General features: G+C 57.2%; 127 protein-coding genes and 2 tRNA genes (2 of these 129 running past the window's edge). 44 read left to right on the top strand and 85 right to left on the bottom strand.

The features are described from left to right. Positions 1-291: the 5' end (the start) of a dipeptidase gene (locus BN4275_RS09365; RefSeq protein WP_066457224.1), read on the bottom strand. 834 nt of this gene lie to the left of the window's left edge; only the first 291 of its 1,125 coding nucleotides appear in the window; its start codon is at positions 289-291; its stop codon lies off the left edge, out of view. A gap of 187 nt (positions 292-478) precedes the next feature. Between BN4275_RS09365 and BN4275_RS09360 the strand changes: the two genes are divergently transcribed. Continuing rightward, a complete protein-coding gene (locus tag BN4275_RS09360) occupies positions 479-2,686 on the top strand; it encodes an extracellular solute-binding protein (protein ID WP_066457217.1) in 2,208 nt (735 codons plus the stop codon). Between the two features lie 45 nt (positions 2,687-2,731). On the opposite strand, the gene BN4275_RS09355 is transcribed toward BN4275_RS09360, so the two are convergent. The 8 genes from BN4275_RS09355 to BN4275_RS09320 all read right to left on the bottom strand — a co-directional run bounded on the left by BN4275_RS09355 (position 2,732) and on the right by BN4275_RS09320 (position 11,920). Continuing rightward, complete coding sequence (locus BN4275_RS09355) at positions 2,732-5,032, bottom strand: sensor histidine kinase (protein ID WP_066457214.1); 2,301 nt, start codon at positions 5,030-5,032, stop codon at positions 2,732-2,734. Continuing rightward, positions 5,032-6,087, bottom strand: coding sequence for a response regulator (locus BN4275_RS09350; protein ID WP_066457211.1), 1,056 nt, complete (start codon positions 6,085-6,087; stop codon positions 5,032-5,034). The genes BN4275_RS09355 and BN4275_RS09350 overlap by 1 nt, the downstream gene beginning before the upstream one ends. 131 nt (positions 6,088-6,218) lie before the next feature. Next, positions 6,219-7,139, bottom strand: a complete 921-nt coding sequence (locus tag BN4275_RS09345; RefSeq protein ID WP_066457207.1) for an acetamidase/formamidase family protein — start codon at positions 7,137-7,139, stop codon at positions 6,219-6,221. A 31-nt stretch (positions 7,140-7,170) separates the two neighbouring features. Continuing rightward, a complete protein-coding gene (locus BN4275_RS09340; protein WP_066457204.1) occupies positions 7,171-7,869 on the bottom strand; it encodes an ABC transporter ATP-binding protein in 699 nt (232 codons plus the stop codon). Between the two features lie 28 nt (positions 7,870-7,897). Beyond that, entirely contained in the window at positions 7,898-8,611 is a 714-nt protein-coding gene (locus BN4275_RS09335) for an ABC transporter ATP-binding protein (protein WP_066457201.1), read from the bottom strand. Next, positions 8,608-9,645: an ABC transporter permease subunit gene (locus tag BN4275_RS09330; protein ID WP_066457198.1), complete on the bottom strand. Its 1,038-nt coding sequence runs from the start codon at positions 9,643-9,645 to the stop codon at positions 8,608-8,610. Before BN4275_RS09330 ends, BN4275_RS09335 begins: the two co-directional genes overlap by 4 nt. A 6-nt stretch (positions 9,646-9,651) precedes the next feature. Continuing rightward, positions 9,652-10,530, bottom strand: a complete 879-nt coding sequence (locus tag BN4275_RS09325) for an ABC transporter permease subunit (RefSeq protein WP_066457196.1) — start codon at positions 10,528-10,530, stop codon at positions 9,652-9,654. Positions 10,531-10,636: 106 nt separating this feature from the next. Continuing rightward, positions 10,637-11,920 carry an urea ABC transporter substrate-binding protein gene (locus BN4275_RS09320; RefSeq protein WP_202614988.1) on the bottom strand — a complete coding sequence of 428 codons (1,284 nt, stop codon included), beginning with the start codon at positions 11,918-11,920 and terminating at the stop codon, positions 10,637-10,639. A 308-nt stretch (positions 11,921-12,228) separates the two neighbouring features. On the opposite strand from BN4275_RS09320, the gene BN4275_RS09315 reads away from it, so the two are divergent. The 4 genes from BN4275_RS09315 (at position 12,229) to spoVAE (ending at position 15,071) form a co-directional block, all read left to right on the top strand. Next, positions 12,229-12,468: a DUF6870 family protein gene (locus BN4275_RS09315; protein WP_066457193.1), complete on the top strand. Its 240-nt coding sequence runs from the start codon at positions 12,229-12,231 to the stop codon at positions 12,466-12,468. A 106-nt stretch (positions 12,469-12,574) separates the two neighbouring features. Further along, a complete protein-coding gene (locus BN4275_RS09310; RefSeq protein WP_066457190.1) occupies positions 12,575-14,269 on the top strand; it encodes a recombinase family protein in 1,695 nt (564 codons plus the stop codon). A 17-nt stretch (positions 14,270-14,286) separates the two neighbouring features. Then, entirely contained in the window at positions 14,287-14,706 is a 420-nt protein-coding gene (locus tag BN4275_RS09305) for a beta-ketoacyl-[acyl-carrier-protein] synthase family protein (protein ID WP_079988189.1), read from the top strand. Further along, the gene (spoVAE, locus tag BN4275_RS09300) at positions 14,706-15,071 is read left to right on the top strand and encodes a stage V sporulation protein AE (protein ID WP_066457187.1); all 366 of its coding nucleotides are present in this window, start codon (positions 14,706-14,708) and stop codon (positions 15,069-15,071) included. Before BN4275_RS09305 ends, spoVAE begins: the two co-directional genes overlap by 1 nt. A 172-nt stretch (positions 15,072-15,243) precedes the next feature. Here spoVAE and BN4275_RS09295 read toward each other — a convergent pair whose 3' ends face one another. Continuing rightward, entirely contained in the window at positions 15,244-15,468 is a 225-nt protein-coding gene (locus tag BN4275_RS09295; protein ID WP_066457185.1) for a helix-turn-helix domain-containing protein, read from the bottom strand. A 116-nt stretch (positions 15,469-15,584) separates the two neighbouring features. Then, positions 15,585-15,779: a helix-turn-helix domain-containing protein gene (locus tag BN4275_RS09290; RefSeq protein ID WP_066457183.1), complete on the bottom strand. Its 195-nt coding sequence runs from the start codon at positions 15,777-15,779 to the stop codon at positions 15,585-15,587. Positions 15,780-15,876: 97 nt separating this feature from the next. Between BN4275_RS09290 and BN4275_RS09285 the strand changes: the two genes are divergently transcribed. Continuing rightward, positions 15,877-16,170, top strand: a complete 294-nt coding sequence (locus BN4275_RS09285) for a DUF6809 family protein (RefSeq protein WP_066457181.1) — start codon at positions 15,877-15,879, stop codon at positions 16,168-16,170. Positions 16,171-16,235: 65 nt separating this feature from the next. Here BN4275_RS09285 and BN4275_RS09280 read toward each other — a convergent pair whose 3' ends face one another. Both BN4275_RS09280 and BN4275_RS09275 read right to left on the bottom strand, forming a co-directional pair. Continuing rightward, positions 16,236-17,084, bottom strand: coding sequence for an NYN domain-containing protein (locus BN4275_RS09280; RefSeq protein WP_066457178.1), 849 nt, complete (start codon positions 17,082-17,084; stop codon positions 16,236-16,238). Between the two features lie 102 nt (positions 17,085-17,186). Then, positions 17,187-18,125 carry an L-lactate dehydrogenase gene (locus tag BN4275_RS09275; RefSeq protein WP_066457175.1) on the bottom strand — a complete coding sequence of 313 codons (939 nt, stop codon included), beginning with the start codon at positions 18,123-18,125 and terminating at the stop codon, positions 17,187-17,189. A 151-nt stretch (positions 18,126-18,276) separates the two neighbouring features. On the opposite strand from BN4275_RS09275, the gene BN4275_RS09270 reads away from it, so the two are divergent. Then, complete coding sequence (locus BN4275_RS09270) at positions 18,277-19,005, top strand: LytR/AlgR family response regulator transcription factor (RefSeq protein ID WP_066457171.1); 729 nt, start codon at positions 18,277-18,279, stop codon at positions 19,003-19,005. Then, a complete protein-coding gene (locus BN4275_RS09265) occupies positions 19,002-20,342 on the top strand; it encodes a sensor histidine kinase (RefSeq protein ID WP_066457168.1) in 1,341 nt (446 codons plus the stop codon). The genes BN4275_RS09270 and BN4275_RS09265 overlap by 4 nt, the downstream gene beginning before the upstream one ends. A gap of 107 nt (positions 20,343-20,449) precedes the next feature. On the opposite strand, the gene BN4275_RS09260 is transcribed toward BN4275_RS09265, so the two are convergent. After that, a complete protein-coding gene (locus tag BN4275_RS09260) occupies positions 20,450-20,629 on the bottom strand; it encodes a hypothetical protein (RefSeq protein ID WP_066457165.1) in 180 nt (59 codons plus the stop codon). A gap of 9 nt (positions 20,630-20,638) precedes the next feature. Then, positions 20,639-21,985 carry a redoxin domain-containing protein gene (locus tag BN4275_RS09255; RefSeq protein WP_066457162.1) on the bottom strand — a complete coding sequence of 449 codons (1,347 nt, stop codon included), beginning with the start codon at positions 21,983-21,985 and terminating at the stop codon, positions 20,639-20,641. A gap of 260 nt (positions 21,986-22,245) precedes the next feature. Here BN4275_RS09255 and BN4275_RS09250 point away from each other — a divergent pair, with 260 nt between their 5' ends. Both BN4275_RS09250 and BN4275_RS09245 read left to right on the top strand, forming a co-directional pair. Next, a complete protein-coding gene (locus BN4275_RS09250) occupies positions 22,246-23,268 on the top strand; it encodes a CPBP family intramembrane glutamic endopeptidase (protein ID WP_066457158.1) in 1,023 nt (340 codons plus the stop codon). Between the two features lie 8 nt (positions 23,269-23,276). Further along, positions 23,277-23,729 carry a nucleoside deaminase gene (locus tag BN4275_RS09245; protein ID WP_066457156.1) on the top strand — a complete coding sequence of 151 codons (453 nt, stop codon included), beginning with the start codon at positions 23,277-23,279 and terminating at the stop codon, positions 23,727-23,729. A 220-nt stretch (positions 23,730-23,949) separates the two neighbouring features. On the opposite strand, the gene BN4275_RS09240 is transcribed toward BN4275_RS09245, so the two are convergent. From BN4275_RS09240 to BN4275_RS09165, 16 genes are all read right to left on the bottom strand, one after another. Then, on the bottom strand, positions 23,950-25,005 hold the full coding sequence (locus tag BN4275_RS09240; RefSeq protein ID WP_066457153.1) for a nitrilase-related carbon-nitrogen hydrolase: 1,056 nt from the start codon (positions 25,003-25,005) through the stop codon (positions 23,950-23,952). A 5-nt stretch (positions 25,006-25,010) separates the two neighbouring features. Beyond that, positions 25,011-25,724: a carbon-nitrogen hydrolase family protein gene (locus BN4275_RS09235; protein ID WP_066457150.1), complete on the bottom strand. Its 714-nt coding sequence runs from the start codon at positions 25,722-25,724 to the stop codon at positions 25,011-25,013. Between the two features lie 147 nt (positions 25,725-25,871). After that, positions 25,872-26,270, bottom strand: coding sequence for a PaaI family thioesterase (locus tag BN4275_RS09230; RefSeq protein WP_066457147.1), 399 nt, complete (start codon positions 26,268-26,270; stop codon positions 25,872-25,874). Between the two features lie 74 nt (positions 26,271-26,344). Continuing rightward, complete coding sequence (locus tag BN4275_RS09225; protein ID WP_158572749.1) at positions 26,345-27,208, bottom strand: YitT family protein; 864 nt, start codon at positions 27,206-27,208, stop codon at positions 26,345-26,347. A gap of 16 nt (positions 27,209-27,224) precedes the next feature. Next, complete coding sequence (locus BN4275_RS09220) at positions 27,225-28,178, bottom strand: L-lactate dehydrogenase (RefSeq protein ID WP_066457140.1); 954 nt, start codon at positions 28,176-28,178, stop codon at positions 27,225-27,227. 269 nt (positions 28,179-28,447) lie between these two features. Beyond that, a complete protein-coding gene (locus tag BN4275_RS09215; RefSeq protein ID WP_066457137.1) occupies positions 28,448-29,131 on the bottom strand; it encodes an LrgB family protein in 684 nt (227 codons plus the stop codon). Next, positions 29,124-29,498, bottom strand: a complete 375-nt coding sequence (locus BN4275_RS09210) for a CidA/LrgA family protein (RefSeq protein WP_066457135.1) — start codon at positions 29,496-29,498, stop codon at positions 29,124-29,126. Before BN4275_RS09210 ends, BN4275_RS09215 begins: the two co-directional genes overlap by 8 nt. A 36-nt stretch (positions 29,499-29,534) precedes the next feature. Beyond that, positions 29,535-32,603 carry an AAA family ATPase gene (locus tag BN4275_RS09205; RefSeq protein WP_066457132.1) on the bottom strand — a complete coding sequence of 1,023 codons (3,069 nt, stop codon included), beginning with the start codon at positions 32,601-32,603 and terminating at the stop codon, positions 29,535-29,537. After that, positions 32,600-33,721, bottom strand: a complete 1,122-nt coding sequence (locus tag BN4275_RS09200; RefSeq protein ID WP_066457130.1) for an exonuclease SbcCD subunit D — start codon at positions 33,719-33,721, stop codon at positions 32,600-32,602. The genes BN4275_RS09205 and BN4275_RS09200 overlap by 4 nt, the downstream gene beginning before the upstream one ends. 93 nt (positions 33,722-33,814) lie before the next feature. Then, positions 33,815-34,240, bottom strand: a complete 426-nt coding sequence (locus tag BN4275_RS09195) for a DUF3021 family protein (RefSeq protein ID WP_066457128.1) — start codon at positions 34,238-34,240, stop codon at positions 33,815-33,817. Between the two features lie 13 nt (positions 34,241-34,253). Further along, positions 34,254-34,691, bottom strand: a complete 438-nt coding sequence (locus BN4275_RS09190) for a LytTR family DNA-binding domain-containing protein (protein ID WP_066457126.1) — start codon at positions 34,689-34,691, stop codon at positions 34,254-34,256. 173 nt (positions 34,692-34,864) lie between these two features. Then, the gene (locus tag BN4275_RS09185) at positions 34,865-35,434 is read right to left on the bottom strand and encodes a hydrolase (protein ID WP_066457124.1); all 570 of its coding nucleotides are present in this window, start codon (positions 35,432-35,434) and stop codon (positions 34,865-34,867) included. Between the two features lie 153 nt (positions 35,435-35,587). Further along, entirely contained in the window at positions 35,588-37,072 is a 1,485-nt protein-coding gene (locus BN4275_RS09180; RefSeq protein WP_066457121.1) for a carbon starvation CstA family protein, read from the bottom strand. Positions 37,073-37,225: 153 nt separating this feature from the next. After that, complete coding sequence (locus BN4275_RS09175; protein WP_066457119.1) at positions 37,226-37,960, bottom strand: LytR/AlgR family response regulator transcription factor; 735 nt, start codon at positions 37,958-37,960, stop codon at positions 37,226-37,228. Further along, positions 37,957-39,657, bottom strand: a complete 1,701-nt coding sequence (locus BN4275_RS09170; protein WP_066457118.1) for a LytS/YhcK type 5TM receptor domain-containing protein — start codon at positions 39,655-39,657, stop codon at positions 37,957-37,959. Before BN4275_RS09170 ends, BN4275_RS09175 begins: the two co-directional genes overlap by 4 nt. A gap of 29 nt (positions 39,658-39,686) precedes the next feature. Further along, complete coding sequence (locus BN4275_RS09165; protein ID WP_066457112.1) at positions 39,687-40,601, bottom strand: ketopantoate reductase family protein; 915 nt, start codon at positions 40,599-40,601, stop codon at positions 39,687-39,689. Between the two features lie 437 nt (positions 40,602-41,038). Between BN4275_RS09165 and BN4275_RS09160 the strand changes: the two genes are divergently transcribed. After that, complete coding sequence (locus tag BN4275_RS09160) at positions 41,039-41,839, top strand: MBL fold metallo-hydrolase (RefSeq protein WP_066457110.1); 801 nt, start codon at positions 41,039-41,041, stop codon at positions 41,837-41,839. A 40-nt stretch (positions 41,840-41,879) separates the two neighbouring features. Here the strand turns inward: BN4275_RS09160 and BN4275_RS09155 are convergent, their stop codons facing one another. Continuing rightward, a complete protein-coding gene (locus BN4275_RS09155) occupies positions 41,880-42,746 on the bottom strand; it encodes a patatin-like phospholipase family protein (RefSeq protein ID WP_066457107.1) in 867 nt (288 codons plus the stop codon). 147 nt (positions 42,747-42,893) lie between these two features. Between BN4275_RS09155 and BN4275_RS09150 the strand changes: the two genes are divergently transcribed. Both BN4275_RS09150 and BN4275_RS09145 read left to right on the top strand, forming a co-directional pair. Then, on the top strand, positions 42,894-43,409 hold the full coding sequence (locus BN4275_RS09150) for a sigma-70 family RNA polymerase sigma factor (protein ID WP_066457105.1): 516 nt from the start codon (positions 42,894-42,896) through the stop codon (positions 43,407-43,409). A 186-nt stretch (positions 43,410-43,595) separates the two neighbouring features. Continuing rightward, complete coding sequence (locus BN4275_RS09145) at positions 43,596-44,783, top strand: hypothetical protein (protein ID WP_066457098.1); 1,188 nt, start codon at positions 43,596-43,598, stop codon at positions 44,781-44,783. Between the two features lie 44 nt (positions 44,784-44,827). Here BN4275_RS09145 and BN4275_RS09140 read toward each other — a convergent pair whose 3' ends face one another. After that, positions 44,828-45,079: a helix-turn-helix domain-containing protein gene (locus BN4275_RS09140; RefSeq protein ID WP_066457095.1), complete on the bottom strand. Its 252-nt coding sequence runs from the start codon at positions 45,077-45,079 to the stop codon at positions 44,828-44,830. After that, positions 45,076-45,600: a GNAT family N-acetyltransferase gene (locus BN4275_RS09135; protein ID WP_066457092.1), complete on the bottom strand. Its 525-nt coding sequence runs from the start codon at positions 45,598-45,600 to the stop codon at positions 45,076-45,078. Before BN4275_RS09135 ends, BN4275_RS09140 begins: the two co-directional genes overlap by 4 nt. A gap of 120 nt (positions 45,601-45,720) precedes the next feature. On the opposite strand from BN4275_RS09135, the gene BN4275_RS09130 reads away from it, so the two are divergent. After that, positions 45,721-46,473 carry an exodeoxyribonuclease III gene (locus tag BN4275_RS09130; RefSeq protein WP_066457090.1) on the top strand — a complete coding sequence of 251 codons (753 nt, stop codon included), beginning with the start codon at positions 45,721-45,723 and terminating at the stop codon, positions 46,471-46,473. Between the two features lie 86 nt (positions 46,474-46,559). On the opposite strand, the gene BN4275_RS09125 is transcribed toward BN4275_RS09130, so the two are convergent. The 5 genes from BN4275_RS09125 to BN4275_RS09105 all read right to left on the bottom strand — a co-directional run bounded on the left by BN4275_RS09125 (position 46,560) and on the right by BN4275_RS09105 (position 52,228). Beyond that, a complete protein-coding gene (locus tag BN4275_RS09125; RefSeq protein WP_079988352.1) occupies positions 46,560-47,591 on the bottom strand; it encodes a polyamine ABC transporter substrate-binding protein in 1,032 nt (343 codons plus the stop codon). A gap of 17 nt (positions 47,592-47,608) precedes the next feature. Beyond that, positions 47,609-48,409 (bottom strand): ABC transporter permease, encoded by an 801-nt coding sequence (locus BN4275_RS09120; RefSeq protein WP_066457088.1) that lies wholly within the window; start codon positions 48,407-48,409, stop codon positions 47,609-47,611. Beyond that, positions 48,406-49,251, bottom strand: coding sequence for an ABC transporter permease (locus tag BN4275_RS09115; protein ID WP_066457086.1), 846 nt, complete (start codon positions 49,249-49,251; stop codon positions 48,406-48,408). Before BN4275_RS09115 ends, BN4275_RS09120 begins: the two co-directional genes overlap by 4 nt. Then, complete coding sequence (locus tag BN4275_RS09110) at positions 49,248-50,327, bottom strand: ABC transporter ATP-binding protein (RefSeq protein ID WP_066457084.1); 1,080 nt, start codon at positions 50,325-50,327, stop codon at positions 49,248-49,250. Before BN4275_RS09110 ends, BN4275_RS09115 begins: the two co-directional genes overlap by 4 nt. A 305-nt stretch (positions 50,328-50,632) precedes the next feature. Next, complete coding sequence (locus BN4275_RS09105; protein WP_066457081.1) at positions 50,633-52,228, bottom strand: N-acyl-D-amino-acid deacylase family protein; 1,596 nt, start codon at positions 52,226-52,228, stop codon at positions 50,633-50,635. Between the two features lie 172 nt (positions 52,229-52,400). On the opposite strand from BN4275_RS09105, the gene BN4275_RS09100 reads away from it, so the two are divergent. Further along, positions 52,401-53,060, top strand: a complete 660-nt coding sequence (locus tag BN4275_RS09100) for an HD domain-containing protein (protein ID WP_066457079.1) — start codon at positions 52,401-52,403, stop codon at positions 53,058-53,060. Then, the gene (gene mnmM, locus BN4275_RS09095; RefSeq protein WP_066457076.1) at positions 53,060-53,629 is read left to right on the top strand and encodes a tRNA 5-(aminomethyl)-2-thiouridylate-methyltransferase MnmM; all 570 of its coding nucleotides are present in this window, start codon (positions 53,060-53,062) and stop codon (positions 53,627-53,629) included. The genes BN4275_RS09100 and mnmM overlap by 1 nt, the downstream gene beginning before the upstream one ends. A gap of 315 nt (positions 53,630-53,944) precedes the next feature. Here mnmM and BN4275_RS09085 read toward each other — a convergent pair whose 3' ends face one another. From BN4275_RS09085 to BN4275_RS09075, 3 genes are read right to left on the bottom strand one after another with little or no spacing between them, the layout of a single operon-like run. Beyond that, positions 53,945-54,253, bottom strand: coding sequence for an MGMT family protein (locus BN4275_RS09085; RefSeq protein WP_242863624.1), 309 nt, complete (start codon positions 54,251-54,253; stop codon positions 53,945-53,947). Next, positions 54,250-54,699 (bottom strand): GNAT family N-acetyltransferase, encoded by a 450-nt coding sequence (locus BN4275_RS09080; protein ID WP_066457070.1) that lies wholly within the window; start codon positions 54,697-54,699, stop codon positions 54,250-54,252. Before BN4275_RS09080 ends, BN4275_RS09085 begins: the two co-directional genes overlap by 4 nt. Before the next feature lie 12 nt (positions 54,700-54,711). Next, on the bottom strand, positions 54,712-55,380 hold the full coding sequence (locus BN4275_RS09075) for a hypothetical protein (RefSeq protein ID WP_066457067.1): 669 nt from the start codon (positions 55,378-55,380) through the stop codon (positions 54,712-54,714). 550 nt (positions 55,381-55,930) lie between these two features. On the opposite strand from BN4275_RS09075, the gene BN4275_RS17310 reads away from it, so the two are divergent. Beyond that, positions 55,931-56,332 carry a hypothetical protein gene (locus BN4275_RS17310; RefSeq protein ID WP_161940195.1) on the top strand — a complete coding sequence of 134 codons (402 nt, stop codon included), beginning with the start codon at positions 55,931-55,933 and terminating at the stop codon, positions 56,330-56,332. 85 nt (positions 56,333-56,417) lie between these two features. Here BN4275_RS17310 and BN4275_RS09065 read toward each other — a convergent pair whose 3' ends face one another. The 6 genes from BN4275_RS09065 to BN4275_RS09045 all read right to left on the bottom strand — a co-directional run bounded on the left by BN4275_RS09065 (position 56,418) and on the right by BN4275_RS09045 (position 59,027). Further along, entirely contained in the window at positions 56,418-57,080 is a 663-nt protein-coding gene (locus tag BN4275_RS09065; RefSeq protein WP_066457060.1) for a B3/B4 domain-containing protein, read from the bottom strand. A gap of 30 nt (positions 57,081-57,110) precedes the next feature. After that, complete coding sequence (locus BN4275_RS17560; protein WP_187116775.1) at positions 57,111-57,275, bottom strand: hypothetical protein; 165 nt, start codon at positions 57,273-57,275, stop codon at positions 57,111-57,113. A 95-nt stretch (positions 57,276-57,370) separates the two neighbouring features. Then, positions 57,371-57,955 (bottom strand): ECF transporter S component, encoded by a 585-nt coding sequence (locus BN4275_RS09060; RefSeq protein WP_066457057.1) that lies wholly within the window; start codon positions 57,953-57,955, stop codon positions 57,371-57,373. Between the two features lie 254 nt (positions 57,956-58,209). Beyond that, on the bottom strand, positions 58,210-58,551 hold the full coding sequence (locus tag BN4275_RS09055) for an arsenate reductase family protein (protein ID WP_066457054.1): 342 nt from the start codon (positions 58,549-58,551) through the stop codon (positions 58,210-58,212). Next, a complete protein-coding gene (locus BN4275_RS09050; RefSeq protein WP_066457052.1) occupies positions 58,548-58,754 on the bottom strand; it encodes a YwbE family protein in 207 nt (68 codons plus the stop codon). The genes BN4275_RS09055 and BN4275_RS09050 overlap by 4 nt, the downstream gene beginning before the upstream one ends. After that, positions 58,755-59,027, bottom strand: a complete 273-nt coding sequence (locus tag BN4275_RS09045) for a GIY-YIG nuclease family protein (RefSeq protein WP_066457051.1) — start codon at positions 59,025-59,027, stop codon at positions 58,755-58,757. A gap of 99 nt (positions 59,028-59,126) precedes the next feature. On the opposite strand from BN4275_RS09045, the gene BN4275_RS09040 reads away from it, so the two are divergent. After that, positions 59,127-59,318 carry a ferredoxin gene (locus BN4275_RS09040; protein WP_341423423.1) on the top strand — a complete coding sequence of 64 codons (192 nt, stop codon included), beginning with the start codon at positions 59,127-59,129 and terminating at the stop codon, positions 59,316-59,318. A 49-nt stretch (positions 59,319-59,367) separates the two neighbouring features. Here BN4275_RS09040 and BN4275_RS09035 read toward each other — a convergent pair whose 3' ends face one another. From BN4275_RS09035 to BN4275_RS09015, 5 genes are all read right to left on the bottom strand, one after another. Further along, positions 59,368-60,552 (bottom strand): uroporphyrinogen decarboxylase family protein, encoded by a 1,185-nt coding sequence (locus tag BN4275_RS09035; RefSeq protein WP_066457041.1) that lies wholly within the window; start codon positions 60,550-60,552, stop codon positions 59,368-59,370. Between the two features lie 23 nt (positions 60,553-60,575). Further along, positions 60,576-61,859, bottom strand: a complete 1,284-nt coding sequence (locus BN4275_RS09030) for a TRAP transporter large permease (protein ID WP_066457038.1) — start codon at positions 61,857-61,859, stop codon at positions 60,576-60,578. A 12-nt stretch (positions 61,860-61,871) separates the two neighbouring features. Further along, a complete protein-coding gene (locus BN4275_RS09025) occupies positions 61,872-62,390 on the bottom strand; it encodes a TRAP transporter small permease (RefSeq protein WP_066457036.1) in 519 nt (172 codons plus the stop codon). Between the two features lie 97 nt (positions 62,391-62,487). Further along, complete coding sequence (locus BN4275_RS09020; RefSeq protein WP_066457033.1) at positions 62,488-63,564, bottom strand: TRAP transporter substrate-binding protein; 1,077 nt, start codon at positions 63,562-63,564, stop codon at positions 62,488-62,490. A gap of 303 nt (positions 63,565-63,867) precedes the next feature. Further along, entirely contained in the window at positions 63,868-65,430 is a 1,563-nt protein-coding gene (locus BN4275_RS09015) for an ASKHA domain-containing protein (protein ID WP_066457031.1), read from the bottom strand. 103 nt (positions 65,431-65,533) lie between these two features. On the opposite strand from BN4275_RS09015, the gene BN4275_RS09010 reads away from it, so the two are divergent. The 4 genes from BN4275_RS09010 to BN4275_RS08995 all read left to right on the top strand — a co-directional run bounded on the left by BN4275_RS09010 (position 65,534) and on the right by BN4275_RS08995 (position 69,353). Next, positions 65,534-66,277: a DUF1638 domain-containing protein gene (locus tag BN4275_RS09010; RefSeq protein WP_066457029.1), complete on the top strand. Its 744-nt coding sequence runs from the start codon at positions 65,534-65,536 to the stop codon at positions 66,275-66,277. Further along, complete coding sequence (locus BN4275_RS09005) at positions 66,270-67,490, top strand: helix-turn-helix domain-containing protein (protein WP_066457026.1); 1,221 nt, start codon at positions 66,270-66,272, stop codon at positions 67,488-67,490. Before BN4275_RS09010 ends, BN4275_RS09005 begins: the two co-directional genes overlap by 8 nt. Positions 67,491-67,675: 185 nt before the next feature. After that, the gene (locus BN4275_RS09000; protein WP_066457023.1) at positions 67,676-68,311 is read left to right on the top strand and encodes a cobalamin B12-binding domain-containing protein; all 636 of its coding nucleotides are present in this window, start codon (positions 67,676-67,678) and stop codon (positions 68,309-68,311) included. 31 nt (positions 68,312-68,342) lie between these two features. Beyond that, the gene (locus BN4275_RS08995) at positions 68,343-69,353 is read left to right on the top strand and encodes a uroporphyrinogen decarboxylase family protein (RefSeq protein ID WP_066457020.1); all 1,011 of its coding nucleotides are present in this window, start codon (positions 68,343-68,345) and stop codon (positions 69,351-69,353) included. A gap of 88 nt (positions 69,354-69,441) precedes the next feature. On the opposite strand, the gene BN4275_RS08990 is transcribed toward BN4275_RS08995, so the two are convergent. From BN4275_RS08990 to BN4275_RS08980, 3 genes are read right to left on the bottom strand one after another with little or no spacing between them, the layout of a single operon-like run. Beyond that, on the bottom strand, positions 69,442-69,795 hold the full coding sequence (locus BN4275_RS08990) for an arsenate reductase family protein (RefSeq protein ID WP_066457015.1): 354 nt from the start codon (positions 69,793-69,795) through the stop codon (positions 69,442-69,444). Next, positions 69,792-70,637, bottom strand: a complete 846-nt coding sequence (locus tag BN4275_RS08985) for an MYG1 family protein (protein ID WP_066457012.1) — start codon at positions 70,635-70,637, stop codon at positions 69,792-69,794. Before BN4275_RS08985 ends, BN4275_RS08990 begins: the two co-directional genes overlap by 4 nt. Before the next feature lie 16 nt (positions 70,638-70,653). Continuing rightward, the gene (locus BN4275_RS08980; protein WP_066457009.1) at positions 70,654-70,914 is read right to left on the bottom strand and encodes a DUF1905 domain-containing protein; all 261 of its coding nucleotides are present in this window, start codon (positions 70,912-70,914) and stop codon (positions 70,654-70,656) included. A 66-nt stretch (positions 70,915-70,980) separates the two neighbouring features. Between BN4275_RS08980 and BN4275_RS08975 the strand changes: the two genes are divergently transcribed. Genes BN4275_RS08975 through BN4275_RS17830 form a run of 3 tightly spaced genes read left to right on the top strand, consistent with a single transcriptional unit; the run spans position 70,981 to position 72,797 of the window. Beyond that, entirely contained in the window at positions 70,981-71,652 is a 672-nt protein-coding gene (locus tag BN4275_RS08975; RefSeq protein WP_066457007.1) for a hypothetical protein, read from the top strand. Beyond that, on the top strand, positions 71,625-72,611 hold the full coding sequence (locus BN4275_RS08970) for a helix-turn-helix transcriptional regulator (protein ID WP_066457006.1): 987 nt from the start codon (positions 71,625-71,627) through the stop codon (positions 72,609-72,611). The genes BN4275_RS08975 and BN4275_RS08970 overlap by 28 nt, the downstream gene beginning before the upstream one ends. 57 nt (positions 72,612-72,668) lie before the next feature. Continuing rightward, on the top strand, positions 72,669-72,797 hold the full coding sequence (locus tag BN4275_RS17830) for a hypothetical protein (RefSeq protein WP_255420038.1): 129 nt from the start codon (positions 72,669-72,671) through the stop codon (positions 72,795-72,797). A gap of 362 nt (positions 72,798-73,159) precedes the next feature. On the opposite strand, the gene BN4275_RS08965 is transcribed toward BN4275_RS17830, so the two are convergent. From BN4275_RS08965 to thrC, 8 genes are all read right to left on the bottom strand, one after another. Beyond that, a complete protein-coding gene (locus BN4275_RS08965) occupies positions 73,160-73,918 on the bottom strand; it encodes a VOC family protein (protein ID WP_066457004.1) in 759 nt (252 codons plus the stop codon). Next, a complete protein-coding gene (locus BN4275_RS08960; RefSeq protein ID WP_066457001.1) occupies positions 73,915-74,184 on the bottom strand; it encodes a TfoX/Sxy family protein in 270 nt (89 codons plus the stop codon). Before BN4275_RS08960 ends, BN4275_RS08965 begins: the two co-directional genes overlap by 4 nt. Before the next feature lie 12 nt (positions 74,185-74,196). Then, positions 74,197-74,733: a nitroreductase family protein gene (locus BN4275_RS08955; RefSeq protein WP_066456997.1), complete on the bottom strand. Its 537-nt coding sequence runs from the start codon at positions 74,731-74,733 to the stop codon at positions 74,197-74,199. Further along, positions 74,733-75,005: a helix-hairpin-helix domain-containing protein gene (locus BN4275_RS08950; protein ID WP_341423422.1), complete on the bottom strand. Its 273-nt coding sequence runs from the start codon at positions 75,003-75,005 to the stop codon at positions 74,733-74,735. The genes BN4275_RS08955 and BN4275_RS08950 overlap by 1 nt, the downstream gene beginning before the upstream one ends. A gap of 210 nt (positions 75,006-75,215) precedes the next feature. After that, positions 75,216-75,482 (bottom strand): hypothetical protein, encoded by a 267-nt coding sequence (locus tag BN4275_RS08945; protein WP_066456995.1) that lies wholly within the window; start codon positions 75,480-75,482, stop codon positions 75,216-75,218. A gap of 81 nt (positions 75,483-75,563) precedes the next feature. Next, positions 75,564-75,650: transfer RNA gene (locus tag BN4275_RS08940), tRNA-Leu, on the bottom strand. Between the two features lie 79 nt (positions 75,651-75,729). After that, positions 75,730-76,950 carry a cofactor-independent phosphoglycerate mutase gene (locus BN4275_RS08935; RefSeq protein ID WP_066456993.1) on the bottom strand — a complete coding sequence of 407 codons (1,221 nt, stop codon included), beginning with the start codon at positions 76,948-76,950 and terminating at the stop codon, positions 75,730-75,732. A gap of 48 nt (positions 76,951-76,998) precedes the next feature. Then, positions 76,999-78,492 carry a threonine synthase gene (gene thrC, locus BN4275_RS08930; RefSeq protein WP_066456991.1) on the bottom strand — a complete coding sequence of 498 codons (1,494 nt, stop codon included), beginning with the start codon at positions 78,490-78,492 and terminating at the stop codon, positions 76,999-77,001. A gap of 359 nt (positions 78,493-78,851) precedes the next feature. Here thrC and BN4275_RS08925 point away from each other — a divergent pair, with 359 nt between their 5' ends. The 5 genes from BN4275_RS08925 (at position 78,852) to BN4275_RS08905 (ending at position 82,478) form a co-directional block, all read left to right on the top strand. Then, on the top strand, positions 78,852-80,261 hold the full coding sequence (locus BN4275_RS08925) for a DUF4118 domain-containing protein (protein ID WP_066456989.1): 1,410 nt from the start codon (positions 78,852-78,854) through the stop codon (positions 80,259-80,261). Between the two features lie 5 nt (positions 80,262-80,266). Then, the gene (locus tag BN4275_RS08920) at positions 80,267-80,947 is read left to right on the top strand and encodes a response regulator (protein WP_066456987.1); all 681 of its coding nucleotides are present in this window, start codon (positions 80,267-80,269) and stop codon (positions 80,945-80,947) included. Between the two features lie 169 nt (positions 80,948-81,116). Beyond that, on the top strand, positions 81,117-81,827 hold the full coding sequence (locus BN4275_RS08915) for an AzlC family ABC transporter permease (RefSeq protein ID WP_066456980.1): 711 nt from the start codon (positions 81,117-81,119) through the stop codon (positions 81,825-81,827). Next, entirely contained in the window at positions 81,824-82,150 is a 327-nt protein-coding gene (locus BN4275_RS08910; protein WP_079988182.1) for a branched-chain amino acid transporter permease, read from the top strand. Before BN4275_RS08915 ends, BN4275_RS08910 begins: the two co-directional genes overlap by 4 nt. A gap of 94 nt (positions 82,151-82,244) precedes the next feature. Beyond that, complete coding sequence (locus tag BN4275_RS08905) at positions 82,245-82,478, top strand: hypothetical protein (protein ID WP_066456977.1); 234 nt, start codon at positions 82,245-82,247, stop codon at positions 82,476-82,478. Positions 82,479-82,634: 156 nt separating this feature from the next. Here BN4275_RS08905 and BN4275_RS08900 read toward each other — a convergent pair whose 3' ends face one another. Further along, on the bottom strand, positions 82,635-83,657 hold the full coding sequence (locus BN4275_RS08900) for a sugar kinase (RefSeq protein WP_066456975.1): 1,023 nt from the start codon (positions 83,655-83,657) through the stop codon (positions 82,635-82,637). Positions 83,658-83,698: 41 nt separating this feature from the next. Further along, positions 83,699-84,667, bottom strand: a complete 969-nt coding sequence (locus BN4275_RS08895) for a bifunctional 4-hydroxy-2-oxoglutarate aldolase/2-dehydro-3-deoxy-phosphogluconate aldolase (RefSeq protein ID WP_066456965.1) — start codon at positions 84,665-84,667, stop codon at positions 83,699-83,701. A gap of 259 nt (positions 84,668-84,926) precedes the next feature. On the opposite strand from BN4275_RS08895, the gene BN4275_RS08890 reads away from it, so the two are divergent. The 4 genes from BN4275_RS08890 (at position 84,927) to BN4275_RS17710 (ending at position 88,151) form a co-directional block, all read left to right on the top strand. Further along, positions 84,927-85,697: an IclR family transcriptional regulator gene (locus BN4275_RS08890; RefSeq protein ID WP_066456962.1), complete on the top strand. Its 771-nt coding sequence runs from the start codon at positions 84,927-84,929 to the stop codon at positions 85,695-85,697. A 114-nt stretch (positions 85,698-85,811) separates the two neighbouring features. Then, positions 85,812-86,072 (top strand): sporulation transcriptional regulator SpoIIID, encoded by a 261-nt coding sequence (gene spoIIID, locus BN4275_RS08885; RefSeq protein WP_066456960.1) that lies wholly within the window; start codon positions 85,812-85,814, stop codon positions 86,070-86,072. Between the two features lie 223 nt (positions 86,073-86,295). Continuing rightward, positions 86,296-87,612 (top strand): cation:proton antiporter, encoded by a 1,317-nt coding sequence (locus BN4275_RS08880; RefSeq protein ID WP_066456957.1) that lies wholly within the window; start codon positions 86,296-86,298, stop codon positions 87,610-87,612. A gap of 104 nt (positions 87,613-87,716) precedes the next feature. Then, on the top strand, positions 87,717-88,151 hold the full coding sequence (locus BN4275_RS17710; RefSeq protein ID WP_066456955.1) for a hypothetical protein: 435 nt from the start codon (positions 87,717-87,719) through the stop codon (positions 88,149-88,151). A 41-nt stretch (positions 88,152-88,192) separates the two neighbouring features. Here the strand turns inward: BN4275_RS17710 and BN4275_RS08870 are convergent, their stop codons facing one another. Next, on the bottom strand, positions 88,193-89,584 hold the full coding sequence (locus tag BN4275_RS08870; protein WP_066460308.1) for an MATE family efflux transporter: 1,392 nt from the start codon (positions 89,582-89,584) through the stop codon (positions 88,193-88,195). Between the two features lie 441 nt (positions 89,585-90,025). Here BN4275_RS08870 and BN4275_RS08865 point away from each other — a divergent pair, with 441 nt between their 5' ends. Genes BN4275_RS08865 through BN4275_RS08845 form a run of 5 tightly spaced genes read left to right on the top strand, consistent with a single transcriptional unit; the run spans position 90,026 to position 95,422 of the window. Next, positions 90,026-91,009, top strand: coding sequence for an ABC transporter permease (locus tag BN4275_RS08865; protein ID WP_066456953.1), 984 nt, complete (start codon positions 90,026-90,028; stop codon positions 91,007-91,009). Continuing rightward, on the top strand, positions 91,006-91,902 hold the full coding sequence (locus BN4275_RS08860) for an ABC transporter permease (RefSeq protein WP_066456951.1): 897 nt from the start codon (positions 91,006-91,008) through the stop codon (positions 91,900-91,902). The genes BN4275_RS08865 and BN4275_RS08860 overlap by 4 nt, the downstream gene beginning before the upstream one ends. A gap of 24 nt (positions 91,903-91,926) precedes the next feature. After that, positions 91,927-93,513 (top strand): ABC transporter substrate-binding protein, encoded by a 1,587-nt coding sequence (locus tag BN4275_RS08855; protein WP_066456945.1) that lies wholly within the window; start codon positions 91,927-91,929, stop codon positions 93,511-93,513. 27 nt (positions 93,514-93,540) lie between these two features. Next, the gene (locus tag BN4275_RS08850) at positions 93,541-94,578 is read left to right on the top strand and encodes an ABC transporter ATP-binding protein (RefSeq protein WP_066456942.1); all 1,038 of its coding nucleotides are present in this window, start codon (positions 93,541-93,543) and stop codon (positions 94,576-94,578) included. Beyond that, a complete protein-coding gene (locus BN4275_RS08845; protein WP_242863622.1) occupies positions 94,571-95,422 on the top strand; it encodes an ATP-binding cassette domain-containing protein in 852 nt (283 codons plus the stop codon). Before BN4275_RS08850 ends, BN4275_RS08845 begins: the two co-directional genes overlap by 8 nt. 50 nt (positions 95,423-95,472) lie before the next feature. On the opposite strand, the gene BN4275_RS08840 is transcribed toward BN4275_RS08845, so the two are convergent. Continuing rightward, positions 95,473-96,540 carry a tetratricopeptide repeat-containing glycosyltransferase family 2 protein gene (locus BN4275_RS08840; protein ID WP_066456936.1) on the bottom strand — a complete coding sequence of 356 codons (1,068 nt, stop codon included), beginning with the start codon at positions 96,538-96,540 and terminating at the stop codon, positions 95,473-95,475. A 161-nt stretch (positions 96,541-96,701) separates the two neighbouring features. Here BN4275_RS08840 and BN4275_RS08835 point away from each other — a divergent pair, with 161 nt between their 5' ends. Next, positions 96,702-97,532, top strand: a complete 831-nt coding sequence (locus BN4275_RS08835; RefSeq protein WP_066456933.1) for a zinc finger domain-containing protein — start codon at positions 96,702-96,704, stop codon at positions 97,530-97,532. 44 nt (positions 97,533-97,576) lie between these two features. On the opposite strand, the gene BN4275_RS08830 is transcribed toward BN4275_RS08835, so the two are convergent. Both BN4275_RS08830 and BN4275_RS08825 read right to left on the bottom strand, forming a co-directional pair. Further along, positions 97,577-97,653, bottom strand: a tRNA-Arg gene (locus tag BN4275_RS08830). A 59-nt stretch (positions 97,654-97,712) separates the two neighbouring features. Continuing rightward, positions 97,713-97,949 carry a helix-turn-helix domain-containing protein gene (locus BN4275_RS08825; protein WP_242863620.1) on the bottom strand — a complete coding sequence of 79 codons (237 nt, stop codon included), beginning with the start codon at positions 97,947-97,949 and terminating at the stop codon, positions 97,713-97,715. Positions 97,950-98,069: 120 nt separating this feature from the next. Between BN4275_RS08825 and BN4275_RS08820 the strand changes: the two genes are divergently transcribed. The 3 genes from BN4275_RS08820 to BN4275_RS08810 all read left to right on the top strand — a co-directional run bounded on the left by BN4275_RS08820 (position 98,070) and on the right by BN4275_RS08810 (position 100,343). Then, positions 98,070-98,258 (top strand): hypothetical protein, encoded by a 189-nt coding sequence (locus BN4275_RS08820; RefSeq protein WP_066456930.1) that lies wholly within the window; start codon positions 98,070-98,072, stop codon positions 98,256-98,258. A 250-nt stretch (positions 98,259-98,508) separates the two neighbouring features. Next, a complete protein-coding gene (locus BN4275_RS08815) occupies positions 98,509-98,931 on the top strand; it encodes a bis(5'-nucleosyl)-tetraphosphatase (protein WP_066456927.1) in 423 nt (140 codons plus the stop codon). 41 nt (positions 98,932-98,972) lie between these two features. After that, positions 98,973-100,343 carry a TrkH family potassium uptake protein gene (locus BN4275_RS08810; protein ID WP_066456924.1) on the top strand — a complete coding sequence of 457 codons (1,371 nt, stop codon included), beginning with the start codon at positions 98,973-98,975 and terminating at the stop codon, positions 100,341-100,343. A 419-nt stretch (positions 100,344-100,762) separates the two neighbouring features. Here the strand turns inward: BN4275_RS08810 and BN4275_RS08805 are convergent, their stop codons facing one another. Then, on the bottom strand, positions 100,763-100,948 hold the full coding sequence (locus BN4275_RS08805; RefSeq protein WP_066456919.1) for a hypothetical protein: 186 nt from the start codon (positions 100,946-100,948) through the stop codon (positions 100,763-100,765). Positions 100,949-101,154: 206 nt separating this feature from the next. Here BN4275_RS08805 and BN4275_RS08800 point away from each other — a divergent pair, with 206 nt between their 5' ends. Continuing rightward, positions 101,155-102,018 (top strand): pyridoxamine kinase, encoded by an 864-nt coding sequence (locus BN4275_RS08800; protein ID WP_066456917.1) that lies wholly within the window; start codon positions 101,155-101,157, stop codon positions 102,016-102,018. 56 nt (positions 102,019-102,074) lie between these two features. On the opposite strand, the gene BN4275_RS08795 is transcribed toward BN4275_RS08800, so the two are convergent. From BN4275_RS08795 to BN4275_RS08740, 14 genes are all read right to left on the bottom strand, one after another. Further along, a complete protein-coding gene (locus BN4275_RS08795; protein WP_066456915.1) occupies positions 102,075-102,671 on the bottom strand; it encodes a hypothetical protein in 597 nt (198 codons plus the stop codon). Next, positions 102,652-102,813, bottom strand: a complete 162-nt coding sequence (locus BN4275_RS17305; RefSeq protein ID WP_154018866.1) for a hypothetical protein — start codon at positions 102,811-102,813, stop codon at positions 102,652-102,654. The genes BN4275_RS08795 and BN4275_RS17305 overlap by 20 nt, the downstream gene beginning before the upstream one ends. A 211-nt stretch (positions 102,814-103,024) precedes the next feature. After that, positions 103,025-103,288 carry a 30S ribosomal protein S20 gene (gene rpsT, locus BN4275_RS08790; protein WP_066456913.1) on the bottom strand — a complete coding sequence of 88 codons (264 nt, stop codon included), beginning with the start codon at positions 103,286-103,288 and terminating at the stop codon, positions 103,025-103,027. Positions 103,289-103,458: 170 nt separating this feature from the next. Next, entirely contained in the window at positions 103,459-103,929 is a 471-nt protein-coding gene (locus BN4275_RS08785) for a hypothetical protein (RefSeq protein WP_066456911.1), read from the bottom strand. A 62-nt stretch (positions 103,930-103,991) separates the two neighbouring features. Next, positions 103,992-104,555 carry a hypothetical protein gene (locus tag BN4275_RS08780; protein WP_066456909.1) on the bottom strand — a complete coding sequence of 188 codons (564 nt, stop codon included), beginning with the start codon at positions 104,553-104,555 and terminating at the stop codon, positions 103,992-103,994. A gap of 1 nt (position 104,556) precedes the next feature. Next, positions 104,557-104,733: a hypothetical protein gene (locus BN4275_RS17300; RefSeq protein WP_154018865.1), complete on the bottom strand. Its 177-nt coding sequence runs from the start codon at positions 104,731-104,733 to the stop codon at positions 104,557-104,559. Next, complete coding sequence (locus tag BN4275_RS08775; protein ID WP_066456907.1) at positions 104,700-105,518, bottom strand: baseplate J/gp47 family protein; 819 nt, start codon at positions 105,516-105,518, stop codon at positions 104,700-104,702. Before BN4275_RS08775 ends, BN4275_RS17300 begins: the two co-directional genes overlap by 34 nt. Then, positions 105,515-105,865: a hypothetical protein gene (locus BN4275_RS08770; RefSeq protein WP_066456905.1), complete on the bottom strand. Its 351-nt coding sequence runs from the start codon at positions 105,863-105,865 to the stop codon at positions 105,515-105,517. Before BN4275_RS08770 ends, BN4275_RS08775 begins: the two co-directional genes overlap by 4 nt. Positions 105,866-105,880: 15 nt before the next feature. Beyond that, positions 105,881-106,855 (bottom strand): hypothetical protein, encoded by a 975-nt coding sequence (locus BN4275_RS08765; protein WP_066456901.1) that lies wholly within the window; start codon positions 106,853-106,855, stop codon positions 105,881-105,883. Continuing rightward, entirely contained in the window at positions 106,852-107,220 is a 369-nt protein-coding gene (locus tag BN4275_RS08760) for a hypothetical protein (protein ID WP_066456898.1), read from the bottom strand. The genes BN4275_RS08765 and BN4275_RS08760 overlap by 4 nt, the downstream gene beginning before the upstream one ends. Beyond that, positions 107,217-107,579 carry a hypothetical protein gene (locus BN4275_RS08755; RefSeq protein ID WP_066456895.1) on the bottom strand — a complete coding sequence of 121 codons (363 nt, stop codon included), beginning with the start codon at positions 107,577-107,579 and terminating at the stop codon, positions 107,217-107,219. The genes BN4275_RS08760 and BN4275_RS08755 overlap by 4 nt, the downstream gene beginning before the upstream one ends. 18 nt (positions 107,580-107,597) lie before the next feature. Next, complete coding sequence (locus tag BN4275_RS08750; protein ID WP_066456893.1) at positions 107,598-107,978, bottom strand: hypothetical protein; 381 nt, start codon at positions 107,976-107,978, stop codon at positions 107,598-107,600. Beyond that, the gene (locus BN4275_RS08745) at positions 107,978-108,364 is read right to left on the bottom strand and encodes a hypothetical protein (RefSeq protein ID WP_066456891.1); all 387 of its coding nucleotides are present in this window, start codon (positions 108,362-108,364) and stop codon (positions 107,978-107,980) included. Before BN4275_RS08745 ends, BN4275_RS08750 begins: the two co-directional genes overlap by 1 nt. A 12-nt stretch (positions 108,365-108,376) precedes the next feature. Next, positions 108,377-109,088, bottom strand: the 3' portion of a protein-coding gene (locus tag BN4275_RS08740; protein ID WP_066456888.1) for a phage tail sheath C-terminal domain-containing protein. It continues 287 nt past the right edge of the window; the window shows 712 of its 999 coding nt (coding positions 288-999); its start codon lies beyond the right edge, outside the window; the stop codon is at positions 108,377-108,379.

Genomic DNA, 109,088 nt, shown 5'->3' with positions numbered 1-109,088 from the left:
CTTGATGACCTCATAGTGGTAGATCATGTTGGAAAGCGCCTGTTCCATCCCGTCGAAGACGCCGGGGACGGTGAGATTGAGGGCTGTGACGCCCGATTCCCGCAGATGCCAGTTGTCAGCCTCCAGATAGAAGCTGCACATATCGATGATGGTTGATTCCTTATGTATCCGCCGGGCCTCATCCGAAACCTGCGCGTTGACCGCAAGCGCATACGCCTTGTTTTCCGGGTCATCCGTGCTGTAATAGGTCATGATGGCGTCCTGTGCGATACGGACGATATCCTGTTCCATGAATGCTGCACCTTCCTTTATGAGCGGCCGGGATGCTTTGTCCTGCTAAACCGCTGATGTTTTTTTTACAATAACACAATAATTGAAACGTGTCAATATAACGTTTCAATTTTTTGCCTGAGTCGGGCGTTTGTGGTTGACGCGAAAGGAAATCTATTGTATGCTTTTGGCATTGAGGAGGGATCGCATGGCGACCATCAAAGATATTGCCCGGCTGGCCAAGGTTTCCCAGGGTACCGTCTCCAATGTGCTCAATGAACGCGGCAATGTCAGCGTGGAACGGATCCTAGCGGTACAAAAAGCCGCGCGTGAACTCGGTTATGTGGCAAACGCCCAGGCCAAGCAGCTGCGCAAGGACGCGCCGCTCTCCCCCGAAATCGCCGTCATCCTCCCGAATATCGAGGATGAGCGCTATGCGGCCTTTTTTTCCGGCGCAAAAACCCATGCTGAACAGCAGGGTTATTCCGTGCAGCTTTTTTTGACCGACAGCTGCCCTTACACCGAAGAAAAGATCGTCCGCCAGATCGCTGCCCTGCGTCTTTCCGGCGCGATCACCATCTCCTGCTGCATCGACCATCCCACACTTTATAAACCGGTGCTGGTCAATGGGGGACGGGTCGTACACGCCTTGCGTGAGGTGAAAGGCGCGGATGAATATATCGGCTTTGACCTGCGGCGGGTCGGGCATGAGCTTGGCCGTTACCTGCTCTCGCAGGGCTACCGTTGCGCCGGCGTCCTGGCCGGCCCGCATTACTATCCGGACGACCGGGAACTCGTAAGGGGGCTTCAGCAGGCCGTCAACCTCCCTGATGCGCAACCGATCGAAATCCAGTATATCTATGCCGATCGCACGGCTTCCTCCACCGCGCCGTTCGAATTTTTCCGCGACGGCAGGCGTCCGGACGCGCTCGTTTTGACCAACAGCAGCTACCTTGCGCATGTCCAGCTCGCGGCGCGGGTCGGCTCGACCGGGGACTGTCCGCCGGTCATTGTCCTGTCCCGGGACGGCCTGCATCTGCAGGCGCCGCAGGTAGCCCGCTACTGCCTCGATTATCTGGGAGCCGGGATCGCGGCCGCGTCACGTATGCTGGAGCTTCTCAGGCGGAATACGCGGCCGAACGGACGGCATCGCACGCTGCTGCCCGCACGCGGATTCGGCCGTGATCTGCCCGTCGTATCGACGCCGCGCCTTGCAAAGCCCGTCACCCTGCGGGTGCTGATCACCAAGGGGCAGACCACTGACGCACTCCTGCGCATCACGCCGGATTTTACCCGGCGCACCGGAATTGAAGTGGAATACATCCAGCAGATCCCCAGCGAAATGCTCGAAACGGTGCTTGCTTCCGGGGCGGACGAGCAGTTCGATCTTGTGCGCAACAATATGAGCATCCTTTCGCTGCTGCCTGCCCGGCTTTTCTATCCGTTTACTGAAGAGGAGTTCTCCAGTCTAACCGCCGGGATGTTCCCGCGGGTCGTGCGGGATTTTTCGCGCATCGAAGGCAAACGGCTGGCTATTCCCTTCGACATCGGCGCCGGGATGCTTTTCTTCAGGCGCGACCTGTTCGAGGACCTCGTCCTGCGGCGCACCTATTATGAAAAATATGGGGCGGCGCTGGCCGCCCCGCAGAATTATATGGAATTTGTCCGGATCGCCGGGTTCTTCGACCGGGCCGCCAACCCGGAATCCCCCCTGCGGGCTGGCACAAGCGTCCCGCTCGGTTCCGCCGCCGAGCTTTGTTCCAACTTTATCCTGCTCTATCTCAACCATGCGGAGAATCCGGATTTTTCCCGGCCAGGCGCCCGGATCGAACCGAACGCGGTGCTCCAAAGCCTGCGGACGCTGCATGCCTACGGGAAACACGCCGCTCCCATGCGCCAGAAAGCTTGGATCGGCGCCACGCTCGATCATTTCATCCATGGCCAGACGGCGATGGAACAGGTCTTTCTCAACTACACCTCCAATATTGTGCAGCTGCACACCAACACCGTGGGAGGGCTCCTCGGTTTCGCGCCGCTGCCCGGCGGCAACACTTACATCACGGGCGGAGCCCTCTCGATTCATGCCAACTGCAAAAATCCTGAAGCCGCCAAACAGTACATCCATTGGGCTTGCGGCGCACAGCAGGCCGAGCTTTTCACCACACTGGGCGGCCTGTCACCGCATGCTGAAATCTACCGCAACCCCAATATTCTCAGCCTTTTCCCATGGTACCAGCAGCTTCCCGAAATCATATCCCGCAGCTGCGGGCGCGAGGTCTGGAATTTCATCGATTCGCACGCGCTGGAAGTTCGTTCTTTTCCCCTCCTGCGCAAAACCGCAACCGGACAGCTCGGCCCCGATGAGGCTGCAGAGCAGCTGCTCTCCGTCATCGATTCCTGCCTGCTGCATCAATAGAAACTGCCGCTGTCAAAAGAGCCGCTCAAAAATGAGCGGCTCTTTTTATGCATCCGGCAGCCGTGGGGTTGCCGGATGCTGAAAGGTGAAGAATACCACGCAGCCCCGTCCGGCTTCCCCCACAATGCCAACCTGTCCGCCGTGGCGGTTGAGGATTCGCTTGACCAGCGCCAGGCCGATCCCGCTGCCTTCATATTCGCTGCTGTTGTGCGCGCGGTTGAAAAGCTCAAACAGATTGTTGCCAAGCGCGCGTTCAAACCCCACGCCGTTGTCTTTGAAGTAATAGGTGACCTGCCCGCCCCCGCTCATATAACCGGCAACCAGCGCAATCCGTTCGCGTGTCTGCGAAAACTTGATTGAATTGGACATCACATTCATGACCGCGACGCGCATCAGGAACCGGTCCGCATACAGGGACGGCAGTTCGTAGAGCTCCAACTCCAGGTTTTTGGATTCGTTGGCCTGCTGGATATCGTTAAAGCATTCGAGCACCAGTTTCTTCATGTCGATCTTTTCGATATTGAGCACCATGAAGCCTGCCTTGGTGTAGATCATCATCTTCTGGATCATATCAAGCGTCTGGGTGCAGACCTTTTTCGCCGAGAGGATATCTTCCTTCGACTGTGCGGTGAGCGTGTCGTAATTGTCCTCCTGAATGATCTCCAGATAGGCGTCGATCTCGCGGATCGGGGTTTTGAATTCATGAGTGACGGTGTAGCTGAAAGATTCGAGATCATGGTAGGCGGTGCGCAGCTCCTGGGTGCGCTCCTCCACCGTTTGCTCGAGGCCCGCGTTAAGCTCCACAATCTTGCGTTCCGCGCGCTTCTGGGCGGTGACGTCCTTGGTAAAGACCGCAATGCTGGCAATATCCCGGTTCAGTTTAACCGGATAAAAATTGAGATTCAGGATAAGCGCGCCGCCCAGCGCGGTATATTCCACTGAAAAATCCCCTTTTTCCAGCACCTGCCGGTAATAATGCGCGAACAGGACCTGGTCCTCCCCGGAAAAGACCTCCTCCAGCGCGCTGCCCGGGCGGATCGCCCGTCCAAAATTGTCCCGGATATAATGGCTGAACGCCTGGTTGAAGGAAATCAGAGCAAAGGTGCGGCAGTCGACCGTCCAGATGAAATCCTTGTTGCTTTCAAAAATCGCGTTGAGCAGCGCGGAAAGCTCCCAGCGTTTCTCCTCGGCCTTTTTATAATCGGAGATATTGCGGGCGGTGATGACCGCCAGCCGCTGTTTCCCGAGGCGCATCACATTTCCGGACACCAGCAGGCTGCAGTTCATCCGGTTGCTGAGCATCCCTTTGATCTCAATATTGGTGACCTGCTCCGAGGTGAACAGGCGGGTAAGCAGGCCATTGATCTCCTCTTTGTCATGAAACAGGAGGCTGATATGCTGCCCCAGAATATATCCCGGCGTAAAACCGAGATTTGTGTAGATGGCAGGGTTCACATTGAGCACCACGCCGTCAGCATCGATTTCAAAATAGGCGTCCGCCGTATGCTGAAAGATCATCCGATAGCGTTCTTCGCTCTTCATCAGCTTATCGTGGGACTCCTGGCTGCGCATGGTGCTGCTGATGATTGCGTCGCAAATCATACAGGCGACCGCAAAAACGATCGGCAGCTTGATGATCTGCCCAAAACTGCTGGAAAGCAGCGAGGTGTGAATTCCGCGGCTTTCAAAATAGAAAGCCTCGAAAAAGCCATCCACAATAAAGAACCCAAACGCAACCATAAAGGAAATAAAAAAGAGGGAGCTATTGCGGTCGGAATAGGCAAGCGGCGGCATCCACAGGAGCTTTCGCACCGCAGGCTGGGAAATCAGCACCTTGACAAAGGCTGCGAGCGCCAGGATGCAGAACACCACGGTGATTGCCTGCACCCGCAGGATGACCGGGGAGATGAAGCGGTCCAGATACCGCCCCGGCGGATTGTGCAGCAGCGCTTCCTTATAAAACAGTACGATGACAACAAAATAAAAAGCCGCGTAAAGCACATGCACCAGGTAATAGTTGCAGCGCCGTTTGCCGCGGTTGCAAAAGTGCCCGCATACCAGAAGCAGCAACAGGTAAAGCAACCCGATGAGCAGGTTTCCAAGCCCGCGTCCGGGCATTTCCCCAAAAGGCAGCAGGAACACCAGCCCGCCGATCCCGGTGATGTAGGCGTAAACCGGTTCCCAAGCGGTTGCAACCAGCATGGGAAAGACGAGCTGCCAGATGAATTGCGTGTCGTACACATTGTCGAGCACAATGGGGAACTGTGTCGCAAGCAGGGCGAGCCACCCGCAGAACAGCGCAACGGCCACCTTTTTCGGCTGGAGCTCCTTCCATGCCGCGCGCATCAGGCATCCTCCTCCCCGTTTGAGCAAAGCTGGCGGTATTCGGTGGAGGTGAGCCCGGTGAACTGCTTGAACACCCGGCTGAAATATTCGGTGTCCGAGTAGCCGAGCCGCGCGCTGATCTCATAGATTTTGAGGTTGCTGCGTCCCAAAAGGATCTTGGCGCGTTCTATCTTCACCATTGTCAGGTAATCCACAAAGCTCATCCCCAGCTCCTGTTTAAACAGGTGGCTGAGATACGCCTTGTTGACAAAATGCAGGTCGGCCACTCCCTGCAGCGAAAGGTTGTTTTCGATATTTTTGACAACCGTGTTGCAGACCGACTGAATCAGCTCGCTTTTGGTGCTGACCGAGAATTTGTTGATCTCCTTTTGAATTTCCGCCACCTTGCCGCAAAAGCTGTCCGCCATCTTTTCCGGCGCCGCTGTCTTATCGAGTGAAAACAACGCGTCGAAATCACAGTAGTCCTCCATATGCGGCTGTGTTTTCAGCACCTGCTGCCGTATTTCCGTCAGCACCGATTCCAAGGACGCCCATGCCTTTTCCGGCTCCTCCCCCTCCAGGCTGCAAACCCGGCCGGCAATCTGCCGGCTGATTGTCGCGGAGTAGTCGTCGTTTTTGAGGATGAGCGACGGCAGAATGCGCAGGGCGTTGTTGTCGTACCCCGCTCCCTGCGCCAGCGACGCGAGATGCGCGGCGCACCGGTCGAGCAGCTCAGTGAGCGTGTCCTGATTGATCGGCTTGACCACATAGTCGAACGCGCCCAGCACGATCCCCTGCTTGGCGTAAGCAAAATCCGCATATTCGCTCAGCAGGATGATACAGGGACAAAGCGCTTCCTCCCGCGCTTTTTTGAGCAGCTCCAGCCCATCCATCACAGGCATGCGGATATCGGTGATCATGATGTCCACCTGTTCCCGGCGCAGGATTTCCAGCGCCTCCTGTCCGTTCTGGGCCTCAAAACGCACCTGGAACCGGCTGTTGTCCTGGAAGATGCGAAAGCGCTTAAACTGCCGCCGGAAAATTTCCCGGTCATCCACAATGAAAAGGGTATACATGTGTTCCCTCCAATCTGTCCGTACATTTGAAACAGCCGCGGCATCCGCAGGATCTCCAGCAATGCCGCAGCTCCCCGTCGGCGAAGGCCGGCAGGGAGCTCAATGGGATATGTATTTCGGTTTCCACCGATTTATTCGCGGCGCGCGAGCTTTTTATTGACCTTGGCCACCATCGAATAGACGGTGTCAACCATGTTGGCGCAGTAAAGTTTTCCGTCCTGGGTGAGCGCCTGATACGCCTCCAGCTTATCCCAGCCGTATTCGGCCATCCAGTCGATCAGCTCAGCATAGGCGATGCGCGCGGCGTCCTCCATCGGCTTCGCACTGCCCACAACCATCAGTTCCTCCGGGCTTTCGATGCGGGGCCATTTGATCTTCTTTCCCTTTATGAGCTCGAACCGAAGGCTTACCTTCGCCGCGATTTCGAGCGCCACGCCGCACAGCTCTCCCTGCCCCTGCTTGGCATGGACGTCACCGGTGAAGAAATAGGCGCCATCGACCTCAACCGGCAGGTAGATGATGTTTCCGGGGCAGGTGTCCGGAGTGTCCATATTACCACCCTGTTCGTACGGTGTCAACGCGGAAATAACTTCCAGGGCGGAAGCTGTCGCAATTGTCCCCAAAAACGGCTCCCATGGGAAGGAAAGATATTTGTCGTGGGTGAAGTTGCCGTTTTCATCCTGTTTGTAGATCCAGGTCTTTTCCCCGATGGGTTCGTTGAGCATACGGGTAAACTTATTCGGGGTGAGACCGCCCAGCGGCTTCTGGATGCAGCTGACCGCCCAGTCGCGGTTTGGTTCGATCGCAAGGATGTGCACCGCCAGCGTGTCGCCCGGCTCGGCCCCGTCGATGTAGATCGGGCCGGTCTGCGGATTTAAATATCCGGCGTTGGTGAGCACCTCGCAGGGCAGGTCGCTTTCAGATTTGACCAAGCCCTTGAAGCAGTCCTCGGTGTAAAGCATGATCTCCTCGCCCGGCTTGACATGGGCGATCGGTTCCAGATAACGGTTGAATGCAAAACTGTGTTCCCCAACCTGCTCGATAACGCGCATAACGAATCCTCCTTGTCATTTTGCGTTTGTTTTATACTGTTAGGTATTTTTTGATCTTGTTGTAGTCCTTAATCTCTTCCCCTTCGACTGTGCCGACAATCGTACCCTTGTCGATCGCGTAGCAGCGCTGGGAAACCTGCTGAATAAGACCCATATGCTGTTCACAGAGCATGATGGTAAAGCCCATGTCCTGGCTGCAGCGCTGCACAATTTCACCGATCTGCTGCGCAAGGTTCGGCTGGATGCCCTCCGAAGGCTCGTCGAGCAGGATCAGCTTCGGCCGTCCGACCAGCGCGCGGGCGATCGAAAGCATCGCCTGCTCGCCGCCCGAGAGGGTGCCCGCCTTCTGGGTGCGCCGTTCGCCAAGGCGCGGAAAATATTCATAGGCGATGTCCAGGCTCTTGTCGAGTTCCGCGCGGTTGATCATCGAACCCATGCGCAGGTTTTCCTCCACGCTCAACAGCGGGAACACGCCGTGCCCCTGCGGGACGTAGCCGATACCCATCTGGGCGCGTTCATGCGCCTTGGCGGCGGTGATGTCCTTTTCCTCAAAATAGATCTTCCCGGATTTATTGCGGATGAGCCCAATCAGCGTTTTCATCAGCGTGCTTTTGCCCACGCCGTTGCGGCCAATCACCGAGACGATTTCGCCCTTGCGGATTTCAAATGAGATATCCCGGATGATGGAGATTTCCCCATACCCGGAAGTGAGCTGCTCAATACGTAACATACTAACACCGTCCTTTGTGACTGCCGATTTATACCTTGCCCAGGTAGATGTTGACGACGTCCTGGTTGTTGTGGACCTCCTCAAAGGTGCCCTCCGCGAAAATCTTTCCATAGTGCAGCACGGTCGTCCGGCGGGCGATCTGCGCCACAAAATCCATATCGTGGTCGATGAAAATGATCGTGGTGCCCTGTTCGTTGATTCGGCGCACGATATTTGCGGTGAACTCGGTCTCCTCCGGGCCGAGGCCCGCGGCCGGTTCATCGAGCAGCAGAAGCTTCGGCTTTGAAGCGAGCGACATGGCGATTTCAAGCCACTGCTGCTGGCCGTGCGGCATGTTGCGCACCAGGGGGTTTCCGATCTCCCGGATACCGACCAGTTCGATCAGCCGGTCGATCTCCGCCGGAATCTGCTTATAGTCCACATATTTCTGCACGGCGATACGGATGTTGTCGTAGAGCGTGAGGTCGAGATAGACGCCGGGAATCTGCATCTTGATGCTGATCCCCTCCCGCACGCGGCGATAGGTCGGCATTTTGGTGATGTCCCGCCCGTCGAAGATCACCTTTCCGGTCGTGGGCGGATAGATGCCCATGATGAGCTTGAAGATGGTGGTTTTGCCCGCGCCGTTCGGCCCGATCAGGCAGTGCAGCGCGCCCTCTTCCACCGAAAGGTTGACGTCGTCGACCGCCTTGAGGCCGCCGAAATGCTTGCTCGCGTGCTGAAGTTCAATCAGGTTTTTCATTCTGCGGCACCTCCCGCCTGCGCTTTGCCGTTTTTGAGGGGCAGGACCACTTTCCGGTCGATAATTTCAAACAGCGAATGGATGATCCCCTTCGGGACAAACAGGACGACCAGAAGCAGGATGAGCCCCAAAAGCACCAGCGAATACTGGCTGCCGCTCGCTGCGAGCTTCTGGGAGAGCGACAGGTAAAAGAGGGTGAAAATGACCACTGCGGTCGGGTTCTTGCGCCCGCCCGCGGCCACCAGCACGACCGGCATGGTCGCCTGGGTCATGCCGACCGCCGACGGCACGATGTAGCCGCCCCAGGAGGTGTAGAGCACGCCTGAAAGCCCCGCGATCGCGCCGCTCACCGCGAAAATCATCATCTGCACGAAGGCGGTGTTGTAGCCGAACATCTCGCTGCGGGTGCGGTTCTCACGGATCGAAAGCAGGCAGTAGCCGAGGTTGCGTTTCTCCATGATCCGCATCGCCAGATAAATCCCAATGACCAGCAGCAATGCCAGGATGTAGAGCGCCAGGTTCTTGACTGGGAAGGTGCCGATCGTGAGCGGGGTGACGGCATTGATGCCGTTAAATCCACCAAGCTGCGCCGCTCCGATGTGCCATTCTGAACCTGCGGTCTGCGCCAGGAAAGTTTCAAGCACCAGGGTAAAGCACATGGTGACCAGCGCCACAAATACGTCGTTGACGCCGCCATAGAACATGAAGTAGCCGAGGAAGAGCGCCACCAGAAATCCCATGACCACGCCGCCGATCAGGAAAAGCGGGGTCAGCGCCGGATCGGTGAAGTTTTTGCAGAGAATCGCGTATGTATAGCCGCCGATGCCGTAAAACGCGGCCTGCGCGTAGGAGAAAATCCCCGTATAGCCCCAAATCAGCGCAAGGCTCAGCGCCAAAATTACTGTGATCAGGAAGTTTGCCATGTTGAGCGTCTGATAGGCGCTGCTGATAATCGGGTAAGCGATAAAAAATACAAGCACGAGTACGGCGCAGATATTCTCCGTTGTGATTGCATCTTTAAATTTCGTTTTCATTCACCATCACCTCTTGCCTTTCACCATATGCTTTTCGACCAGACCGGAAAAGCCTTTGGGCAATACGCGGATCACGATGATTGCCACGACAAGAAGGCCCATTTTGCCGAAGAAGGTGCCGAACAACAGCGAGAGCGCGCTCTGGATCACGCCGAGCACACCGCCCGAAAGCGCCATGCCGACCAGCGGGTCCGCGCCGCCGACGATGACTGTGACAAAGCTGTCGTTCTGGAACGCCTGCCCCATGGTTGGCGTGATCGTCATGGTCGGCGCGTAAAGCGCGCCGCACAGCCCCGCCAGCGCGGAACCAAGCATGAAGGTGGTCGAATACATCCGCCGGGCATTGATCCCAAGCGACTGCGCGACCGAATTGTCCTGCATGGTCGCGCGCGAATGCAGGCCAAATTTGGTGTGCATAAACAAAAAGTAAAGCCCAACCAGGACCAGCACCGCAACCACGCCGAGCAGGATACGGTAGACCGAATAGGTGCTTTCGCCAACCGCGAAAGTTCCCAGCGGGGTGGTGAGCCCAGGCAGTGACGGCCCCATCAGGATAAGGATTCCCTGCCGCAAAAGCAGGCTGATGCCCCAGGTGGCGACGACCGAATCGAGCGGCCTGCCATAGAGCCGCGACACGACCAGCTTATCCACCACATAGCCGAACATGCCAACAAACAGCGCGCCCAGGATAACCGCCAGGAAGAGCGGCACCGACGCCTTGGCCAATATGGTGAACATGTAAGCGCCCAGCATGATGAATTCTCCGTGGGCCAGATTGATAATCCCCATCATCCCGAAGATAATCGCGAGCCCCGCAACCGCGAGGATCAGAAATGAAAAGCTGTCCAGAAACTGATAAAAATAGTTGAAAATGCTGTTAAGCACGGTTTTTGCCTCCCCTGATAACCGGAAAACCGGCCCTCATCGCATATTTGGACAAAGGCCGGCCTTCCCGGTTATAAAACGATATCGGTCCAGTTACGCAGGGTCATCACGGGGTGAACTGCGTGTTGGGGGATTCCTTGGTCAGATCGACGCCTTTTTCCTTCTCGAGCCAATCCGGCACGATCTGGTCATATTTCTGTTTGAAGCTGATATTGTGGTTTTCATCCGAATAGACGATCCAGATATCCATGATCGCATGGTGGGTAGGGCCATAAATGGTGACCAGTCCCGCCGGGCCGTCATAGGAAACGCCGGATTCGAGCGCCGCGATAACCGCTTCGGTTTCGGTGGTGCCGGCCTTTTTGACCGCTTCCGCGTAGAGCATCATACCGGTGTACTGCGCCGCGGCTTCCATGCCAACGTACGGCTCATCCGGATAGAGCTCATGGAACCGCTTGACGAAATCGACCGCAGCCGGGGTGTCAAGCTCTTCGACGAACTGCGCGGTGACATACATGTTGGCGCATGCCGGCGGATCGAAGCGTTTGTGCTCATAGCCCTGGGCGATGTTGATGGTGGTAGCGATCGGCACATCCATGCCGGCGGTGGCCCACTGGCCATAGAAGGAAGACTGGGTGACGCCGGTCAAAAGGACGACCAGGACGTCCGGGTCAGCCTTCTGGATCTTGTCAATCGAGGAGGAGAACTGCGAAACCGACAGCGGCAGGAATTCCTCGCCGACGATCTCTCCGCCGTACTGCTCGGTTGCCTTCTTTACCCACTGTGCGGTGAGCTGGCCGAAGTTGTAGTCCGCGGCGATCGTGTAGACACGCGGGCCAAAGTTCTCGATCATGTACTCCATCAGCGGCATGACCTGGTGCTCCGGAATCGCGCCGGTACAGAAGGTGTAATGGCTTGCGACGCCGCCTTCATACTGGTTGTTATAGAAGTAGAGCATCTTGTTCTCTTCCATAATCGGGCGGACCGCTTCGCGGGATGCGCTCGAGAATCCGCCCATAATCACGTCGACCTGGTCGTCGAGGATCAGTTTGCGGGCCATCTCCTGATAGCGCTGGTTGTCACTCTGGCAGTCCGGAGCGATCAGCTCGAGCTGACGTCCCAAAAGGCCGCCCGCCTCATTGAGTTCTTTGATGGCGAGCTCCATCGCATGGGTCTTATAGGTTCCGCAAAGGGAAAAGTCTCCGGAAAGGTCTTCCAGCATACCAATCTTGATGGGGCCTTCCTCCGACTGCGCGGGAGCGGCGCTGTCAGCGCCTGCCGATGCGGCTGGAGCCGTGGAAGAAGCGGGAGCTGTGCTGCTCTGTCCGCAGCCGGCGATCATGGCGCAGACGAGAAGTGCCGCGAGAACCGATCTTACTGCTTTTTTCATTTTTCATTTCCCTCCTAATTGGCTGGTTTACAACATTTCATCGGGGGCACCCGGCAAATCCGCCGGACGCCAGCGACGATCTTGTGTTTTCAGTATAGGGGAATCGTTTTGAAAAGGAAATGAAGTATTTTTACGAGATACCCCGAAAAATTTTATGTTTACGCGCCCCATTATGAAAAATTGCAGAACATTTTGCCGCCCATTTAGGAGATTTTCCTCCTGTGAAGATCCCCTGGAACCGTTTTGTCCAAGGCTGACTAAACGCCTGCAAAACCGTTCAAACTATCCTGAGAACAGGAGGATGTCCCATGAAAAATGAACCTTTCGGCGGCCCGCCCGCCCGCGAGCTGCCAGAACTTTCCGACCTCGCGGTTGACCAAAGCCTTCCCTGTCCCGAACGGATCGCCCGGTTTGTCGGACAGGCCGGAGACCCTTACCGTTATCGGTGCGGCCCGGTGTCCGTCGGCCTGGAATTTCTGCCGGACGGCCCCTCGCTGCAGGAGCGGATGGAGGGCTTTCTGATTGCCAAAAAGCAAAATCTGGAATGATTGGAATAACCTGCGGCTGGCGGCGCGGCGGCCGTGCGTGGTATAATGTCCGAGTAGGACCTTTCTCTGCACGCAGGCTGTTTCCAATCAGGAAAGGAGACCGGAAATGGCCCGTAAAAGCAGATTTACCGAACAAACGATAGCCGCCTGTGCGGCAAAGCGCTGGCAGGCCGCGCTCTACATCCGGCTTTCGCGGGAAGACGGCGACAAAGAGGAAAGCGACAGCGTTCAAAATCAGCGCAGCCTTCTGCGCGCCTATCTGGAAAACGAACCGGAACTCACGCTCGCGGATGTCTATGTGGATGACGGTTACACCGGCACCAATTTCGACCGTCCGGGCTTTTCGCGCATGATGGAGAAGATCCGCCAGAAGCAAATCAACTGCGTCATTGTCAAAGATCTCTCCCGTTTTGGCCGAAATTACATTGAGGTTGGCAAATACATTGAACAGATTTTCCCCTTCCTCGACGTGCGGTTCATCTCGGTGGGCGACATGCTTGACAGCTATAAAAACCCACAGGCGATGAACAATCTGATTGTCCCGTTCAAAAACATCATCAATGACGAATACTGCCGCGACATCTCCAACAAGGTGCGATCTTCGCTCGACATGAAGCGCAAGCGCGGGGATTTTATTGGTTCCTTCGCCTGTTACGGCTACCGCAAGGACCCGGACAACAAAAACCGCCTGTTGGCCGACGAACCCGCCGCGCAAACCGTCCGCGATATCTACCGGTGGTTCCTCGGCGGGATGAGTATCCTCGGCATCACTCGTAAGCTCAACTCCCTCGGTGTGCCGAGCCCCGCAGCCTATAAACAGCTGGCCGGGCTTAACTACCACAGCCCCTCAAACGCCCGCGGCGGCGCGCTCTGGCATGACCGCACCGTCCGGCGCATCCTGCAAAACCAGATGTACATCGGCAATCTTGTGCAGGGAGTCAACCGGGTGCGCAGCTACAAAGTGCAGAAGGCGGCCGGAGTTCCACAGGAGGATTGGATCGTGGTGGAAAACACCCATGAGCCGATTGTGGAACGGGCTGATTTCGATAAGGCGCAGAACCTGCTTGGCCGCGACACCCGCACCGCGCCCGGAAGCGATCAGCTCTCGCTTTTTTCCGGTTTCCTGCGCTGTGCCGACTGCAACAGGGCGATGGTCAAAAAGCGGATTTCCCAGCCCTGCCGCGACTACATCTATTACCATTGCGCCGCCTACAAAAAGACCGCCGGGTCCGCCTGCACCCGGCACACCATCCGCGCCGACGAGCTTGAAACGGCAGTGCTCCAGTCAATCCAGAAACAGGTTGAACTCGCGGTTGAGATGGATCAGCTCATTGACGCAATCAACCGTTCGCCTGGCGGCAAACGGCAGTCCGGCCGCTTGGAGGCAGCGCTCGCGGATGCCCGCCGGGAGCTTGCCCGCATGGAAGCAATCAAGCAGTCGCTTTATGAGGACTGGAAAGCCGGGGACATCACCCGGGAGGAATACCACGCCATGAAGCCAGATTATCAGGCGCGGGCAGGCCAGCTTTCCGAAGCCGTCTCCCGGCTCGAACAGGAGCAGCGGCAGGCTTCAAACGGACTGGATTCGCAAAACACCTTTCTGAAAAGTTTCCTGCGGCACCGCAATATCCAAACGCTCACCCGCGAAATCCTTGTGGAACTGGTCGATTGTATCCTCGTCCATGAGGGCAAACAAATCACCATCCGTTTCAAATTCACCGACGAATATCAAAAAGCATCCGATTACATCCGGGAAAACCATCCCGGACTGCTGCCGGGCGGTCACGACAAAACCGCCTGAACCACGATTGTCCTATTATGACAGCGGCCCCTGCCGCTGCGCAGACCATAACCCGATTCTTCCAGGATACCGGCACGAATGCAGAAAATTTTGACCTCATTATCACCGGTGACCTCGGCAAGGTGGGAACCAAAATCCTGCGGGAACTCACCCTCAAAGACGGTTACAATCTGGAGCACGCGCATACCGACTGCGGCCTGATGCTTTACGACCTGGAAAAACAGGATGTCCATGCCGGCGGCAGCGGCTGCGGCTGCTCGGCTTCGGTCATGTGCGGGCACATTCTCCCGCTCATGCGCCAGGGCAGGCTCAATAACGTCCTGTTTATCGCAACCGGCGCGCTGCTCAGCCCGACTGTCATCCAACAGGGGGAAAGCATCGCCTCCATCGCGCATCTTGTCTACCTCTCAACCCAAAAGACGGGAGGTGTGCTTTAATGGATATTTTTATTCCTCTGCTAAAAGCGTTCCTCGTGGGCGGCGTACTCTGCGCCATCGGCCAGATCTTCATCGATTACACCAAGCTCACTCCAGCCCGCATCCTGACCGGCTATGTGGTCACGGGCGTGATCCTCGGCGGAATCGGGCTCTATCCCAAGCTTGTTGAATTCGCAGGCGCGGGCGCTTCGGTCCCGCTGCTCGGTTTTGGAAATCTGCTTGCCAAAGGCGTGCGGGAAGCGATCCAAAAAGATGGCCTGCTCGGCGTACTCACCGGTGGACTCACCGCTTCCGCCGCCGGGATTGCCGCCGCGCTGTTCTTTTCTTTGATTTGTGCGTTGCTGTCAAAGCCAAAAGAGAAATGACGCGCGTTTCGCCGCGCGCACGATTTACGCCCTCCGAGCGCTCGGGATTGCTCCGCAGGGTTCCTTTCTTGCTTGTCCAAGAAAGGAACCAAAGAAAGACACGCGGGGACACCCCGCGGCCCCGTGCGCGCGATATCGAAATAGAAAGGCCGCCGGCGAAGCCGGCGGCCTTTTAAATAAACAGTTCCTCATATGGAACTTTTAGCGCATTTTTCAAAGCTTTAATCTCCCATGCGTAGATATGACGCTGACCAACTTCAATCTTTGCCAGCGCGCTTCGCGTAATATCGCAATCATTCGTTTGAAGTTTAGATGCCAGTTGTTCCTGCGTCATTTTCTTGCTTTCCCGAAGTTTTCGAAGGTTTGCCCCAAACAATTTATCATATTCAGACTGCATATCAACACCCCTTTGCACCTATTTTAGTGCAATTTACATATTGGTATTAACAGCTTTTCATGATATTATCGCACTATTTCTAGTGCAATAATAAAATTTAAAAACAAGCGGCCTTCTTAATCTTCTACACCCAGGATATATCCCACGGAAACATGATAGATTTCCGAAAGCTTAATTAAAATGTCCGTCGGAATATCCCGTTGACCAAGTTCATAATTGCTGTAAACCTGCTGAGAGCAATTTAACATCTGTGCGATTTGTTTTTGCGTTAAGTCTGCATCTTCTCTTAAATCTTTAATCCTTTGATACATAATCATCACCCAATACACTATACAATACCGCAAATTGCGGTATTGACTTCTACTGCAAATTGCAGTAGAATAAGTAAAAATATTGGGAGATGATTTTATGCGTTCCACCATTGAAGAGCTGTACTACGGCAATCTCAATCCGAGTGTAAAACTGATCAGACCGCAAACGGCATACGCGCGCAAGGTTGAGCGGATGTCCGACTGCGAGACCAAGCTGATGGAGCTGCTCGACGGCAAAGAGCTGTCGCTCTTTGCCGACTTCAGCGCGCTTTACAATGAAATCGACGCGGAAGGGTCGCTCGAAGCGTTCGTGAATGGGTTTCGTCTGGGCGCACGGCTGGCGTTTGAGGCACTGGACAGCAGCGACGGATGCCTTGCGGACATTGTTTAAAATTTAACCATGGGACCCGGGCACGCGCAGGGCGCAAAAGCGTGCATTTGCGGCGCAACGCAAAGTCACTTCATCTTGACATAGATGAGTTTCACGCTGCTGTCATGGGTACGTACGCTTTTAATATCAAACATGTCGAGCGATTCAACAAACGGGGTGAGCTTGTTAAAACCGAAGTTGCGCACATCGAAGTCCGGATAGCGTTTAACGAGCAGGTTTCCGATGGTGCCGATGAACATCCAGTCATCCTCGTCCGAATTCTCGGTAACGATGGTGCGGATCGCCGCTTTGACCGTATCGAGGTCGGTCATCTCCTTTTCTTCCTGCTTGGCAGGCGGCGCGACCCGAACCGGTTCCGCCGGTTCCGCAGATTTGAAGCGGGCGGCCTTTTCCACTTTTTCCGGCTTTTCGGGCTGTACCTTCATGGGAGGCTTTTCTGCCGCAGGTTTCTGTTTTGGCTGTTTCTGGGCGGTAGCCGTTTCGTAGAGGATGTCAAGATACTTAAACCGGTTGCAGGCGGCAATGAAAGGCTTGGGGGTTTTGCGCTCGCCCATACCCACCACTTCCATGGCGGATTCACGCAGCCGCGCTGCAAGCCGGGTGAAATCACTGTCCGACGAAACAATGCAGAAGCCATCCACCTTGTCTGTATAGAGAATATCCATTGCGTCGATAATGAGTGAGGAGTCGGTGGAATTTTTGCCGACCGTATAGCCATACTGCTGGATCGGAGTGATCGAATTGTCAAGCAGCACGTTCTTCCACGAGTTGAGCGCGGGCTTGGTCCAATCGCCGTAGATACGCTTGTAGGTGGCGATCCCGTCGTTTGAAATCTCGTCGAGGATGATCTTGATATACTTGTCCGAAATATTGTCCGCGTCAATCAAAACCGCAAATTTCTTGTCGCTGGCCATAAATGGTCACTTCCTGTCTGTTTGGTTGCTGCTGTGAGCACGCATCTCATAGGCACAGTATAACATATTCCCCGGTCGAAGGCGAACCTTTTTTGTTGCAGGTCAGTCGAGCGTCTCGAGCACCGACTTGAGCGTATCGGCCGAATGCCGCAGCGCGGCCTGCTCGGTCGCGCTCAACGGAAAGTCGAGAATCCGCTTCACACCGCTGCGCCCAACGATTGCGGGCAGGCCCAGGCAGAGTCCGTGCAGTCCGTAATGCCCGTCCACCAGACTCGAAACCGGCAGAACCGAATTTTCATCCCGGACGATTGCCTCACAGATGCGCTGGATGGCGGCCGCGACCGCATAAAAGGTCGCGCCCTTGCGCTCGATGATCTGGTAGGCGCTGTTTTTGACATCCTCGTAGATCTCGTTCATGCAGGAGAGGTCCTCGCAGACGCCGAAGCTTTTGCAGAAATCGGCAAGATCGATGCCCGATACATTCGCGGAAGACCAAACCGGCAGCTCGGTGTCGCCGTGTTCCCCAATGATGAAGGCGTGGATGTTGCGCGGATCGACCCCAAGCTTTCCGCCGAGCAGGTATTTGAGCCGGGCAGTGTCGAGCACGGTACCCGATCCGATCACCCGGTTTGCCGGGAAACCGGAAAGCCGCAGGGTGATTTGGGTGAGGATATCGACCGGGTTGGTCACCACCAGGAGGATCGCGTCGGTATTATGACGGACAAGTTCCGGAATGATCTGGCCGAAAATTTTCGCATTTTTCCGCACCAGGTCGATGCGGGTCTCGCCCGGCGCCTGGTTCGCGCCTGCCGCCAAAATGATCATCCCGCAGTCCGCGAGGTCCGGATAGTCCCCGGCATACACCTCTACCGGACGCACAAACGGCACGCTGTGCGCGATGTCCATCGCTTCTCCCTCGGCCTTTTTCCGGTTCACGTCGAGCAGTACCAGTTCGGAAAAAAGCCCGCTTTTCACCAAGGTATAGGCTGTTGTCGCGCCGACTGCCCCGCAGCCGATAATCCCGCATTTTTGCAGATTCATGTAAAATGCTCCTTTCAAAAGTTCCTTTTGCCATTATCATGCCCATTTGTCCGCGCGAATTGAAGCAATCCGCGGGCAGGGCTGTTCATCCGGTAGATTTTGTGCTAAAATATTTTCAAATATGGTATCCTGTTTTTGGAGGTTCTTCCAGATGCTTCATATCGTGCTCTGCGATGACGATCCCGCGATCATCTCCCGGTATAAGGAACTGCTTGCACAGCTTGCGGAAAAACACCGCATGGAATATAAGCTCAGCTGTTTTGGGAATGCGGAACAGCTGCTTTTTGCGTTGGACGATATCCAGTTTGGGGTGGACATCCTGTATCTCGATGTGCAGATGGATAGGCTCAACGGCATCGAAGCCGCCAAAAAGCTGCGGTCGTCCGGCTGCCGCGCGCAGATCATCTTCCTGACCAACGCACGCGAATACGTCTTTGAAAGCTTCGACGTTTCACCGCTGCAGTACCTGCTCAAAGGCGACACCTCCATCGAAAAGTTTGAGGAGGTTTTCCTGCGGGCAGCCAGCCTTTCCAGGCAGGAATCCGCCGAGCTGTTCGACTGTGAGCGCGGCGCCGAACGCATGGCCATCCCCATTCGGGAAATCACCTATTTTGAAGTCACCAAACGAATCGTCACCGTTCATTACGACGGAGGCACCTTCGATTTCTATTCGAGTATGAGCGAACTGGAGGGACGGCTTCTGCCGCGCGGCTTTGTGCGCACCCACCGCGCGTTTCTGGTAAACCTGGCGCGCATCCGGCGGCTTGGGCAGGAGGACATCCTGCTGACCTCCGGAGAAACGGTCCCGCTGGGACGCACCCACATCAAAAATGTTAAGGAAGTGCTCTCCCGCTTCCTGTCCACAGGAGGCGGATTATGAAACCGGGCCTCTTTCTGCTTTATGGACTGCTGCTTTGCGGTTTTTTGACCCTCAACCTATTGATCAACGGCTATGTTCAGAATTGCCTGCCCACCCAGAAAAAACGGCCGGCGCTGCTTTTGGGCCTCGCGTTTGTCAACATTGTCACGCTTGGGGTCTTCCTCTGGCTGGATCTCGCCATCTTTTTCATCTATGTGATCTTTACCGTCCTGCTTGCCGCCGATTATTTCTTCCTGCTGCGCACCGGCTTTCCGTCCCTGTTGTTGCTTGCGTGCGGCTACGGGCCATTCCTTCTGCTGTGCGCGCATGGGGTTCTGATCCCACTGTTCGCACTGGTTCGCGGGACGACCATGTATGACGTGGTGAATGACAATCTTTCTTATGATGTCTCGCTGCTGCTGGCGCTGCTGGTCTGCATCCTCCTGCTTTGCCTGATCGGGAAATGGATGCCGTATGAACGCATCCACCTGCTCTTTCGCTGCACAGACCAGCGCCGGCTGGTCTGTACCTGCCTGTACCTGTTGTTCGGTTATCTGCTGCTCGAAAGCTATGTCTATGCGGATCGATTTTCCGGCATCTGGATCCCGTGGTTCCATCTCATCACCAGTGTGATCTCCATGGCGGCTTTCCTGATGGTGTTCTGGTATGCGGTGGATGTCAGCTCCTATATCGAGTACGAGCTCAAAACCCGCCAGACGGAGAAACAGCTCCAGCGCCAGGTGGTCCATTACCAGCAATACACCAAATATGTGAATGATCTGCGCGCCTTCAAGCACGACTACCGCCATATGGTGCAGACCGCCCGTGCACTTTTGCGCGCAGGCGCGGACCAGAAGGCGCTCGATCTGCTCGGACAGATGGATGACGAGATGGAAAGCTCGCTGCGATACACCCGCTATGCAAACCACGTGGTGGTCGACGCGATCCTGCAGGAATGCGCTGGGCGATGCCGGGAGAAAGGGATCGATTTCTCGGCGCTGGTAAACCTGCCGGAACGCATCGGGCTTGGAGATCTCGAACTCTGCCGGATCTTCGGCAACCTGGTGGACAACGCTTATGAGGCCTGTGAAAAATGTGAAGCACAGAACCGTTTCATCAAGTTGGACAGCGTGGTGAGTCCCGATTGGATCACCGTGCAGATCCGCAACACCTTTTCCGGCAAAATCGAACTGCAGGACGGGCTGCCGCTCACCGATAAGCAGGACCCTTCCCAGCACGGGGTGGGGCTTTCCTCCACCCGGCAGCTCATTGAAAGCACCGGCGGCTTTATGCAAATCGAAATCGATCCGGCCGGGATTTTTACCGTGAAGCTGCATTTCTGCGCGGCCACCGGTTAATTTGGGCTGCTTCGGACAGGCTGATGCAATTGGGAACAAAATTTATGCAATTCGGAACAATTTTTGACATAAAGCCACTCAGATTGGGTATACTACAGTCAAGGAAATCAACCAAGGGTTTCTTTACTGAAATAGGCAATCGCTTTGTTCATCAACCCATAGATCGTTTCCCTTTCGATTGTCACATGGGTGCTGTCAAAGTTCCAAACCACCGTTTCGTCCGGATAGCGAAACGGTGGTTCCTTTTTATCCGGAAAATCAGCGTGGAACGGCAAAAACCGTTCCACGCTGCCGTTTTATCCCTGCGCGGGCACAGCCTCCAGCGTCTGGTCAATGATATTCTGCATGATCTCCTTGCTGAGCGCGCCGGGGACATATCCATAGATGTTGCCATCCCGGTCGATCATGAAGGTGGTTGGGAACGCATTGATCATATAATCCCCGAATACCTTTCCGGTTTCATCCATCACGGTCGGAAATGTATAGCCGTTGTCGGTGAGGAACTGTTTGACTTCTTCGACCGTCACATCCTGATTGTGCGGGAAGCTGTCGGTCTTGGGGTTGGCAACGCCCAAAAATACCACATCCTCCTGGTTCATGCCCAATTCATTGTAAAGCTCCTCAATATGAGGCATCTCCTGCCGGCAAGGAGGGCACCAGGTTGCCCAGAAGTTCAAAAACACCACTTTCCCCTTGTAATCCGAAAGGGTGTGGGTATTGCCATACTGGTCGGTCAGCGTGAAATCGAACGCCGGGAAGGCTTCCGGCTCCGGTTCGGAAGCCGGAGCCACGCCCGAGGCGCCGGAGGGCGCCGGCACCGGTTCGGCGGATTCACTGGACGCAGCGGATTCGGACGGCGCAGGCTGCGGCGGTTCCACCGCCTGCGAGGAGGACGCCTGCGGGACATTGACGCCGCCAAAGGAATTGAGGTAGCTGCTGATACCATTCATCCAACCGGTAAAGGTCATGATCCCAATGAGGATCAGGATCACGCCTCCCGCCTTGATGGTATATTTCATCAGTTTGCGGTTGCGTTCCAGGAAGGTGAGCGCCTGCGCGGTGAACAGTCCCAAAAGTAAAAATGGGATGACAAACCCGGCCGCGTAGACCAGCACGAGCAGATTGCCCACCAGCGCGGATTTTGCACCTGACGCGAGGATCAGCACGGATGAAAGCGCCGGACCCACACAGGGCGTCCAGGCGAAACTGAAGGTGAATCCCATGACAAAGGCCATAACCGGACTGACCTTTTTGCCCGCAAGATTCAGATGGAACCGCCGTTCCCGCTGCAAAAATTTCAGTTCAAAGAAGCCGATCTGCACCAGGCCCAGCAGCAGGATAATGACGCCTCCGATGCGGGTGAGGAGGGTTTTATGCCCGCCCAAAAACTGCCCAAGCGCCGAAAACGACATTCCCAGCAGAAAGAAGGCAAACGAAATTCCGAGCACAAAACAGACAGTATGCCAAAGTGTGCGGCCGCGGGCATAGACTGGCTGCCCATCCGGGCCTTTTTCCGCGCTGCCCGCCAGATAGCTTACATAAACTGGTATCAGCGGAATCACGCATGGGGAGAAAAAAGACAGGAGGCCTTCCGCGAATACGAGCAGAAAGCTGATGTTCTGGGTGGATACAAGGTTGGCCATTTCTTTGCCTCCTTCAAATTTATATGCTGTTCTAGTTAAAAGTTAGCAAACTATACCAATAAAGTCAAGATTAATTCATTGCGATGTTGTTTCCAATTTGTAAATTGTGCGCCTACGCAAGCAGGAAAACCGAATTTGTGATATAATAAACGCATAATAAGCGCAAAGCGATTCGGCTGCGGTCGTGATATGCTGCAAATATAAGAACACATTTTCCGCCGTTTCCGCGGCTTACGATAAATTGGGAGAAGGAAACTGCCATGTACCAAAACATTCCGCAAAATTATGGAAATCCCAACAGCTGCCCGGACGAAGCGCAGCAGCGCGCCGCCGCCCAAAAAGCCGCGTGCATTTCCGCTTTCAAAATGCAATGCGGTCTGCTCGCGCTGACTGTGATTCTCAGCGTCCTGCTGCTTTATATCCTGCAAACTTTCGCCTCCTGGCTTATCCTCGATGTGCTGTGGGGCCGGAATCTGCCGGTGTCGCTTGATCTCATCAATGAGCTGTTCACCACCCTGCTTTATCTTGTGGCATTTTTGTTTCCATTTTTGCTCTATGCAAAACTGGTGCGTTACCACACTTGGGAAATCCCCCGCGACCCGCCATATCCACCCGTGCTCGCCGCCGTCACCGGGATATCGCTCGGGCTTTCTGTAATCGGCGTGATTTCCTCGATGGTCCTCTCGCTTTTTTTCTCGATCTTCGGTCTTTTCCCAATGGATATCGCTTTTTCTTTCCCGCAGGACCCGCTTGCCGGTCTGCTGATGATTGTCAACACCACTGCTGTACCCGCGCTGATCGAGGAATTCACCCAGCGCGGCATTGTGCTGGGTTCTTTACGGCGATACGGAGACCGTTTTGCAATCGTTGTTTCAGCATTGCTCTTCTCACTTTTGCACCGCAACATGGTGCAGATTCCGAATGCTTTTCTGCTTGGGCTGGCGCTCGGCTATTTCGTGGTCAAAACCAATTCGATCTGGACGGGCATCGCGATCCATTTTGTCAACAACTTGCTGGCAATCCTGATAACCCTTGCCACGCAGAATCTGTATGCGCCCATTGCCGGCATTTTGCAGATCGCCCTGTTTTTCTTTTATGTGGTGTTTGCCGCGTTTGGGCTGGTGTATCTGGTCGGCATCCGGCGGGCAGACCTTTCTGTGCCAAAAAGCCGCTGCCCGCTGCGCGATCTGCAGTTGCTCGGGAAATTCTTCACCCACTTCCCGGTTGTCATGATGCTGCTGCTCTTCGCATGGGTGATTTTTTTAAACTTTTCGAGGCTTTGAGGTGGATTATGCACGACGACACGTATTATATGGGCCTTGCGCTTGAATTGGCGCAGGAGGCGGCCAATATCGGGGAGGTGCCTGTAGGCGCGGTCGCCGTCTGGGACGGCGAAGTGGTCGGCACAGGCATGAACCGCCGGGAAACTGGAAAAAATGCTCTTGCACACGCCGAACTGGAAGCAATCGACATGGCCTGCCGGGCGCTTGGCGGCTGGCGGCTGCATAAATGCGATCTCTATGTGACGCTCGAGCCCTGCCCGATGTGCGCGGGCGCGATCATAAACGCGCGCATCCGGCGGCTCATATTCGGCGCTTCCGATCCCAAAGCCGGTTGCTTCGGTTCGGTGAGCGATTTTGCCGCTCTGCCATTCAACCACAAGCCGGAAGTGATAGGCGGCGTACGGCGTGAGGAATGCGCGGCGGCGCTTACCGCATTTTTCCAAAAATTGCGCAAAAACTGACTTATCTTGTCTTTCGGATACAATATATTGTGCCTGTTCATAGATTGTTCACCATTTAAAAAGCCACCCATGTTATAATTGTTTTCAGAAACTTTGCGTTTCTAAGTTAATCCCCCTCCTTATTTTATCTCCAGTCATTTCACTTTTAAGCGGACCGTTTGGTTCGTTTTTTTTTGCGTAAAAAAGCGGACGGATGCATTTGCGTCCGTCCGCCTTTTTCTTATTCTGTTTCTCCCAGCGGCGGCGTCCCACAGTAGCGGTAGCTGTGCAGATAATCCCCCCGCAAAAATTCCGGATTCGGCCCGCTTTCGGTAAAAACGTGCTCGAGCTTCTCGAGATTTACTCGCGCCGTCACCGTCTGCGGCTCGGTATCCGCGGCACAGGCGACAAATCCATCCCGGCCGGGTGTAATCCCCACCGGCGCAAAGATTCCGGCCAGCGCGGTGGTATGTTCCCGCGTGCCGGTCAGGCAGGAATAAACCGTATAAAGGTTCTGTTCGTCCGCGCGGCAGCGCAGCAGATCCCGCGTGACCCCTTCGCGGGAGTCAGGCGCCGCAATGATCTTCGCCCCGCGCGCCCGGGCAATTTTCACACATTCAAAATAATAGTTGTCCGAGCCGATTACAACGCTGATATCACCCATCGGTGTGGGGATCGTCTCGATCACGTCGCACGGTGTGACGCCAAGCGCCTTATCAAATCCCACCGCGCTCACCTTCTCCTGCGCGCCGGCCGGTTCTCCGTCCGGGCCGAACACCACGCAGCGGTTGCGCAGTTGGCCGTCCTCATAAAACAGGCATGTGCCCGCTACAAGATAGATCCGCAGCAGCCGCGCGATCGCGCTGAAGGTATACATATAGGTTTCATAAAGGAAGTGGTGAAAGGTTTCGGCGAGCAGCCGCACCTTTTCCGGTGCGAGCTTCACGCCCGAAAGACCCACCTTGTTTTCCCCATCCAGCACCCATTCGATGATCTTTTCATAATTGGGCAGCATCGTGCCCGCCAGCAGCCCCACATATTCTGGAAAGACAACCAGCTGTGCCCCGTTTTCAGCGGCTTCTTTTGCAAGATCATACATCTGCCCGGCATAGTCTTTGAGGTTCTGGTATTTGCGCACCGAAAGCTGCACCGCCGAAACCCGAACCGCTTCCGGTGCGACAAACGCGGTATTCTGCTGTTCCCGGCGGCCCTTCGCCTCCAGAATCCGGTCGATCTTTTTCGGCGTGACCTGAAAGGACATGAGAAACGACAGGATATCAAGCCAGGTCTTATTCATCCCGCTCACCTCCCCAACTCCGCGGCATAGTTCTGAACCAACCGGGTGTTGATGTTCTCCATGATCTGAAAACCGCTGCGCACATCGTCCAGCCGCGTGAGATTCAGCCCGAAGCGCATCGGGAACGCCCCGGTGCGGCGTACGAGGTAACCGTCCCGCGCGCGGGTAATCGGCGCCGGACAGGCCACCGAGCCGCCCTTTGCGGAAAGGTTCACCACATAGAGATTGTTGCTCTGCGCGGCGTTCCAGATCGAACGCATCTGGCGTTCGGGGGTATCCTCCGCCGGGTCGAGGTGCTGGATCGACAGGACCACATCCGCGCCTTTGAGCGCGGCGGCGCGCACCGTCTGCGGATGATAGATGTCCGCGTCAACACAGAGATAGAAATTCCCAAGTTCGGTATGGGTTACCGCCACCTCGCTGCCGGTGGCATAACGGCCTTCCTGCGGCAGCGAAAGATGCAGTGCGGGCTGACGGCAGAGAGGCCTTCCTTTCGGGTCGATGAGACAGAGACAAAGATTGTCCCGGTGCACAAACAGGCCGCTCACCAGATGCACCTTGCAGGCGGCGGCATAGGCGGCGCAGCGGCTGAGATATTTGCCGACCTCCTGTTCCGCTCCGCCGCCGTCATGAATTTCCTCATCGGCAAACAGAACCAGCTTCGCGTCGCCGGAGGGCGCGTGAAACGGCGTGACGATTTCAGTCATAAAATGCTCCAATCCGAGCACCTCCCCGTGAGCCGGTCATCCGGCCCTCTATATCAGTTCATGCGCGACCGCGCACGAAGAATCATAAAAATATGATACCACAAGCAGCGCTTCCCGACAAGTAAAAACGCCCCGCAACCGGGGCGTTGGGATTGGAACTTATTGGGCATGGGGGCCCGACAGGCAATAGGTCAGGCTGACCCGCGCGATTTCACGGCCATCGTCAGCGTCAATGCACACCTCATAGAAGCTGATCTGCCTGCCGCGCTTCACTTCCCTGGCTTTTGCCGTGAGATATTGGGTATCCCCGGCCGGGCGCAGATATTTAATCGCACTTTCCACGGTGACCACCTGGGTGCCGCAGCAGACCGCGGCATTTGCTCCCGCTGTATCCGCCAGCGAGAACAGCGCCCCGCCATGCACAATCCCCGCCGGGTTCTTGCAGGCGTCCGTCACCCGCATACGCACTGTGGCCGCACCCTTTCTGCATTCCACGAGCTCGATGCCGAGCAGCCGGTTGAAGCCGGTATTGAAAACCTCCGGTGCTGTCCAGTCCATCGGGATTCCCCTTCCTTCCGCAATACACGCGCGCCGGCTGGCTGTCCGGTGCGCGGTTGCCTGTTTTTATCTGCTCACGGCGCAATCTTCTGAAATCCCTCGCCGAGTACCTCGGTCGCCTCGCTCACGATGATAAAGGCCGAAGGGTCGATCTGAAGCACGATTTTGCGCAGTTGGGTGATCTGCTGTTTTTTGATCACGGTCATCAGGATATTTTTTTCGGTCTTGGTGTACATCCCCTCGCCGCCAATTTTGGTCACGCCGCGCGGCGAATTCTCGAGCAGCGTCTTTGCAATCTCATCCGGGTGGTCGGTGATGATGTAACAAAGTTTCGCATAGTCGAGGCCCGCGATAATCAGGTCGCTGACCTTGGCCGAAGCGAAGATGACAATCAGCGCGCGCAGGACGTTTTCCGCGTCCCCGAGCACAAAACTGCCGCAGACCACCACCAGCCCGTCGAGCACCGCCAGGATATTGGCAAGTGAAACGCCTGGGAAGAGCGGCATCATCACCCGTGCGAGCAGCTCGGTGCCGCCGCTGGAGACATAGTAGCGGCAGAAAAGCCCGATCCCGATTCCCTGCGCCACGCCGCCGTAAAGCGCCGCCATCAGTGGGTTATCGGTGGGCGGCGGCAGGAAGGCCAGGAAATCAATGAAAAAGCCAAGCACCGCCGTGGTCAGAAAACACCGCAGGATAAACGCGAGCCCCTGCGAACGCAGCCCCAAAAGCAAAATCGGCAGATTGAGCAGGATACTCACCAGACCAACGCCCAAACCGGTCAGGATATTCACCAGCGTCGCCGCGCCGGTCACGCCGCCCGCCACAATCCCATTTGGCACAAGGAACAGGTCGAGCGCCAGCGCATAGGAAAAGCACCCCACCACCATGAAAAGATACCGCTTGATCTCCATCTTCCAGTCGATCCCGGAAAGCTTCATTGCTGATCCTCCGTTTTTAAAACGCCATTGCTGCCTCATAAGCATTGCGCAGAGCCTGGCAGGAAGCCGCAAAATCGGCCCGTTCGGCGTCGCTCATCCTGATTTCAACGATCCCGCTGACCCCATCTCGTCCAATGATCGCGGGAACGCCCGCATAGACGTCCTTCTGGCCGTATTGCCCTTCGAGCAGCACCGAAACCGGCAGGATCTTGCGTTCGTCATGGTAAATGGTCTTGATAATCTCAGCTGCTGTGATCCCCACCCCGAATTCGGTACAGCCCTTGCCGTCCAGAACAGTCATCCCGCAGCGGCGGGTCAGAGCCGCCACCGCCGTCAGGTCGATGCGGCCAAAGCTGTCCGGGTTTTCCGCCATCAGTTCGAGCAGCGGCTTTCCACCCACCGAGATGTTCGACCAGGGAACCATCTGGCTTTCGCCGTGCTCGCCCATGACATAAGCGTGGATCGATTTTGAGTCGACCATCAGCGAACGGGAGAGAATCCTGCGCAGTCGCGCCGAATCGAGCGCCGTGCCCGTTGCAAGCACCCGACCGGCAGGAAAGCCGCTCATCTTCTGCAGATAATGCGCCAGCACGTCACAGGGATTGGAAAGCACAAGGAAAATCCCATCAAAACCGGAGTCGACGACCGGTCCGACAATCTGCTTCATCACGCCGACCGCCTGCGCCAGCATATCCGCGCGGGGCTGTCCGGACCTGGGGCGCGGGCCCGTGCAGACCACCACAATATCCGCGTCACGGCAGGCTGTATAATCCCCGCTCGTCACACGGATGTGGTGCGGCAGATAGGCGGCGGCATCGGCCAGATCGGTGGCTTGCGCGAGCGCTTTGGGTTTGTCCGTATCGATCATGACAAGCTCATCGCATTCGCCCATTGTGATAAGCGAAAGCGCGCAATGCGAACCCACATGACCGGCACCGATGATTGCAACCTTGCGAGTCTGAAACGCCATAGTACCCTCTTTCCGGCCGCCATTGGCCTGTCAAATTTTCCGGGCCCTCGGGAAATGGTCTCCGGGCCGTATTCATACGTCCGTTTCATTTTAATGTAACGCTTCGCCAATGTAAAGCTGTTTTCTGTCGACTGTTCCCGGTTGTCCTGACTTTCTGGGTTTTATACAAAATTATGTGGGATTTATCCTGAATCATCTCTGTCGCTCTTTCCCAAAACGCAAGAAAAGGAAAGCCCGCGGGCCTTCCCTTCCGTATAATCCATATTCTGTCAAAAGGGCAGCACCAGCGACCATGTCACCGTGAGAAGCCCTGCCACGCCGATGGCGATCCCGCTCATCGCGCCCTGAACCTCCCCGAGTTCGATCGCCTTGGAGGTGCCGATCGCGTGGCTGGCCGTGCCGATCGCCACGCCCGCCGCCACCGGATTTTCTATTTTGAACAGCTTGATCAAAATGGGGGACAGGCAGGCCCCGATAATCCCGGTGAAGATGACCGCCGCCACTGTCACGGCGGCGATCCCGCCGCCTGCAACCGAAAGTTCCATCGCAATCGGCGTGGTGACCGATTTCGGAAGCATCGAAGCAGTCAGCGTTTCATCCAGCCCAAACCATTTGCAGAGAAAATAAGCGCTGGCCATCGAGGTGAGCGACCCCGCCAGGCATCCGGCCATGATCGGCAAAAAGTTGCGTTTGAGCACCTCGATCTCCCGGTAGATCGAAGATGCGAGCACCGCCGTCGCGGGCGGCAGCAGCATCGAAATGACCGAACCGCCCGCGCTGAACTGCTCGTAGGAGAGCGGCGTCAGGCCAATGAGCAGGATCACCAGCGAGATTGCGATGAGCAGCGGATTGGCGAGCGGGGTTTTCAGCCTGCGGTTGACCCAAAGCCCGATTTTAAAAGTGAAGATGCACAATGCGATGCCGCAAAGCGGGCTCGAAAGGATTTCAGCCATCCGTCTCCACCGCCTTTCCCCGTTTTTGCAGCCGGATCACACCCAGCACGGTGAATGCCGTCACCACAAAGGTGAGCAGCGTCGTGATAAGGCAGATTGCCGCAAGCTTCAGGATATGTTCCCGCACGAACGCATATTGCTCGAGGATTCCCACCCCGGATGGAATAAACAGAATCGCCATATTTTTTAATAAAAAATCCGAGCTTTCCCCCAGCTGCACGGGTTTCACCGCACCGGTGAGCAGCAGCAAAAACAGAATCACCATCGCGGCCACGCTCGCGGGAAACGGAAACGGCAGCAGCGCCGAAACCACATTGCCCGCAAGGCAGACCGCAAAAATGATTCCCAGTTGTGTCAGTATCTTCATCTTTTTTCCCCAGTCCTTTTCAAAATTGCATCCCGGTCAGGCGTGCAGCACCAGCCGGCTCCCCGCCCGTTCCTTGACCACCTCGATCGAGGCGTCGATATTCTCCCGCAGCGCCGCCACGTGGGAGATGATTCCCACCAACCTGCGCGATCCGCGCACCGAGGCAAGCACATCGAGCGCGTCCGCGATCGAACCCGGATCGAGCGAACCGAACCCCTCGTCGATGAACATCGCGTCCATACGGATACCGCCCGACTGGGATTGTACCACAGCGGACAGCCCCAGCGCAAGGGACAGCGAAACCAAAAATTTCTCCCCGCCGGAAAGCCCCGCCACTGGACGGCGCTTGCCCGCATGCGCATCAAGCACCTCCAGGTCGAGCCCGGCCTTGCGGGAGCGGCCGCTCCCTTCGAGCGTTCGGTAAAGCTGATAGCGGCCGCCGTGCACGTTTTTGAGCAGCCGGTTGGCCTCGGCGGTGATCGACGAAAGCATCACGCCCAACACATACCGCCGCAGGCTTACCCCGCTGTCCCCGCGCAGAAGCTTACCAAACCCGGAAAGCCGGTCATAGACCGCGCGCTTTTCGACAAGCGCCTTGCCGCGTTTTTCAAGCGCGGCAAGCGTCCCAGCGATCCGCTCGCATTCCTGCTGCTGTTCGCCCCATTTAAAATCAAGCGTTTCCTTTTCCGTTTCCCGCGATTTCAGATCTCGCCGCATTGCCGCGAGATCGGGGGGCTCCTGTCCATCGAGTTGTCCCGCGAGCTCCCGCAGGCGGCCCTGCGCCGCTTCCCACTGCATCCGCTCCCGCCGCAGATGTGTTTCGCGCGCCTGCCGCTGCGGTTCCGGGATCGCCGCCTCATAGACCTCCCGCACGTCGGAAAATCCCTCGTTTTCGAGCATCTCCCGCAGGCGTTCCTGTTCCGCTTTCTGTTCCTTCAGCGTCTCGCCGGCCTGCGCGCGCAGATGCCGGGCGGCTTCCTCTGCGCGCGCCAGCTCCTGTGCGGCCTGCGAATGCGCATGTCCAGCCCGCTCATAAAATTGGTCGAATTCCGCAATGTTTTTCGAAAGCGTCTCAATCCGGCCGCACAGCCCGGGAAGATCCCCGGCCGCCGCGTCCCGCTGGGACAAAAGCGCCTGGTACTGTGCCGCCGTCCGTTCTTTCTGCTGGACGGCCTGCGTCAATGCCTGCCGCAGCGGCTCCGACCGCTCTGCCAGTTTCGCGAGCGCTTCCTCCGCCATTTGCAGCTTTTGGGAAAGCGCCGCGCGTTCTGCGTCCTGTTCCAGCGCATTTTCCAGTTCCTGCCGCGCGGCGGCGTGTTCTTTTGGATCATACGGCGGCAGCTTTTCCATCTCCCTGCCGAGCACAAAGAGGGCTTCCCTTTGCTGGGAAAGGCGCGCGGCCGTCCCAGCAAAGCGCGCCTCACAATCCGCAAGTGCCCGGCGCGCCGCCTGCACCTGCTCCCCGAATTTTTCGAGCGCGGCCCGGGAAGGCCCGTTTTCCGCTGACCGGTGCGGCGCCGGATGGTGCGGGCTGCCGCAGACCGGGCAGGGCGCGCCCTCCCCAAGCGACTGTGCAAGCCGGCCAGCCGCGTCGTCCAAATAGCGGCGGCTGCAGGCGGCATATTCCGCCTCTGCCTGCTCAAGCGCACATTGGCAAGCGTCCCTCTGTGCCTGAAGGGCCGCGCTTTCCGCCTCATCCCGCGCAAGCTGTTCCATCTGCGCGGCGCGCCGCTCCAAAAATTCCCGCGCGCGTTCCCGCGCGGCGAGCGTCTCCCTCAGGGCCGGAAGCTTTGCTGTAAACGCTTCAAAGAGCCGCGCGCGTTCCTGCGCAAGACCGTCCCGCCGGCGTGTGGCTTCCTCCAGCGCCGCCTGCTGTTCGCGCGCGGCGCCATCCGCCGCTTCCCAAAATTCCTGCGCCTGCTTTGCCGCCGCCTTTGCGCCTTCGAGCTTTTCATAACTTTCCCGAAGCGCCGAGAGTTTCGCAAGCTCCGCTTTTGCCTGTTCGTTTTGCGGCCGCGAAATTTCCAGCTTTGACAGCCTTTCCTGTGCGGCGTCCCGCGCCGCCTGGGCCCGTGCAAGTTCCTGCGCCGCCTCTTCGGCCGCCGCTTCACACCGGCAAGCCTTCTCGCGGCAGGCATTTTGCCGCTCGCATGCCGGGATCAGCCGCGCCGCCGCCAAAGCAAGCGCAAGCTTGCGCGCTTCCTCCTCGTAAAGAGGGCGGTTCTTTTCAAAAGTATCCACCACCGCCCGTTTTTCTTTTTGCTCGGAAAACAGCCGGTCAGCCTGTACCGCTCTTTCAAGCGCCTCCCGCCGCAGAGAGAGCTCCTTCGCAAGCGCTTCACGCGCCGAGCGCATCTCTCCAAGCGCGCGCTCCACACCGGCAAGCCGGACGGCGAGCTCCTCCGTGTCCGCGCAGCCAAATCCCTCCAGAGCGGCCTTCATCGAGAGCTGTTCCGCGTCGATTTTCTGACGCATCAGGTTCGCCTTTGCGCAGAGCCGTTCCGCAATCTGCTGCCAGCGTTCGGCATGGAACAGGCTCACGAGCACCGCTTCCTTTTCATCCGACCGCGCGACCAACAGTTTTTCAAACTGGCCCTGCGGCAGGATCATAACCTGGCAGAACTGCTCATAGGAAAGGCCGATCAATTCCTGCGCTTTGCCCTCCACATCCCGCAGGCGCGGATTTTCAAAAAACGGCGCGAAGTTCCCCTCTCCGTCGAGGAACCAGGCCTGCTGTTCCGGCAGGTATTCGAGCGCGCCGGAACGTTTTTTGCGCACCTTCAGCGACCGCGCAAACCGGTATCGCCGGTCGCGCAGATCGAAAATATATTCCACCCTTGTGACCGCGCTGTCCGGCGCGGTCAGGCACCGCATCGCCGCGAGGTCCGGCGCGGTCAGGCACCGCATCGCCGCGAGGTCGCCGCGCGCGCCTCCGCTGCTGCGGCCGTAGAGCGCGTAGGTCATCGCATCCAGGATAACCGTCTTTCCAGCGCCGGTCTCCCCGTGGATGAGCACCAGCCCCCCGGGCATAAACCGCCCAAAATCGACCTGCTGCTTTTCCACATACGGTCCAAACGCCTCAAAGGTGATCGAAACCGGGATCACTGCGCCACCTCCCCTTCGGTTTCCCGCGCCGCCTCATCGAACCACGCGAGTTGTTCCTCGTCCGGGGCCTCGCCAGCCACCTCGGTGCAGAACCGGGTCACCAGCTCGCGCGGACCCATATGCGAAAGTTCCTCCACCGTAAGGCTTCCGGCATTCTCCTCCATCTGTGCCGCCCTGCCGGTCAAGAGCAGCAGATTTGGATAAATTTCCCGAAACAGTTCCAGTTTTTCGAGTCCCGCGTAACAGTCGGTCAACTCGATTTTAAGATAGTCTTCCCGCCTTTCGTCCAGCTGCGCCGCCTCGTATACCCGGTCGAACTCTCCCGACAGCACCCGCAGCATCCGCCGGGGCGCGACCAGGACTTCCCGCACCGAACCGTCGTCCGTGTCGAAGATGGTGAAGGACTTTTCCTGCCCCGCCTCCGAAAAGGAATAGGCAAGCGGAGAACCGCTGTAACGGGCCGCGCCGAACTGCTGCGCGCGGTGCAGGTGTCCCAGCGCGACATAATCAAACCCTTCAAAAACCGACGGGTCGACCTGGCTCGCACCGCCGACCGCGGCGGCGCGGTCGCTCTCCGACACCTCAGCCCCGCAAGCAAAGCAGTGCGCGGCCAGAATGTTGCACCGGTCCGGCAAAAAACGGTCCCGCATCCGCTTCGTCACGGCGGCCATCGCGTCCGAATAGCCGCGGATCTGTTCCTGCGGATAGAGATACCGCGCCTCTTCGGTATTAAAGTACGGCAGCAGAAAAAACGCCGCGCTGCCGATGACAACCGGCTCCACCGGATCGGTCAATCTGCCCGAGACATAGAGTCCGGCCTCCCGCAGAAGTACCGAACAGGATGCGAGCCGCGCCGCGCCGTCATGGTTGCCGGCGATCACCAGAACCGGCACGCGGCAGTCCCGGCAGAGCGCGACCATCGCGTCGTTGTAAAGTCCGATCGTCTCCGGCCGTGCAACCGCATGGTCAAACAGGTCGCCAGCGGCAACGACCGCGTCTATTTTTTCCGCCCGCACCGTTTCGATGAGCCGGGCAACCATCTCCCGCTGGTCTTCAAGCAGCGGCACGCCATGTAATGCGATGCCCAGATGCCAGTCGGAGGTATGCAGGATGCGCATGCGAAAATCTCCTCTTTTTTCAGATTCTGTTTGCTTTTCGTTCATTATAGCGGAAAACGGGCCGGGATACAAATATCCCGGCCCGTTTTAAATTCAACCCTGCTTATACTGCATGAGCTTCTCATTGAGCTGGCCGCGCAGTTCCCGGTAATAGAGATAAAACCCGGTGAACGCCGCCGCATAAAACACCGCAAAGATCCCAGTGAAAACGACGGCGCTTTGGAATGTGGCCGCCGAAACCCAGCCAAAGCCAAAAGCCATAGCTGCCATGATCACATAGTTACAGAGGATATGCAGCACAAAATCCCGTCTGGAAAACGGCTTATTCTCCGGAAAAAAGCCCAGATGCGTGATGGTCAGCAGCACCGCCGCGAGAAAGATCTGCCAGAGCAGCACGGTCGGCAGGCTGCCGGCACGCCCCCAGATGAGATCCCAGAACATCATGATAAACACCCCCGCCGCAAAATACATAAGCATCAGCGGTTTAAAAGCGATTGCCCAGTTTATCAGTTTACTCACAAAAAAACCTCCCTTAAAGTCCCAGCTTCTCCTTGAGCATGGGCACGTATTGGCGTGAAACCATCAGGCGTTCCCCGTTTTCCAAAACGACCTCGATCTTGCCGCCCAGCATCGGGTTGAGCATCCGGATGCGGGACAGATTTACAATGACCGACTTGGATGCGCGGAAGAAATCCCCATGGCACAGCTTACCCTCCAGCTCGTAGAGGCGCAGCGGCGTCTCGCACACCCGGTCGGCGGTGTAAAGAAAGGTGCGTTTGTCAACGCTTTCAAAGTAATAGATCTCGTCCGGTTCAAAGACGAAGGTACGCCCTTCCGAAATACCCGAAAGCTTGTGATCCAGCGCCCGCAGCGCCGCGACAATCCGCAAAAGCCCTTCGTCCATTTCCCTGCAGGTGATTTTCACCTCAGGTTCCGCGCAGGCCGCATCCTGCTCTATGGTGATCTTCATAAATCCCCTCCTCCCAGCAGGTGTTATCATCATCAAACAGATCTGTTCTGTCTTTAGGATACGGGTTCTTTCCCGCCCGGTCAACCTTTCCACCACCATCCTGCCCAAAACCGCCTCCAAGATGCAAAAACACCCCGGATGCAAAAGCATCCGGGGTGTTTGCCGCTTTCGGTTCAGATTCCATCAATCACGCCGATGAGGCTGCGCATCGCGTCGATCGTGCGCTGGATAAGGTCGTCGAGCTCCCATCCAAGCAACTCGGCGCCTTTTTCAATCACGTCGCGGGAACAGCCCGCCGCAAACTTTTTGTCCTTGAATTTCTTCTTGACCGATTTGAGCTCGAGGTCGCTCACGCTTTTCGACGGACGCATGATCGCAACCGCGCCGATCAGCCCGGTGAGCTCGTCGGTCGCGTAAAGGACCTTCTCCATGATATGCTCCGGCTTCAGGTCCACCGTAATTCCCCAGCCGTGGCTTGCGCAGGCACGGATGAGCTTCTCGTCAAGGCCCGCCTCCCGCATCAGCTCCTGGCCCTTGATACAGTGCTCCTGGGGAAACTGCTCGAAGTCGAGGTCGTGCAGAAGCCCCGCGACCGTCCAGAAAATCAGGTTGTCCGGATCATATTCCTTTGCAAAATAGGCCATCACGCCCGAAACGATCGCCGCGTGGCGCAGGTGGAACGGTTCCTGATTATACTGTTCCAGCAGTTCCTGGGCCTGTGCAATGCTTGGCAGATAAGACATTTTGGAGTCCCTTCCCTTCTTGAAATTTATTCTGGAAAGTATCATAGCACAAACCCCGCCCGAAGAAAAGGCCCGCCGCGGAAAAAGGAAACAGCACCGTCCATATGGACGGTGCTGTTTCCTTTTTATCAAATGGGATTGGGAAAGGGAATCCTATGCCGCTGCAGCGGTGTCTTTTTTGCTCAGTACGGTGGTTTTGAGGAATATGGCGAGGAAAATTGCCGCGATCACCGCACCGATGCCATAGGCCAGCCCAAGCTGTCCGGCCCGCATCAGCCCGAGGCATTCGGGGGCTGCGAGGAAATAGGTGGCGCTGACCGCCGACATAAAGGTCGCCGGGATGGCCGCCATCCAGTAGGCCTTCTTCTGCTGCCACAGATAGACCGCCGCCGCCCACAGGGCGATCATGGCCAGGGTCTGGTTCGACCAGGAGAAGTACCTCCAGACAATTGCGTAATCGACGAAGCCGCCTACGATCGCGCCGAACGCGAGCACCGGGATAGTAAGTGCGAGACGCTGCTTGATCGGATGCTGGTCGATCTTAAACCAGTCCGCGACGGTGAGCCGCGCGGAACGGAATGCCGTATCACCCGAAGAGATCGGGCAGGCGATGACGCCGATCATGGCAAGCACGCCGCCGACCGGGCCAAGGATCGACATACAGGTGTTGTAGACCACGCCGTTCGGGCCAATATTCGGGTCATTGAGCATTGCAGACAGCCCGCCGGTGGAATTGTAGACGCAGACGCCGGCCGCTGCCCACACCATGGCGATGACGCCTTCCGCAACCATCGCGCCGTAGAAAATCTTGCGGCCGCCCTTCTCGGATTTGAGGCAGCGCGCCATCAGCGGGGACTGGGTCGCATGGAAGCCGGAAATTGCGCCGCAGGCCACCGTGATGAACATAAACGGCCAGATCGGCATATCGGACGGATGCAGATTTGCAAAATTGTCCCACAGTTCCGGCATATGGATGGTGAGCGCGGTTTCGCCAAATCCGCCGAAGCCGGTGATATTATAGATCACAAGCCCCATTCCGACGCCGACTGCCATAATGATGAGGCAGGCGCCAAAAAACGGGTAAATCTTGCCGATGAGCTTGTCGATCGGCAAGAGGGTCGCCAGGAAGTAATAGATCAGCACGACGACAAGCCAGAAATTTTTGTCGAGTGATTCCGGCGTGAGCATTGCGAGCAGAGCCGACGGACCGACCGCAAAAACTGTTCCGACCATGAGCAGCAGGAAGGTAGAGAACACGCGCATGACCTGTTTCATACCGCCGCCAAGGTAGGTGCCGACGATCTCCGAGATGCTCCCGCCGCGGTTGCGCATCGAAAGCATGCCGGTCATGTAGTCATGCACGGCGCCCGCGAAGATGGTTCCGAACACGATCCAGAGGTAAACGACCGGGCCCCACAGGGCGCCCATCAAAGCGCCGGTGATCGGGCCGAGCCCCGCGATATTGAGCAGCTGGATGAGGAAAATACGCTTGTTGCCCATCGGGACGTAGTCGACGCCATCCGCCAGAGAAACTGCAGGCGTCTCGCGGTCATCCGGACCGAACACTTTTTCCACGACCTTGCCATAGGTCATAAATCCCACGATCAGCAATACGATACAAAGGACAAAGGTAATCATTCTAACGCCTCCTCTTCTTTCTCAAAAGGGCCGCCTCCCGGCCCTTTTTTACACTCTCATTCTATAAAAAACAAAGGCGTTTCGCATCGCTTTTCGGTTAAACTGTTTATATTTTCCGGCGAACGGTTGAAAATGATGGTTCAAATGCACCATTCACCCCTCAAAAATCTCCTTGAGGGATTTTACGTTCTTGCGGCTGACCGGAAGGTTCTCATTTTCATAGCCGCGCAGCTTGACGCAAAGCATGCCATTGAACCACGGATAGATCTCGGTGACGTATTCCAAATTGATAAGATAGCTCTTATGGCTGCGGAAAAAGCCCGCCGGGACGAGCTTTTTTTCAAAGTAGCCGAGCGGCTGGGCGCTGGTGTAGTCGCCGTCTTTCGTATGCAGCACGCACGAGCGGGTGTCGGTCTCGATGTAGGCGATCGAAGGAATGTCCACCAGTACCATCCGTTTTTCGCAGAGGATTGAAAGCTTGCCGAGCGCCGCCTCGCCTTTGGGCGGCTCCGGCGCACAGGACGGCGCGAGCCGCCCCTGAATTTTGGCAAGCGCCTGTGCGACTCTTTTGGGATCGAATGGCTTTACGATATAATCCGCCGCGTCGATCTCGAATGCTTTGACGGCATATGCGTCATAAGCGGTCGCAAAGACGATCTGCGCGTGCGGCTGCAGTTTTTTGAGCATGAGCGAAAGGGTGGTGCCTTCCATATCTCCCAGGTGCACGTCGACAAACAGCGCATCGTATCTCTTTTTTCCGGAAACGAGCTCCACTGCCTCGGCTCCGCTGTCCGCCTCATCAATTTCGGCGTCCGGCAGCGTCTGCAGGATCAAATGCTTCAGCTCGCTGCGGCTTGGGCGTTCATCATCAATGATCGCAATTCTCATGCATCTTCCCCTCTCTTTTTCACGCGCGGAATGCGAATTCCAATCTCAGTGCCTTCCTGCGCGGTGGAAATCATCAGCCCGTAATCCTCCCCGTAGATGCTTTTGAGCCGTTTATGCACATTGGAAAGCCCCACTGAACCCGAACCCATATCTCCCCGATACAGCCGGTCCACCACCTCCTGCGGGATGCCTTTGCCGTTGTCCTGCACGGTGATGAGTATTTCATTCTTTTTCTGCGCCGCCCTGATCCGGACAACTCCGACCCCCGCGCCGCGCATCGCGCCGTGCTTGACAGCGTTCTCCACAATCGGCTGGAGGATGAAGCTTGGCACCGTGCAACTGAGCCCCTCCGGGATCTCCTCCTCCACCTGCAGCTTCTCCTCAAACCGCGCTTTTTCCAGTTCGAGGTAGGCGTTTACATGTTCCAGTTCCTTTTTGAGCGGGATCATATAATGGCCGGTCTGCAGGGTATTGCGGAAATAATTGCTCAGTACGATCAGCAGCTCCCGCGCGCGTTCCGGCTTTTCCCGGCAGAAAGCGGTGATCGTGTTGAGCGCGTTGAACAGAAAATGCGGATTGATCTGGCTTTGCAGCGCGGCAAACTCCGCCTTCTGCAAAAGTTTTTTCTGGTTTTCGACCTCGGAAAGTTCCAGCTGGGTGGAAAAGATCCGTGCCAGCCCGCTTGCAAATTCCTGCTCGACTTCCCGCGTGAGCTTAAATTTACGGATGAAAAGCACCAGCACCCCGATAACCAACCCACCGCGCGTGAGCGGCGCGCAGACCGCCGTCTGGAGCTTCAGCCGTTCATAAAGCAGGTCGCTTTCCTCCGCTTCCTCCGCAATCCGCACCTGTCCGCTTTCAATCGTTTTGCGCACCACCTGCGGCAGCGGGCAGCCGCCGTCCGGTTCCCGCAGCTTCACCCCCGAACGGGCCAGAATAGCGCTTCGGTCGGTGATGAGTACGCCCGCCGCGCCGGATTCCCTGCGGATGATCTCGGCGGCGGAGTGCAGGCTCGCCTTGTCGTAAAGGCCGTGGCGCAGGTACGGCAGGCACCGGTCCGCAATGTTCAGCACCAGGCGGATACGGTTGGCGGCCTCCCGATCCTGCTCGATAAAGACTGAATCGAAGATCCCCACAAAGATCATCACGCCGATGGAATTGAAGAGGATCATCGGCATTGAGATGATCGCCACCAGCCGCCAGGCCTCCTCCAACGGCCGCGCGATCAGCAGAATGATAAGCATTTGGATGATCTCCGCCGCCAGCGTGACCGCCCCCGCGAAGGCGGCGCTGTTATTGGCGCGTTTCATGTACTGGTAGCAAACCCCGCCGATCAATCCTTCCACAATGGTCGAGACAGCACAAGCTACCGCTGTGAAACCGCCGATATCGATGAGATAGCGGTGCAGTCCGGCGATCACGCCGGCGCCGATGCCCACAACCGGCCCTCCAAGCAGCCCGCCCGCGATCACGCCGATGACCCGGGTGTTTGCGATGGCGTCGTTGACCCGGATGCCGGTATAGGTGGAAAGGATTCCGATCAGGCCAAAAAAGACCGCCATGGCGCATTGCGCCAGCAGTCTTTCCCGGTCATTCGTAATAAACTCCTTGACAAGTGGAATTTTTGTCAACAGGTAGGCGATCAGCACCAGCAGGCTGATATTGAGGATGATGTTCTTGAAAATCTCAACGATCATAGCCCCACCCCAGTCCGCGCCCACGGCGCTTAGCCTTGGTAACCGTACTTTTCAGCAATCATAAGATAATTGGGGACACTGACGCCGTACTGCCGCGCCAGGCGCACCACCTGAAAAAGCAGCCCGTCTATTTCGCTTTCCCCGCCGCGTTTCAAATCCTTATACATTGAGGCGGAGCTGTCAGGCGTGGATTCGTCCACCTGCATCAGATTGTCATCGACAATCTGATCCGCCAATGTGAGTCCCATTGCGCGGCCGACCGCAATGGCTTCCCTGGTCAGCGCGACATAGAGATCGCGCTCCCTGCCCGGCTTCTGCAGCGGCTCAGTGAGGATATCATAATACGCTTCCACCGCCGCGTAGGGCGATACCATACAGTATTTTGCAAAGGCCGCGCTGCGAATATCCTCCGATACGACCGGATCTATACGCGCTTCGCGCAGATCGTCTGCGATCGCAGCCAGCTGCGCCGCATGGGCACTGCCCTCCCGTTCGCCGTAAACCACTCGGAAGGTGTCGCCGGTCTGGGTCACCTCGCCCGGCGCGTTGATATAGGAACCGATATAAATGCAGCCGTCAAGAATGGTGTATTCCGGGAAACGCTCCTGCAGCGCGCCGCCCGTGCCCACAATGTTGAGCATCGGCACGATGATACTATCCGGTTTGGCTGCCTTGCTCATCAGCGGAAGGACCCCTTCGAGCGCGTATCCTTTGACGCACAGAAAGATCACATCAGCTTTCCCGGTATAGTCCTCAGCCGTACAGGCCTGCACCGGATCGATCTTCACTTCGCCCATCCGGGTTCCGTGCAGCAGAAACCCATGTTCCTTCATAGCTGCCAGATGCGCGCCGCGCGCAATAAAGGTCACGTCCTTGCCCGCCGCTGCCAGATAGCCGCCGATGCAGCCGCCGGTCGCGCCGGAACCGATGATCAGATAGTTCATGCCGTAGCCCTCCTTATGTTTTTTTCTTTCATTATACGATAGACAATCATTGAAAAGCAAGGTATAATAACCGCGAAGCGGTTATTATACCTTTTTATGCGCGGGACGATCCGCGCCTTTGGCGCTCCCGTCCCAATGCGCCATTATGCCGCCGCGCTTCGCAATGGCGGCACAATTCCCGCGAAGCGGTTATCATACCTTCCCATGCGCGGGACGATCCGCGCCTTTGGCGCTCCCGTCCCAATGCGCCATTATGCCGCCGCGCTTCGCAATGGCGGCACAATTCCCGCGAAGCGGTTATTATACCTTTTTATGCGCGGGACGATCCGCGCCTTTGGCGCTCCCGTCCCAATGCGCCATTATGCCAAACTATGGTCCGGGCGCCCTATCCGCAGTGCACAATGATACCATCTTATGATTTTGTGGAGGCAAACAGAATGAAGCTGACAATTCTGAGTGAAAACACCATCCTCTGCGGAGATTCCTATCGCGGCGAAGCCGGACTTTCCATCCTGTTGGAGTCGGAAGGCAAAACCATCCTTTTCGACACAGGATTTTCCGGCCTGCTGCTGGAAAATGCCCGGAAGATGGGTCTCGATCCCACCAAAGCCGACCTCATTGCCCTCTCCCATGGTCACAACGACCACACCGCCGGACTGATCCCGCTGGCGGAACTCTTTCGCACGCAGGGCCGCAGGGTTCCGGTGCTGATGCATCCGGAGGCGCTTGAACCACGTGTCATTGACGGCGATGAATGCGGCTTTGCAATGAACCGGGAAGCTTTCCAGGCAGCGTTTGCGCCGCAATTTTCCCGCGGGCCAGTCGCATTGACCGAACGGCTCACCTGGCTTGGAGAGATCCCGCGCCGCCATGCCTTTGAAGCGCGAAGCTGCGGGATGCAAAACGGCGCGCCGGACTTTTTGCCGGATGACACCGCGCTCGTCTACCGCCGCGACGATGGGATCGTCATCATCACCGGCTGCTCGCACAGCGGCATCTGCAACATCATCGACTATGCGGCTGAATACACCGGTGAAAACCGGATTCTGGATATCGTGGGCGGATTTCACCTGCCGCATCCGCCGCGTGATCAGCTCGATGGGGTCTGCGCTTTCCTGCGGGAAAAGCGCCCCGCCGCCATCCATCCCTGCCACTGCACCGGGCTTGCCGCCAAAATCGCGCTTGCCGCGGCTGCACCGCTCGGGGAGACCGCCGTTGGAAGCGTGCTTCTATACTGAAAGGCAAAAGACCGCCGCCGGAAAACCGGCAGCGGTCTTTTCAGCTTTCTTTTCCCGCGCACACCGCCGATTCCCCATTCCATTTGGCGAGGAACGCGGCCGCGTCGGCCATGCCGTCCTTATAGACTGCCATCAGCCGGTTCATATCTTTCTCAAACCGCCCGATCTTCATCGGCGCGGCGGGCGCGATCACCGTCGCGACGCCGTCCCGCTCAAGCTGCCGGATGAGGTTGAGCGTTTCGTTATAGATTTCGTGCCGGCGGTCGAGCGCCTCTACCATGCCGGGGTATTTGCGGAAGATATGCTGGTAGAGCGCGCGGTACTTTTCCGGCGGCTTTTGATAGCCGCGGTCACGTGTGAGCACCACGATCAGCCGGTCGCAGCCGTCCGCGAGCGCCCTGCGCACCGGGATCGGGTCAGATGTACCGCCATCGAGATATTTTCCACCGCGAAACTCCACGATTGGGGAAAACACCGGGATGGCGGAAGAAGCGCGCAGCACGGTGCTGTCACCCGGTTGGATCGCTTCCTTGGAAAAATAAAACGGCTTTCCGGTGACCGCATCGGTCACGCCCGCCACGAATTCGCAGGGATTTTTGTGAAACGCTTCATAATCGAACAGGTCGAGCCGGTGCGGGATTTCATCAAAAATAAAATCCATTCCGAACATCGATCCTGTTTTGAGAAAGCTCTTCACACTGACATACCGTTCGTCCATCAGATAATTCTGGTCGATGCGCAGGCTGCGTCCACGCTGACCCGAAACATAAGAAACGCCGTTGCATGCGCCCGCCGAAACGCCGATGACATAATCCGTCTTGAAATCACGGTCCATAAAGCAGTCGAGCACGCCGATGGTGTAGAGCCCGCGCATACCGCCGCCTTCGAGGACCAGTCCCGTTTTCATCTGCAATGTCCCCCTGTTAAAGTTAGATTCCACGTGTTGTATTATACCGCTTTCCTTCGTCCGTGTAAATGCGTCAAACTTTTTTGAAAATCTGTGAAAGGTTTTCCCACGCCGCGGTGTCCAATAGATAACAAGGGAGGGGTCCGCATGTTCCTGCTCACAATTGAAACGCCGCAAAAGCCGGATATGGAACGGCTGATGACCGAATATGGCGACCAGCTGCTGCGTCTCTCGTTTCTCTATCTGCATGACCTGCATCTTGCGGAGGACGCGGTGCAGGACACTTTCCTGAAAGTCCACAAAAGCTGGAGCGGATTTTCGGGCCGGAGCAGCGAACGCACCTGGATCATGCGCATCGCGATCAACACCTGCAAAAACTATCTGCGCGGCGCCTGGATGCGCCGGGTGGATGTGAAGGAAGCGCTTGCGGAGATCCCTTCCCCGGAAAATGTCGAAACCGAAACCGACGACACGCTCATCCGCGAAATCATGAAGCTGCCGCCCAAATATCGGGAAGCCGTATTGCTCTACTACTATCAGCAGTTCAAAACGGCCGAGATCGCCGAAATCCTGCATCTGCCGGAGGCGACCGTCTCCACCCGGCTTTCCCGCGCGCGGCAGAAACTGCGCGACGCGCTGAAAGGATGGTATTACGATGAATGAGAAACGCATCCGGGATGTGATCGATTCCCGCCTTTCAGAAATAAAGCTTTCCCCACGCCTGCAAAACGCGATCCTGGGCGGCGCGCGCCCTCCCGCGCGGCGCGCCCTCCCGCGCGGCTGCGTCCGGCGGCGGTTCTGCTCGCCGCCTGCCTGGCGGTACTGCTTTCGGTCGGGACGCTCGCCGCCGTGGTGCCGGGCTTCCGCGACCTGCTCGATGTGGTTGGCCAGGATGTCGCCCGTCTGCTCACACCGGTTGAACGCGCCTGCGAAAGCAACGGTATCCGCCTTGAGCTGGTCGCCGCCATCAACGACGGCCAGGACGCTTGCGTCTATATCACCTTGCAGGATCTGACCGGCAGGGGGCGTACCAAGGACATCGCGCGGCTCCTCCCGAAAAAGGATGCGAAAGGCAGCGTCTGGTCGCTTGACAGCCCGCTCTCAACAGCCTTCCGCGGCGATAACGAACTGATTTTCTACGACGAAACAACCCAGACCGCCACCTTCTGTGTCCAATCCAAACGGAATATCAGCAGGGAAAACCGTGCGCGTATCAACGGCAAAACCACCTTCTCACTCGGCGGTTTTCTGCGCGGCGAAACGCGGCGGGACTCGGTTGACACCGGTCTTTCCGCATCGGATATCCCCCAATCACCCGTTCGAAATGAGACCGGCAGTGAACCGGCCCTCGCTTTCGACGCCTGCCCCAAATCCCTCTCCAGCATCGACTGGCTGCGCATCACAAACATCGGTTTTATCGAAAACGACCTGCGCATTCTGACCGAACCCACAAGGCAGTTGGGATATTATAACCGCGTCTCCTTCGACCTGCGCGATGAGAAAGGAACTCCGCTCAACGACGGCAGCACCACCACCGGCTCCTATCCGGCCCTGACCCGCGCTTACTACCCCCAAGAGGACGAAAGCAGCCTGTTCCCAAATGGGGCGCGGGACTACGAGGAACATTCGCTGGGACTTGCAGAAGCACCGCCGCCGGACGCGCGCCTCTTTGCAAACTGCACCGAATACGAGGAGCTCGTTGAAGGCGAATGGGCGGTGACCTTCCGCTTTTCAGAAAGCACGCCGGCAAAAACCGCTCAAACCCCGTTCACTGTGGATGGCTGGACGGTGGAAAGCGCCACTGTCACCCCGCTGATGATCGAATTGCATGGACATACCGATCTGACCGCTGATACGGCCGCTTTCCCGGAGGTGCGTTTCCTGCGCGCGGGAAAAAGCCCCGCCGGGACCAGCCGGCGCTCCAGTCACCTGGACGATGAGGGGAATTTCCGCATTCAGTGCCCATTTGACGTACCGACCGATCTTTCGGACCTCACCGCCATCCGGATCGGGAACATGGAAATTCCCGTGCGGTAAATAAAAGATCCCCGCCCGCGCAGATGCGCGAGCGGGGATCTTTTTTATCTTTCAGAGAGGCCGAGCAGCTCATCGGAGGACACGCCCAGCACTTTGGCCAGCGCTGCAAGTTCCACGTCGCTCACCGGCCGCAGCTGTCCCTCCAATTTCGAAAGGCTGGAAGCGCCGATATCCACACCCTGCACCTGCAACCGCGCAAGCAGCTCTTTTTGCAGGATTCCCTTCTCCAGGCGGATCGCACGCACCCGCACGCCGATGAGATTCTTGTCTCCAATGGGAGAAATGCGGTTTCTCAATTCGATCCCTCCGTTTTCGCCTGCGCGGCAAGTTTGCCAAGCGCGTCGCCCGTCACGCGGTAAACGGTCCAGTCGTCCATTGGGACAGCACCGAGGCTTTTGTAAAAGCCGATCGACGGGGTGTTCCAGTTAAGGCACCACCACTCGAGCCGTCCGCAGCCGCGCTCCCCGCACAGCCGCGCGAGAAATGCAAGCAGCGCCTTGCCCGCGCCGCAGCCGCGCGCCTCGGGCTTGACATAGAGATCTTCAAGATAGATTCCCGCCCGGCCCAGGAAGGTGGAAAAATTGTGAAAAAAGAGCGCCATCCCAATCGTTTCCCCGGCTTTTTCCGCAAAAATCACTTCTGCCTTTTTCTTTTCAAAAAGCCAAAACCGCAGGAGTTCCTCGGTGGCCTCCACTTCATCAAGCATCTTTTCGTATGCCGCAAGTTCCCGGATGAACTGCAAAATCACCGGCACGTCCGCGGGACCGGCAAAGCGGATCCGCACGCCTTCGGCCGCTGTTTCATAATATTCGTACATACTGGCCTCCCTTTCTGCACATGATTGACTAGATCATTATAATCCATTTTTCTGCAATTGCAAATTGCCTTTGGCGCGCGGGTATGATATGCTGAAAGCAGTGCTGAAAGGAGTGTCAAAATGAAACTGATTTCGTGGAATGTAAACGGCCTGCGGGCCTGTCTCAATAAAGGCTTTCTGGATTTTTTCAGAGAGGCGGACGCGGACATTTTCTGTCTGCAAGAAACCAAAATGCAGCAGGGGCAGGCGGAAATTCCGCTCGAAGGCTACTGTGAATACTGGAACAGTGCCATAAAAAAAGGGTATTCCGGAACGGCTGTCTTTTCAAAAACCGAACCGCTTTCGGTCGCCTATGGGCTGGGGATTGATGAACACGACCAGGAAGGCCGGGTCATCACCTGCGAATACGATGATTTCTACCTCGTGAACGTCTACACGCCGAACGCACAGAAGGAGCTCGTCCGGATCGATTACCGGATGCGGTGGGAGGACGATTTTCGCGCCTACCTGATGGGACTCGATGTGAAAAAACCGGTCATCGCCTGCGGGGACATGAATGTCGCCCACAACGAAATCGATCTCAAAAATCCCAAATCCAACCGCGGCAGCGCGGGCTTTTCCGACCAGGAGCGGCAGAAGATGACCGAGCTGCTCGGCGCGGGTTTCCTGGACAGCTTCCGGATGCTCTATCCGGACAAAACGGGGGCGTATACCTGGTGGTCCTATATGTTTAACGCCCGCAAGAATAACGCAGGATGGCGGATCGACTATTTTCTCGTTTCCGAACGCCTGCGGGACAGGGTGCGGGACAGCGTGATCCATCCGGAGGTGATGGGCAGCGACCACTGCCCGGTCGGGCTCCTGCTCGATTAGCTGACCGCCATTTTCCCCAAAAACACGACGCGCCCCACCCCGCTATGGGGGTGGGGCGCGCTTTTTGCAGTCGGAATCCGCCGCGCTCAGCTCTGTTTAAATTCTGTCCAGATGTCGTTATAGATCTGCGCCGCATCGCCCACATCCTGGATGAACTCCGCGCTGTCCGCCGCGCCGTCCGGGATGGTCAGCGCCTGATTTTGCAGATGTTCGGCGGCCGCTTTGTTGCAGGAGATATAGAAGATCTGATCGGTGATATGCGCCGAACGCTTGCCGTCCAGGATGAAGTTGAGAAACCGGAAAGCATTGTCCGCATGCGGGGCTTTCTCGGGCACAAAGATGTTGTCGATGCCAAATCCGAGTCCTTCCTCCGGATAAACCACCTTGAAGTCGGGCTTCTCATTGAGCACGGTGATGACCTGCGAGGTGAACATATAACCCACGGCCGTTTCGCCGCCGATCATCAGGTTATACGGCGTCGAGTAATCGAGCGCGCGGATATTCGGCTTGAGGGTCAGCAGCTTCGCTTTCGCCTCTTCGAGCACAGCCGGGTCGGTTTCGTTAAAGGATTTGCCCATGGTTTTAAGCGTGATGCCAATGACGTTGCGCGCGTCGTCCATCACGACGACCGAATCCGCGAACGCCGGGTTCCACAGATCCTCATAGCCCTTGATCTGCACATCCCCCACCATGTCGGGGTTATAGATGATGAGCGGGATACCCGCCGCGTAGGGGACGGTGTATTCGTTTTCGGGATCGTAGAACTTACTCTGGAACTGCGGGTCGATGTTCCCAAAGTTCGGGATCTTCTCCTTGTCAAGCTTTTTGATAAGGCCCTCCTGCCGCGCGATGTCGATGATGTAGTCGCTTGCGAGCACGATATCGTATTCGCCACCCGCCTGCAGCTTCATGAGCATCTCTTCGTTCGATTCAAAGGTGTTGTAATTGATTGCGATGCCGGTCTGCTCAGTGAATTCCTCACAGATATCCGCCGGGAAGTAGTCCGCCCAGGTGTAGATATTGAGCGTGTCGTCCTTCTTGGCCGAACCGCCGCAGCCGCTGAGCAACAGGAGCGCCGCGGCCATGATCAGTACAAGGGTCCGTTTCATCATTTTCATTTTTTCCACTTCTTTCATCAGGTATTTCTAAAACTGCGTGATAAATGCCGCGCACGACGCGCCGTAATCAGCCGGAACGCCGCCACAATCAGGAACACCGCCCCGAGCATCACCGTGCAAAGGGCGTTGATTTCGGGCGTGACGCCCATCTTGAGCATTGAATACACCTGTAACGGCAGAGTACTCGTCTCAGCGCCGGTTGCAAAAAAGCTGATAACCACATCATCCATGCTCATTGCGAAGGCCAGCAGAGTGCCGGAAAGCACCGACGGCAGAATGAGCGGCAGCGTGATGTCGAAAAAGGTGCGCCGCCCGTTGGCGCCAAGGTCACGCGCCGCCTCGGCGAGCGCCGGGTCGAGCGAGAGAAGGCGCGCCTTTACATTGATGAAGATATACGGAACGCAGAAGGTCGTATGCGCGATGACCAGCGTCAGCATCCCGAACGAAAGCCCCATGAGCGAAAAAAAGGCCAGATACGCCATGCCGAGGATAATTTCCGGAATCATGATCGGGATCATCGACAGGTTTTCAAGCGGTCCGCGCCCGCGAAAGTATTTCCCCGCGAGCCCCACCGCGCCGAGCGTCCCCAGCAGCGCTGCCAGCAGGCTGCTCGTCAGCGCAAGCTCGAGGCTCGTCCAGAAGGCCGAAATGATCTGCGCATTGTGGAAGAGCTTTTCGTACCACGCAAAAGTGAACCCCGCCCAGTGGAACAGCTTGGTGTCGTTGAAGGAGTAGATCACCACCACAAGGATGGGCAGGTACATGAGCAGCAGCACCAGCGCAATGTAAATTTCCGAGAAGACCGAACGCTTCTTCATACGATCCCCTCCAGGCTGCTCTCCCCCGACGCCTTGCGGTAACCGGCGATGACAGCCATCGCCATCAGCATCATCACAACCGAAAGTGCCGCGCCCATCGGCCAGTTGCGGGCGGTAAGCAGCTCGTTTTTGATGAGGTTGCCGAGCAGCATCGTTTTGGCCCCGCCCAAAAGATCGGAAACGAAGAACAACCCCACCGACGGCACAAACACCAGCACGCACCCAGCCATGATCCCCGCGCGGGTCAGCGGGACGGTGACCGTCCAGAAGGCCTTCCATTTTCCCGCGCCGAGGTCGCGCGACGCCTCGGTGAGCGCCGGGTCGAGCTTGGCGACCGCATGATACACCGACAGGATCATGAACGGGATGAGCGCGTAGACCATACCGACCAGTACCGCGCCGAAATTGTAAAGGAGCTTCAGGGGCGAATCGGTCATCCCCAGAAAGATGAGCAGAGAATTGACGATTCCCTCGCCGCGCAGAAGGATCATCCAGCCGTAGATGCGCACGAGCGAATTGGTCCAGAACGGCACGATCACCAGCAGCAGCACAAAGGCCCGCCGTTTTTCCGGAAGTTTCGCCACACAGTAGGCGAACGGGTAGCCGATCCCAAGGGTGAACAGGGTGGTGAGCAGCGCGAGCCACATGCTTTGGGCATAGACCTTGAGATAGGTCGGGGAAAACATCTTGCGGTAGCTCTCAAGTGAAAACTCCGCCACCACCCCCCAGGTCTCGGCACGTCTCATAAAGCTCATGCAGACAATATAGACGAGTGGAATCGCGACGAACAGCGCCGTCCAGACCGCGAACGGGACGGCGGCCAGCCGGTTTTTTGTTTTCATCCCGCCGCACCCCTTTCGACGATCACAGCGCAGGACGGTTCCCAATGGATTTCGACCTGTTCGCCCACCCCGGCGCGGCTCGCGCCGCCGCCCATGCCGCTCACGGTAAGCTCCTGCCCATCCGGCAAAAGCAGAATCGTGCGCAGCATGCCCCCGGTGTAGGCGTGGGACTTGACCGTTCCAGAGAGGGTGAAGCCATATTCCGGTTTCTTCCCAAAGCGCACCCGTTCGGTGCGCACTGAAAGCGTGACCTGCTCGCCGGGCTTCGCCTGACCGGCGGCTTTGACGACCGCGCCCGCGAAGGACAGAGACAGATTCCCGTCTGAATCCTTTCCGAGCGCCACCGCATTTATGAGATTGCTCTGCCCGATGAATTCCGCCGCGAAGCGGGTCTCGGGGCGCTCGTAAATATCGTCCGGCGTGCCGAGCTGGAGGATCCTGCCCGCGTTCATAATGCCGATGCGGTCGCTCATATTGAGCGCTTCCTCCTGGTCGTGGGTGATGTAGATGAAAGTCATGCCCAGCCGTTTTTGCAGACTTTTGAGTTCGGTCTGCATCTGGCGGCGCAATTGCAGGTCGAGCGCGCCGAGCGGTTCGTCCAGAAGCAGTACAGCCGGATCGTTCACCACGGCGCGCGCGATCGCCACCCGCTGACGCTGGCCGCCCGAAAGCTGGTTCGGCATGCGGTCTCCAAAACCGGGAAGCTGCACCAGTTCGAGCATCTCCGCAACCCGGCGGGCAATTTCAGCCTTCGCTGCCTTGCGGATTCTGAGCCCGTAACCGATGTTCTGCGCCACATTCATGTGCGGAAAAAGCGCGTAGCTTTGAAAGACCGTATTCACATTGCGGCGGTTCGGCTCCCAGCCGGTCACATCGCTGCCCTGCAGGATCACCCGGCCGCCGTCCGGCGTCTCCAGCCCCGCGATGATGCGCAGAGTGGTTGTTTTCCCGCAGCCGGAAGGACCAAGCAGCGTGAGAAATTCCCCCGCGCATACGTCCAGGCTGATCCCGGCAAGCGCTTCTGTCGCGCCGAAGGTCTTATGGACATTTTGCAGCGAAAGGATTGTATTTTCCATTTGCACAGCCCCTTTTCATTTCCGCCGTTTTATTTTGTTCAAACCGGCGGCTTCCTTTTTCGTTTCGCGGAGAAGATCGGTTCTGCCGGCCGGTTGACGTGTGATAAGCGCAGCGCACCGCCAATGCGGCGGGAAGTGCCTGCGGCGTTTGTACTGCGCTTATTCTACCACAATTTTGCAGGAAGCAAAATGTTTTCCGCCGTTTTCAGATGATTGCACAAATTTTATTTTTCCCCGGAAACTTTCCTCGGCAAAATTCGGCGCAATAAAACGGCCGCGCGAAAGCGCGGCCGTCCTCCCTGCCATTATCTGCGGCGCAGAAGCCTGCCCGCCTGTTTTCCGGTGAGCCGGTCGCGGCGGACGGCAATTTCCCCGCCCACAATCACAAAATCGAAACCTCTGGAAAACTGCTCCGGCTTTTCATAGGTGGCCTTCGCTTCGATATTTTCGAGCGCAAAAACATTGATATCCGCGTCGTACCCTTCCTTCAAAAATCCTTTTTTTCCGACGCGGTAGACGAGGGCGGGCTTTCCGGTCATCTTGTGCACCGCTTCCTCAAGCGAAAGCACCTTCTCGTCCCGGACATACGCGGCCAGCACCTTCGGAAACGCGGCATAAAGCCGCGGATGCGGGAGCCCTCCATCCGGATAGACCGAATCGGAGATGACCGAACTGTAAGGGTACTTTAGAACCGTACGGATGTCCTCCTCCGACGTAATGAAGTCGACCATCGAAATTTTGCATTCCTCATCGGCCAGCAGGTCATAAGCGCAGTCGAACGGGTCCTTGCCCCGCATCTTCGCAATCTCGGTCACCGATTTCCCGGAGAATTGCTGATTTTCCGGTTTTGTCAGGGTGCTCATCCGGATGTTCTCCCAGCCGATGGAAGAAACCAGGTTTTCAAAATACGGCTGCGGCTCCCGAAGGATCGCGGTCAGCTCCCGGCGGCAGTCCGGGTCGCACAGCCGCCGCACCATCTCGGGCACCCCGCCTTCGAGAAACCGCGGCGGCAGGATCTGGATAAGCTGGGTCGACCCGGCTGTGTACGGATATACGTCGCAGTCGATTGGCAGCCCTTCCCGGCGCGCCGCGTCGAGAATTTCCAGCGCTGTTTTCACACCATGACCCCAGTTGCGCCTGCCGATACATTTAAAGTGGCTCACATGCAGCGGTACCTCCAGCCGTTTGGCTATCCCGATCACCTCGTGCAGCGATTCATGGAAAAGGTCCCCCTCCCCACGGATGTGGGTGACAAGCGGTACGCCGTACTCCCGCATCGGCTGCAAGACCTCGACGAAGCCGTCCGCGTCGTAGCAGTTTTCCGGCGCGTAGACAATCCCGAGCGACACGCCGAGCGCGCCCGCCTCGAGCGCCGCGCACAAATTCTTCCGTGCGGCGGAAAGCTCGCCCTGTGTCAGCTTTCCCGGCTCATAGCCCTTGACAGCGGCGCGCACGGTACCGTTTCCGATGTCCATGCCGACATTGAGCGGCAGCGGCGTTTTTTCCACGAGATCCATATACTCCGCGAAGGTCTCGAAGGTTTTATCCTCCGGCACCTCCCCGATGACCGGTGAGAGAAATCGGAAGATCTCCTCCCGGTGCTTTTGCGGGCATGGCACGGCCGACAGCCCGCAGTTGCCGTTCACAATGGTGGTAAGCCCCTGATGTAGTTCGGCCGCGCCAAAATCCGCCTTGAAAAGTTTTATGTCCGCATGGCGGTGGATATCGATGAAGCCGGGCGTGACATATTTTCCCGCCGCATCGATCGTCCGCCTGGCGGGAGAGGCAATCGCAGGCGCAATTTTGGCGATTTTGCCGTCCGCCACCGCAAGGTCGGATCGATACGCGGACGCGCCGCTTCCGTCCACAAGCGTCCCGTTTTTAATCAACAGGTCAAACATTTTGTATCTGCTCCTTTATTCTGGCATCCCACAATGCCTTCCAACGACCCACATTATATACCCTTCCTCTAAAAAAAGATAGTCATACTTTTCCTCCCGCGTGGAAAAGCGGTTGTAAAATTTACAAATGGACGGTACAATAAGGAAAAAAGAAGATGAAGGAAGACAACCTATGCTGACCTATGAACAAGTCAAAAATAACGATCAGATCCGCATCTATATCCAGAAAGCGGATGAAGCGCTCATCGAGCTTGGCTATACCGAGCACAGCTTCGCACATGTGACCAAGGTTTCCATCACCGCAAAGGAAATCCTCCTGACGCTGGGCTATCCCGCGCGCGACGCGGAGCTTGCGCAGATCGCGGGCTACCTGCACGACATCGGCAATGTGGTCAACCGCACCGATCACGCCCAGTCTGGGGCGGTCATGGCGTTTCGCCTGCTCGACCACATGGGCGCGGACGCGGAGGATATCGCCACCATCATCAGCGCGATCGGCAACCACGATGAAGGCACCGCTGTCCCGGTTACACCGATCGCAGCGGCGCTCATCCTCGCGGACAAGACCGACGTGCGCCGCAACCGGGTGCGCAACCGCGACTTCGCCACCTTTGACATCCACGACCGGGTCAACTATGCGGTCGAAGAGGCGCACACCGAAATCTCGGACGACCGCAAAGTATTTACCCTGCTCATCAAGCTGGATACGCAGATTTCCTCGGTCATGGATTATTTCGAAATTTTTCTTGGCCGGATGCTGCTCTGCCGCAAAGCGGCGGAAAAGCTTGGCATGCAGTTCAAACTCACCGTGAACGGGCAGGTGCTGCTCTGATGACCGGTTCCTTTAACGCGCTCACCCTGGCGCACCGATTCATTGCAGAGCATGTGTCCGAAGGCGCTTTCTGTATCGACGCGACCGCCGGGCGCGGCTATGACACCGCCTATCTTTGCTCACTCGCCGGACCGTCCGGGAAGATCCTTTCATTTGATATCCAGCAGGAAGCGCTCGACAGCACCGCGAAACTGCTTGCCGAACGCGGCCTCTCCGACCGCGCCCGGCTCCTCCTAGACAGCCACAGCAACATGGAAAACTATGCCGAACCGGAAACTGTCGACTGTATCACCTTCAATTTCGGCTGGCTTCCCGCGGGCAATCACAGCATCTTCACCACTCCCGCGACCAGCATCCCCGCTATCGAGGCAGGACTGCGGCTTTTAAAGCCCGGCGGTATTATGAGCCTTTGCATCTATTATGGCCGGGACTGCGGTTTCACCGAACGCGACGCCCTGCTCGAATATCTGCCCACCATCGACAGTAAAATTTATACGGTCATCGTCTCGCAGTTCTGTAACCGTCCCAACAATCCGCCCATCCCCGTTTTCATCTGGAAGGACGCCTGATTTTCACTCTCCCCGCACGGCCGGAAAAAATCATCAAAAAGGCGCGGCCCACGGGCCGCGCCTTTTTACGCAAGCTTTTGCAAACCGCCCCCATGGGGAGCGCGAAACGCCGCCATCAGCCCTGAGCTGACCGCTTCACGGGGAGCGCGGCCGCGGCGCAGGTCTCGAAGGCCGCCGCTTTTGCGCAGCAACCAGCGGCGGCGGGGGTCGCGGGGAACTCCCCGCGTGTCTTCTTTCGTTCCGTTCCTGGACAAGCAAGAAAGGAATCCCGGGCGCGCGAAGAGCGAAAAAGCGCGCGGCACACCGTGCCCAATGTCACTCCCCATACCAGGCGTAACGGCCCATATCAACGTATCCGCCGCCGTCAACGGCAACCCCTTCGGCTTCCAGCAATTCGCGCTGCCTGTCCGGGCCGCCAAACGCAAACGCGGGCGCGAGCCGCCCTTCGCGGTTGACCACCCGATGGCAGGGGACGATCCCCGGCATGGGGTTGCGGTGCAGGGCATAGCCCACCGCACGGGAGGCTTTCGGGTTGCCGCAGAGCAGCGCGATCTGCCCGTAGGAGGCGACCCGGCCCTTCGGAATCCGCTGCACCGCTTCATACACCCGTTCATAAAAGTTCAACCGCCGCACCTCCGCTTCAGATAGACCATGTCGACGCATTGGACGCCGCTGTCATAGACCGGCTCGGGATAGTTGTCCACAAAGAAATTTTTCACCAAATGCGAACGGCAAAAACCGCAGCGCTCATAAAAATCCACGCCGCCCGGAACGCCGTCCGCCGTGCCGACAAAGAGTTCCGTCCCCGCCGGCAGTCGCCCGGTAGCGGCTTCGATCAGCGCGCGGCCGATCCCGCGCCGCCAGAAGTTCTCGTCCACGGCAAGGTTTTTGATCTCCCAGCCCTGTGCTTGCGGCGTGACGACAATTTCCCCCACAGCGCGACCGTCCACTTGGGCGGCAAGCATAAATCCGCGCGAAAGGTAACGGCCCACCATCTCTTCGGACGGGTCGGCAAGCAACAGTAAATCCCGGTAAACCCACCGGTCGGCCTTGACTTCAAAGATCCGCATTGCACTTTCTCCTCACAGCCAGCGCAGTTCCCGGTACCCGATGTGGATGATCCAGACATAGGCAAGCGTCTTGGGAATCATCAGCATCCCGACGGACGGAACCGCCTGCGCAAAAAATACAACCGGCAGATAACAAAGGAATGAAAACGAAACCGCGATCCAGAGCATTCCGAAGCTGCGGTCCCCGCGCCAGCTCGCGGACTGATAAAAAAGCACGACGACCAAAATTCCCATCAGGACAAACGGAAGATTGCGGGCGGCCGCCCACCAAAGAGAAGGCGAATCGCTTGTCCAGCCATTCTGTGGAAAAAGGCAGAGGGCAATACGCGCCAAAGCAAGCATCCACATCAATCTTGTAAGCTTTTTATGCCCGCGCACCCGATACCGCTGCCGCCAGACTTTATAGAGGATCAGGTAGAATACCGTCATGGTGATCGAAGTGACCAGCTTGCCGTATCCGAGCGCGGCGGTATGCATGGCGAGCCCATCGGTCAGCAGCGCATAAGCGCGGGGAAGCAGATGAAACGCATCCCCGCAGCCGAGCACCAGCGCCATGACACCGAACAGGCGCGTCTGACGATCGCCGTAACTGCGCAGCAGCATCACCATCCCCATGGACAGCACCGCAATCAGATAAGCGGCGGCGAAGACCGCTTCAAAGACTCCCTGCGTCAAACTCATCCGTCTTCCCCCGTTTTGTTATTCTTCCGGCCTCACAGCATTTTGTCGGATAAAGTCAGTATAACACATTTTTGCAGGATATGACACCCCTTGCCTTTTTCATTCCCGCAGCAAATAATAGGCGCCATCGTCAAAACCGTCCGCTTCATTGGGGACGACTGATGCGGGCAGACGTAATCCCCAAGCGGACCGGGCAGCCTTCTATGCCTTGTGCAAAAAGCTTTGATGTGATAATATGAATAAAATTCACGTAAAGCGCGCGCATGGATTTCAAAGCGCCGCGCGGGCAATTTGATGCGACCGGGAGGATGCCGCTATGAAAAGACCGACCGCATTCCTATTTTGTTTTATTCTTTGCAGTGTTCTGTTTTTGACCGCTTGCCAAAATAAAGCCGCCAGCCTTCCTCGGGCGAGTCAATCCGCCGTGGAGCATTCATCAGCCGCACAGGAAATACCCTCCGGCAGCGCCGAATCTTTTGAAGAAGAAAACCCGCCTGCATCCGCGCCTGAAGACGCCAGTTCATCCGCGCCCGATATAAGCGCGGCGGGGATGGGCAGCTCCATTGCAGATTCTCTTTCGGAGAGCGTGATAACTTCCGCCGGATCGGACAGCGAACTGGATAGTGAACCGGACATGGTGGTAACGGTTCAAAAGCTCAATATGACAGAGACGCAGGAGCTTATTGTAAAGGACGAGGCGCAGATCGAACAGATAATCGCGTTCATTGACTCCATGTTTGAAAGCGGCTATTCCGCTCCTCCCGCAACAGGGGGAACGGTTATAACCGTGTCCATAACCCGGGATGGCGCAACGGCGGATTACACCTTCCTGGAGCAGGAGGTGGATGGATACCGCCTGGCCAAAAACTTGCAGCATGCTGATGTGCAAAACACCTGGTATTTTGCCGATCCGGAGGCTTATCCATATTTTTTAAGCCTGTTCCCGCTTTAGGATGCGCCAAAATTCGCTCCGCCGGGAAATACAATCCCCAAATATAAAATGCAAAGGGCCTGCGGACAATTCCGCAGGCCCTTGATCATCGGATGATCGTCTTTTCAAAATCCCGGCCGCCGCAGTGCGTCCGCAGCAGCTCCTCGGCGCGCGAAAGCATCCCCGGCAGCTCATCCTCCCCATCGAAGCAGTAAAAGACCATCAAGACCTCTTTTGCCTCTTCGGTGATCATCGCGCGCACGCAGTCGCTCGTCGGGTTTCCGAACGGCCCGTCCATATCCATAAGCACCGGCAAAAATGCAATATTGACCTGTTCCTTTCCGATTCCCTGATAATGCGCGTCCTCCCCGGAAGGCACCCAGCGGATTGCGCCCCGGATCTTATCCACATCATAGGCGCCCATCGAGTAGCCGGAATCGATCGAAAGCAGGTTATTGACTTCCACAACATTGTTGATCCGGTAAAGGCCCTTGCCCTGCAGGACCCGGCGGCACATCGCTTCCGCCGAGTTGCGGTAGCGGTGCGGGTCCTTGCCGAGCGCCTTGTAGCAGGCCCGCGTCGAAGCAATGTGCGGACGATTCTGGATGTCCGGAACTGCAAGCGTCTTCCGCAGACGGCCACAAACTTCATCGGTCTCTTCGAGCAGTTCTGGGCCGGACGGCGCCACCCGCACCTTGCACTGCACGCAGCCCAAAACCGCGGCCGGATGCGCCTTTTTAAGTTCCGGGTCGATTGTGATGGTTACCATTTTCTGTTCCTTCTTTCGTAAAAATGCCCCTCAGGCGATCACCGTATAGGTGAAGTTCTCCCAGCAGAGCCGCAGACCTTCGTCGGTTTCGGGCGGCAGCAGCGCCATCGCCACCATATTTTCCACACCGTCATCCGAAATCAGCATCGCATAGTCGCCGTTAATCTGCCGCACCGTGTAATAGACAGGTCCCATATCAAAATTCCTCCCGCAGAAAAGTTTCCGCACCCAGTTTACCATAAAAGAAAAGCCGGGAAAAGCCCTTTGCTTTGCCCGGCCGTATCTTCTCTTTACGCGTTTTTGGGAAACAGCTTGCGTTCCAGGCCCGCGCGCACCAGCGCCGAGCGGCAAGGAGCCGCGATCAGCACCGACACCACGACAGCAAAGAGCGCATTCGCTCCGGAGGTGATGAATTTCAGCGCGCAGGTGACCAGCGCGGCGGAAAAATCACTGCCTTCCAACATCAAAACAATGAGGCTTTTTCCAAGATGCAGGACAAGATAGGTGGCAGAACCCGCGACCGCGCCCATCAGGTTCCATCTGAAATTTTTGCCTTCCCGGCCGCCCGCATTGGCAATCGCGCCGCAGACAAATGCCATCGCAAAGAAAAACACCAGCGTAAACGGCGCGCTCGCGGCAAACGCCGGGTCACACAGGTCAAAGAACATCGAGCCGATGCCCGCGGCAAGCCCGCCGCGCACGCCGCCGAACAGCATCCCGCCCAATAGGCAGAGCGCGTTTGCGACTTTAAACTGGGTGGGGCCTGCGGGAGTTGGGATCGGGCCGATCTTTAAAAACATGGTCGCCGCAAAGATCACCGCTGCCATCACGCCGACCACCACAAGGTCATAGGTTGAGAATTTCCTGGTTTGCATAGCGATACCCTCTCTCAGAAGTTTCTGAAGATAGTATACCCCCGCAGGGCCGGTCCCCGCAAAACGCCGCGCAAAAGCCCGCCACCCGTCGGTTCTGTGCGGAATGCTCAAATTCCCCTCTATCAAAACAAAAAAATTGCAAAAAAATCACTGTACCCGCGCCACCGCTTCGCCCGGGTGGAGCTTCTGCAAAAATTCCGCACAAGTTTATCCGGATCTATGCCGCGTATATTTGTGAAAAAGGTAGAATCCCGCTATTCCCAGGTTTTCCAAATCTCCGGGCAAAAGCCGATGGTGGCCTGTTTTCCATTGCGCACGATCGGCGTTTTGAGCAGCGACGGATTTTCCATAAGCTTATCGGTGATGTTCTGCTCGGTCGAAACGTAAGCGATGTACGAGCTTTCGTAGTCCTTCGATTTTTCATCGATCATCGCCTTTACCCCGCCAACCGCCGCCTTCACACTTTGAAACTCGCCCTTGCTCATCCCGTAGCGCGGCAGGTCGATCAGCTGGTACTTGATCTTGCGTTCCTTGAAATACCGTTCGGCCTTTCTGGTATCGAAACATTTCTGTTTGCCAAAAATCTGAATGTTCATGGTTCTTCCTCCAAAATCACCTGCACCCGTCCTACCTGATCCTTCTCCGCGAGCATCACCTTGATGCCGTGCGGGTGGGTCGGTGAATTGGTCAGGATGCGTTTGACATGTCCACGGGTCAGTTTGCCGGTCGGCTGGTCTTTCTTGAGCACAATGTCCACCAGCGCCCCGATTTTTATTTCCGCCCGGATTCTTCCATCCATCTATTCATCCTCCTTCGTTTGATAAGCCGCGACCAGTGCGAGCTTTTCGGCACGGGTCAATTTTTTGAGTTCGCATTCCCGTTTCATCGCGGCGGATTTGTCCGGGAAACGCTCGCTGTAAACAAGCCGTACCGGCAACCGCGGCTTTGTGTATTTTGCGCCTTTTCCGGCGTTATGCGCTTTCAGACGCGCCGGAAGGTCGTTGGTCCAGCCCGCGTAAAGGGTCCCGTCCGCGCAGGCAAGCAGATACGCATAACATCCGTTCCGGTTCATCCGGCTCCCTCCCCGCGAAAAATTTTATCCGTCACGGTATATATCATAGCACATCTTCCCCATACTATCACTATCCCATTTTTCAGAAAAGAGGTTTTCATGATGAAAGCAAAAATCAACCGCGAAGGCTGCATCTCCTGCGGGCTCTGTGCCGAAACCTGCCCGGAGGTTTTTCGCATGGCGGACGACGGTCTGGCTGAGGTACATGTCGGCGAAGTGCCCAAAGACTGTGAATCCGGCGCTGTGGACGCACAGGAAAACTGCCCTGTTTCGGTCATCGAAGTGTTTTAAAAAAGGCGGGGAGCGGATGAAATTCCGCTCCCCGCCTTTTTTAAATGCCTTATTTGACCGGCCCAAATTCCCGCACCTTTTTCATAATGTGCAGGATGCGGTCGAACTTCGCGCCCGGCGGCGTCGAATCCGCAACGCTTAAAACCAGGCTGCGGCCATCGCCGATACTCGAAAGGGTCTCGTCGATGTATTTTTCAAATTCGTACTGGCTGAACGAATCCTCCAGCACGCTGATCGAGCAGATACCGCCCCAGACCGCGTGGCTGCCCAGCACATCACGGGTATCCTTAATCGTCTGGCCGATCATCGGCGCGGTGCAGACCGAATCCGCCACATCGATATCAGCCTTTACATATTCTTCCAGCAGCCCGGCATTGTCGCCGTCGGTGTGGGTCAGCAGGTATTTCCCCTTCCCGTGCAGAAATGCCGAAGCCTTCTTGAGATACGGGGTGATGTGCTGTGCGAAAAACGGCGGGTTGGTGGTCATTGAATCGTAGTTCGCGCCCACATAGAGCAGGTCCGCCGGGGAATCCGCCATACACGCGAGCATCTTGTCCATCAGCGTTTCGATCTTCGCACAGCATTCCTCCATCAGCTCCGGATAATCATAGGTGTGGAACCAGAAAGTTTCAAACGGCACCATCTCCTTGAGCAACGCGTGCATGGGCGAGCCGCCCTCGTAGAAAAACCCCACGACCGGCCCGCGGTCGCCGATCTCCGCCTTGATCGCATCATAATAGTGGTAGCGCGGCTTGACGGCACCGTGTTCAAAGATATATCCGATCTTCTGATAGTCCTCCTCGGTCTCGACGGCGGGCTTGGTGATATGCGCCTGGGTGATGCCCGCCCGCTTCATCTCGTCGTCGTAATAGACCTTGGTAGTGATGTCCCCATACGGGGTCCGGTAAGTCGTGACCGTCTCCGGGCCGTTCAGTTCCACCTTACGCTCAAGATCGAATTCGACCGTGTAAAAGACCGATTTGGTGCGATGGATGCCCAGCCCCACATCAGCCGGGTCGTACGGCTCCTCGAAGGTGGAAAAATCGGGGATCACGCAGTGATATCCCAGCCCGAGATCGTCCACGATATCGACAAGCGAGGCGTGCTTATATTTGTCGGGCAGCGTCCCCTGCGCCAGATTTCCCTTATACCACAGGTCAAGGCGCGGCACAAAAGGCAGCTGGTCGAGCGCTTCGCCGCGGATCGCGGCCATGATGCGCTGTTCATGGGTCACGGTAATTCACCTCTCAAAACATGTTACCCGAACACCATATTCGGGACCAGTGTGATCAGGATTGGGAAAAGCCCGAACAGGCAGGCCATTCCCGCAAGCGTAATACAGTAAGGGACGATCGTCGTGACGACGTCAGTGACCTTGACCTTTGCGATCGCGCTGCAAATGAAGAGCAGCATGCCGACCGGCGGGGTGATACAGCCAATGAGCAGCGTAACGACGGTAAACACGCCGAAATGCACCGGGTCGAAGCCATAGGCGGCCGCAATCGGCGCGAGGATCGGCACCAGGATGATCATGGCGGCGGTGTCCTCCATGAAGCAGCCGATGAACAGGTAGAACGCCCAGACCAGCACGATGAATACATTCGGATTCGTGGTGATGCCGTTGAGGAAATTGCCGACATGCAGCGGGAAGTCGTTGCGCGCGAGGACCCAGCCCATGACCGCCGCGATGCCGATCAGGAACATCGGGGTGGTGCTGCCCATGGCGGCGTTGAGCACGATCTGCTTGACCTGCTTAAACGAATGGATGGAACGGTTCATGAAGCCGACGATGAACGCATAGATCACGGCGATGACTCCCGATTCGGTTGCGGTGAAGAAACCGGACAAGATGCCGCCCACGATGATGACCGGCATGATCAGCGCCCAAATCGCCTCTTTAAAGGCAATCCAGATTTCCTTGAGGGTCGCGCGGGTGTGGATTTTGATGCCGGTGCGTTTCTTCGCGGTGAAATGGGTGAGGATCATCAGGCTCAGGCCGAACAGTACGCCGGGGACGAATCCGCCCAAAAAGAGCGCTCCAATCGAAACACCGGTCATCGAGCCGTAGATGATCATCATGATGCTCGGCGGGATGATCGGACCGATCGTGTTGGCCGAAGCGATGATCGAGACGGCCAGCGGCTTGTCGTAGCCCTCCTCCTCCATCGCGGGGATGAGGATCGCGCCGAGCGCCGAAGCGTCGGCCGCGGCGGCGCCGGAGATACCCGCCATCAGCATGCCGGCCAGGATGCTCGTCTGCCCGAGGCCGGCGCGCAGGTGCCCGACCAGCGCCGAGGCCAGCTTGACGATCTTGGTGGTGATGCCCGAAACGCCCATGACCTCACCGGCCAGGATAAAGACCGGCACCGCCATCAGCGAGAAAGAGTCGAGCATGACAAAGGTGCGCTGCGGCAGCAGGATGCCGGGCAGATCGCCCACCGCCAGGATGGATGCGATCGACGAACCCGCGATTGCGATGCCGATCGGCATGCCCATCACCAAAAACAGGAAGAAGATCCCGATCATAATTCCAATTGCCATCGTCCATCCCTCCTATTGCGCCGCGGGCGCGGCTTTCTCCCGGGAATAGCCCTGCACCCGCTTAGCGAACGCATACAATGCAAAAACCACCGAGAAAAACCCGCCGACCACCACACCGGCATAGACAAAGCCCATCGGGATGCGCATGGCCGGCGACGGGGTGCTGCGACCGCCAAGCAGCAGCGCCGCCGAATAATAAGTGAAGTAGCCCATCACCAGGATCACGATAATATCGTTGATATCCTCCAGGATCCGCCGGCCCTTCGGCGGGAGCTTGGCCAGGAAAAAGTCGATGCCGATATGGTTGCGGCTTTTAAACGCAATAGCGGTGGTGAACATCACCATCCAGATGGTGCAGTAACGGGCAAGCTCCTCGCTCCAGGTGAGCGAGGCGTTGAAGATCCTGCGGCAGATGACCTGCAGGAAGCTCGAGAGGATCATCACCAAGAAGAGGATAAACACGCTGTTGTTTAATATCGCGGTCGTCACGTCCATGATTTTGTCGATGGCATTTTTCCGATTGTTACCCAAAAAACTCGTCCCCCTTTTTCGCTTTGTTTCCAGCGAATGAAAACAGCGGGAAGGCGGCGCTGCCTCCCTGCTGTGTCACACCCGGATATACCGGAAATTATCCCACCAGCAGCGCCAGAAGATCCTCGGCCTGATAGTCCGCCGCATATTTTTCCTGCATCGGTTTGCAGGCCTCCATAAATGGGGCGATGTCGGGCTCGGTGAGGGTGATGCCCGCGTCGATCATCGCCTGCAGCGCGTGCTCGTCCGACTGCGCGAACGCTTCCCACTGCCAGTCGGTGGTTTCGGACATCGCCTCGTTGACCGCCGCTTTTTCCGCGTCGGTCAGGCCTTCGTAAACCTTTTCGTTGATGATCGGGATCATGCAGCTAAAAATGTGGTTGGTTTTGGCTATATACTGTCCCACCTCATGAAATTTCATGGAGTACATCTCTTCCGCGCAGACCTCCACACCGTCCACGACGCCGGTCTGGATCGAGGTGTAGACCTCTCCGAACGGGATCGGGGTGGGGTTGGCGCCCAGCGCGGTGAACATGTCGATATAGACCGGCACTTCCGGCGCGCGCATCTTGCGGCCCTTCAGGTCGCCGATCGACTCGATCGGGGCGGATTTTGTCAGCATGACACGGAAGGACGAGTTCCACCAGTTGAGCACGCGGATGCCATGATCCTTCAGCAGCATCTCGCTCAGCTGGGTTCCGGCTTCGCCCGCCAGCTTGGCGCGCACGTCCTCAAAGCTGGTGAACATATACGGCAGGTCAAGCAGGCCGTACTGCGGACAGAGATTCGAGATGTATGCCGAGGTGTTCATGCCCATATCGATGGTGCCCATCTTGATGCCTTCGAGCATGTCCCGCTCGTTCCCGAGCTGGCCGCCCGCATAGACGCGGACTTCGAGCGTGCCGCCGCTCTTCTCCTTGACCTTTTCCGCGAACATGTTGGCCGCTTCGTCGTCGATGCCTCCCATCGTGATGTTGTGCGCCAGGCGCAGGACCTTTGCATCCGTCGCGGGCGCCGCGTCGCTCGGGGTATCGGCGGAAGCGGCCGGAGCCGGGGCTGCGCTCGACGCCGGCGCGGCGGACGGGGCGGGGCCTTTGTTGCATCCGGTCAGCGGGACTGTCAGAAGCACTGCCGCCAGGAGCAGGGACAATACATTTTTGATTGTTTTTTTCATTAGACTTTCCTCCCTCATATTCATAAAACCCAAACGCCGTTGTTCAGATCTTTCCAATCGCGCGCATATTTGGCTTTATTGCACAGAATCCACGCATGGCATGAGCAAATTCTGTTGAAACAGTTTCATTATAAACGGCAAAAACCGGGCCGTATTGTATATCCTCTCTATTTTTTGTACAATTTTTTTGTCTTTACGGGAAATTAACATCAGGCCCGGCTGTATCGCAGCCGTATGCGCAGCCATCCAAAACCTCTTGACAACTAGGAAAAGTTCTGCGAACCTATAAGGAAGGAGGGCATTTTACCCTTTCGGCGGTTCTTCAAACAGCATGTCCTCCACATACCGTTCCATAAAGTACGGATTGCCCGAAAGTTCCACCACCCGGCAGGCGCGCGCCAGCGCTTCCGAACGCAAACGTTCCTCCCGCGACAGGAGAACCATTCCGGTGCCCATACCCGCTGCGTTTCCGATCACCCGCGCTTTTCCCGCGAAGCCGCGCGGCAGCATGCCGATCTTTTCGGCGTTCGCGGGATCGATGAAGCTGCCGAAGCCCCCGGCAATTGTGAGCCGCTCCACCTTGTCCGGCGAAAGCCCGGCCTCGTGCAGCAGGGCGCGCATTCCGGCGCAGATGGCGCTTTTTGCAAGCTGAAGGGCCCGGACATCCTTCTGAGTGAGCCATACGCCGCTTTCCCCGAGCTTCACCGCGGGCATCCCGTCCTGCTCGGTGAGATATGGGGAAGCGGTTTCGTCCATCTGCGGGATGCGGCCGGTTTCGTCCAGGAGTCCCGCTTCCCGCAGCACCGCCGCCGCGTCGATAAGCCCCGAGCCGCAGATTCCTTTCGCCGGGCCGCCGCCGATGACCGAATAGCGGATCTGACCATCCGTAAGCCAAACGTGGTCAACCGCACCGGTTCCGCCGTTCATCCCCATAGAGATGCCCGCGCCTTCAAAGGCCGGGCCGGCCGCCGTGGAACAGGCATAGAGCTTTCCCTGGACGCAGAGGGCCATCTCCCCGTTCGTGCCGATGTCCACCAGCAGCTCCGGCTCCTTCGCCGCAAAAAGCCGGCCCGCGAGGATCGCGCAGGTCATATCCGCGCCCACATAGGCGGCGATGCAGCGCGGCAGGTAGGCCTGCGCGCCAGACGCAAGCGAAAGTCCCAGCTGCGTCGCATCCACGCTTTCCCCAAACAGGCAGTCCGGCGCAAACGGCGCGGCCGCGAGGGAGGACGCCTCCCGTCCCGTCAGCAGATAAAGCATGGCCGTGTTGCCGGTGAGCGCCGCGCGCAGGATCTGCCCGGGGGCAATCCCCGCTTTTTTGCAGAGCTGTCCGGAAAGACTGCCGATGCAGCCGAGCACCGCCCCAGCGAGCTCCGACTGCCGCCCCGCGAGCGACTGTTCGATTCGGGAGATCACGTCCGCGCCAAAAGCACCCTGCGGATTCCCGCAGCTTGCGGCAGCGATGGGCGCGCCGGTATCAAGCCGGTAAAGGTATGCGGCCACCGTGGTGGTTCCGATATCCACTGCGAGCCCATAGCCGCCCGCAAAGCGGTCCCGGCAGAAGTCCGGCAGAACCCCTGCGGACAGCACCACCTGCTCCCCGTCCGGCAGCGGACAGGCCCGCGCCTTCCCGCATACAAGCGTGAGACAGGCCAGCCGCACGCCGCCGGAAACCTCCGCTTCACGCAGAAAGCCCCGCTCCCGGCCGGTCATCGGGGAGAGCGCCCCTTCGGCCATCACCTTGCATTTTCCGCAATTGCCGCGCCCGCCGCAGGGCGCGTGCGGCGCGGCCCCCTCCCGCTGCAAAAGGGTCAGAAGCGGCTTTGGCTCCGCGGGCGGCGCGTAAACTTCGATCCACTGGTTCATTCGGGATACCTCCGATCGTCACTGAATGCTTTTATCATATACGATTCCCCGCGAAACTGCCAGAAAAATTTTTCAACCCGCCCGGGTGTGAGGAGGGATTTGCTTGCGGATTCATATTATCGCCTGTCAGGTTTTCAGCCGGGAGCTGCGGCATTTCGCCGCAGTCAGCCCGCATATTATCGACATCACCTGGCTGCCGCAGGGCCTGCATGACACGCCCACGATCCTGCGCAGCCGGCTCGAATCGGCCGTTTTGCAGATCGAAGATACCCCGCGCAACCGGCCGGACTTCATCCTGTTCGGTTATGGGCTCTGTTCGAACGGCACGATGGGCGTCGCCGCCCGGACCATCCCGATTGTGATCCCGCGCACCGACGACTGCATCGGGATCTTTCTCGGCTCGCAGGCCCGCTATATCGCGCTTTTCAACCGCTATCAGACGGCCTACTGGCTCAATAACGGCTGGATTGAGAACGCCTTTTTGCCCACGCCTGAAGCGCTCGCTGAAAAAAAGGCGGAATATACGCGGCTGTATGGGGAGGACAACGCCGAATATCTCGCGGGGGAGGATGTGTCCTGGACAAAAAATTACCGTTACTGCGGCTTCATCCATTCCACAGTTTACCACAACGACTCCTACCGGGCGCTCGCGGACCGGCTCTGCGGGCTCTACGGCTGGGAGGCGGTCGACCTGCGCGGCGACTGCCGGATGCTCGAAGCGATGGTGGGCGGGCAATGGGACCCGCAGGATTTCCTCGTCTGCCCGCCCGGCACCTGGGCACAGCCGTCCTATGACAGGCAAAAAATGATTGCGGTCCCCGCAAAGGAGGAAGCTGCCAATGGATGATCTGCTCCGGGAGCGCTGCTTAAAATACGCGGCGCACATCTCCGGGCTCTGCGGCGTGGAATGCGTGGTGATGGACATTGCGGAAAAATGCTTCGTCGGCCTTCGCCAGGATGAGCTCAAATTCTGCAACCACTGCACCTATGAAAAACGCAACCTCATCAGCACCCATCTGTACGGAAGCTACGAGGCCTACCGCTGGAACGGGAAATACATCTACTATTGCCCGCGAGGCCTGGTTTTTGTCGCGTCGTCGGTTTCGGACGACCATGGGCTGATGACTGCCTCGATGATCGCCGGACCGATCGTCATGGGGGATCTGAACGATGCGTTTGAGGATATGCCCGACCATGGGATCCGCGGCATCCTGCACGATATCCCCAACTATTCCACCGCCCGGGTCAACCATCTCGCCGAAATCATGGAAACGGTCACCGCCTACATCAACATGATCCCGCACAGCCGGGTCGGCACCTTTGTCTACGAGCAAGAGAAGATCCTCAATTCGTTCTACAGCGTACAGGACATCTACCGCGACAACCACCAGGACATCCCCTATCCCATCGAGCAGGAGCGCCGCCTGCAAAAGCTGATCCTCGCCAAGGATAAGCAGGGCGCGCAGGAACTGCTCAACGAGCTTTTGGGGCACATCTTCTTCTCAAGCGATTTCAACATCGAACGGATCAAAGGGCGAATTCTGGAGCTCATGGTGCTGCTGTCCCGTTCGACTATCGACGCGGGCGCCAACCCGAACGAGATCTTCTATCTCAACGACAGCTACCGCGAGGAGCTCGCGCAGATGACCGAGCTTGAGGAGATCAGCGTGTGGATTTCCGGCATCATGCACCTGTTTTTCAACTACACCTTCGATTTCACCCAGATCAAGCATTCAGACGTCGTCTACAAGGTCATGCAGTATGTCAAGGCAAACTACGTCAAGAAGCTCACCCTCGAGGAAATCGCGGGCTGCGTCTATCTGAGCAAATCCTACCTGTCTACCACCTTCAAGGATGAGATGGGCGTGAGCCTCTCCTCCTATATCAACCAGGTGCGTGTGGAGAAGAGCAAGCAACTCCTGCTTGACGGCAACGCGAGCCTGGTGGAGATCGCCAACCTCTGCGGCTTTGAGGATCAGAGCTATTTCACCAAAGTGTTCAAAAAATCCGAAGGCGTCTCCCCCAAGGTGTTCCGGGACGCGCGCGGAAAGGCCCGCTGAAACGCCGCAGGAAGCCGCATTTCAAACCCCGTATCCAGGCAGCTGGATACGGGGTTTTGCAGTTTGCCGAAAATAGTACAAAAACTCGAAAGATTTTCATAGATAAATGCTCCGTAATCTTCTAGAATCGAAAACAGGAAGAGATTCATTCCCCGGTATCCCTGAGAAACGACTAGGAGGCTGCTATGGGTGTTTTAGAAGAAATCAGTGAGTTTTTGCAGAAGGGCCGCGCCCCAAAGGTGAAAGAGCTGGTGCAGCAGGCGCTGGACGAAGGGTACGCCCCCAAGGAGATTCTTGAGGGCGGGCTGCTCGCCGGCATGGGGATCATCGGCGGGAAGTTCAAGCTCAATCAGGTCTTTGTCCCGGAAGTCCTGATCGCAGCGCGCGCCATGAACCAGGGCGTCGCCGTACTCAAACCGCGGCTGGTCGAGGACGGGGTGGAATCGGTCGGCACCGCCGTCATCGGCACCGTCAAAGGGGATCTGCACGATATCGGAAAGAACCTTGTCAAGATGATGCTCGAAAGCAAAGGCATCCATGTGGTCGACCTCGGTGTCGACGTGCCCGCCGAGCGATTCCTTGAAGGCGCGAAGGAGCATAACGCCCATGTGGTCTGCTGTTCGGCGCTTCTGACCACCACGATGAACGAGATGAAGTCGGTCATCGACCTGTTCCAACGGGAAGATTACCGCGACCGGGTCAAGATTATGGTCGGCGGCGCGCCGGTCAACGAAGCGTTCGCGCAGTCAATCGGCGCGGACGGCTACACCCCCGACGCGACCAGCGCCGCCGAGCTCGCGTACTCCTATTTCAGCGCGTAACGAGAACGACATTGCCAAGGAGATGACCACTATGAAGCAAAATATGGCCCAGTGGCTTGACAACCTGAAGGCCGCCCAGGTGAAAAAGGCAATGCCGGTCCTGTCCTTCCCGGCGATCCAGCTCATGGGCATCAGCGTCCGGGAGCTGATTTCGAACAGCGCGCTGCAAGCCGAGGGCATGTATCGGATTGCAGCGCGAACCGATTCGCTCGCTTCGGTTTCGCTGATGGATCTCTCGCTTGAGGCCGAAGCGTTCGGCAGCACGATCCGTGTATCGGACGACGAGGTTCCGACCGTTGTAGGCCGGATCATCGAAAGCGAGGAGGACGCGGACAATCTTGCTGTGCCGCAGATCGGTGCGGGACGCACCGGCATCTATCTCGACGCCATCAGAAAGGCGCTCGAAAAGATCACCGACCGGCCGGTCTTCGCGGGCACGATCGGTTCCTTCTCGCTCGCGGGCAGGCTGATGGATGTGACCGAGGCGATGGTCAATTGTTACGTGGAGCCGGATATGGTCCACAAGACTCTGCGCAAGGCGACCGACTTCCTGATCCAATACATCCGGGCCTACAAAGAGATCGGCGCACACGGCGTGGTGATCGCCGAACCGCTCGCCGGGCTGCTTTCGCCCGACCTGATCGCGGAATTTTCCTCGCCCTATATCAGCGAGATCGTAAAAGCGGTGCAGGACGACAGCTTCCTGGTGATCTATCACAACTGCGGCAACAACACCATCCAGCTGATCGAATCGATCCTTTCCACCGGATCGGGCGCCTACCATTTCGGCAACGCGATTGACATGGGCGAAATGATGGCGCATATCCCGGCCGATACCGTGGCGATGGGCAACGTCGACCCGGCCGGCCAGTTCCGGGGCGGCACGCCTGAATCGATCCGGGAGGCGACCCTCGCGGTGATGGAACGCTGCCGCAAATACCCGAACTTTGTCATTTCGTCCGGCTGCGATATCCCACCGATGTCCAGGTGGGAAAATATTGACGCCTTCTTTGCCGCGGTGCAGGAATTTTATAACCGTTAAACCCGCCTCCATAAATTACATCCCTAAACAGGGACCCGCCCTTTGGATCTGATCATGGTCCAAAGGGCGGGTCCCTGTTTTCTCCGGTTTATATGAGCCGTTCCCATTCGGCGGGTTTAAAGCCCACCAGCACAAAATCTTCTCCCACGATGAGCGGCCGCTTCACCAGCATCCCGTCGGTCGCAAGCAAGGCAATCTGTTCCGCTTCGCTCATCTGGGGCAGTTTCTCCTTGAGCCCGAGCGATTTATAGAGGAGTCCGCTTGTGTTGAAAAACCGCTTCAGCGGCAGGCCGCTGCGTCCCAGCCAATCGGTCAGTTCGTCCGCTGTGGGGTTCTGCTCCTTGATATGCCTGTCGTCATACTGCACGCCATGCTCGTCAAGCCATTTCTTTGCCTTCTGGCAGGTGGTGCATTTGGGATACTCGATAAACAAAACCTTCATCTGTTTTCCTCCTTTTTTTGTTCGTCCAGCGCGATCCGGCAAGCCGCTACCGCGTCCGAAAGCTGGTCCGCCGCGACCAGAAACCGGTTGTTGTGGCAAAAGCGCAGGGACGAAAGCCCAGTCAGCGCAGGCAGTTCCGCCTCGGATTTCCCTGCCCATCCCAATGGGAACGGGCACTTGAGCGCACCGGTTTCATCGTCGGGGACGCCCTGCGCGCTGAAACCGCCCCGCTGGGACGGATAAACCACAAAGACGGCAGCCGTCCGGTAGACCGCTGATTTCCAGGGTGCATACCGCGGCAGCACGACGATCCCGTCCTTTGCCGCGGCGATTGCCTCCGCGACCAGCTGCTTGGCGCGGCAGATCGCGCGGACAGCCGCAAAACGTTTTTCCAGGATCACCTGCGCGAAATCCACCGCCTGCCAAAAGCAGGCGTCCTCCGGTTCCGATGAATCCCAGGCGGGATTAAAGTTCCCGATGATCTCCGCGATTGGATCGCCGCAGCCGGTGTTGTCGTCAAGGTCGAGCGGCTGCACAAAGTGCTTGTCAAACGCCTCCACATCCCGGCCGGACAGCACCTGCGGCCCGAACGTCCTCCAAAGCAGGCCGAACGCCGCGTAAGGAACGCCATTTTCACGCACCGGCGCATTCTGCTGATGGTGGTCGAATTCCCCCCAGCCGATGTCATATGCGAACCAATGATAGCCCTCCGGTATCCGCTGTACCCGCACAATCTCGATTGATGGGTTCAAAATGCGCAGCAGCGCGGTGGAAAAAACATCGTCCGCGTGGAATTTTCCCGCATGGGTCACCGCGCGGGAGGGCACGATCTTGTCTGTCATAATGGTCTTTCCTTTCTCAAAGGCGTTCGGTGAGCATCACATGCACTGTGTCGCCCGGTTGCTTGCCGATCTTTCTGCGGATTTCCTTGCGCAGACCCAGGATATGCCTGGGCGTCCCCATCCGCACCAGGCTGCCGTCGTATGGTTCGCCGTCAAAGGCGGCATGAACCTTGACCCGCCCCTTACCGAAAACTTTCTTCACATCAAATGGGATCTCCACATACGCGCCGTCGATATCCGGCACCTTCCGGATCACCGCGTCAAATTCGTATTGCATTTTCCAGCTTCCTTTCCCTATGCAACCGCGCGAAAATCGTGTATACTTTTAGAAAGAGGTGATCGCATGAATCCAAAGGCGCTCTCTCCGGATGGTTACATCATCGGGCAGAACCTGCTCGGCGATCTGCGCTACGGTCTGCTTGGTTCCGACCGCAACGGCTGCGGTTGGATCTCCTGTTATAATGCGCTGAAAATGCTCGGTGATCCGCGACCGGCGGAGGAAATCGCGGCTGATTTCCAAAAGGGACTGTTATTCGGCGGGCTCTTGGGCACCAATGTGCTCGCGCTTGTCTGGTACCTGTCCCAGGAAGGCCACCAGGTGCATGTGAGCCTGTTCCCGCCGCATTTTGAACGGCTCGCGCGCGGCGCGGGCGCCAACATTCTGATGTACTGGCATAAACGCGGGGCGCATTTCGCGGCCTTTCAAAGTGAAGGCGGCCTGTTTCATTTTTATAACGCGGCCTATGGCAACGCCAACGACCTGCAGAGCCTGCCGGAGTTCCTGCGGCGGCACAGCATCCTGCCGGTGGCAGTGCTTATTTCGGCCGACGACCCGAAGCGAATCCTCGTCCGGCGCGCGCGCTCCGCGCGGCGCCGGCTCCGCGCGGCGCCGGCTCGGCCGGGGAGCCGGGTGAGCCGCCCGCTTCCCATATTTAAAAATTATAGCACAAACCTTATGGAAATGCTATCCGACGGGAGGGAACCGGTTTGGCAAAGGGATCAAATCAAAAATTGAAGCTGCTCTACCTGATGAAAATCCTGCTTGAGCACACCGATGAAGCGCACGCCATCACCGTTCCCGAAATGATTGGCGCGCTTTCGGCTTACGGCGTATCCGCTGAACGCAAAAGCATCTATGACGATCTGGAGGCGCTGCGGATCTATGGGCTGGACATTCAGATGCGCAAGGACAAAACTTTCCGTTATTTTGTCGCGAACCGGCAGTTTGAACTGCCGGAGCTCAAGCTTCTGGTCGACGCGGTGCAGTCCTCCCGGTTTCTCACCCGGCGCAAATCCACCGAGCTGATCAAAAAACTGGAAAGCCTTGCAAGCCGGTACGAAGCCCAACAGCTGCAGCGGCAGGTCTACGTGGCCAACCGGATCAAGGCGATGAATGAAAGCATCTACTACAATGTGGACAAGGTGCACGCCGCCATTGCGGAAAACCGCAAGATCAGTTATCTCTATTTTGACTGGGGCGTGGATAAGCAAAAGCATTTCCGCCGTGGCGGCCGCCGTTACTGCGTGAGCCCCTGGGCGCTCACCTGGGACGATGAAAACTATTATATGGTCGGATACGACAGCGAGGCCGGGATCATCAAGCACTACCGGGTGGATAAGATGCAGGACATCCGGCCGACCAGTCTTGCCCGTGAAGGCGCGGATCTCTTCGGCCAGTTTGACATGGCGGTCTATGCCAGATCCCTGTTTGGGATGTACGGCGGCGAACAGCAGGTTGTGCGTCTCAAAATGCGCAACCATCTGGCCGGGGTCGCCATCGACAGGTTCGGGCGGGATGTCTACCTCCAGCCGCTCGATAGCGAATGGTTTACCGTGGCGGCCAGCGTCACTGTCAGCCCAACCTTTTTCGCCTGGGTCTTTTCGTTTGGAGAAAATGCGGCGGTCACGGGGCCGGAATCCGTTGTGGCGCAGCTGCGGGAATTTCTCGCCAAAATTTCGGGAAATTATTGCTAAAGTCCGTTTTATGGGACACCTTCCGCGGTAGGATAAAACCGTTGGGAGGTGTCTTTTATGTTTGGAACCATCCTCTGGTTTTCCGCCTGCGGCGGATTTTTCCATCTGATGATGCGCAGATGCCGCCAAGCGGCGGCGCAGGGCTACCGCGATCAGCAGCAGTTTCTGCGCGCACGGCGGGGATAACGGGCGTGCTTTCCGGGGGGCTTTCGTCCTCCGGGTGTACGGCAAAAAGCGCGGGACAGTTTTTGCAACCTGTCCCGCGCCTTTTGACAAAGCGGCCTACGCCGCGGCTTTCAATTCTTCCAGTGCTTCCTGTTCGGTGTCGGCGGAGAACTGGAAGTTGCCGAACCGGTCGTAGACTTCCACATGGCTGTAGACGTTTTTGATGATGTAATCCATTTCCAGCATCCTTTCTGTCGGAAAATTTGATGTAGTTTTCTTACCGTAACTCAAGAATATCACATCAATTGTCCAATAAAACGGACACAAAAGGCCCTGTGCAAAAATTTTTGCACAGGGCCTTTTGGAATGGGACTCCTTCTTTCCTATTTTTGAGGGAAGAGGTCGCGCAGCCTGGCAACCCGCTCCTCAATTTCTTTTTGATGCTGTTCGTCCGAAACCGAGGGATCCTGCATCTCATAAAATTGGCGGCAGGGCAGCTCCCGGCATTCGCCGCAGCTGCGCAAGCCCTTTTCGTTCACCGGGCATGTATATTCCGGACAGGCCTCCTGTCCGATATACCGCGCCCAGTAAACTTTGCCTTCGATCGCATTGCATCCGGGGCATTCGGCCGGGTACTGTCCACAGCCCGCGCAGTCCACACCGCAGGGGCTCAGCTCTTCGGCAATCCAACCACGCACAACCGCGTCCGGATGCTGGGTGCGCTCCACAACTTTGGCAAGCGGCATCCCTTCCCGCCAAAAATGCAGCGCCACCGATTTCATGCTCTGCCCGACTTCCACAATATGCCGGTCCGGATCATAAAACCGCACAACCCGCTGCCCCCAGTCATATTCGGTCACGGGATGTACCAACGCGGCGCCCGATTCCTCCAGGCGGATTAGAAAACCGTCGAAATCATCCGTCTCAAAATAGAGCTCGGCATCGTTGCCGCCGAGGCGGATTTCTTCCGCCGGTTTTTTTAAGAATCCGGCCCAGCTTTCCAGTGTCTGAAGCGAAAGTCCGCTTTCAAACGAGATATTTGCGCCAAAGTCATAGCATAATTTCTGCCCAAGCAACGTTTCATAAAAGCTGCGGGAGGCCGCGAGATCGCGTACCGCCAGCAGCGGGCCTTCAAATTTCATCTGCTTTCCTCCGTTTTATGTTCCCGGTAAAATTGTTTGAGTTCCTCCTTGGTGCCTTCGTCCAATTCTGTTTTTCGCACACCCTGAACCGCGCCTTCAAGTGCCGAAAGCCGATGCAGGCAGGCGGACGGGTCAAACTTCTGTATCCGCAGCCAGGCCTCCCGGCTACCTATACGGCGCAATTCGTCCGGGGAATCAATTCCCGCATCCAAAAGCTGCTGTTCCAGCGTTTTGCCGATATTCGGCAGTTTTGCCAGCTCCCCCATACCAATTCCTCCTCACGTGAGAAACGCGGCGATCTCGTCCAGATCCTTGCGCCGTTTCGGGCGCAGCTGTCCATTCTCGGCGTAGCCAACCGCCACCACCAGCCGTATCCGTTTGTCCTTTGGCAGGCTGAAAAGCTCCTTGATCTTCTCCTCGTTGAACCATCCAAGAATACAGGTGGAAAGCCCCTGTTCAAGCGCTGCAAAACAAAGGTGTGCCGCCGCAATCCCGATATCGATCTGCGCGTATTGCTGCTCCTTCACCAGTCCCCCCAGCTTTGCGGAAAGGTTGGCTTTATACTCGCTCACGACAATGAATGCCGGACAGTTATCGGTAAATTGGTTCATTCCCATTCCCTGTGTGCACTTGGCAAGTTTTCGGGAGAGCTCGGGATTGTTTACGACCAGGAAATTCCACGGCTGGCTGTTGCAGGCGGACGGCGCAAGCCGCGCGGTTTCCACCATGACGCGCAGCTTTTCATTTTCCACCGGCTTCGGCGCAAAGTTCCGGCAGCTCTCCCGCCGGTTGACCAATTCTGTAAATACGCCCATCATTTTTCCTCCCGTTCCAGTTGATGATCCTTCCAATACCACCATTTGCATTTTTCCGGTTCCGGTTCAGCCGTTTCCGCATAGTAAACGGCACATCGGAAGACATACAGCACACAGCGGTCGAGCTGCATGCCGCAGCGGATACAGTCGCGATCATACATCTCCTGTGGATTGGCCCCGCGCAGCGATTCGACCGTACCGTAGCCGAGACCAGTCAGGTGGGTTTCCATGTCCTTTCCAATTCCCGGGATGATCTGGAGTTCGCTTATCACGGAACCCCCTCCTTTTTTGAGAACGAATGTTCTTTTTACATTATAAACAATTCCGCGAATAAAATCAACCTTTTTCCGCATCCTGCAGTCTGCATCTTAAATCCTTCTCAAGATTTCTCTTTTTATTGTGACGATACCATCTGGTGAAGCCATCTCAGGTCGCAGAGCGGTTGCGGCCAGGCTCCTAATGGGTGAACAGCGATCTTCTGTTTACTTCTTGGGATGAGGCTGCGATTCATCCATCAGCGCCAAAAACTGGCTTGACCGGTTCTGCGAGTGCATCGGAATGCGCATATTCATTCCTTCCGGCACCTGAACGCTTTCCTGCTCATCAACGGCGGCACGGGTCGCGTTCTTTGAAACAGTCGTGGATGCCTTGAATTTAGACAAAAACAAGACCATAAGCGTAAAATAAGCGCTAAATGTACAAAACCGGCCTGAAAAGCAAACAACAAAAAAGCCCACAATCCGGCTCATAGAGCCAGTTTGTGAGCTTTCCTTTTAGTGGTGCATCAAACGCACAAAATCCGAACCCCTTGGGTTCGGATTTTGTGTTGTTGGTGCGGGTAACAGGACTTGAACCTGCACAGCCTTGCGACCATTAGAACCTGAATCTAACGCGTCTGCCAATTCCGCCATACCCGCATATCAGCACGACTCAAACGAATCGTGCTTGATTATTATATCATTGGGAAAATAGCTTGTCAACTGTTTTTGTAAAATTCTAGATGTATTTTTCCTGAATGAGCGCTTCCATCAAACGGCAGCCTTCCGGGATATAAACACCAGTTTTTTCGGCCAGCGCTTCGGTGTAGCGCGGAGTGGTATGCACCGATTCCCGATAGCTGCGGTAAAGTACAAAAGGTACCGGATCGCTCGAATGAGTACGGATATCCAACGGCGTAGGATGATCCGGGGCAAGCAGAACCGCAAAATCCTCTCCCTCTTTCTGCAGCGCCGGGATGAGCCGTCCAAGGATGTCCCGATCGATCAGTTCGATCGATTTGACCTTGTTCTCCACCTCATGCCGGTGACCGCACTCATCCGGAGCCTCCACATGAATATAGACGAAATCACAACCATCATGCAAAAGGGCGAGCGCGGCCTGTGCCTTCCCTGCAAAATTGGTGTCGACATTACCGGTCGCGCCTTCTACATCGACGCTTTTGAGCCCCGCGCAGATGGCGATGCCCTTGATGAGGTCAACCGCGGAGATAACCCCGCCTTTCACGCCAAACTTCTCTTCGAAGGAGGAAAGCGCTGGCCGGGTTCCCTCGCCCCAGAACCAGCAGGACGTCGCCGGATTTTTCCCGGCGGCGATACGTGCTTTGTTGATCGGGTGGTCCTTGAGCAGTTCGCGGGAACGCTTCATCATGCCGTAAAGCAGATGACCATACCGGCCCTGGGGAAGATATTCCTTCACCGGCTTGAGAGAGATGTCATGCGGAGGGGTGCAGATGCTGCCTGTTTCCGCATGTTTTAAAACCAGGCAATGCCGGTAGCTGATACCAGGATAGAGATTGATTGTTTCGGATTTGAAGCGCTCATTCAGAAAATTGATCAGCTCTGTCGATTCGGCGGTGCTGATTTCCCCCGACGAATAATCGAGCATGGTCGTGTCCTCATAGTTTTCTTCGTCCGAAAGAGTCACGAGATTGCAGCGGAAGGTCACATCGTCCGCTGCCAGAGGAATGCCCATGCTGACCGCTTCGAGCGGACTGCGGCCACTGTAGTAAATCTTGGGATCGTAGCCCATGACCGAAAGGTTCGCGGTATCCGATCCGGGCGGCATCCCTTCCGGGACGGTCTTCACCATCCCGACCGTCCCATGCTGCGCCAGAAAATCCATATTGGGTTTCACAGCAGCTTCCAACGGGGTCTTCCCCCCGAGTTCCGGCACTGGGCGGTCGGCCATGCCGTCGCCCAGCATCACGACATATTTCATCTTCTGTCACGCATCCTTTTTTCTGCGCGGCCTTTGCCGCGCAGTTTCTTATTTCACGCCGAGCCAGGCGGCGACCGCGTCCTTCATCTTGGCGGGCTCAACCACATCGGTAAAGCGCTCCTTCCGGTCCCGCAGCCCCGCGAGCGCGGCGGGCGCCTGCAGGCCGGTAGCCTCGGACAGCTCCCTCAGAAGCTCGAAATCGCCGCCGGACGGGGCCTTCCCGATCGCGGGAAGCACGCTGCCCGCAAACTTGAAGGGGCTGGCGGTCGAAGCGATGACCGTTGGGGTGGTGTCACCGGTTTTGGCGGCATAGTCCTGATAGACCTTCACCGCAACCGCGGTATGGGTGTCGCAGAGGTAATGGGTTTTTTCATAGACCGAAGCGATCGTTTCGGCGGTCTGTTTGTCATCCGCACAGCCTGCCGCGAATTCTGACTGAAGTTTTTCGAGGATCGTTTTGTCCACCGTATATTTGCCGGTGGCAGAAAGCTCGTTCATGTAACCCTTCAGCTTCCCGTCGTCCCGGTCGCAGAGCAGGTAAAGAAGCCGTTCCAGGTTCGAGGAGATCAGAATATCCATCGATGGAGAGCTGGTGACATAAAAGTCCCGATTGCGGTCATAGGTGCCGGTCGTGATGAAATCGGTCAGCACATTGTTTTTGTTTGACGCACAGATCAGCTTTCCAACTGGCAATCCGCAGTGTTTCGCAAAATAGGCGGCCAGAATGTTGCCAAAATTACCGGTCGGCACGACGACGTTGATCTTGTCGCCGAGCTTGATGCGGCCCGCGTTCACCAGGTCGCAGTAGGCGGAAAAATAGTAGGCAACCTGCGGCACGAGGCGTCCCCAGTTGATCGAATTGGCGGAGGAAAGCACAAAGCCCTTTTCCGCGAGCAGGGACGCAAAATCCTGGTCGGTGAAGATGCGTTTGACGCCGTTTTGCGCATCGTCAAAGTTGCCCTTTGCCGCAAACACCATGACATTATTGCCCTGCTGGGTGGTCATCTGCAGCCGCTGAATGTTGCTGGTGCCTCCGTCCGGATAGAATACGCAGATTTTTGTGCCTTCCACATCTGCAAAGCCTTCGAGCGCGGCCTTTCCGGTATCGCCCGAGGTTGCGACCAGGATCACAACCGTCTTATCCTCGCCGGTCTTCTGAAGCGACGCGGTGAGCAAAAAAGGCAGAAGCTGCAGGGCGAAATCCTTGAACGCGCAGGTCGGGCCGTGGAAAAGTTCCAGGATGCTGGCGTTTTCATCGAGCGGGACCACCGGTGCCACCGCCTTGGGAGGGAACTTTTCCGGCGCGTAGGCGCGGCAGACATACTGGTGAAGCTCCTCACGTGTAAAGTCCGGCAAAAAACGGCTCAGGATGCTGGTGGCACGGGCGGTATAACCCGATTTGGTGAGCGTCTCAAGCTCCCCGGCCGTATATTCGGGAAGCGTTTCCGGCAAAAACAGACCGCCGTCCGGCGCGAGCCCCGCGACAATCGCCTGCGCGGAGCTGACTGCATAGCCGCTGTCCCTGGTGCTGATGTAATTCATGGTTCCCAACTCCTCAGAAGTTGTGCGCGGATAACACACAACTGTATTTATCATTTTTGACCAATTTATCATACCACATTTATTTGTCCGAAACAAGCAAAATCACCCGGCGGCACCCCCCGAAAAGAGCCGCCGTGCGGTCGCATGCCCAGCCTTGCCGCGGAGCGCCCGATATGGTAGACTGGACGCGGACCGGTATTTTCACGCGCGGCGCGGGGCACTCCAACGCGGCGCGGCCATTGGCAGTGGCTTTTCCGCGCATACAGCCATGCACATGGAGGTATTAACATAAATTTAATGTGCGTTCCATCAAAATTCAAGTATAATAGGGATGTCCAATATATAAGGAAGGTGATGGATTGAAAAAACAGCCCATTTGGGTCAGCCTGTTGCAGCTGTTTCTGATTTTGACCGGCGCCACCCTCATTTCCTGTCTGTTTTCCCATTTCGGAGTCCAACAGGAAAATATCCTGATGGTCTATCTCACCGGTGTGGTGCTGGTCATTATCCTGACGCGCGGATATCTCTGGGGGCTTGTCGCCTCGCTGCTCGGCGTCTTTACCTGTAATTTCCTCTTCACCGACCCCATTTATACGCTCCGGGTCAGCGACAAGGATTATATGATCACCTTCGCAATCTTTCTGGCGGTCTGCCTCATTGTGGGAACCCTCACTCTGCGGCTGCAGCGGGAGGTGCGGCTTTCCAGCGAAAATGAAAAACTGGCGCGGTGCCTTTATGAAATCAGCAGCGGATATCTGAACCTTTCCACCCGTGGGGAGATCGTCCGCCACACCCAGGAAAGCATGCGCCGCCTGCTGCCCAACCGCTGCACCATCCATCTGGACGAGCCCGAACCGCAAAACGACCACGAATTTCCGGAAAAACGTGAATACCTTCCCATCAAAAGTGGGGCGCGGGTTTTTGGGACGGTGGAGGTGGATTGTTCCGGCGGATCGCTCGACGCGCGGGGCCAGATGGCAGTGGGCACCATTATCTCCCAGATGGCGCTGGCACTCGAACGCGAACTGCTCACCACCGAAAAGGAACACGCCCGGCTCGAGGTCGAAAAGGAGAAGCTGCGCAGCAACCTCCTGCGTTCGATCTCCCACGACCTGCGCACGCCGCTCACCGGCATCGCCGGCAGCGCGAGCTTCATGATCAACAGTTTCGACAGCCTCGACAAGGGCACCATCCTAGGTTTCCTGGGTGATATTGTAAACGACGCCGGATGGCTCAACAACCTGGTCGAGAACCTTTTGAACATGACCCGTATCCAGGACGGAAAGCTGGTCATCAAAAAAAACAACGAAGTGGTCGATGACATACTTACCGAAGCCTATAACCGTATTTCACATTTTCTCGGCGGGCGCAGCGTCGAGATGACCATGCCGGACGAAGTGCTGCTCGTACCGATGGACGGAAAACTCATCATCGGCGTGCTGACCAACCTTTTGGACAACGCCGCCAAACACACCCGGGAGGGCAGCAGAATCCTTGTCTCGGTCACACGCCTTCCGGAAGGCAAGGCCCGTTTCGAAGTGCGTGACAACGGCGGCGGCATCAAGCCCGAACTGCTCGGGCACATCTTCGAAAGTTTTGTCGGCTCGCAGACCGATCAGTCGGATTCCCACCGCGGGATTGGGCTGGGGCTCTCCATCTGCCAGTCGATCGTAGAGGCGCATGGCGGTGTAATCCGCGGGTTCAACAATAACGAAGGCGGCGCCACCTTCCAGTTCGACCTGCCGCTGCAGGCGGCCGCAAAGGAGTGAACACAATGTCCCCCATTCTCATTGTCGAGGATGATAAGAGCATCCTGAACGTCCTCACCGCACTGCTTAAAACGAATGGTTACGAATCCATCTCCGCTGTCACCGGGCTCGATGCGCTTTCCGCCTACTATACCGCCGCGCCCTGCCTCGTCCTGCTTGACCTAGGGCTCCCGGACATCGACGGTACCGCTGTGCTTCAGCAGATCCGTCAGCATTCCGGCGTACCGGTCATCGTGATCTCGGCGCGCGGTCAGGAATCTGAAAAGGTCGCCGCGCTCGACATGGGCGCCGACGACTATGTCACCAAGCCGTTCGCGGTCGGCGAGCTGCTCGCACGCATCCGGGTGGCGCTGCGAAAGCACGCCCCGCGGCCGGAAAAGGATGAAATCTTCGTGCTCGACACCCTGAAGGTCGATTTCGAACGCCGCAAAGTCTATGTCGAAGGCAATGAAATCCATCTGACCCCCATCGAATACCGGCTGCTCACCCTGCTGATCCGCAACCGCGGCAAGGTGCTTACTCACCGGTTCATCAGCAAGGAAATCTGGGGCTACGAATATACCGAAGATTTCCAGTCGCTGCGGGTCTTTATGGCCGGCATCCGCCGCAAGATCGAAAAGGATACCACCCGCCCGCGCTATATCCTCACCGAAGTCGGGGTGGGTTACCGCTTTGTGGATGAATAGCGGCAAAACAGGAACCGCGCGAAAGCCATCCCGCTTTCGCGCGGTTCCTGTTTAAATTGACGCTTGCCTGCGCAAAAATGCTGTGCTATGATATAGTACATGTTGAATTTTGAAAGCGGGTCCCACGCTCGCGCGGCGGGGAAACTTTCGAGGGAGAAGAATCCATCCGATGCAGAACAAAACTGTCATGAAAAAGGCTTTGAAAGCGGCGTTTCCCTATACCATACCGATTTTTGCGGGCTTTTGGTTTTTGGGGATGACCTATGGGATCTATATGAACGTATCCGGCTTCAGCTTCTGGTATCCCATGCTGATGAGCCTGACGATTTTCGGCGGGTCGCTGGAATTTGTGGCGGTGGCGATGCTGCTCAGTCCCTTCGCGCCGGTACAGACGCTGATCATGGCCCTGATGATCCAGGCACGGCACCTGTTTTACGGAATTTCCATGCTGGAAAAGTTCAAGGGAACCGGCTGGAAAAAACCCTATCTGATCTTCGGAATGTGCGACGAGAGCTTTTCCATCAACTATTCGGCCGAGATTCCCGAAGATGTGGACAAGGGCTGGTTTATGTTTTTTGTCACGCTGCTCAACCAGTTTTACTGGTTTTCCGGTTCCACAATCGGCGGCCTGTTGGGTTCGCTTATCACCTTCAACACCGAAGGGCTGGATTTTGTCATGACCGCAATGTTCGTGGTCATATTCCTGGAGCAGTGGCTCAAAGAAAAAAAGCACTACACCGCGCTGGTCGGCGTGCTGGCCTCGGCGGCCTGCCTATTGCTGTTCGGGGCAGACTCCTTCATGCTGCCAACCATGGCCTGCATCCTGTGCTTTCTAACGGTTCTGCGCAAGCCGGTTGAAAAGGCGGGTGGTCTGTTGTGACGCTGACACAGGAAATCATAACGGTGGCGCTCTGCGTGCTGGGGACGATGGCGACCCGTTTTCTGCCGTTCCTGATCTTCTCGCCTAAGCGTCCCACCCCCAAATATGTGCAGTACCTCGGCAAAGCACTGCCCTCCGCTATCTTTGGAATGCTGGTGGTCTACTGCCTGAAAAATGTCAGCTTCCTCACAGGCAGCCATGGGCTGCCCGAGCTGATTTCCATCACGGCAGTGGTCGTATTGCACCTGTGGAAAAGGCAGATGCTGCTTTCGATCGCGGGCGGCACGATCTGTTATATGCTGCTTGTGCAGCTGGTATTTTGATGATCCGGCCTGCGCGTCAACTTGGCGGATCTTTCCGGGGCTCCAGTCGGTGGGAAGTGAATGGACGCGCTGGCTAAAACGAAAGGGGCATGTTATGGGGAAAAGAGGGACAGGTTCTGTTTTCTGCCTGATTGCGGCAATCCTGTTTTCGACACGATATCTTGCAGCGGCAATCTTTATGTCGGGCGTCTCCTCCTGGAATGCGGCCCTGTTTGCGGCAGGACTGGAATATGTGGGAACCCCGCTGCTCGTCTTGAGCGCCCTTAGCCTCATTGTGGGGGGCGGATACCTCGTCTGGGCGGAGATTGACCGGCGGGACCAAAAGTAAAGCTTTCTATAGATGGCCGTCCCCAAGGGACGGCCATATTTTTTGTCTGAAGCAAATGCCTGGAATATTCAATGGGAGCCGCCGCGTGCTTGGCCACGCGGCGGCTCCCATTGGTTTAAAGTGGGTTATAAGAAAATGGTGAAGGGTAAACGGTAATTATCTCTGAACACGGCCGGAACCGTCGCCGCCAGCCAGCTTCGCAACCTCGTCGACCGAAACCATGTTCAGGTCGCCTTCGATCGTGTGCTTCAGGCAGGAAGCCGCAACCGCGAACTCGATGGTCTTCTGGGAATCGAAGCCCTGCAGGCAGCTGTAGATGAGGCCTGCGCCGAAGCTGTCGCCGCCGCCGACGCGGTCGACGATCTTCATGTTGTATTCTTTGGAGAAATAGTAGTCCTTGCCGTCAAACAGCATACCGGCCCAGTTGTTCTCGCTGGCCGAGATGGAGGTGCGCAGGGTGATGGCGACCTTCTGGAAACCGAAGGTATCAGCCAGCTTCTTAGCGACGTCCTTGTAGCCTTCATGGTTCAGTTTGCCGCCATAGATATCGGTGTTGGCAGCTTCAATGCCGAAAACGTCTTTGGCATCCTCTTCGTTCGCGATGCAGACATCCACGAATTTGACCAGCTCGGCCATGGTTTTGCCGGCCTGCTCGCGGGTCCAGAGGTTCTTGCGGTAGTTGAGGTCGCAGGAGATGGTGATACCTTTCGCTTTCGCGGCTTTGCAGGCGTCCAGGCAGATGTCGGCGACATTCTGGCCCAGCGCCGGGGTGATGCCGGTGAAGTGGAACCACTCGACGCCTTCAAAGATCTGATCCCAGTTGAAGTCCTCCTTGGACGCGGTCGCAATCGCGGAACCGGCGCGGTCGTAGACGACTTTGGACGGACGCTGGGAAGCGCCCTTTTCAAGGAAGTAGATGCCGACACGGTTGCCGCCGCGGACAATCTTCGAGGTGTCGACGCCGAACTCGCGCAGCTTGTTGACAGCCGCCTGTCCAATCTCGTGCTTCGGAAGCTTTGTGACAAACGCCACATCGAGGCCGAAGTTTGCCAGAGAAACCGCGACGTTTGCTTCGCCGCCGCCGTAGGTTGCGCCGAGGGTCTGCGCCTGAACGAATCTATAGTAGCCTTCCGGAGCCAGCCGGAGCATGATTTCACCAAATGTAATAATTTTACCCATTTTGTAATCCTCCTATGATCATTCTTGCTCTTGCAATCTGCTTATTTCTTCTTCTGGACAAGGTGAACCGCAAAGCCCGCGATTTCGTTCTTGAAGTAGATAGCGGCAAGGTTGCCCTTCGCATCCTTCTTCGCGGTGCTCTCATCGAACGCAAAGCCGCGGCTTTCGAGATAGGCGACAGCGCGGGAGATATGGTTGGTCGCAATTGCGATGTGGCCGTTTTTGCCGAGATATGGGGTCTTCATGACCTCGACATACTTGTCGGCAAAGACCGAGGAATTGCCAACCTTGGCGGCAAAGCCGAACATTGCCTCAAAAAGTTTGGCGGTCTCAACCGCTTCCGCTTCGTTGGCGGCGTTGATGCCGATATGAGCCAGCTCAAAGCCGAGCATCACATGGACGGCCTGTTTGGCGAGGCGGGTGATCTCATCGAATTTTCCGTCGTTGATGAGGTCGGCCTTAACCATCCAGCTGCCGCCGCAGCAGAGGATCTTTTCAAAACCGAGGTAGTCGCCGAGATTTTTCTCGTTGACACCGCCGGTCGGCATGAACTTGAGGTTCGGATACGGGGCGGAAATCGCCTTGATGTAGGCAAGGCCGCCCGCCTGCTCCGCCGGGAAGAACTTGACCACGTCAAGGCCGAGCTCGATGGCGGCTTCAATATCGGAAGGATTGGCGCAGCCGGGGGTTACCGGGATGCCCTTCTCGATGCAGTAGGCGACAACCTTCGGGTTGAGGCCCGGGGAAACGATGAATTTCGCACCGGCGGCGATCGCGCGATCAACCTGCTCGGTGGTCAGGACGGTGCCGGCGCCGACGAGGACGTCCGGGACTTCCTTCGCGATGCGGCGGATTGCTTCCTCACCCTGCGCGGTGCGGAAAGTGACCTCGGCGCAGGGCAGGCCGCCCTCTTTGAGGGCTTTGGCAAGCGGAACCGCTTTTTCGACATCGTCGATCTTGATGACAGGAACGATACCGATCTGGGAAAGCTTCTTCAGGATTTCGTTCATTACTCTTCACCTCATAAAATCATTACGTCGCTAGTTTCACAATACGAAACTCGGTTCCGCATTGCGGTCGATACTTTTATTATACCGATTCTGTCCCGCAATGCAAGGGTTTTTTTAAAAAATTCCTGCTAAAAATTTCGCCAAAAAACCTTGCTTTTTTTTGCGTTATGGATACAATTAAAGATAAACCATGAAACTGAGTACCACATTATGAAACCGCCTCGGATTGATCCCCTTCCCGCAGGCAGAAAGGACCGCCATGGAAAATCAAAGCCCGGTGCAATCCCTCGACCGCGCCTTCGATCTCATCGAACGGCTCTCCCTCAATCCGGACGGCATGCTCCTCATGGAGCTCTCCACCGCGTCCGGTTTGCATAAAAGCACGGTCCACCGCCTGCTTTCCGCGCTCATCTCGCTCGGCTATGTGCGCAAGGACGAAAGCTCAAACCGTTACCGGCTGACGCTCAAACTGTTTGAGCTGTCCGGCCGGGTTGTGGACAACATCGATGTGCTCGAAATCGCCAAACCCCACATCGAGCAGCTCAGGAATCACACTCAGGAAGCCATCCACCTCGTGGTGCGCGAGGGCGCCGACATCGTCTACATCCACAAGGCGGAAAGCAAGCAGTCCTCCATCCGCATGTTCTCCCGCATCGGCATGCGCCGCCCGATGTACTGTACCGCGGTGGGCAAAAGCATCATGGCCACCATGACCGACGACGAGGTCATCCGCATCTGGGAGAAGAGCGACGTGAAGCCCTACACCGAACACACCATTGTGGATTTGGGTTCGCTCTTCCGGGAGCTCGACACCATCCGGCGCTGCGGCTACGCGCTTGACAACGAGGAAAACGAGCTCGGCGTGCGCTGCATCGGCGCCGCGATCCTCGACTACACCGGCCGCGGGCGGGCCGCGCTGAGCATCTCGGCTCCGCTCGCCCGGATGACCGACGCGCGGGTTGAGGAGCTTTCCGCCGAAATCCTGGCGACCCGGACGGCAATTTCCACCGAGCTTGGCTATAAATTTTAAAAAGTGATCCGCGCGCGGCTTTCAAAAGCCGCGCGCAACTTGATTCTCTGCGTTCTGAACAGCCGGACGCCTGCATATAGATGAAGCAGACACAAATGCAGGGGAGGCTTCATCTTGAAAGGATTGCCGGAAGAACGCGCCATCACATTCGCGCATTATATCATTGACAATAACACCACGGTCCGCGCCACCGCAAAAGAATTCCATATCAGCAAATCCACGGTACACAAGGATGTAACCGACCGGCTGAAAAAGATCAATCCCATGATCTACGCCGAGGTCAAGGAAGTGTTGGAGCGCAACAAATCGGAACGTCATATCCGCGGCGGAATCGCCACGAAGGAAAAATACGCGCGGATCAAATCGCGCGTTTAACCGGAACGGACGCTGCGGCGTCCGTCCTTTTTAGCGCTTCCCTGGATCTATTTTTTACATTTTCTTGCAGAAAATGCAGGATTCAATGTATTATTTCACAAAATAATCGCGCTTTTATTTGTATATTTTAACAAATCACCTCTTGCTTCCTGAAAGAAATGAGTCTATACTTTTCAGTTGGAAAATGAAAAGGAAAAGACATTTCTAAAAGGAGGTAATTTTTGTGGAGTCCTATCACTTCTTATTTGACATCGGACTCATCCTGGTGTCCACCAAGCTGCTTGGCCTTTTAACCAAACGGTTTTCGATGCCCCAGGTAGTCGGGGCGCTCATCGCCGGACTCATCCTTGGACCCGCCTTTCTCGGGGTCCTGCATGAAACGGAGTTTCTCGATCAGGTGGCGGAAATCGGCGTAATCGTGCTGATGTTCACCGCCGGTCTGGAAACCGATATCCGCGAGCTCAAAAAATCCGGCAAGGCGTCCTTTGTCATCGCCCTGTGCGGTGTGCTTGTGCCGCTCGCCGGAGGCTTTCTGCTCGCACATTTCTTCAACGCCGGGCCCGACGCCTTTTTGCAGAACCTGTTCATCGGCGTCATCCTGACCGCCACCTCAGTGAGCATCTCGGTCGAAACGCTCAAGGAGATGGGCAAGCTCTCCACCCGTTCGGGCAACGCTATCCTCGGCGCGGCTCTCATCGATGATATCCTCGGCATCGTCGCGCTCACGCTTATCACCAGCGTGGCGGACAAATCGATTAACCTGGGCGTTGTCTGCCTGAAGATTTTGCTCTTCTTTGCGGCGAGCCTTGTGGCAGGCGTCCTGTTTCACAAGCTCGTCCAAAAGTGGACTACCAATCCCTACGGAGACAAACGCCGCTATGTCATCATCTCGTTCGCTTTCTGCCTTTTCTTCGCGTATGTCGCGGAGGCGGTCTTCGGCGTGGCGGATATCACCGGCGCGTATATCGCGGGGCTCATCCTTTCCAACACCACCCGCGTCACCTTTATCGCCTCGAAATTTGAAACCGTTTCCTATATGCTGCTTTCGCCGGTATTCTTCGCAAGCATCGGCACCAAGGTCGTACTGCCTCAGATGTCCGGTTCGATTGTTCTTTTCTCGGTGCTGCTGATGGCGATCGCCGTGCTCACCAAAGTGCTGGGCTGCGGTTTCGGCGCGAAGCTCTGTCATTACAGCAGAGATGACTGCGTGCGCATCGGCGTAGGCATGATCTCCCGCGGAGAGGTCGCCTTGATTGTCGCGTCGAAGGGGATTGCCTCCGGCATGATGAAGGAGGAATTCTTCGGCCCGGTCATCATCATGGTGGTTGCGACCACCGTGATTACCCCGATCCTTCTGAAGCTTGTCTATCGCAAGGAATCCGACGCCTACGGCGATCTGGTTGCGAGCCCGCTGGTCGATCAGTATGAGGAAGTCAAGGACTTCGATCTGGCCTCCCAGACGATGCTCAACATTCACCACAACCTCATCGAAAAAGGCCGGGAAAAACAGATTGACACCCAGCCTCCGAAACAAGCTTAGAAAAAATGCCGCCGGGTAACCCCTAGCGGCATTTTTTACCGAACTTCCCGCGTGGACAGGCCTCACCTGAGATGATAGAATGGTAAAAAGGAAGGAGGCCATCGATGGAACACACCTATTTTTTCCGGCCGCTTCACTGGAGCGCGGCCGGTACCTACTATGACGAAAACGGGACGGCATTCCCGCTGGCCGGGAAGGTACAGGTCCGGCGGGACGAAGACGGCTGGACGCTCGGCGGCTACCTGGAGGTGGCTTTTCCGAAGCCGGTACGCTTCACAAACGATTACATCATCCGCGAAACCGGACGCGCGGGAACCCTGGCGTGGGAATCGGTGAATCCCGCGCTCGGAACCCTGCGCGGGACTTTTGAGATCGTCGGAGAGTGCATTGTTTCCAGTTATGTTTCGGACGACGGCATCTTCAGCGGTACCGAAACGCTCCGGCAGCTCGATGAGTCCACCTACGAGAACGTAGGCGTTTCCTTTCAGGGCCGAAAACGCATGTCCGCATGGACTGCCCTGATCAAAGCCACGCCATAAGAAAAGAGGACCGCTTCGCGGTCCTCTTTTTATGCGGTTTTTTATGGCAGTTCAGGGCCCTGCGGCTCTCTTGGGCCTTCGGGCGCGGGACCGTGGTTCAAAAGCTGATGGTATTTGGCGATGAACAGCACGATACAGGTACAGGCGGCCAGAATGTCCGAAACCGGCTCTGCGATGATGACGCCGAGGGTCTTCGGTTCAATAAACTGCGGCAGCAGCAGCACAAGCGGTATAAGCAGAATCAGCTTGCGAAGCACTGCGATAAAGATCGAAACCTTTGCCTGTCCAAGCGCGATGAACACCTGCTGGAAAGCGAGCTGGAATCCGAAGATCAGCATGCCGAGGAAGAAGATCCGCATACAGGATGCGGTCAGCGCGGCGAGTTCGGGTTCGCCTGTGAAAATCGCAATCGGCCACTGCGGGAAAAAAATGCAGACTGTCCAAAGCACAACCGAAAATCCCACGCAGAAGATGGTCATAAACTTGATGGCGGATTTGACCCGTTCATGATCGCCCGATCCGTAGTTATAGCTGATGATCGGCTGAGTACCCTGTGCAAAGCCCTGCACCGGCATCATGAAAAACTGCATGATACTGCTCATGATGACCATCGCGCCCACATAGAGGTCGCCGCCGTATGCGGCGAGCGACTTGTTGAAGGCAATCTGGATGAGGCTTTCGGTACTCTGCATGATAAACGGCGACATCCCCAGCGCGATCGCACTCCCCGCGATCTGCGGGTTGATACGCAGATATTTTTTCTTAAGGCGCAGGTTTGAACGTTTCGAGGTGATGAACCGGATGACCCAGATCGCCGAAACGGTCTGCGACAGAATCGTGGCGAGCGCCGCGCCGCGCACACCCATGCCGAACACAAAGATGAAGATCGGGTCGAGGATGATGTTGAGCGCCGCACCGATACAGACGGTTGCCATCGAGGTGTTTGCGAAACCCTGCGCCGAGATGAACTGGTTCATACCGAGCGCGATCTGCACGCTGATGGTGCCGATCAGATAAATGCCCAGATAGCTGGAAGCATACGGCAGCGTGTCGGGGCTTGCGCCGAACAGGATGAGCAGCGGGTCCTTGACGACCAGCAGTACGCCTGTAAGCATGACCGCAGCCAGGCAAAGCATGAAAAAGCAGTTGCCCATCATCTCCTCCGCCTTGTCCTTGTTGCCTTCCCCCATCTTGATCGATGCGAGCGGCGCGCCGCCGAACCCGATGAGCGCCGCGAACGCGGAAACGATAATGATGATTGGGAAAGTGACGCCCACGCCGGTGAGGGCGATGGTGCCGTCGCCCGGCATGCGGCTGATGTACATGCGGTCGACCATATTATAGAGTGCGTTGATGAGCTGCGCGGCGATTGCCGGAGCGGAGAGCGACAAAATCAGTTTTGGGATGCTCTCATGGGCAAAGCGCGCGTCCATATCCTTTCTGGCCAAGGATAAAACCTCCTTCTGCGTTTTGCAGTACTTTCTTCATTGCATTAAATAGTTATTATACACAATCAGCACCGCAACAGCAACCGAAATTTGTAAACAAACTGTGTCCGCCAAAAGGTTTGGGCAACCTGCCTGGCTGCATCCCGCGGTTGACAAATCCGTCCGTGCCCGGTATACTAAAAACCGGCGGCCATCCCTTTGAAAAGGCCGGCTGCGGCAGGCCAGGAAGGCGTGCCGCAAACGCGCAGAAGCGCGTCCCTGTGCATCGGATGCCTGCCGCTTTCGTTTTTCCCATCCGCACGACCATGACTGTACTATATTGGAATATTTGGAATCACGAAGATTTCATGCGCGCCCGTGAATGGACGCGCGGAAGTTTCCGTGTTTTTTTATGCGCAAAAACACACAGGAAAGGAGGGGTCCTCGATGCGCCGCACCATTTTTCGTCTTTGCAGGCGGCTTGCCGTTTTTTTGTTCGCGCTGCTGGCGCTTTCGGCCTTCACCTTCTTTCTTTCCCGGCTCGCGCCCGGCGACCCGCTCAAGAGCTTTTACGGCGAGAGCGTCGAGCGGATGAGCCTCTCCGAGCAGGTCGCGGCCCGGACACGGCTGGGGCTCGACGCGCCGCTGCCGGTTCAGTATGGACGCTGGCTTTCGGCCGCGCTGCATGGGGAGTTCGGCATCTCGCTCAAATATAAGCAGCCGGCAGCGCCGGTCATCGCGGGTTTTCTGCCGAACACGCTGCTGTTGGGCGGGCTCTCCTATCTGCTGACCTTCGCGCTGGCGGTGCCGCTTGGCGTGTTCTGCTGCCTGCGGGAGGATTCCCTCGCCGACCGGATCATCTGCAAGGTGGGAACCATCACCGGCTGCATCCCGTCCTTTTGGATCGCGCTGGTGCTGATTCTCATCTTCAGCGTAAACCTCAGGCTGCTGCCCTCGAGCGGCGCTTACGCAATGGGACAGCCGGATGATCTTTTCAGCCGGCTGCGGCATCTTGTGCTGCCGCTTGTCGTCATGGTACTCGGGCATCTGTGGTACTACGCCTATCTGGTGCGCAACAAGCTGCTCGACGAGGCGCGCAAAAGCTATGTTCTGCTCTGCAAAGCGCGCGGGCTCACCAACCGGCGGATTGTCTGGGCGCACTGCCTGCGGGGTATCCTGCCGTCGCTCTTCAGCATCATGGCGGTTTCGGTGCCGCATATTCTGGGCGGGACCTATGTGGTCGAAAAGGTCTTTTCCTATCCGGGCCTTGGCACCCTCTGCTTTGAAAGCGCAAAATATCACGACTATAACCTTTTGATGCTCCTGAGCCTCATGACCGGCGCGGTGGTGATCGCGTCCGGGATGCTTGCGCAGGCGCTCAGCGAGCGGATCGACGCGCGCATGGTGCGGGAAGGGGACGCTGACGCATGAGGGACGATCTTTTCCGTGTGGTAGGCGCCGGATGGCGCCAGCCCGTTTTGGTTTCCGCCGCTCCCACGCGCAAAAAAAGCTTCCCATGGCTTTCGGCAGTGCTTCTCGGGCTTATCCTGTCCGGCTGTGTCTTTGCGGATCTGCTTCGCGCGGGTGACCCGGGCTACCTTGACCTTGTGAACGCGGGACATGCGCCCTGCGCCGGCTTCCCCTTTGGCACCGACCTGCTCGGACGCGACCTGTTCGCGATGATCTGGCACGGAGGCCGGGTTTCGCTGACGGTAGGGCTGCTGGCCGCCGCCATCGCAACCGGACTGGCAGTCGTCTACGGAAGCGTGAGCGGCCTTGCGGGCGAAAAACTTGACGCGCTGCTTATGCGGGCCTGTGAACTGCTGCTGAGCGTGCCGTCCATCCTGCTGGTCATTTTTCTGCAGGCGATTGCGGGCCAGGCAAACCCCGTCCGGATCGCCTGCGTCATCGGCGCGACCAGCTGGATGAATATGGCCAAGGTGGTGCGCAGCGAAGTGCGCCAGCTCTCGCAGAGCGACTACATCCTCGCGGCGCGCGCCATGAACGGCAGCTTCTGGCATGTCCTGCGGCGGCATCTCGTTCCAAATTTCATCCCGTCGATCATGTTCATGGCGGTCACCGCAATCGGCTCTGCCATTGGCACCGAATCAACCCTGTCGTTTCTCGGCATCGGCCTGCCGCCTGAAGCGGTTTCATGGGGCAGCCTTCTCTCCCAGGCGGATCAGGCGCTTCTCTCGAACCAGTGGTGGCTCATCCTGATCCCCGGTATCTTCCTCGTGGTTACGCTCGTCTGCATCACCGACCTTGGCAACCATATCCGCCGCGAAGCAAGCCGCGGATGCAGCAACCTCACCCCCGATTGACATTTTGAAAGGAAGTACGCTTCAATGAAACGTCTCTATAAACCGCTCGCCCTGCTCCTTGGCTGCCTGCTCATCCTGAGCGGCTGCGGCGCACCGGCCGCTTCCGGCAGCTCCGCCGCCCCCGCGGCCTCAAATCCCGGTGCTTCTGCGCCCGCGCCATCCACCCTCGTCTACGGCAGCGGCGACTATACCGCCATCAATCCCGCGCTCTATGAACACGGTGAAATCAACCTGCTTCTCTTCTCCGGGCTCACCGCGCACGGCCAGGATAATCAGATTGTGCCCGCGCTGGCCGAAAGCTGGGACTATGACGAAAGTTCCAGCACCTATACTTTCCATCTGCGCGATGGGGTCAAATGGCACGACGGCGAGCCGCTCACCTCCGCCGATGTAAAGTTTACTCTGGAAGCGATTATGGACCCGCAGAATGCCTCGGAGATCGCCTCGAACTATGAGGAAATCGCTTCGATCGAAACGCCGGATGACCGGACGGTAAAGATCTCGCTCACAGCGCCGAACGTCGCGATGCTCGATTATCTGACCATCGGCATCCTGCCGGCCCACCTGCTCGAAGGCAGGGATCTTATCACCGACCCGTTCAACCAGGCGCCGGTCGGCACCGGGCCCTACAAGCTCACCGCATGGGACATGGGACAGAGCATCACGCTCGAAAAGAATCCGGATTACTTCGGCGGGCAGCCGCAGATTGACACCATCATTTTTAAGATCGTGCCGGACACCAAGGCCCGGGCGCTCCAACTACTGTCCGGCGAGCTTGACCTCGCGCAGATCGTCCCGCATGACAAGGCCCAATTCGACGGCAATGATCAATTCACCGTCTACGATATGAAAACCGCCGACTACCGCGGCATCCTCTATAATTTCGCAAACCCGCTTTTCCGGGATCACCGGGAACTGCCCGCCGTGCTCAGCTACGCCATTGACCGCCAGCCGATCATCGACAGCGTCCTCATGGGCTACGGGCAGATCGCCTATTCGCCGCTGCAGGCCGGTCCGTATCTGAATCCGGGCATTGAAAAATACGATTACAATCCCACAAAAGCAAAGGAACAGCTCGAACAAGCGGGCTGGGAAACCGGCGCGGACGGGATCTATGAAAAGAACGGCATCCGCCTCGCCTTTGCGATCAACTGCGGCGAAGGCGACCAGGTGCGCATCGATATGGCGAAGATCTGCGCGCAACAGCTGCGGGAGATCGGAGCGGATGTAACCGTGGCGGTGAACGCCCAGACCGACTGGGCGAACCAGGAGGCCTATCTCATCGGATGGGGCAGCCCGTTCGATCCGGACGACCACACCTACAAAGTATTCGGCACTCAAAAAGGTTCCAACTTCAGCGCCTATTCCAACGGCGAAGTTGACCGGCTGCTGACCGAGGCGCGTGAAACAGACGACGATGCAAAGCGCAAAGCGTTCTACAACGAATTCCAGGAAGTGCTGGCGGCCGACCCCGCCTACACCTTCATCGCTTATGTCGACGCAATTTACGCCTGCGACAGCCGCCTTCAGGGGATCACGCCGGACACAGTGCTCGGCCATCACGGGGTGGGCATCTTCTGGAATGTGGCAAGCTGGACTTTTGAAAAATGAAACCAGCCTGGCGAAAGGGGTTTTGGGATGTCCGCCCTGCTCGAAATCGAAGATCTGCAAATCGAATTTGAAACCGATTCGTCCCCCATCCATGCGGTGCGGGGCGTTTCGCTGCGCCTTGCGGCGGGAGAAACGCTCGCCGTTGTGGGCGAATCCGGCGCGGGCAAATCCGCCCTCTGCAAAAGCATCCTGCGTATTTTGCCCGCAAAGGGACACATCACCGGCGGAAGCATCCGTTTTGACGGGCGGGATCTGCTCGCGCTTGCTGCAAAAGAGATGCGCGGGCTGCGCGGCGGCCAGATTGCGATGATTCTGCAGGACCCCGCGACCAGCCTGGACCCGACCCGCACCATCGGAATGCAGATTTGCGAAACCATCCGCCTGCATGAGCGCATAAGCCGCAAGGCGGCGGCCGAACGCGCCGAAAGCCTGCTTCGGATGGCCGGGATTGATGCGCCGCGGGAGCGCCTGCGCCAGTATCCGCATCAGCTCTCGGGCGGGCAGCGGCAGCGGGCGGTCATCGCGATGGCCCTCTGCTGCAGGCCGCGGCTGCTGCTTGCGGACGAACCGACCACCGCGCTTGACGCGACCGTGCAGGCGCAGATCCTTTCCCTCCTGAAAACCCTGCAAAAGGAGACCGGCGCGGCCATCCTGCTCGTGACCCACGACCTTTTGGCCGCGGCGCGGCTCGCCCATCGGACAGCGGTCATGTACGCGGGCCGGGTGGTGGAAACCGGTACGGCGGCCGAAGTTTTCGGAGATCCGCGCCATCCCTACACATGGGGACTGATGTCCGCGCTGCCCGCCTTCGCAAAAAACTGCGGTCAGCTGCGCTGCATCCCCGGCGCGCCACCTGATCTGCGCGAGCCGCCCAGGGGGGACCCCTTCGCGCCGCGCAATCCCTACGCGCTCGCGATCGACTACGAGGAGGAGCCCCCGCTTTTCCACCTTGGCGGCGAACATTACGCGGCGAGCTGGCTTTGCGATCCGCGCGCGCCAGAAATTTCGGCTCCGATACGGCTGCATTGTCATGCGGGAGTCACGGGGGGTGAAGCGGGTGAGTGAGCCGATCCTGGAAGCCCGGGGGCTGACCCAGGACTTTCCGCTTGGGCGCGGCGGGAAAATCCGCGCGCTCGACGACGTTTCTCTTGCGATTGTGCCGGGCGAGTTTTTCGGGCTTGTGGGGGAATCCGGCGCGGGCAAATCCACCCTTGGGCGGTGTTTTCTCGGGCTTCGCCGCCCAGACGCGGGAGAGCTTCTCTTTCAGGGGCATCCTGTGGTCTCAGCCGCGGACCAAAAAAGGCTGCGGCAGGCCGCCGGAATGATCTTCCAGGACCCTGCCGCCGCAATGAATCCGCGCATGCCTGTATTCGAGATCGTTGCGGAACCGCTGCGCATTGCAAAGGCCGCGTCCGGCGCGGCCTTGCGCGCGCGGGTTTCGGGCCTGCTCATGCAGGTGGGGCTGGATGAGGGATTTCTTGCCCGCTATCCTGGCGAGCTTTCCGGAGGACAGCAGCAACGGGTCTGCATCGCGCGGGCCCTGGCCTGCGATCCACTGCTGCTCGTGGCGGATGAGCCGGTCGCCTCGCTCGATGTTTCCGCGGCCGCGCAGATCGCAAACCTGCTCATGGAACTGCGCCGGAGACGAAAACTCGCCTGCCTTTTCATCTCGCACGACCTTTCGATGGTGCGGCATCTCTGCGACCGCATCGGCGTACTTTGGCGCGGACGGCTGGTCGAAGCGGCTCCCGCGGCCGAACTCTGCGGCAACCCGCGCCACCCTTACACCATGGCGCTGCTCGCGGCGTCCGCCTGCGGATGCTCCGCGATAAAGCCGCTGCCGGACCGCCAGCCGCCGGACGGCGGCTGCCTGCGGGAAATTTCGCCGGGACATTTTGTGCTGCAATAGAAAAAGAGGCCGCTGCAAAAAGCAGCGGCCTCTTTTTCTGATGGCGCGGTTCAGTTTTTTGCAAAGTAGGCGCGGTTATAAAGAACCGAAGGGTCATCCGGCTTATAGCTTCCAGCGCGTTCGTTATACGCCTTTGCCTTTTCCCGGTCCCCGAGACGGTCATAACAGATGCAGAGCTGGATACACGGCAGGTATCCGTAACAGTCGGGGCTGACAAAGCCGCCCGTGCGGTCGTCCCGTTCCCGCGTGAGCGCGAGCTCATACCAAAAGACGGCTGTGGGATAATCCCCCCGCTCGAAAAAGCACCGGCCGATTTCGCAGCAGAGTTCGGCGCGCGGCGCGGCGTAAGCCATTGCGCCAAGCAGCGCCCGCAGCGCGCCGTCCGCGTCCCCCAGAGCGCTTTTGCACCATGCGATACACCGGCAGGCCTCCAGCTGGTTTTCGATCCAGCCCTCCGGCTGCCTGAGGAAGGCTTCCAGCTCCCGCACCGCGTCGTCATACCGGGCGTTATAGTAAAGCTCCCGTGCGTAGTAGAACCGTTCACGCGGGACGAGCGATCTTCCCCTGGCAAGCATCGATTCGTAGATGCGCAGGTTGCGCAGCGGATCACCCGCGCGCTCTTTTTTATGGGTCACCGCGATTTCAGCGTATTCGACCCTGCCGCGCGGAGCGATCGCCTCATGCACCGCGCCTTCCCAACGAAAGTCCGCATGATTTTTCAAAATCCGTTCCCGGTAATAGGAAAAGGTCGGTTCCCCGTCCTGGCCAAAAGCGGTATTGTAACGCAGCATCACCACATCCACCGCAGGGTCAAGGGTTTGCTTGAGGCGAAGCAGCGCGTCGCGGTCACCAGGGAGAAGCAAATCGTCCGCATCAAGCCACATGCAGTACTGCATGCCCGCCTTCTCAAAGGCGAAATTGCGCGCCGCGGCAAAATCGTCGATCCATTCGAAGTCGTAGATCCGTGCGCCATGCGCTTTGGCAATCTCCCTGGTCCGGTCGGTGCTGCCGGTATCCACGACGATTATCTCATCTGCCGCCGTCCCGACGCTTTCCAGGCACCGCCCAAGCACCACCTCCTCATTCTTTACAATCATACATAGGCTGATGGTTATCATAAAAAATCCATATCTCCTTCAAAGGCAATCTTTCCCTGGACATTTTATGCGGCGCTCCATGGGAAAGTGCCTTGACAAGCTTCCGGCTTTCCCCTACCATGGGAAATATGACAGGCTGTTGTCAGGTAAATGGTGATATATTTTTCATGGAGGTGGGAACCATGCTTGAAATTCCGGAGAGCCGCCGTCTGGCAAAGCAGCTCGCACAGACCTTTACCGGCAAAACCATCGTCAGGGTTTGGGCGAACGCCTCGCCGCACCGGTTCGCTTTTTTTAACGGCGACCCGGCGGATTATCCCGCCCTGCTCGAAGGCAGATCCGTCACCAGCGCGGTTTCACTGGCCGGACAGGTGGAGCTTGCCCTGGAGCAGATGCGGCTGCTCTTTGGCGACGGGGTCAACCTGCGAATGCTTTCTCCCGGTGAGCGCCGTCCGGCCAAACATCAGCTGCTGGTCGAATTTTCAGACGGCTTTGGTTTTTACGGCACCGTTTCGATGTACGGCGGCCTGTGGGCTTTTCGCGAAGGGGAAAACAACAATCCTTATTATCTCGCCGCAAAGGAAAAACCCTCCCCGCTCACCGCAGCGTTTGACGCGGATTACTTCGCGGGCATCTGGCAGGCGGCCAAGCCAACCCTCAGCGTCAAAGCGCTGCTCGCGGCCGAACAGCGCATTCCGGGCCTTGGGAACGGGGTTTTACAGGATATCCTGTTCGCGGCGCGGCTCAACCCGCAAAGCCATGTCGGCGCGCTCGATAGAACCGACCGCGACCGGTTATTTTCCTGCGTGCGGCAGGTGCTGCGCGAGATGACCGAAGCAGGCGGCCGCGACACCGAACGCGGCCTGTTTGGTGAACCGGGCTGCTATCATACGAAAATGTCCGCCAAAAATTATCCGGGGTTCTGCCCAGTCTGCGGCGCGCCGGTCGTGCGCAAAGCATTTCTCGGCGGAAACGTCTATTTCTGCCCCAAATGCCAGCCGGTACAAAAATGATAAACGAAAAGCCCGTCCGCCAATTGGCGGACGGGCTTTTTATTTGGCGCGCCCGAGGGGATTCGAACCTCCGACCTACCGCTTAGGAGGCGGTCGCTCTATCCGACTGAGCTACGGGCGCAAAAAATGGTGTCAACCCACGCTGACACCATAATAGTATAATTCGGCTGGACGATTTTGTCAATCGTCATCGAAGTCGATAAGTTTATGAGCTGGAACGCCTAGCGCGGTGGCGATGTCAAACAGCGAGTCCATCGTGATGGCCCGCGCGACATTCGGCGCTTCAATCTGGCTGATAAACGATGTGTCCTTGTCGAGTTTCGCGGCCAGTTGCTGCTGAGTCATACCGGTAAGCTTCCGGTAATAGGAAATTTTCAGGCCCATTTTGATGTAATTGTCCCGATAGATGAATTTCAATCAGATCAACTCCCCTAATAATCTTACCGATTGGAGTTGATTTATTATATTATTTGTGATATCCTATATAGGATATCACAAATAATATATATTGTTTTCCATATAGAAAGGAGTCAGATTATGGCAGATTACAAAAAAATGTACCTGCAATTGTTTCATACTTACACCGACGCGCTGGGTGAAATCCGGAAACTATACGAAATTCTCTACCTGCTCGAACGGCGGTTTCAGGACGCGCAGGCCGCCGCCGAAGAAATTTTCCTTGAGACCGACGGTCAGCCGCCCGAAACGGCAAATAAAACCGAATGACCGCATCTGCCACAGCAAGGGATACGCACCGGAAGGGCCGGCGCGTATCCCTTTTCTCTTTGCGGCTTTTGGGAATCGAAAATTTATACTTTTAAATCAGCCCGGATCGTGTTATATTAATAACTGTATATTCCGGTGCCGGCTGAAGGCCCGGAACAGCGCCAACGCAAAAAACCGAACGCCCGGCGCTGCCCCAAAAGCTGCATGGCGCGCATTCGGCGCCATGAAAAGAGAGGACTGTTGCATTTTTATGATCCGTGAAAAATCCTGCGGAGCGCTTGTCTACCGCAAAAAACAGGATAAAATCGAACTGCTGCTCATCAAACACCGCTGCGGCGGGCACTGGTCGTTTCCAAAAGGCCATGTCGAGGCGGGCGAAAACGAGCTGCAGACCGCCCTGCGTGAAATCAAAGAAGAAACCGGGCTGGACGTCGATCTGCTGGATGGGTTCCGGCAGAGTGTCGAATATTTTCCCAAACCCCATGTAAAAAAGCAGGTGGTGTACTTTCTGGGGCATCCCGGCGCCGACGACACGGTCACCCGTCAGGAGGAGGAGATCAGCGAATACCGATGGTGCCCGCTGGAAGACGCCGACGACATGGTGACCTTCAAAAACGACAAAAACCTCATCCGGGAGGCAAAGCGCTTTTTAAGCGTTAAAAACACCATCTGACCATCTTGTAAAACCGCATCAATGAAAGACAGGCGATTGCATTGGACCGTCGTGCTCCAAAACTGAAAAAGCTGTTCGCATTCCCCGCGCGGATCATTGCGGCCAGCTTCGCCGCGGTCATCCTGGTCGGGACATTGCTTTTGATGCTCCCGCTTTCCAGCCGGGAAGGGATCGTTACGCCATTCCTGGACTGCCTTTTTACCGCGACTTCCGCCACCTGTGTGACCGGACTTATCATCTACGACACCTATACCCACTGGTCGCCGTTCGGCCAGTGCGTAATCCTTATGCTGATCCAGATCGGCGGGCTCGGCCTCGTGACCTTCACCACCTTTTTCAACCTGCTTATCGGCAAAAAACTGGGCCTGCGCGGGATGCATCTGGCCGAAGAATCGGTGGCTTCGTTTGGGGACGACATCAAGGGGCTTATCCGGATTGTCATCCTCACCGCGCTGGTCGTGGAAACGGCGGGAGCGCTGCTGCTCATGCCGACTTTTACCGCTGAATATGGCCCGCGCGGTATTTTCATCGCAATTTTCCTTTCCGTCTCCGCCTTCTGCAACGCCGGATTCGATATCCTTGGCCGGCAGGAGCCGTTCATCAGCCTCTGCAACTACAATGGGAATCCGGTGGTCATTGGAACCATCGGGATGCTCATCATCTTCGGCGGGATCGGCTTCATCGTCATCCATGACCTGCTTCAATACGGCAGAACAAAAAAGCTCACCCTGCACACCCGGATCGTTGTTGCGGTCACCGGGATTTTGCTTGTGCTCGGCACGCTGATGACCATTCTCTGCGAGTGGAACAACCCCGCGACCATCGGCGCGCTGCCCAGCTTCTGGCAGAAACTGGGGGCATCCTGGTTCCATTCGGTTTCCTGCCGTACGGCGGGCTTTAACAGCGTGCCAATCGACGGGATGTACGACATCACAAAAATCCTATCCTCGGTGCTGATGTTCTTCGGCGCCGCGCCCGGCTCGACCGGCGGCGGCATCAAGTGCACCACGGTGGCGGTTATTTTCATGACCGTCTACTGCGTGATCCGCGGCGATGAGGATACGGTTATCTTTGGACGCCGGGTCGGGCGGCAGGCCGTCTATAAATCGATGGCCGTTATGATTCTCGGCATTCTGGCTGTTACGGTCACTTCCGGCTGCATCGTCTCAACCATGCAGGACACCCACGCGATTTCCGGCGTCGACGCACTGTTTGAAAGCGTTTCGGCCTTTGCGACCGTGGGACTTTCGGCCGGCGTATCCGGCGTCGCGGGCACGCTGCCAAAGCTGCTCCTGCTGTTTTCGATGTATATCGGCAGGCTTGGGCCGGTTTCCTTCTTCCTTTCCCTTGCGATGCGGCCCAAAAACAACCGTCGCGAAGTCCTCCCCGAAGGCAAGATCCAGATCGGCTAATCGCGCGCCACGGGGAGCCGACTCCGAAGGCCGCCTTAGATTTCGAGACCTGGATCACAAGCGCTCCCAACGCATGGTCCTCTCAAGACTGACGGCAACGCGTATGCGGCCCGCAGGGCCGCATCATAAATCGATTTGTCCGCTTTGCGCGCAGCGCATTTTCGCAAGGCTGCGAAAATTTGTCCCGCGCGTCATTGCGAAGCGCGCGCGGCACACTTCGTCTTGTCTAAGCAGATTGGGCGCGATCTTTGCCGTAGGCAACGAAATTGCGCCCACGGGGCCGCGGGGTGTCCCCGCGCGTGTTCTTTCCCCCTTTCTTACACGGGCAAGAAAGGGGGCCGCCGCAGGCAATCCCAGGCGCGCGAAGAGCACAAAAAAAGAACCGTCCGCAAGGCGGGCAGTCCTTTTTCCGGGTGCGTTCAGTGCATCATATACTCGACGCTGTCAAGTACGGTTCCAAGCGTTTTGATCGCCTTGGATGCGTTGCGCTTGAGTTTTTTTCCGGTGTTCGCCTTGCCGTGGTTGGCCAGCATATAAGCCGCTGTTCCCGCTGCCATCGCAACTGCCACACCGGTAACCGCTGTGGTTGTCGTTTTGTTCATCATTTTGCATTCCACCTCCCATTTCGTTACGCGATCTCTCGCGGTAATAGCTTTCCCCAAAAAAGATCGAAACAATCGAGCGGGATTTTGGAAAATCGATTGGATTGCACAGTACGATTTTCAACAGATAATAATAAATTAAAATTTGAAAACTATCCATTTTCAACAGTCTGACGTTGAAAATGTGGAAAAATGGAGCGTGTTGCCCTATGATGAACCGGCCAGCCAGAGTCGCAGCAATCCACGGCCTCGCGGGCTTCGGCAGAAGCTCGCTCGCGGTCGTGATTCCAACCTTGTCCGCAATGGGCATACAGGTCTGTCCCATCCCCACCGCCGTCCTTTCCACCCACACCGGGGGGCTCGGCGACGTGGAATACCGCGATCTGACCGATTACATCCGGCCCTGTGTCGAGCATTATAAGCGGCTTGGCCTGGAATTTGAGGGGATCTATTCCGGGTTTCTTTCAAATGCTTCGCAGGCGGATGATATGCAGGCATTCATCGCCGCCTATCCCGAAGCGCTCGCGGTTGTGGACCCGGTCATGGGCGACCATGGGAAAACCTACCGCACCTGCACGCCCGCACTGGTCGATCACATGCGGGAACTGGTAAAGTCCGCTTCGGTTATCACTCCGAATCTGACCGAAGCATACATCCTTTTGAATGAGCCGTACAGCCACGAGCCGCTCACCCGGCAGCGGCTCAAAAGCATGCTTGCGCGGCTGGCGGAACAAGGACCCCGCTATGTGGTGGTCACCGGCGCGGAGCTTGCTTCGGGAGGATGCGCCAATACCGGCTACGACCGCGACCAGAACGCCTACTGGTGCGTACCGTACGACTATGTTCCGACCTCCTATCCGGGGACGGGTGATATTTTCGCATCGGTGCTCACCGGCTCGATGATCACCGGCGACAGCTTCCCGATGGCAATGGCGCGTGCATCCGCATTTGTTGAACTGGCGATCAAGGCGACCTTCAGCTACGGCACCGACACCCGTTACGGTGTGATGCTGGAAAAATGCCTGGCCTGGCTCACCCACCGCGAGGTTTTGAAAAACTATCAGCTGCTGTAAAACAAAAAATCCTGTCCCTATGAAAAGGGCCGGCGGAAAAGTAAAAGAGACGGACGTCAGTTGACGTCCGCCTCTTTTATTTCATTCGATCTTTCCAGCTGTGCGGCAGGACCTTCCTGCGGCGCACACTCCTCGGCCGGATGGTCCTTCTGGAACCGGTCGGCCAAAGCTTTCCCTTTGGTTATGAGATCCGCATAGGTATTGGAACGGAAAACCCACGGATTTTCCTCCCGAAAGGTGATATTGAGCATCAGTACAGGCACAACCCGTGCATTGCGGGAAAAACCCATCCTGCCATTTCCCCGGTCAAGGTTCAGCGAAATGTTGGTGACCGTATCCCACGCCGCGTCCATTTCAAACCATGCGGTATGATAGACCATGCCGCGCTCATAGACATCCAGCCGGTTTTTCACGCTCAGCGCCAGCGGAACCGAATAGACCAGCGCAATCACCGGGATGACCAGCGGCAGATAGATACGCAGCGCGCCGATATCCGAAGAGAACACCCCATTTGCATACCAGGAATAAAAAAAGAATACAGAGAGCACCACACAGGCGGCCGCGCGAAAGAGGGGGCCAAACGGCTTGGCTTTGATTGTATCGCACAACGCGCCGTAATCATGTTTTTTCTGTTTAGGCGAGTCCACAGTCATTATAATCCTTCCATTTCTCACGATAGGCCTTTTCACTGGCATAATGATAGATATAGTAGCCCGCGGTGACGCAGAGCACTAGGATCGCAACGGCGAATGGTACAATCAGCGAAAACAGAGACGCGGATTTCTCATGCTCCATTCAGGATACCTCCTTTGCAATTGGATCAGGCTGCACACAGCAGCCGGTCATTTTGACCGCAACTGGTAGCTATCCCCTATCATACAGGAAAAGAGCCAAGCCGTCAAGGAAGAGCCGCCGCCAAAAACAGGATTTTTCGATAACAAAATAACACCGTCACCGAAGTGACAGTGTTACATTCCAAAGAGGGGAAGGTTCGCCCAGCCGACGCTTACTTGGAAGCGGCAGCGAGCTTCTTCATCAGCGCGGACTTTTTGTGCGCGGCTGTATTCTTGTGCATGATGTTTTTGGCCGCGGCCTGATCCACCTTTTTGATGGCGGCCTTGATCGCATCGGCGCTGTCAGCTGCTTTAGCGGCTACGGCGGCGTCGGCCTTTTTCAGGACGGTCTTCAGGTTGGACTTCACGACTTTATTCTGAAGCGCCTTCTTCTTGGCAACAAGCACTCTCTTCTTCGCAGACTTAATGTTCGGCATAGGTTACACCTCCTTGACCTTACTAGACAGTACAAGTTATGATAGCATCTTTTTTTCCAAAAAGCAATACCCCGCTGCAATTTTTTGCGAAAAAAACGCAAAAAAAGCAGCGGGGCGGCCAAGGCGGATCGGCCCGGCTTTGAAAAGCCGGCAAGCCCCGTCTTGCGGGCTCAGCGGAACATCAGGTAGACATAGACTGTTCCGTCATCATTGAGATGCGCGACCCGGTTATAAACCGCTTGTTCACTCGAAAGAACGGTGATACCAGTCTCCTCCATAAAAACCCCCTGGGAGGCCCCCTGCGTTGAAACAAACGCGGAATAGACCGCCATATTTCCGCTGCTTCCGATCGTCTGGACGATATTCTGGCTGACTGCAAAAATGATGCCGAATGCGGGCTGAAATCCCAGTTCAATCAACCGGCTGGAGCTTCCGTCCCCGGTGTAGGTCCCGATGAGCGGCACCGCATGGTTCCAGACGTTGCGTTCGTTCTCCGTCAGGTGGGACACCGCGTCCGCCAAATGATTGCCCATGGCCGCGTCAAGCTTCAGGTTGTCCGCATTGAAATCCGCCATTTTAGGCTTGTCCGTTCCGAGCCACTGATTCAGCGCGAGATGTTCTGTACTGTTGGTGCTGGGCATGCAAAACTCCTTTCCAGTCGGCGGCAGGTCTCCGCCGCGACGCTGCTTTTCTATCTAAACTGTCAAAAAAGGCGGTGTCCATAAAGATCAAACCAGTCCCAGGTGAAGTCAGCCTGGTCAAGCATCGCCCAGTCCGTTTCGGATTGGTCGATTCTGTCCCAATCGAGTTCGCCAAGACTGAGCACAGCCTCTGTCTGCGCGGGCAGGAGGCTCGCGAACACCGGAAGGAAGGTCTGGGCGTCCGGCAGAAAGCCTCCAAGCGAACCTTCCGCCAGCACGCGGCCGCGCATTGGCTGCTCGATCAGGAGAATCTTTGCGCCAAGCGCTTCAAAAAAACGTTCGATTTCATCGGGCGCGCGCGGCGCGGGCAGCCTCATCAGCAGGCTGACAGCGGCGCGCAGCTGTGTTTCTCCTGTTCCGTCCGGAACCGCAAGGCCAAAAAGCCGGGCATAATCATGCAGCCGCTCCACCGGCATCGCCTGCGCGGAATATATCTGTGTAAGGCTGTCAATCCCGTCTGAGAGCAGGTCGAGCCCGGCTTGCAGCGCGGAGAGCTCATGATGGATATGGGTGCCTGGATACGGGTCGTAAAGGCCGGTTGCCCGGGCCGAAGCAATGAGGTCCATCTCAGCCCTCCATTTCGCTGATGGTGATTTCCCCTGCGCGGAGCACCTGTGTGTGCGCACAGGCAACGTCCGCCGTTGGCGCGGTGATTGCAAAGTTCTCCACGAGGCCGCTTTCGAGCAGAAGCCGGGCGAGCCGCGCGCGGGTCAGCCGTATTCCAATCGGCAGCGCATCCACCACGGCGCGCAGGAGCGCCGCAAGCGGCGCCAGTATAAGAGACGGGCGTTAAGCGCATCCTGCAGCGCGGCGCGGGTGCCCTCCGGCACCTCCGCCGCGCCGTCAGCAGCCACATAGACACGGACACCGCCTTCCCCATCCGATGTAACATACGCGGAAGAGATGCCAGGAAATGCTTCCGCCCTTTCCCGGTAATAAGCGGCATTTGCTCCGTTATTCGGCGCGGCATAGCCCGCGAGCAGCCGCCGGCGCAGGCTTTCGTCGTTTTCGCCGCCAGCGCCGCCGGTAAAAGGTTCCGGGTTCGAAACACCACCGATCCCGGCCAGCGGTTTTGTAAGCCGCACAATGCTCCCTGCCAGGGCGTTTCCGGTTTCGCCCGCCGTCTGCGCGCGTGCTGGCGCGTCCACAGCGGCTTCCCCCTCCGCGAGAACGGCGTCCGCAGTGGTTTCGTACCGTTCGCCGTCTTCGGTAAGGCACACGGTTCCCGCCGGGATCACGCTTTCCGCCTGACTCGCGCCGCGCCAAAACCGCAGGAGTCCGGCTGCCTGCACGGCCGCCTTGCGGGAAAGCCCGCGCTGCGCTGCAAACACATCGAGCGCGGCCCCCTGGGCAGTTTCCGGGAAAGCGTCCCGGCGCACGCTTTCCAGCCGCCTGCCAAGCGCTGCAAGTTCGCCTGCCAGCGCGTGAAACCGCAGGGCGATGTCAGAGGCTTCGTCCGGCGTAAAGCCGGAAAGCGTGCGATACCTCTCGATCATAGTCTCATAAAAGGTTTCCTGCGTCAGATTCATACGCATACCTCCAATGTGTACGGACGCGGCCCGGAGGCAATCCTTACATCGACCATAAGCCGCTGCGCCGCCGGGTCATAGACGGTGCGCACGCTGCGCACCGCGATCTCTTTCATCGGCGCGAGCGCTTCCCGCACAGCGGCAAGCGCCTGCCGGTCCCGGGCTTCGCGATTTCCCGTGCGCACCAAGAAAAGCCTGCTGCCGAAATCCGGGTCATGCACAAGGCTCCCGCGCCGCACCGTCAGCCGGATCGCCGCCCGTTGCAGCAGTTCGCCTTCGCCGCTGACCATCACCGGGCGTCCGCGGTGATCGAGGACGGTATCCCCATTTTTAAGAAGGACATCCATCGTTCCACATCCTTTCTATAGATAATCATAGTCGAGCAGGGTCAGTGTGGTAAACGCTCCGCTCGAATCGAGCTTCCACCGCACCTGCTGGACGAAAAGCCCACCGAAGGAAAACAGATTTCCGGAAAGATCCACCAGATCGGTGACCGCGATCTCCAGAAGATCCGGGCTCGTGAGGGTAATGACCCGCTTGCCGAGCATCGAACGGTTGGTTCGGATGATCGCTTCAAAAGTTCCCTGCCCTTCATAGAGAAAGAAATCGGGCAGCGGGTTCAAATATCGCTTACGGGTAAGTTTCATGGCTGAGGCCTTTGGGTTCTGGTAGCTGTAGCTGTAGAACCCATCGAGATCTTTAATCACATATTCGGTCACCGGCGAATACCGGTTGTTGGTGATCTTGAGGTTCGCGTACCGCAAAGCGCCCGCGGCCGCATTCGAAAAGATATGCCTTTGTCCGGTCGGAGCCGCAGCCGCACAGCGGACGAGACCGCTGTCGTCAAGCCAAGTGAAGCCATAGGCCACGTTGCGGTAGAAATTTGTAAAAGCCTCCCATTCGCTGGTTCCCTTTACAACCTGGTAGACATTTAAAATTGGGTTCTCATCACTGGAAAGCCGGGTGAACCCATAGGGTCGGATATGGTTTTGAAAAAGATCCTGCAGCGTCACATTCTGATAGAGCTGCGGCTGCGCCTCATTGTCGAGCAGCACCGCGCCGGCGCTGCGTGCGATCAGTTTCATCCGGGCGCCCTCGTCATTTTCGGTCGCGGTCTGCTCGTCAATTCCGCCGGAGAAGAGCACCACTTCGCCCAATGCCACCCTGAGCCTGTAAAGCTCCGGGTAACCGCGGTCCTGCCAGAAGACCGCTTCTAACGAATGCGCCGGGGAGTCAAACGACTTGACAATCTCCCATTCGAGCGGCGCGGGTAATGTAAATTCATGTTCCTGAAGATCCCATGCCGTGAAGGAAAGCGCTTTTATGTCGATGCTCATGCGCTTCCCCCCGTTTCCGCCTCAAGAAATTCGAGAAAATAGGAGAGCACCTTGCCATCCCCCTGGGCCGTATATCCAAAACGGGAAACCACAGCGGAAAACCGCTCCCCGGTTGGCAGATAAAGGGTTTCAGCTTCGCCGCCTGCACAGGCCTGGGCGATTTCCGCAAGCTTTTCCGCCGCGCCGTCCGGAGTGGTGTCAAACACTTCGCCTTCACACCGCACCACCCGGCAGCGCGGGCCAAGGTCCTGGGTCCTGGCGCCGCGCGCGGGGATCAGATGGGAAACCAGGCTGCGCTGGAAGGAAAGTTCGATTCTGCGCGGATTATGTGCGAAGAGATACGAGCCAAATTGCAGCCGCGTCATGTGATTTCCTCCATTTCATTGGTGATGGGGTGCGGATAGCGGCGCGCCTGGGTCTTGAGCCGGTCGTTCATGAGCCCCAGGATATCGAGATCCCCGGTGACGGGCGAACGGTAGGTCACCTGCGCCGCCGGGCCGCTCTCAAATTCGGCCGGCGAAAAATCGATTGGGGAAAGGGGCGCTTCCTCCTGCCGGTATGCCTCGAGCGCTGTGCCGACTGGCTGCGTGGTGTCCATATAGAGATCCCACACGAGCGGCACATCGAGCTTTCGCGGGCTTTCGACCGCCGAACGGTTCGAAATGAATTCGCTGTAGACCTGCAGATTCTTGGCTAGATCAGCCGAAAGATTGTAGTTTGCCATCCATCCGTCCTCCCCTCTTTATAAAAGTGCCTGCATGCTGTCAAAAGATTCGTTCACGCCGCATTCCTCAAAGTCTCCCGCATCAAACGGCAGGTCGTCTTGCTGCCAATAGAGTCTGCACAAATCTGCAATCTGCGAAAGGGTAAACCGTTCGAGCGCAGCGCGCGGAGAAGGCAGCGTGTCCGATCCGGCGAGCGTCTGAAAAAGCAGCACGCAGTTATAGGCGAGCGCATATCCCTCACGCGGCGAAAGCCCATAGCCGCAGAGTTCGGGCAGCAGCGCGCAGGCCTGTTTTACGATTGAGAGCTGACCCAGCCCGTTTTGCCGGTCAAAAAGGATCTCCCGCCCGAGAAAAATAGCCGGGAACCGATTGTCCGGCAGTCTCTGTCCCCGTGCCATCAGCGCACCTCCATGCGGGAGCGCGCCACGATGGTGAGCGTCTCGTAGACAAGATCGCTGAGCGCGACCGCTTCGTCGATCGCGGACCACTGACAACCGGAATAAATGACCTTGCGGTCGGGCTTCACAATCACGACATTGAAGCCGTCGATCGCGTGAAAGTCGATCCCTTCCGCAGCGGCGGTCTCTGTGAGCATCACGCGGGTCAGTTCTAACAGGTGGCGGGTTCTTCCACCGACCGTGCCGATCGGCTCATCTGAACCGAATGCCTCGACATAGCGGCTCTCCCGAGTGGTTTTGGCCTTGTAGCTCTGTGCGGCGGCGAGCCGCTTTCCATCCACCTCGATATAGATATCCTTACTGGTTGGGAACGTAATAAAAGCCATCCGCTTCCCTCCTTACACAGTGATTTCAGCACGCAGGACGATCTGGCTGATCTCCGGCGCGACCCGGATGCCAAGTGTCGCCACACAGACCGCGCTGTCCTGCGGATGCGCGGCCACCACAGGCGGCCGGTAACTGTCGAGTATCCCGCGCGCGCGCATCGCTTCCAGCTCAACGGTGATTTGCGAAGCGATGCTTTCCCGCGTGGCGGCATTGTTCTTGCATCCGCGCAGGCGGGCCTTGACCGCCCGGCGCACCGTGTCGAGCACCTCGTCCACCGCGAGCACGGTCGAAAGGTCCCGGAAGGTCGCATCCGGCTCACCATCCGCATCTTTGGTACAGCTGGTGACCGCGCGGACGCAAACCGCCTCCCCACCGCACACCTCAAATGGGATCGCTCCTGCCGCGAGCAGCATCTCCGCCTGGGCGGCGGTGAGCGTTCCGCCGGATCCCCCGACGGAACGTACCGGCAGCCCATTGAGGCTGCCGGACGCGCCAAAGCGCGCCACCGCCGCCGCGAACGCCGCCGCGGTCACATGGGTATCGTCCCCGCCGTCGCAAATCACTGCGATGTGCGGGTGGTTGAGCGTCCCGGCCGCAGCGGCAGCTGCGGTCGGATCGGACACAGCCAGCAGGCCAATCCGTTCTCTGCCGTTTTCACAGCAGGCGGAAATATGTGCCGCAAGTACATCCGCCCCTCCATCACAGACGAGCAGATAAACCGGC

This window comes from Anaerotruncus rubiinfantis, assembly GCF_900078395.1.
GTDB classification, from domain to species: domain Bacteria; phylum Bacillota; class Clostridia; order Oscillospirales; family Ruminococcaceae; genus Anaerotruncus; species Anaerotruncus rubiinfantis.
Note: the sequence above shows the minus strand (reverse complement) of the source record. Positions and strands in the feature narration are given on the sequence as shown.

What these genes read in the sequence shown, in the direction of transcription:
- thrC (WP_066456991.1), bottom strand. Translation starts at nt 78,492, where the DNA reads ATGAATTACATCAGCACCAGGGACAGCGGCTATGCAGTCAGCTCCGCG.
- BN4275_RS08795 (WP_066456915.1), bottom strand. Translation starts at nt 102,671, where the DNA reads ATGACTGTGGACTCGCCTAAACAGAAAAAACATGATTACGGCGCGTTG.
- BN4275_RS08780 (WP_066456909.1), bottom strand. Translation starts at nt 104,555, where the DNA reads ATGGACCTCATTGCTTCGGCCCGGGCAACCGGCCTTTACGACCCGTAT.
- BN4275_RS08835 (WP_066456933.1), top strand. Translation starts at nt 96,702, where the DNA reads ATGCTTGAAATTCCGGAGAGCCGCCGTCTGGCAAAGCAGCTCGCACAG.
- BN4275_RS09020 (WP_066457033.1), bottom strand. Translation starts at nt 63,564, where the DNA reads ATGAAAAAAACAATCAAAAATGTATTGTCCCTGCTCCTGGCGGCAGTG.
- BN4275_RS09110 (WP_066457084.1), bottom strand. Translation starts at nt 50,327, where the DNA reads ATGGAAAATACAATCCTTTCGCTGCAAAATGTCCATAAGACCTTCGGC.
- BN4275_RS08960 (WP_066457001.1), bottom strand. Translation starts at nt 74,184, where the DNA reads ATGGGGGAGCTGGCAAAACTGCCGAATATCGGCAAAACGCTGGAACAG.
- mnmM (WP_066457076.1), top strand. Translation starts at nt 53,060, where the DNA reads ATGACCGGTTCCTTTAACGCGCTCACCCTGGCGCACCGATTCATTGCA.
- BN4275_RS09360 (WP_066457217.1), top strand. Translation starts at nt 479, where the DNA reads ATGGCGACCATCAAAGATATTGCCCGGCTGGCCAAGGTTTCCCAGGGT.
- BN4275_RS08995 (WP_066457020.1), top strand. Translation starts at nt 68,343, where the DNA reads ATGAAGCAAAATATGGCCCAGTGGCTTGACAACCTGAAGGCCGCCCAG.
- BN4275_RS09030 (WP_066457038.1), bottom strand. Translation starts at nt 61,859, where the DNA reads ATGGCAATTGGAATTATGATCGGGATCTTCTTCCTGTTTTTGGTGATG.
- BN4275_RS08840 (WP_066456936.1), bottom strand. Translation starts at nt 96,540, where the DNA reads ATGATAACCATCAGCCTATGTATGATTGTAAAGAATGAGGAGGTGGTG.
- BN4275_RS09355 (WP_066457214.1), bottom strand. Translation starts at nt 5,032, where the DNA reads ATGCGCGCGGCATGGAAGGAGCTCCAGCCGAAAAAGGTGGCCGTTGCG.
- rpsT (WP_066456913.1), bottom strand. Translation starts at nt 103,288, where the DNA reads ATGCCGAACATTAAGTCTGCGAAGAAGAGAGTGCTTGTTGCCAAGAAG.
- BN4275_RS09350 (WP_066457211.1), bottom strand. Translation starts at nt 6,087, where the DNA reads ATGTATACCCTTTTCATTGTGGATGACCGGGAAATTTTCCGGCGGCAG.
- BN4275_RS08850 (WP_066456942.1), top strand. Translation starts at nt 93,541, where the DNA reads ATGTCCGCCCTGCTCGAAATCGAAGATCTGCAAATCGAATTTGAAACC.
- BN4275_RS09190 (WP_066457126.1), bottom strand. Translation starts at nt 34,691, where the DNA reads ATGAAGATCACCATAGAGCAGGATGCGGCCTGCGCGGAACCTGAGGTG.
- BN4275_RS09280 (WP_066457178.1), bottom strand. Translation starts at nt 17,084, where the DNA reads ATGGCCAGCGACAAGAAATTTGCGGTTTTGATTGACGCGGACAATATT.
- BN4275_RS08865 (WP_066456953.1), top strand. Translation starts at nt 90,026, where the DNA reads ATGCGCCGCACCATTTTTCGTCTTTGCAGGCGGCTTGCCGTTTTTTTG.
- spoVAE (WP_066457187.1), top strand. Translation starts at nt 14,706, where the DNA reads ATGGATATTTTTATTCCTCTGCTAAAAGCGTTCCTCGTGGGCGGCGTA.
- BN4275_RS09245 (WP_066457156.1), top strand. Translation starts at nt 23,277, where the DNA reads ATGCACGACGACACGTATTATATGGGCCTTGCGCTTGAATTGGCGCAG.
- BN4275_RS08945 (WP_066456995.1), bottom strand. Translation starts at nt 75,482, where the DNA reads ATGAGCCGGATTGTGGGCTTTTTTGTTGTTTGCTTTTCAGGCCGGTTT.
- BN4275_RS08860 (WP_066456951.1), top strand. Translation starts at nt 91,006, where the DNA reads ATGAGGGACGATCTTTTCCGTGTGGTAGGCGCCGGATGGCGCCAGCCC.
- BN4275_RS09200 (WP_066457130.1), bottom strand. Translation starts at nt 33,721, where the DNA reads ATGCGCATCCTGCATACCTCCGACTGGCATCTGGGCATCGCATTACAT.
- BN4275_RS09160 (WP_066457110.1), top strand. Translation starts at nt 41,039, where the DNA reads ATGAAGCTGACAATTCTGAGTGAAAACACCATCCTCTGCGGAGATTCC.
- BN4275_RS09225 (WP_158572749.1), bottom strand. Translation starts at nt 27,208, where the DNA reads ATGAAGCTTTCCGGGATCGACTGGAAGATGGAGATCAAGCGGTATCTT.
- BN4275_RS08905 (WP_066456977.1), top strand. Translation starts at nt 82,245, where the DNA reads ATGGGGAAAAGAGGGACAGGTTCTGTTTTCTGCCTGATTGCGGCAATC.
- BN4275_RS09150 (WP_066457105.1), top strand. Translation starts at nt 42,894, where the DNA reads ATGTTCCTGCTCACAATTGAAACGCCGCAAAAGCCGGATATGGAACGG.
- BN4275_RS08975 (WP_066457007.1), top strand. Translation starts at nt 70,981, where the DNA reads ATGAATCCAAAGGCGCTCTCTCCGGATGGTTACATCATCGGGCAGAAC.
- BN4275_RS09340 (WP_066457204.1), bottom strand. Translation starts at nt 7,869, where the DNA reads ATGTTACGTATTGAGCAGCTCACTTCCGGGTATGGGGAAATCTCCATC.
- BN4275_RS09170 (WP_066457118.1), bottom strand. Translation starts at nt 39,657, where the DNA reads ATGATCGTTGAGATTTTCAAGAACATCATCCTCAATATCAGCCTGCTG.
- BN4275_RS09045 (WP_066457051.1), bottom strand. Translation starts at nt 59,027, where the DNA reads ATGAACCGGAACGGATGTTATGCGTATCTGCTTGCCTGCGCGGACGGG.
- BN4275_RS09330 (WP_066457198.1), bottom strand. Translation starts at nt 9,645, where the DNA reads ATGAAAACGAAATTTAAAGATGCAATCACAACGGAGAATATCTGCGCC.
- BN4275_RS08745 (WP_066456891.1), bottom strand. Translation starts at nt 108,364, where the DNA reads ATGGCTTTTATTACGTTCCCAACCAGTAAGGATATCTATATCGAGGTG.
- BN4275_RS09135 (WP_066457092.1), bottom strand. Translation starts at nt 45,600, where the DNA reads ATGTACGAATATTATGAAACAGCGGCCGAAGGCGTGCGGATCCGCTTT.
- BN4275_RS09065 (WP_066457060.1), bottom strand. Translation starts at nt 57,080, where the DNA reads ATGGTAACCATCACAATCGACCCGGAACTTAAAAAGGCGCATCCGGCC.
- BN4275_RS08800 (WP_066456917.1), top strand. Translation starts at nt 101,155, where the DNA reads ATGATGAACCGGCCAGCCAGAGTCGCAGCAATCCACGGCCTCGCGGGC.
- BN4275_RS09100 (WP_066457079.1), top strand. Translation starts at nt 52,401, where the DNA reads ATGCTGACCTATGAACAAGTCAAAAATAACGATCAGATCCGCATCTAT.
- BN4275_RS08785 (WP_066456911.1), bottom strand. Translation starts at nt 103,929, where the DNA reads ATGCCCAGCACCAACAGTACAGAACATCTCGCGCTGAATCAGTGGCTC.
- BN4275_RS08815 (WP_066456927.1), top strand. Translation starts at nt 98,509, where the DNA reads ATGATCCGTGAAAAATCCTGCGGAGCGCTTGTCTACCGCAAAAAACAG.
- BN4275_RS09295 (WP_066457185.1), bottom strand. Translation starts at nt 15,468, where the DNA reads ATGCAGTCTGAATATGATAAATTGTTTGGGGCAAACCTTCGAAAACTT.
- BN4275_RS09125 (WP_079988352.1), bottom strand. Translation starts at nt 47,591, where the DNA reads ATGAAAATGATGAAACGGACCCTTGTACTGATCATGGCCGCGGCGCTC.
- BN4275_RS09040 (WP_341423423.1), top strand. Translation starts at nt 59,127, where the DNA reads ATGATGAAAGCAAAAATCAACCGCGAAGGCTGCATCTCCTGCGGGCTC.
- BN4275_RS08985 (WP_066457012.1), bottom strand. Translation starts at nt 70,637, where the DNA reads ATGACAGACAAGATCGTGCCCTCCCGCGCGGTGACCCATGCGGGAAAA.
- BN4275_RS08765 (WP_066456901.1), bottom strand. Translation starts at nt 106,855, where the DNA reads ATGAGCATCGACATAAAAGCGCTTTCCTTCACGGCATGGGATCTTCAG.
- BN4275_RS09050 (WP_066457052.1), bottom strand. Translation starts at nt 58,754, where the DNA reads ATGGATGGAAGAATCCGGGCGGAAATAAAAATCGGGGCGCTGGTGGAC.
- BN4275_RS09310 (WP_066457190.1), top strand. Translation starts at nt 12,575, where the DNA reads ATGGCCCGTAAAAGCAGATTTACCGAACAAACGATAGCCGCCTGTGCG.
- BN4275_RS08915 (WP_066456980.1), top strand. Translation starts at nt 81,117, where the DNA reads ATGCAGAACAAAACTGTCATGAAAAAGGCTTTGAAAGCGGCGTTTCCC.
- BN4275_RS09180 (WP_066457121.1), bottom strand. Translation starts at nt 37,072, where the DNA reads ATGATTACCTTTGTCCTTTGTATCGTATTGCTGATCGTGGGATTTATG.
- BN4275_RS08955 (WP_066456997.1), bottom strand. Translation starts at nt 74,733, where the DNA reads ATGGGCGTATTTACAGAATTGGTCAACCGGCGGGAGAGCTGCCGGAAC.
- BN4275_RS17310 (WP_161940195.1), top strand. Translation starts at nt 55,931, where the DNA reads ATGGGCAGCTCCATTGCAGATTCTCTTTCGGAGAGCGTGATAACTTCC.
- BN4275_RS08890 (WP_066456962.1), top strand. Translation starts at nt 84,927, where the DNA reads ATGGAAAATCAAAGCCCGGTGCAATCCCTCGACCGCGCCTTCGATCTC.
- BN4275_RS08980 (WP_066457009.1), bottom strand. Translation starts at nt 70,914, where the DNA reads ATGCAATACGAATTTGACGCGGTGATCCGGAAGGTGCCGGATATCGAC.
- BN4275_RS09120 (WP_066457088.1), bottom strand. Translation starts at nt 48,409, where the DNA reads ATGAAGAAGCGTTCGGTCTTCTCGGAAATTTACATTGCGCTGGTGCTG.
- BN4275_RS09285 (WP_066457181.1), top strand. Translation starts at nt 15,877, where the DNA reads ATGCGTTCCACCATTGAAGAGCTGTACTACGGCAATCTCAATCCGAGT.
- BN4275_RS09275 (WP_066457175.1), bottom strand. Translation starts at nt 18,125, where the DNA reads ATGAATCTGCAAAAATGCGGGATTATCGGCTGCGGGGCAGTCGGCGCG.
- BN4275_RS09230 (WP_066457147.1), bottom strand. Translation starts at nt 26,270, where the DNA reads ATGGACTGGACAGCACCGGAGGTTTTCAATACCGGCTTCAACCGGCTG.
- BN4275_RS08805 (WP_066456919.1), bottom strand. Translation starts at nt 100,948, where the DNA reads ATGATGAACAAAACGACAACCACAGCGGTTACCGGTGTGGCAGTTGCG.
- BN4275_RS08820 (WP_066456930.1), top strand. Translation starts at nt 98,070, where the DNA reads ATGGCAGATTACAAAAAAATGTACCTGCAATTGTTTCATACTTACACC.
- BN4275_RS08755 (WP_066456895.1), bottom strand. Translation starts at nt 107,579, where the DNA reads ATGGCAAACTACAATCTTTCGGCTGATCTAGCCAAGAATCTGCAGGTC.
- BN4275_RS08760 (WP_066456898.1), bottom strand. Translation starts at nt 107,220, where the DNA reads ATGACGCGGCTGCAATTTGGCTCGTATCTCTTCGCACATAATCCGCGC.
- BN4275_RS17830 (WP_255420038.1), top strand. Translation starts at nt 72,669, where the DNA reads ATGTTTGGAACCATCCTCTGGTTTTCCGCCTGCGGCGGATTTTTCCAT.
- BN4275_RS09115 (WP_066457086.1), bottom strand. Translation starts at nt 49,251, where the DNA reads ATGAAAACAAAAAACCGGCTGGCCGCCGTCCCGTTCGCGGTCTGGACG.
- BN4275_RS09155 (WP_066457107.1), bottom strand. Translation starts at nt 42,746, where the DNA reads ATGAAAACGGGACTGGTCCTCGAAGGCGGCGGTATGCGCGGGCTCTAC.
- BN4275_RS17305 (WP_154018866.1), bottom strand. Translation starts at nt 102,813, where the DNA reads ATGGAGCATGAGAAATCCGCGTCTCTGTTTTCGCTGATTGTACCATTC.
- BN4275_RS08895 (WP_066456965.1), bottom strand. Translation starts at nt 84,667, where the DNA reads ATGAACGAAATCCTGAAGAAGCTTTCCCAGATCGGTATCGTTCCTGTC.
- BN4275_RS09305 (WP_079988189.1), top strand. Translation starts at nt 14,287, where the DNA reads ATGACAGCGGCCCCTGCCGCTGCGCAGACCATAACCCGATTCTTCCAG.
- BN4275_RS08900 (WP_066456975.1), bottom strand. Translation starts at nt 83,657, where the DNA reads ATGGGTAAAATTATTACATTTGGTGAAATCATGCTCCGGCTGGCTCCG.
- BN4275_RS08870 (WP_066460308.1), bottom strand. Translation starts at nt 89,584, where the DNA reads ATGGACGCGCGCTTTGCCCATGAGAGCATCCCAAAACTGATTTTGTCG.
- BN4275_RS09215 (WP_066457137.1), bottom strand. Translation starts at nt 29,131, where the DNA reads ATGGCTGAAATCCTTTCGAGCCCGCTTTGCGGCATCGCATTGTGCATC.
- BN4275_RS09320 (WP_202614988.1), bottom strand. Translation starts at nt 11,920, where the DNA reads ATGAAAAAAGCAGTAAGATCGGTTCTCGCGGCACTTCTCGTCTGCGCC.
- BN4275_RS09185 (WP_066457124.1), bottom strand. Translation starts at nt 35,434, where the DNA reads ATGTCTTATCTGCCAAGCATTGCACAGGCCCAGGAACTGCTGGAACAG.
- BN4275_RS09060 (WP_066457057.1), bottom strand. Translation starts at nt 57,955, where the DNA reads ATGCAAACCAGGAAATTCTCAACCTATGACCTTGTGGTGGTCGGCGTG.
- BN4275_RS09130 (WP_066457090.1), top strand. Translation starts at nt 45,721, where the DNA reads ATGAAACTGATTTCGTGGAATGTAAACGGCCTGCGGGCCTGTCTCAAT.
- BN4275_RS08935 (WP_066456993.1), bottom strand. Translation starts at nt 76,950, where the DNA reads ATGAAATATGTCGTGATGCTGGGCGACGGCATGGCCGACCGCCCAGTG.
- BN4275_RS09105 (WP_066457081.1), bottom strand. Translation starts at nt 52,228, where the DNA reads ATGTTTGACCTGTTGATTAAAAACGGGACGCTTGTGGACGGAAGCGGC.
- BN4275_RS08750 (WP_066456893.1), bottom strand. Translation starts at nt 107,978, where the DNA reads ATGGCACGGGGACAGAGACTGCCGGACAATCGGTTCCCGGCTATTTTT.
- BN4275_RS09315 (WP_066457193.1), top strand. Translation starts at nt 12,229, where the DNA reads ATGAAAAATGAACCTTTCGGCGGCCCGCCCGCCCGCGAGCTGCCAGAA.
- BN4275_RS17710 (WP_066456955.1), top strand. Translation starts at nt 87,717, where the DNA reads ATGGAACACACCTATTTTTTCCGGCCGCTTCACTGGAGCGCGGCCGGT.
- BN4275_RS09265 (WP_066457168.1), top strand. Translation starts at nt 19,002, where the DNA reads ATGAAACCGGGCCTCTTTCTGCTTTATGGACTGCTGCTTTGCGGTTTT.
- BN4275_RS09055 (WP_066457054.1), bottom strand. Translation starts at nt 58,551, where the DNA reads ATGAACATTCAGATTTTTGGCAAACAGAAATGTTTCGATACCAGAAAG.
- BN4275_RS09000 (WP_066457023.1), top strand. Translation starts at nt 67,676, where the DNA reads ATGGGTGTTTTAGAAGAAATCAGTGAGTTTTTGCAGAAGGGCCGCGCC.
- BN4275_RS09075 (WP_066457067.1), bottom strand. Translation starts at nt 55,380, where the DNA reads ATGAGTTTGACGCAGGGAGTCTTTGAAGCGGTCTTCGCCGCCGCTTAT.
- BN4275_RS09240 (WP_066457153.1), bottom strand. Translation starts at nt 25,005, where the DNA reads ATGAATAAGACCTGGCTTGATATCCTGTCGTTTCTCATGTCCTTTCAG.
- BN4275_RS08920 (WP_066456987.1), top strand. Translation starts at nt 80,267, where the DNA reads ATGTCCCCCATTCTCATTGTCGAGGATGATAAGAGCATCCTGAACGTC.
- BN4275_RS09335 (WP_066457201.1), bottom strand. Translation starts at nt 8,611, where the DNA reads ATGAAAAACCTGATTGAACTTCAGCACGCGAGCAAGCATTTCGGCGGC.
- BN4275_RS09015 (WP_066457031.1), bottom strand. Translation starts at nt 65,430, where the DNA reads ATGAACCAGTGGATCGAAGTTTACGCGCCGCCCGCGGAGCCAAAGCCG.
- BN4275_RS08775 (WP_066456907.1), bottom strand. Translation starts at nt 105,518, where the DNA reads ATGAATCTGACGCAGGAAACCTTTTATGAGACTATGATCGAGAGGTAT.
- BN4275_RS09005 (WP_066457026.1), top strand. Translation starts at nt 66,270, where the DNA reads ATGGATGATCTGCTCCGGGAGCGCTGCTTAAAATACGCGGCGCACATC.
- BN4275_RS09220 (WP_066457140.1), bottom strand. Translation starts at nt 28,178, where the DNA reads ATGGCGTTTCAGACTCGCAAGGTTGCAATCATCGGTGCCGGTCATGTG.
- BN4275_RS09345 (WP_066457207.1), bottom strand. Translation starts at nt 7,139, where the DNA reads ATGCGCGTTATCGAGCAGGTTGGGGAACACAGTTTTGCATTCAACCGT.
- BN4275_RS09175 (WP_066457119.1), bottom strand. Translation starts at nt 37,960, where the DNA reads ATGAGAATTGCGATCATTGATGATGAACGCCCAAGCCGCAGCGAGCTG.
- BN4275_RS09290 (WP_066457183.1), bottom strand. Translation starts at nt 15,779, where the DNA reads ATGTATCAAAGGATTAAAGATTTAAGAGAAGATGCAGACTTAACGCAA.
- BN4275_RS09210 (WP_066457135.1), bottom strand. Translation starts at nt 29,498, where the DNA reads ATGAAGATACTGACACAACTGGGAATCATTTTTGCGGTCTGCCTTGCG.
- BN4275_RS08965 (WP_066457004.1), bottom strand. Translation starts at nt 73,918, where the DNA reads ATGAAATTTGAAGGCCCGCTGCTGGCGGTACGCGATCTCGCGGCCTCC.
- BN4275_RS17560 (WP_187116775.1), bottom strand. Translation starts at nt 57,275, where the DNA reads ATGGGACCTGTCTATTACACGGTGCGGCAGATTAACGGCGACTATGCG.
- BN4275_RS09255 (WP_066457162.1), bottom strand. Translation starts at nt 21,985, where the DNA reads ATGGCCAACCTTGTATCCACCCAGAACATCAGCTTTCTGCTCGTATTC.
- BN4275_RS09250 (WP_066457158.1), top strand. Translation starts at nt 22,246, where the DNA reads ATGTACCAAAACATTCCGCAAAATTATGGAAATCCCAACAGCTGCCCG.
- BN4275_RS09270 (WP_066457171.1), top strand. Translation starts at nt 18,277, where the DNA reads ATGCTTCATATCGTGCTCTGCGATGACGATCCCGCGATCATCTCCCGG.
- BN4275_RS09165 (WP_066457112.1), bottom strand. Translation starts at nt 40,601, where the DNA reads ATGAACTATCTGATCATCGGTTCCGGCGCGACCGGCGGCTGCATCGGC.
- BN4275_RS08770 (WP_066456905.1), bottom strand. Translation starts at nt 105,865, where the DNA reads ATGGATGTCCTTCTTAAAAATGGGGATACCGTCCTCGATCACCGCGGA.
- BN4275_RS08855 (WP_066456945.1), top strand. Translation starts at nt 91,927, where the DNA reads ATGAAACGTCTCTATAAACCGCTCGCCCTGCTCCTTGGCTGCCTGCTC.
- BN4275_RS08990 (WP_066457015.1), bottom strand. Translation starts at nt 69,795, where the DNA reads ATGAAGGTTTTGTTTATCGAGTATCCCAAATGCACCACCTGCCAGAAG.
- BN4275_RS09080 (WP_066457070.1), bottom strand. Translation starts at nt 54,699, where the DNA reads ATGCGGATCTTTGAAGTCAAGGCCGACCGGTGGGTTTACCGGGATTTA.